General features: G+C 57.3%; 68 protein-coding genes and 1 tRNA gene (1 of these 69 running past the window's edge). 25 read left to right on the plus strand and 44 right to left on the minus strand.

The window, feature by feature from the left end:
- Positions 1-218: 218 nt before the first annotated feature.
- Positions 219-1,559 (minus strand): inositol-3-phosphate synthase, encoded by a 1,341-nt coding sequence (locus tag OHL21_RS06220; protein WP_263416387.1) that lies wholly within the window; start codon positions 1,557-1,559, stop codon positions 219-221.
- A 96-nt stretch (positions 1,560-1,655) separates the two neighbouring features.
- Between OHL21_RS06220 and OHL21_RS06225 the strand changes: the two genes are divergently transcribed.
- Complete coding sequence (locus OHL21_RS06225; protein ID WP_263416388.1) at positions 1,656-2,558, plus strand: ROK family protein; 903 nt, start codon at positions 1,656-1,658, stop codon at positions 2,556-2,558.
- Between the two features lie 181 nt (positions 2,559-2,739).
- On the opposite strand, the gene OHL21_RS06230 is transcribed toward OHL21_RS06225, so the two are convergent.
- Both OHL21_RS06230 and OHL21_RS06235 read right to left on the minus strand, forming a co-directional pair.
- Positions 2,740-3,381, minus strand: coding sequence for a DedA family protein (locus OHL21_RS06230; protein WP_263416389.1), 642 nt, complete (start codon positions 3,379-3,381; stop codon positions 2,740-2,742).
- 331 nt (positions 3,382-3,712) lie between these two features.
- The gene (locus tag OHL21_RS06235) at positions 3,713-5,290 is read right to left on the minus strand and encodes an FAD-dependent thymidylate synthase (protein ID WP_263416390.1); all 1,578 of its coding nucleotides are present in this window, start codon (positions 5,288-5,290) and stop codon (positions 3,713-3,715) included.
- 131 nt (positions 5,291-5,421) lie between these two features.
- On the opposite strand from OHL21_RS06235, the gene fabG reads away from it, so the two are divergent.
- Together fabG and OHL21_RS06245 are read left to right on the plus strand one after the other, a co-directional pair.
- A complete protein-coding gene (fabG, locus tag OHL21_RS06240) occupies positions 5,422-6,168 on the plus strand; it encodes a 3-oxoacyl-[acyl-carrier-protein] reductase (RefSeq protein ID WP_263416391.1) in 747 nt (248 codons plus the stop codon).
- A 376-nt stretch (positions 6,169-6,544) separates the two neighbouring features.
- Complete coding sequence (locus OHL21_RS06245; protein ID WP_263416392.1) at positions 6,545-8,074, plus strand: EAL domain-containing protein; 1,530 nt, start codon at positions 6,545-6,547, stop codon at positions 8,072-8,074.
- A 210-nt stretch (positions 8,075-8,284) separates the two neighbouring features.
- Here OHL21_RS06245 and OHL21_RS06250 read toward each other — a convergent pair whose 3' ends face one another.
- The 3 genes from OHL21_RS06250 to OHL21_RS06260 form a co-directional block, all read right to left on the minus strand.
- Positions 8,285-9,214: an NADP-dependent oxidoreductase gene (locus OHL21_RS06250; protein WP_263416393.1), complete on the minus strand. Its 930-nt coding sequence runs from the start codon at positions 9,212-9,214 to the stop codon at positions 8,285-8,287.
- Positions 9,215-9,446: 232 nt separating this feature from the next.
- A complete protein-coding gene (locus OHL21_RS06255) occupies positions 9,447-9,584 on the minus strand; it encodes a hypothetical protein (RefSeq protein ID WP_263416394.1) in 138 nt (45 codons plus the stop codon).
- 37 nt (positions 9,585-9,621) lie between these two features.
- Positions 9,622-10,716 (minus strand): Gfo/Idh/MocA family protein, encoded by a 1,095-nt coding sequence (locus OHL21_RS06260; RefSeq protein WP_263416395.1) that lies wholly within the window; start codon positions 10,714-10,716, stop codon positions 9,622-9,624.
- Between the two features lie 336 nt (positions 10,717-11,052).
- Here OHL21_RS06260 and OHL21_RS06265 point away from each other — a divergent pair, with 336 nt between their 5' ends.
- From OHL21_RS06265 to OHL21_RS06280, 4 genes are all read left to right on the plus strand, one after another.
- Positions 11,053-11,709 (plus strand): peroxiredoxin, encoded by a 657-nt coding sequence (locus OHL21_RS06265; RefSeq protein ID WP_263416396.1) that lies wholly within the window; start codon positions 11,053-11,055, stop codon positions 11,707-11,709.
- Positions 11,710-11,818: 109 nt separating this feature from the next.
- Positions 11,819-11,894, plus strand: a tRNA-Cys gene (locus tag OHL21_RS06270).
- A gap of 119 nt (positions 11,895-12,013) precedes the next feature.
- Positions 12,014-12,202: a hypothetical protein gene (locus OHL21_RS06275; RefSeq protein WP_263416397.1), complete on the plus strand. Its 189-nt coding sequence runs from the start codon at positions 12,014-12,016 to the stop codon at positions 12,200-12,202.
- 166 nt (positions 12,203-12,368) lie between these two features.
- The gene (locus OHL21_RS06280; protein WP_263416398.1) at positions 12,369-13,319 is read left to right on the plus strand and encodes an alpha/beta fold hydrolase; all 951 of its coding nucleotides are present in this window, start codon (positions 12,369-12,371) and stop codon (positions 13,317-13,319) included.
- A 163-nt stretch (positions 13,320-13,482) separates the two neighbouring features.
- Here the strand turns inward: OHL21_RS06280 and amaB are convergent, their stop codons facing one another.
- Genes amaB through OHL21_RS06295 form a run of 3 tightly spaced genes read right to left on the minus strand, consistent with a single transcriptional unit; the run spans position 13,483 to position 17,509 of the window.
- Complete coding sequence (gene amaB, locus OHL21_RS06285) at positions 13,483-15,015, minus strand: L-piperidine-6-carboxylate dehydrogenase (RefSeq protein ID WP_263416399.1); 1,533 nt, start codon at positions 15,013-15,015, stop codon at positions 13,483-13,485.
- 32 nt (positions 15,016-15,047) lie between these two features.
- On the minus strand, positions 15,048-16,076 hold the full coding sequence (locus OHL21_RS06290; RefSeq protein ID WP_263416400.1) for a DUF1338 domain-containing protein: 1,029 nt from the start codon (positions 16,074-16,076) through the stop codon (positions 15,048-15,050).
- Between the two features lie 32 nt (positions 16,077-16,108).
- Positions 16,109-17,509 (minus strand): acetyl ornithine aminotransferase family protein, encoded by a 1,401-nt coding sequence (locus OHL21_RS06295; protein ID WP_263416401.1) that lies wholly within the window; start codon positions 17,507-17,509, stop codon positions 16,109-16,111.
- A gap of 873 nt (positions 17,510-18,382) precedes the next feature.
- On the opposite strand from OHL21_RS06295, the gene rocD reads away from it, so the two are divergent.
- On the plus strand, positions 18,383-20,530 hold the full coding sequence (gene rocD / locus OHL21_RS24395) for an ornithine--oxo-acid transaminase (protein ID WP_317889964.1): 2,148 nt from the start codon (positions 18,383-18,385) through the stop codon (positions 20,528-20,530).
- A gap of 175 nt (positions 20,531-20,705) precedes the next feature.
- Here rocD and OHL21_RS06310 read toward each other — a convergent pair whose 3' ends face one another.
- Positions 20,706-21,476: a hypothetical protein gene (locus tag OHL21_RS06310; protein ID WP_263416402.1), complete on the minus strand. Its 771-nt coding sequence runs from the start codon at positions 21,474-21,476 to the stop codon at positions 20,706-20,708.
- 240 nt (positions 21,477-21,716) lie between these two features.
- On the minus strand, positions 21,717-24,383 hold the full coding sequence (locus OHL21_RS06315; protein ID WP_263416403.1) for a hypothetical protein: 2,667 nt from the start codon (positions 24,381-24,383) through the stop codon (positions 21,717-21,719).
- 172 nt (positions 24,384-24,555) lie between these two features.
- Between OHL21_RS06315 and OHL21_RS06320 the strand changes: the two genes are divergently transcribed.
- A complete protein-coding gene (locus OHL21_RS06320) occupies positions 24,556-26,736 on the plus strand; it encodes an alpha-amylase family protein (protein ID WP_263416404.1) in 2,181 nt (726 codons plus the stop codon).
- 447 nt (positions 26,737-27,183) lie between these two features.
- Here OHL21_RS06320 and hemQ read toward each other — a convergent pair whose 3' ends face one another.
- From hemQ to OHL21_RS06360, 8 genes are all read right to left on the minus strand, one after another.
- Positions 27,184-28,026, minus strand: a complete 843-nt coding sequence (gene hemQ / locus OHL21_RS06325) for a hydrogen peroxide-dependent heme synthase (protein WP_263416405.1) — start codon at positions 28,024-28,026, stop codon at positions 27,184-27,186.
- A gap of 206 nt (positions 28,027-28,232) precedes the next feature.
- Positions 28,233-34,055 carry an Ig-like domain repeat protein gene (locus tag OHL21_RS06330; RefSeq protein WP_263416406.1) on the minus strand — a complete coding sequence of 1,941 codons (5,823 nt, stop codon included), beginning with the start codon at positions 34,053-34,055 and terminating at the stop codon, positions 28,233-28,235.
- A gap of 453 nt (positions 34,056-34,508) precedes the next feature.
- Positions 34,509-37,649 carry a sensor histidine kinase gene (locus tag OHL21_RS06335; protein WP_263416407.1) on the minus strand — a complete coding sequence of 1,047 codons (3,141 nt, stop codon included), beginning with the start codon at positions 37,647-37,649 and terminating at the stop codon, positions 34,509-34,511.
- Between the two features lie 403 nt (positions 37,650-38,052).
- Positions 38,053-38,745 (minus strand): VOC family protein, encoded by a 693-nt coding sequence (locus OHL21_RS06340; protein WP_263416408.1) that lies wholly within the window; start codon positions 38,743-38,745, stop codon positions 38,053-38,055.
- Positions 38,746-38,809: 64 nt separating this feature from the next.
- On the minus strand, positions 38,810-39,856 hold the full coding sequence (locus OHL21_RS06345) for an alpha/beta fold hydrolase (RefSeq protein WP_263416409.1): 1,047 nt from the start codon (positions 39,854-39,856) through the stop codon (positions 38,810-38,812).
- A 196-nt stretch (positions 39,857-40,052) separates the two neighbouring features.
- Positions 40,053-41,351, minus strand: coding sequence for a trans-sulfuration enzyme family protein (locus tag OHL21_RS06350; RefSeq protein ID WP_263416410.1), 1,299 nt, complete (start codon positions 41,349-41,351; stop codon positions 40,053-40,055).
- Between the two features lie 168 nt (positions 41,352-41,519).
- Positions 41,520-43,940 (minus strand): CehA/McbA family metallohydrolase, encoded by a 2,421-nt coding sequence (locus OHL21_RS06355; RefSeq protein ID WP_263416411.1) that lies wholly within the window; start codon positions 43,938-43,940, stop codon positions 41,520-41,522.
- Positions 43,941-43,948: 8 nt separating this feature from the next.
- Positions 43,949-45,277: a sugar porter family MFS transporter gene (locus OHL21_RS06360; RefSeq protein WP_263416412.1), complete on the minus strand. Its 1,329-nt coding sequence runs from the start codon at positions 45,275-45,277 to the stop codon at positions 43,949-43,951.
- Between the two features lie 181 nt (positions 45,278-45,458).
- On the opposite strand from OHL21_RS06360, the gene OHL21_RS06365 reads away from it, so the two are divergent.
- A complete protein-coding gene (locus tag OHL21_RS06365; RefSeq protein ID WP_263416413.1) occupies positions 45,459-46,085 on the plus strand; it encodes a D-sedoheptulose 7-phosphate isomerase in 627 nt (208 codons plus the stop codon).
- Between the two features lie 175 nt (positions 46,086-46,260).
- Here OHL21_RS06365 and OHL21_RS06370 read toward each other — a convergent pair whose 3' ends face one another.
- On the minus strand, positions 46,261-49,941 hold the full coding sequence (locus OHL21_RS06370) for a TonB-dependent receptor (protein ID WP_263416414.1): 3,681 nt from the start codon (positions 49,939-49,941) through the stop codon (positions 46,261-46,263).
- A 305-nt stretch (positions 49,942-50,246) separates the two neighbouring features.
- On the opposite strand from OHL21_RS06370, the gene OHL21_RS06375 reads away from it, so the two are divergent.
- Both OHL21_RS06375 and OHL21_RS06380 read left to right on the plus strand, forming a co-directional pair.
- Positions 50,247-52,838, plus strand: coding sequence for an alpha-mannosidase (locus OHL21_RS06375; RefSeq protein ID WP_263416415.1), 2,592 nt, complete (start codon positions 50,247-50,249; stop codon positions 52,836-52,838).
- Entirely contained in the window at positions 52,828-53,841 is a 1,014-nt protein-coding gene (locus tag OHL21_RS06380; protein ID WP_263416416.1) for an ROK family protein, read from the plus strand. The genes OHL21_RS06375 and OHL21_RS06380 overlap by 11 nt, the downstream gene beginning before the upstream one ends.
- Before the next feature lie 15 nt (positions 53,842-53,856).
- Here OHL21_RS06380 and OHL21_RS06385 read toward each other — a convergent pair whose 3' ends face one another.
- A complete protein-coding gene (locus OHL21_RS06385; protein ID WP_263416417.1) occupies positions 53,857-55,935 on the minus strand; it encodes a TIM-barrel domain-containing protein in 2,079 nt (692 codons plus the stop codon).
- Between the two features lie 215 nt (positions 55,936-56,150).
- On the opposite strand from OHL21_RS06385, the gene OHL21_RS06390 reads away from it, so the two are divergent.
- A complete protein-coding gene (locus tag OHL21_RS06390) occupies positions 56,151-57,155 on the plus strand; it encodes a LacI family DNA-binding transcriptional regulator (RefSeq protein WP_263416418.1) in 1,005 nt (334 codons plus the stop codon).
- A 187-nt stretch (positions 57,156-57,342) separates the two neighbouring features.
- On the opposite strand, the gene OHL21_RS06395 is transcribed toward OHL21_RS06390, so the two are convergent.
- Positions 57,343-58,401, minus strand: a complete 1,059-nt coding sequence (locus OHL21_RS06395) for a hypothetical protein (RefSeq protein WP_263416419.1) — start codon at positions 58,399-58,401, stop codon at positions 57,343-57,345.
- Here OHL21_RS06395 and OHL21_RS06400 point away from each other — a divergent pair.
- The gene (locus OHL21_RS06400) at positions 58,361-58,963 is read left to right on the plus strand and encodes a TlpA family protein disulfide reductase (protein WP_263416420.1); all 603 of its coding nucleotides are present in this window, start codon (positions 58,361-58,363) and stop codon (positions 58,961-58,963) included. The two genes, OHL21_RS06395 and OHL21_RS06400, sit on opposite strands and share 41 nt — an antisense overlap.
- 262 nt (positions 58,964-59,225) lie before the next feature.
- Positions 59,226-61,421 carry an alpha-galactosidase gene (locus OHL21_RS06405; RefSeq protein WP_263416421.1) on the plus strand — a complete coding sequence of 732 codons (2,196 nt, stop codon included), beginning with the start codon at positions 59,226-59,228 and terminating at the stop codon, positions 61,419-61,421.
- A gap of 370 nt (positions 61,422-61,791) precedes the next feature.
- On the opposite strand, the gene OHL21_RS06410 is transcribed toward OHL21_RS06405, so the two are convergent.
- Both OHL21_RS06410 and OHL21_RS06415 read right to left on the minus strand, forming a co-directional pair.
- A complete protein-coding gene (locus OHL21_RS06410; RefSeq protein WP_263416422.1) occupies positions 61,792-63,369 on the minus strand; it encodes a sodium:solute symporter family transporter in 1,578 nt (525 codons plus the stop codon).
- Positions 63,370-63,371: 2 nt separating this feature from the next.
- Positions 63,372-64,388, minus strand: coding sequence for a LacI family DNA-binding transcriptional regulator (locus tag OHL21_RS06415; protein ID WP_263416423.1), 1,017 nt, complete (start codon positions 64,386-64,388; stop codon positions 63,372-63,374).
- Between the two features lie 245 nt (positions 64,389-64,633).
- Here OHL21_RS06415 and OHL21_RS06420 point away from each other — a divergent pair, with 245 nt between their 5' ends.
- Both OHL21_RS06420 and OHL21_RS06425 read left to right on the plus strand, forming a co-directional pair.
- On the plus strand, positions 64,634-65,722 hold the full coding sequence (locus OHL21_RS06420; RefSeq protein ID WP_263416424.1) for a hypothetical protein: 1,089 nt from the start codon (positions 64,634-64,636) through the stop codon (positions 65,720-65,722).
- Positions 65,719-66,930: a hypothetical protein gene (locus OHL21_RS06425; protein WP_263416425.1), complete on the plus strand. Its 1,212-nt coding sequence runs from the start codon at positions 65,719-65,721 to the stop codon at positions 66,928-66,930. Before OHL21_RS06420 ends, OHL21_RS06425 begins: the two co-directional genes overlap by 4 nt.
- Positions 66,931-67,438: 508 nt before the next feature.
- Here the strand turns inward: OHL21_RS06425 and OHL21_RS06430 are convergent.
- The 8 genes from OHL21_RS06430 to OHL21_RS06465 all read right to left on the minus strand — a co-directional run bounded on the left by OHL21_RS06430 (position 67,439) and on the right by OHL21_RS06465 (position 82,077).
- Entirely contained in the window at positions 67,439-68,830 is a 1,392-nt protein-coding gene (locus tag OHL21_RS06430; protein ID WP_263416426.1) for a family 43 glycosylhydrolase, read from the minus strand.
- On the minus strand, positions 68,827-69,219 hold the full coding sequence (locus tag OHL21_RS06435; protein ID WP_263416427.1) for a c-type cytochrome: 393 nt from the start codon (positions 69,217-69,219) through the stop codon (positions 68,827-68,829). Before OHL21_RS06435 ends, OHL21_RS06430 begins: the two co-directional genes overlap by 4 nt.
- 9 nt (positions 69,220-69,228) lie before the next feature.
- On the minus strand, positions 69,229-71,502 hold the full coding sequence (locus OHL21_RS06440; RefSeq protein ID WP_263416428.1) for a tetratricopeptide repeat protein: 2,274 nt from the start codon (positions 71,500-71,502) through the stop codon (positions 69,229-69,231).
- 119 nt (positions 71,503-71,621) lie between these two features.
- Positions 71,622-73,241, minus strand: coding sequence for a GH35 family beta-galactosidase (locus tag OHL21_RS06445; protein ID WP_263416429.1), 1,620 nt, complete (start codon positions 73,239-73,241; stop codon positions 71,622-71,624).
- Between the two features lie 29 nt (positions 73,242-73,270).
- Entirely contained in the window at positions 73,271-74,704 is a 1,434-nt protein-coding gene (locus OHL21_RS06450; RefSeq protein ID WP_263416430.1) for a tetratricopeptide repeat protein, read from the minus strand.
- A gap of 88 nt (positions 74,705-74,792) precedes the next feature.
- Positions 74,793-78,341 carry a TonB-dependent receptor gene (locus tag OHL21_RS06455; protein ID WP_263416431.1) on the minus strand — a complete coding sequence of 1,183 codons (3,549 nt, stop codon included), beginning with the start codon at positions 78,339-78,341 and terminating at the stop codon, positions 74,793-74,795.
- 339 nt (positions 78,342-78,680) lie between these two features.
- Positions 78,681-80,444 (minus strand): CRTAC1 family protein, encoded by a 1,764-nt coding sequence (locus OHL21_RS06460; protein ID WP_263416432.1) that lies wholly within the window; start codon positions 80,442-80,444, stop codon positions 78,681-78,683.
- A 310-nt stretch (positions 80,445-80,754) separates the two neighbouring features.
- A complete protein-coding gene (locus OHL21_RS06465; protein ID WP_263416433.1) occupies positions 80,755-82,077 on the minus strand; it encodes a hypothetical protein in 1,323 nt (440 codons plus the stop codon).
- Between the two features lie 263 nt (positions 82,078-82,340).
- On the opposite strand from OHL21_RS06465, the gene OHL21_RS06470 reads away from it, so the two are divergent.
- Together OHL21_RS06470 and OHL21_RS06475 are read left to right on the plus strand one after the other, a co-directional pair.
- Positions 82,341-85,805: a TonB-dependent receptor gene (locus OHL21_RS06470; protein ID WP_263416434.1), complete on the plus strand. Its 3,465-nt coding sequence runs from the start codon at positions 82,341-82,343 to the stop codon at positions 85,803-85,805.
- 191 nt (positions 85,806-85,996) lie between these two features.
- Positions 85,997-86,728: a hypothetical protein gene (locus tag OHL21_RS06475; protein ID WP_263416435.1), complete on the plus strand. Its 732-nt coding sequence runs from the start codon at positions 85,997-85,999 to the stop codon at positions 86,726-86,728.
- Between the two features lie 69 nt (positions 86,729-86,797).
- Here the strand turns inward: OHL21_RS06475 and OHL21_RS06480 are convergent, their stop codons facing one another.
- Positions 86,798-87,469 (minus strand): class I SAM-dependent methyltransferase, encoded by a 672-nt coding sequence (locus tag OHL21_RS06480; protein ID WP_263416436.1) that lies wholly within the window; start codon positions 87,467-87,469, stop codon positions 86,798-86,800.
- A gap of 288 nt (positions 87,470-87,757) precedes the next feature.
- A complete protein-coding gene (locus OHL21_RS06485; protein WP_263416437.1) occupies positions 87,758-88,618 on the minus strand; it encodes a universal stress protein in 861 nt (286 codons plus the stop codon).
- 126 nt (positions 88,619-88,744) lie between these two features.
- Here OHL21_RS06485 and OHL21_RS06490 point away from each other — a divergent pair, with 126 nt between their 5' ends.
- Together OHL21_RS06490 and OHL21_RS06495 are read left to right on the plus strand one after the other, a co-directional pair.
- On the plus strand, positions 88,745-90,325 hold the full coding sequence (locus tag OHL21_RS06490; protein ID WP_263416438.1) for a sensor histidine kinase: 1,581 nt from the start codon (positions 88,745-88,747) through the stop codon (positions 90,323-90,325).
- A gap of 73 nt (positions 90,326-90,398) precedes the next feature.
- Complete coding sequence (locus OHL21_RS06495; protein ID WP_263416439.1) at positions 90,399-90,764, plus strand: response regulator; 366 nt, start codon at positions 90,399-90,401, stop codon at positions 90,762-90,764.
- Positions 90,765-90,969: 205 nt separating this feature from the next.
- Here OHL21_RS06495 and OHL21_RS06500 read toward each other — a convergent pair whose 3' ends face one another.
- The gene (locus OHL21_RS06500) at positions 90,970-92,340 is read right to left on the minus strand and encodes a sigma-54-dependent transcriptional regulator (protein ID WP_263416440.1); all 1,371 of its coding nucleotides are present in this window, start codon (positions 92,338-92,340) and stop codon (positions 90,970-90,972) included.
- A gap of 183 nt (positions 92,341-92,523) precedes the next feature.
- Between OHL21_RS06500 and OHL21_RS06505 the strand changes: the two genes are divergently transcribed.
- On the plus strand, positions 92,524-93,210 hold the full coding sequence (locus OHL21_RS06505) for a Crp/Fnr family transcriptional regulator (protein ID WP_263416441.1): 687 nt from the start codon (positions 92,524-92,526) through the stop codon (positions 93,208-93,210).
- A gap of 806 nt (positions 93,211-94,016) precedes the next feature.
- Here OHL21_RS06505 and OHL21_RS06510 read toward each other — a convergent pair.
- The 6 genes from OHL21_RS06510 to OHL21_RS06535 form a co-directional block, all read right to left on the minus strand.
- A complete protein-coding gene (locus OHL21_RS06510) occupies positions 94,017-94,925 on the minus strand; it encodes a universal stress protein (protein ID WP_263416442.1) in 909 nt (302 codons plus the stop codon).
- Between the two features lie 670 nt (positions 94,926-95,595).
- The gene (locus tag OHL21_RS06515; protein WP_263416443.1) at positions 95,596-96,621 is read right to left on the minus strand and encodes an acetamidase/formamidase family protein; all 1,026 of its coding nucleotides are present in this window, start codon (positions 96,619-96,621) and stop codon (positions 95,596-95,598) included.
- Between the two features lie 54 nt (positions 96,622-96,675).
- Positions 96,676-100,230 (minus strand): carboxypeptidase-like regulatory domain-containing protein, encoded by a 3,555-nt coding sequence (locus tag OHL21_RS06520; protein WP_263416444.1) that lies wholly within the window; start codon positions 100,228-100,230, stop codon positions 96,676-96,678.
- A 308-nt stretch (positions 100,231-100,538) separates the two neighbouring features.
- A complete protein-coding gene (locus tag OHL21_RS06525; protein ID WP_263416445.1) occupies positions 100,539-101,198 on the minus strand; it encodes a response regulator in 660 nt (219 codons plus the stop codon).
- Positions 101,191-102,276: a PAS domain-containing sensor histidine kinase gene (locus tag OHL21_RS06530; RefSeq protein ID WP_263416446.1), complete on the minus strand. Its 1,086-nt coding sequence runs from the start codon at positions 102,274-102,276 to the stop codon at positions 101,191-101,193. The genes OHL21_RS06525 and OHL21_RS06530 overlap by 8 nt, the downstream gene beginning before the upstream one ends.
- Before the next feature lie 503 nt (positions 102,277-102,779).
- Positions 102,780-105,167, minus strand: a complete 2,388-nt coding sequence (locus OHL21_RS06535; protein ID WP_263416447.1) for a tetratricopeptide repeat protein — start codon at positions 105,165-105,167, stop codon at positions 102,780-102,782.
- A gap of 115 nt (positions 105,168-105,282) precedes the next feature.
- Here OHL21_RS06535 and OHL21_RS06540 point away from each other — a divergent pair, with 115 nt between their 5' ends.
- Positions 105,283-106,824 (plus strand): CoA-acylating methylmalonate-semialdehyde dehydrogenase, encoded by a 1,542-nt coding sequence (locus tag OHL21_RS06540; RefSeq protein WP_263416448.1) that lies wholly within the window; start codon positions 105,283-105,285, stop codon positions 106,822-106,824.
- A gap of 177 nt (positions 106,825-107,001) precedes the next feature.
- Here the strand turns inward: OHL21_RS06540 and OHL21_RS06545 are convergent, their stop codons facing one another.
- Together OHL21_RS06545 and OHL21_RS06550 are read right to left on the minus strand one after the other, a co-directional pair.
- Complete coding sequence (locus OHL21_RS06545) at positions 107,002-107,790, minus strand: DUF1868 domain-containing protein (RefSeq protein ID WP_263416449.1); 789 nt, start codon at positions 107,788-107,790, stop codon at positions 107,002-107,004.
- Between the two features lie 197 nt (positions 107,791-107,987).
- On the minus strand, positions 107,988-111,515 hold the full coding sequence (locus OHL21_RS06550) for a TonB-dependent receptor (RefSeq protein ID WP_263416450.1): 3,528 nt from the start codon (positions 111,513-111,515) through the stop codon (positions 107,988-107,990).
- 352 nt (positions 111,516-111,867) lie between these two features.
- On the opposite strand from OHL21_RS06550, the gene OHL21_RS06555 reads away from it, so the two are divergent.
- Together OHL21_RS06555 and OHL21_RS06560 are read left to right on the plus strand one after the other, a co-directional pair.
- Complete coding sequence (locus tag OHL21_RS06555; RefSeq protein ID WP_263416451.1) at positions 111,868-113,121, plus strand: hypothetical protein; 1,254 nt, start codon at positions 111,868-111,870, stop codon at positions 113,119-113,121.
- 388 nt (positions 113,122-113,509) lie between these two features.
- Complete coding sequence (locus OHL21_RS06560) at positions 113,510-114,532, plus strand: YncE family protein (protein WP_263416452.1); 1,023 nt, start codon at positions 113,510-113,512, stop codon at positions 114,530-114,532.
- 62 nt (positions 114,533-114,594) lie between these two features.
- Here OHL21_RS06560 and OHL21_RS06565 read toward each other — a convergent pair whose 3' ends face one another.
- Positions 114,595-115,343: the end of an NHL domain-containing protein gene (locus OHL21_RS06565; protein ID WP_263416453.1), read on the minus strand. The gene runs 4,087 nt beyond the window's last position; the window shows 749 of its 4,836 coding nt (coding positions 4,088-4,836); its start codon lies off the right edge, out of view; its stop codon occupies positions 114,595-114,597.

Consider the following 115,343-nt stretch of genomic DNA (forward strand, 5'->3'; position numbering starts at 1 on the left):
TGAGCGTCGGTCGCTGTGACCGCAGGATGAACGGGTGCCGTCCGCCCGCGGGGGAGACGATGCCTCGTCTCCCCCACCACAACAGTCTCTTACAAACTGCCGCTACCTCAGAGATACAAGGATGACAGAACAAGGCTGCGTCCACAGACAAGTAAGCCTCCGCGAGGAGGCTTACTTACTATTCAACCATTCAACTTATTCAACTATTCAACCAGTTTCTAATCTCCGTAATAATCCAGGCCTAAGTGAGTAATAAGACCCTCACCCATAATGTGGCGGAGAGTATTCTTCAGCTTCATGGACTGAATAAAAAGATCGTGCTCCGGATATAGCCCTTCGGGCACCGTCGGCGCCTTGAAGTAGAAGCTCAGCCACTCCTGCATGCCCAGCTTCTTCAGCGCCGGCGTGCGGTTGGCGAGATCCATGAAGAGCACCAAATCCAGCGCCAGCGGTGCGGCAAGAATGGAGTCGCGGCAGAGGAAGTCCACCTTGATCTGCATCGGGTAGCCGAGCCATCCGAAGATATCGATGTTATCCCAGCCTTCTTTGTTATCGCCGCGCGGCGGGTAATAGTTGATGCGGACCTTATGGTAGATATCTTTGTACAGATCGGGATGGAGATCCGGCTGCAGGATGTAATCGAGTACACCCAGCTTGGTCTCTTCCTTGGTCTTGAAGTTATCCGGATCGTCCAGAACTTCGCCGTCCCGATTGCCCAGAATGTTCGTCGAATACCAGCCCGAGAGGCCGAGCATACGCGTCTTGAAAGCCGGAGCAAGCACGGTCTTCATAAAGGTCTGGCCGGTCTTGAAGTCCTTACCCGCGGTGGGCACACCTGCCTGCTTCGAAAGGTCCTGCAGCGCAGGAATGTCCACGGTGAGGTTGGGTGCGCCATTGATGAAGGGAATGCCTTCTTTCAGGCAGGCCCAGGCGTAGATCATCGAGGGTGCGATATCGGGATCGTCGTTGACCAGACCCTTTTCAAATTTTTCCAGCGTGGAGTGGACCTCTTTCGGCTCCAGGAAGATCTCAGTCGAGCCGCACCAGATCATCACCTGACGATCGGTCTTTGTCTTGAACTCCGCGATATCGTTGCGGATCTGATTGGCAAGATCGCACTTGCTGCGGCCGGTCTTCACCTTCTTGCCGTCGAGACGCTTGACGTAATGCTTGTCGAAGACTGCCGGCATCGGCTCAATGCCTTCGAGGAACGGCTTAATTTGATCCAATTGATCGCGATCGAGAACCTGAGCCGTCTTTGCAGCGTCATACAGATTGCCACCGAAGATGTCCCAACCGGTGAAGACGAGGTCATTCAGGTCAGCCAGTGGAACGAAGTCCTTAATCAGCGGTGAATTTCCCTCGGTGCGTTTGCCGAGCCGGATGGTTCCCATCTCGGCCAGCGAACCGATGGGTTTTGCAAAACCTTTGCGAACTGCCTCAACACCTGCGATGAGCGTCGTCGCAACTGCGCCCATGCCTGGAATCATGACGCCAAGTTTTCCCTTGGCGGGCTGAATCTGCGCCGCAGCTTCGTTGGCTGCGTTGTGATTAGACATACTGCGTCACAACCTTCCCTCTATGTTTCTTACTTTCCGTTGTACGGAAGCTAAAGTATCTCACCAATTTCACGTGCGACAACTTATGCTTTAACCATGCAGAACGCGCGTATTGGCATTGATCTAGGTGGAACGAAGATAGAAGCCCTGGTGTTGGATGAGCACGGCCAGGAACGTAAACGGTTACGCATTGCAACCCCACGAGAGTACTCCGCAACCGTAGAAGCTATCCGTGACTTAGTCACCGGAATTGAGTCTGAACTTGGTATTTCAGCTACAGTCGGTGTCGGTATGCCGGGCACCATCGTGCGCAGCACAGGACTGGTCAAGAACGCGAATTCAACCTGGTTGATCGGCAAGCCATTTGAGCGCGATCTAAGTGCTGCACTCAGCCGCGAGGTCCGCTGTGCCAATGACGCGAACTGCCTTGCCGTCTCCGAGGCGACCGACGGCGCCGCCGCAGGTATCGCCACCGTCTTCGCTGTCATCATCGGAACCGGCTGCGGCGGGGGCATCGCCCTGCACGGCCGCGTCCACGAGGGACGCAATGCCATCGCCGGCGAGTGGGGTCACAATGGCCTGCCCTGGCCCACGGCTGATGAGGTTCCCGGTCCCCCCTGCTACTGCGGCAAGCACGGGTGCATGGAGACGTGGGTCTCCGGGACCGGTCTGGGCAACGACTTCACCCGCGTTACCGGTGTCGCAAAGACCGGCGCCGAGGTGGGGGTCATGGCCGAAGGTGGCGACCCTGATGCCCTGGCTGCTTTTTCTCGCTTGGAGGACCGTCTGGCCAGGGGTTTATCCAACGTTATCCACATCCTCGACCCGGACGTGATCGTCATGGGAGGAGGTCTTTCGAAGGCAAAGCGCCTCTACCAGAACCTCCCCGCCCTGATCGAAAAGTACAGTTTCGGCGGCGGCGTCGATACACCCGTGGTGGAGGCCAAGCACGGCGACTCCTCCGGTGTCCGCGGAGCTGCGTGGCTCTGGCCGCTTTGAAGAGTTAAAAGTTGAAGGTTAAAAGTTAAAGAGGGATTCTGTGGTGAGTTGAAGCTATGGCCTCACCAGAGTCCCTCTTTTTCTACGCGCCAAAATAAAAAAGGATCTTGCTGGAGAAGCAAAACCCCTGCCTCACTACAAGATCCCTCTTTAACTTTTAACTATTAACTTGCGACTGCTTTTAAGCGTTTGCTTCGCTGCGTGAATTCTTCAGGTGTGTCCAGACGAACCAAACGATGCCGGCGACGAGTATCAGCAGAATCGCTGCGTCCGCCTTGTGCAGCACCTTCTTCAGCGTGGAGTTCGGGTCATTCCAGCTTTCCCCGGCCTTCATGCCCACCCATGCCAGGGCAAAGCACCAGGGCCATGAGCCGATGAAGGTATAGATGTGGAAGCGGAGCTGCGGCATCTTTGCGATGCCGGCGGGTAGCGCGATAAAGGTGCGCACCACGGGCAGCAGACGCCCGATCAGCACCGTGATGTCTCCATACTTCTGAAAGTAATGGTCGACACGGTCGAGGTCGTGCTTGCTCATCAACACATAACGCCCGAACTTTTCGACCAGCGGACGCCCGCCGTAGGCTCCGAGCCAGTACGCCACCACCGAGCCGAGGTTGCAGCCGAGCGCACCCATAGTGGCCGCCCAAAAGAGGCTCATCTTGCCCTGGTACACCACATAGCCGGCAAATGGCATGATGATTTCGCTGGGAAGCGGAATGCAGGCCGACTCAATGCCCATGAGAAGAGCAATGCCCGGGTAGTGCAGCGCGGCGATCAGGCCGGTAACGTACGGCAAGAGGAAATTGATAATTTTTTCAGTCATTTGGTGAGGAGGCGTGCCCTTGCAGTATACCGGGAGGCCGATTGCGGCTGTGTCAAAAGCAGTTGCTGGATGGGCGCTTCTCCCACCGGGGTACCCCTCCCTCGCAACGCCAGGGTGGGCAAGGAATACCCCAAATTTCTAACAAGCCACAGAACAAAATTTGTCGGTATGCTTCGTTGCTAGTGAAACGGAGACACTTTACACTCCCTTTTTGTGTTTCTCCTGCAAGAATCTCTTTTCATTGAAGTTACGAGGTAATCCTTTCCCGCCCTAGCTTTGCGAACGTTCACCCCAACGAACAAAGTTCGTTGGGGGACCCAGAGGGTTATAGCTATCGTTTCAACAGATCGATGGGTTCGTCGATGTCGACCGTGCGGAAGTAGCTTGCCAGTGAGGGATGGCGTTCTGCTACGGCGCGATACATCTCCCAAGCCACATTGCGGTAGGAGAAGTGGCCGGCGACGCCGGAGCGAAGCTCACTGATATAGAGGGCCTCCGCGAAGTCCATCTTGAAGAGCGCACGGACGCGCGTACCCAGCGGTAGCAAATACTGGGCTGACTGTTCCGCCTCGGGCAAGCCGGAGTCGCGGAGTGCACGGTAGGCGGCAAAGCTTGCCTCCATCGCTTCGCGGTACTCCTCTTCCAGGCCTGCATCAGCCAAACTCGGCTGACCTGGGCACTCGGGGATCTCGTAGCCGTGCACGTCAGTAAACTCCTGGATAAGCTGCACGCACTTGCGATGACGGTGCATGTCGCGGAACCCACCGATATCCATCAGGATGTCGAAACCAAAGCCGTGGCCTGAAGAGAAGGCACGCGTGAGTTCGTCATGCCGTCCGCGATGCTTCGCGCCGAGCGCCACAATGGCATCGCGCTGCGCCGCCGAAAGACCGGTGACGGCATTGCGAATCTGGCGGTAGGAGTAGTGGCAGTGCGGATAGAGCAGCGAGGCAGCGAGTTCCACCTCCAGCCCCTCGGAGTCATCCACCAGATCGACCAACGGAGCCGGCTCAATCGCTGCTCCCTGCATCAGCTCAGCCGCTGCTGCACGCAGTTCCTGCTTTGTCGATGCTTCATAGGCGGAGGGCTGGGTATACTTCACCAGCGTGGGAGAGACCTTTACCTCGCGGCCCAACACGGCCAGGGCGCGGTCACCGCACATCCCGTCCACGGATTTGATCTCCTGGCACAGTACCCGGGCCTCATCAGCGTGAACGTTCCATGCCGGACCGGTGGCTGCTTCACGCAGCTTCTCGCCAAGCTGCCGAATTTCGGCAAACTCCGAACCAAGAAGCCGCGCAATCTGCCCTTCCAGCGTGCGTGCATTCACAATCTGCCCGAGGGAGGTATTCGTTGCCAACGGCAGCAGATAACGAGCGACATCGAAAGCGCGAGCCTTGAGCGTGCGAACATAGGCATCGTCTTTCATCTCCGCAGGCTGCGGGATAGCTCCCTTTAATGCCTCCAGCATCTGCTTGCCGATGCGGTCATAGGCGATGAACAGTTTTTCAATGGCAGCGGTATACTCGGCGGTCTTTTCTCGCAGCGCAGGCGTATACCAGCCGCTCTTTTTGAAGTCCTGATAGCGGGTCGAGCGCTCCTGCCCATCCCAGCGCTGCTCGTCCACCAGGGCAATGGCTGCCAGCAGGCTCAGCCGTTCGATCGCGAACGCAACGTGCGCCAGGTCAGCGATGGAGCGATGACCGTATGCAAAGTAGAAGGTGTTGAGGAACTGCTCGGCACGCTGGGTGCTGATCTCTTTCAATGACTCTTTCATCGAAAGAGCCGAGCGTGAGTACTTGGCCATGGCATAGGCCAGCACCTCAGGATCGGCGCCGTGAATGGCGTACACCTCGGTCGTGTTCATGTTCTCCGGAAATGCGGTGGGGTTCTGGCGGACGTCACTCATGGCACCTCCAAGCATAGCCAATCGGCATCTGGAATACGCCGGTCATTTTCCAGAGCAAGAGATGGCGGTCTGGATCGGCGTTCGCCCGCCTATAATCGGCTCTGACAGGAAAAGGAGTACCCGCAGCAAAGATGCCGACACTTCAAGGCCGTATCGCACTCGTCACCGGAGCATCGCAGGGCATTGGACGCGCCTGCGCACTGGAACTTGCCCGTCACGGGGCCACCGTCGCACTGGCCGCACGCCAGGTTGACAAGCTTGAAGCCGTCGCAGCCGAGATCCGCGACGCCGGCGGTACTGCCGAAGCCTTCGCTCTCGATATCTCCTCCGAGGAATCCATTAAGGCCGCAGCCAAGGAAATCATCGCCAGGTTCGGGAAGGTTGAGATTCTGGTCAACAACGCCGGCATTACAAGGGACACACTGGTCCTGCGCATGAAGCGCGATGACTGGGACTCGGTGCTCTCGACCAACCTGACCGGCAGCTTTCTTCTGACACAGGCGCTGATCTCGCCGATGATGAAGAACCGGTGGGGCCGGATCATCAACATCACCTCGGTTGTCGGCGAGATCGGACAGGCCGGACAGGTCAACTACGCCGCTTCCAAGGCCGGCATGATCGGTATGACCAAGGCGCTGGCGCGCGAGTTTGCCAGCCGCAGCATCACCGTCAACGCAGTTGCGCCCGGCTTTGTCGAGACAGCCATGACCCACCTCCTTTCGGACGAGCAGAAGGCATTCTTCGGCACACAGATTCCTCTGGGCCGCCCCGGCACCGACAAAGAAGTGGGTTATGCGGTTGCCTTCCTCGCCAGTGAAGAGGCAGGCTACATTACCGGACACACACTTGACGTCAATGGCGGCATGTACATGGGCTAAAGCATTTTCCCTGTAGGTGTGATGTAGGGCTTCCGCATCTATGGGCGTTTTCCGCAAAGAAAACGCCGCTGGACGCCTCTGCGGGTACCGAGCAACAGGGAAAATGCTCTTAGAGCAATTCTCCTAATACTGTAGTGTTGGATAAATCTGTGAATGCCGTTTTCTTCGAAGGAAAACGGCGCAAACTGCCAAAGCTCCGCTCTACACCTTTAGGTGAACTGCTCTTAGCCGCCCATGTAGATCTCCGTAGATTTGAGTTGCGGGCAAGTGATATACCCTTGAGCGTTACAACCGACGAGGAGTAGATGCCCTGAAGCGATCCCGTCTCATCGCCGCAGCTGTACTTCTCTCCTGCACTGCCGCCGTGCTTCCACTCATGGCGATGTATCTGCTTGGCCGCTCCCGCTCGGTCGAGACGGAACAGCGCCATCTCACCGACTATGGCAACTGGACTGTCATGCGGGCGAATATTACGCTCAGCGACGCCGTGGCCGCCTTAAAGGACGTGGAGGCCCAGCGCTGGCACGACTGCTCCCAGGCGCACATCGAAGCCATGCGGTTGTACACCATGAATCACCGCGCCATTAATGAGGTGGGCTTCTTCAAGGATGGATATCTTGTCTGCACCTCGTGGGGCGTAGTCGACCATCCTCTTCCAAGGCGCCCGCCAGATTACCGGATCGATGGCGGCATCGGCGTCCATCTACGTGTGACTCCTCTTGTCACCCGGGGGCAGCCCATGATCGGCTTCGAGTACGGCTCTCATAACGTGCTGGTCGATCCGGTCCGCATGGTCGACGTTCTGGTCGACAATGAGATGGCCCTTGCCCTGGCCAACAGCAACGGCGAAGTCCTGGCTACGCTCAACAATCCTGATCCTGCGGTCGTTCGTCAGGCTATCGATCATCCAGGTCCTGGCGAGGCCGGCAACTTGCTTTACTCCAGCTACCGAACATCACTTTGGACGGCAGTTGCCATCGAACGCCGCACGTATACCCGAGCAGATTTTCACCGGCAGGAGCTTGTATTGCTGCCCGTCGGCCTCCTGATAGCAGGCCTGATGGTCGGCACTATCACCTGGGCACTCCGCCGCCGGCTCTCACCTCTCTCCGAGCTGGAGATTGCCGTTAAGAACAAGGAGTTCATTCCCTGGTATCAGCCCATCGTCGAGCTGGCAACCGGCCGCTGCATCGGTGCGGAGGCGCTTGCACGCTGGCATCGCCCCGATGGCACCATCGTCGGAGCGAACATCTTTATCCCAGTGGCGGAACAGAGTGAGCTCATCCGCCTGATCACCGATCTGATCGTGGAGAGGACGATCGCCGATATGTATCCATTCCTCTCCCGTAAAGCCGGCCTGCACATTGCGATCAATCTGAGCGCGGACGATGTGGAGACCGGACGCCCCCTGCCCTTGCTGGCCGAACTGCTGCGCGAAAGAGGTATTCCTCCAAACCGCATCTGGCTGGAAGTAACCGAACGTGGATTCATCAACGCTACTGCCGCACGCGATACGCTGATGCGCGCTCAGGCACAGGGGCACATCATCGCGGTCGACGACTTCGGAACAGGCTATTCCAACCTGGGCCTGCTCCACTCGCTCCCATTGAATGTTCTCAAGATCGATAAGTCGTTCGTGGACGCCATCGGCACCGAGTCGGCGACCAGCACCGTGATCGCCCACATCATCGATATGGCCAATGAACTGCAGCTAGAGATCATTGCTGAAGGGATTGAGACAGCCGCACAGGCGGAGTATCTGCGCAGCCGCGGTGTCCGCTACGGCCAGGGATGGTTCTTCGCCAAAGCCATGCAGCGCGAAGAGTTTCTGGCCTACTACCGGCTGCACAAAGACAAGGAAGTGAAGTCCGAACCGGCGCTGTCATCAAATGAGACAACTTGGTAACAGGACGGTGCATGTCGATATTCAAAACAAAGACCCAGGGTAAAACCCGCTTCTTTTATTGACCCAATAGACCGTGGGCTAAAAGCTCACGGCACGCGATCCGCCCAAAGCGCGATCGCCAGTCAAACAGCGAAGAATGGGTAGAGAAGCAGATTTCTCCGCTTCGCTGCGAAATGACAATTAAGAATAAACTCTACGCACCGATACTCTCTAGCTCTGCTCACCCATAGTCAAAACAACCTTGCCCGGGCGATCGCCTCGAATCTCCCGGCCGGTAAATGCGGCAGGCACACGCTCGAGATCGATCTCCGCAGCCACGTAAGGCGTGAGATATCCGGCATCGAGCAGCATGGCGATATCGGAGAGCTGTGTCCGGTCTCCATGGACGATAAAGAATGCAGCCTTTTGCCGCGGATCCTGGCTGTTTTCTTCAACGATGGTCACCATGCGTCCGCCTTCCCGGAGCAATGGCCATGCCTGTTCCAACAGATTTCCGCCGACCGTATCGAAGATGACATCCATACCGGCGCCAATATCCGCCAGCCCATCCTTCGATGGGTGAATCACGCGTTCGGCGCCGAGATTCTTCACGAAGTCATGCTTGCCCATCGAAGCGGTAGCGAGGATCTCCGCTCCGTGCATCCGCGCAAGCTGGATAACATAGGCTCCAACCGCGCCTGAACCACCCAATACCAGGACCTTCTCGCCCGCTCTGAGGTTGCCGCGATCAAACAGCCCCTGCCATGCCGTAAGGGCTGAGATAGGAACCGAGGCCGCCGCCGCAAAGGAGAGATTCTTCGGCATGATGGCTACCATCTCCGGACGGGTGATACAGAATTCTGCCAGTGCGCCGTTGGCGAACCAGTCATTCATGCCAAAGATAGCCTGGCCGGGCACCATACCTGTAACTCCGCTGCCGACTGCGGCGACGGTACCGGAGAACTCATGCCCGGGAATTGGCCTGACGCGCGGATTACCCTCTTTCGTATGGGTTGTGGGATACCAGAGGAGTTCACTCGGCGTAATAGCGGCTGCGTGAACGCGAATAAGAATCTCACCCTCGCCGCAGGTTGGGGTATCAACCTCGGTCAGGGCAAACTCGAAGGTCTGAATGGCATCAGTGGCTGCGGTGATACACACGCATTTCATACTTAGCCCCCCAAGGCGCAGAGTAGCGTCTGCACCAAGGAAATCCCAGACCAAAGGAGTGTGCTCCGGACCACCCCTTTCGAGTGGCCCGGGCCAGGTTCAAGATGACCTGAAGCATTCTTCCTGTAGATGTAGAGCAGGGCTTCCGCATCTATTGGGCGTTTCCGCAATGAAAACGCCGCTTCACGCCCCTTCCGGAATACACAGCAACAGGGAAAATGCTCTAAGAGCCGCCGCGCTCCCGGTCGCCTTCAGGTCCGTCGTACTCGCTGTCGTAGTCACGATCGGACCCTCCGCGCCGCTTGCGTTCCCACTCGCGCCGGGCCTCTTCTTCCGTCCGCTCTTCTCTGCCGTCCGCCATACTTTGATTGCTCCCGCTGGTTGCGATCTGTCGAGTCCTACAGCTTGATGCCGGCTGACTCGTAGATCTTCTCAATATAGGTAAGATCGCGCAGCCCCTCTTCGCCTGGAGTCTTCGGGGTACGCCCTGTCTGGACACACTCCGCAAAGTGATCGGCCTCACGCTCGAACTGTTTCGGGTCCTTTTCGGGATTGCTCTCTTCCCAGTGCTCGCCTTTTCCCCGGCCGCGCATGGTGACACCGTCATAGCCGTAGGTTGGCCCCATCTCCAGGGTTCCGGACGCACCATGGACACGCATGAAGCCCTCCATCTGTCCTCCGTAGGTGGAGGCACAACTGGCCACCACTCCGCTGGGGAAGCGCATGCTCCATTCGACCGACTCTTCCATCTCTGCAAAGCGCGGATCGTTCTTGTGCACCGTGCCGGCGACGGCCTTAATCTCTACCGGCTCCTCGCCCGTGAACATGCGAGCCGCCTGCAGCGCATAGATACCAACGTCGAAGACACTGCCGCCGCCGGCCAGAGCCTTCTTCGTACGCCATACGCCGGGCTGAATGTTGAAGCCGAACTGCCCCTCGAATGCGACAACATCGCCGATCTTGCCACTGCGCACCATCTCGATGCATTTCAGCGTCAGCGGCTCATATTGCATGCGGTAAGCAATCATCAGTTTTACGTTCGCGGTTTTACAGGCACCGATCATCTGCTGACACTCGGCCGAGCTTAGCGCCATCGGCTTCTCGCAGAAGACGTGCTTGCCTGCCTTGGCCGCGCGGATGGTGTACTCGGCATGCATGGAGTTAGGCAGAGCGACATAGACGGCCTGCACTGTTTTGTTGTCCCGGATACGGTCGAAGTCCTCGTAGCTATAGATCGAGTCCTTTGGAACGTCATACTGCGCCGCGATGCGTTCGGCCTTGTCACGATGTCCGCTGACAAGGGCCGTGATCTTACAACGCTGCGACTGCTTCACACCGCGCATGAAGTGGTCGGCGATGACGCCCAGCCCGATGACGGCGAAGCCGACCCGTTCCTGCTGCTGTGCGAATATGTCTGGAACCGCACCAGGAACAGCGATGGCTGCCGTGCTCAGTGCACCTAGTCTGGTAAATTCACGCCTTGTCCACGCCATTTCTCTCATTCCTCCGTTTTCGCGTTCGCGTTTTTGGATGCATGCGACCCGGAAGAATTCTGCCACATTCCGCAGGTTTGACACCGGGCTCCGCATGAGACTAGGCTTTGTATCAAGCTAATGATCACTCGTTTCGCCAACTCCTGCATGTGCTGCTGCCGCTGCTGTTGCTGTGGCCCGATGCGGGTGTGCGAATGAGCGAATCGAACTGACAAGTTCAGAGATTAGGACTCAGAAACCCACCCGAAGCCTGCAGGCCGGGTGGGTTTCAAACTTTCAGCCGCTTTTTGACCCGACAGGAAAACGAACGAACTTTCAAGGAAGGAAACAAAGCAGATGTCACTCCGGATCAATGACACCGCACCTGATTTCAAGGCCGAAACCTCGCAGGGCCCAATCAACTTTCACGAGTGGATCGGCGACAACTGGGCTGTGCTCTTCTCGCACCCCAAGGACTTCACTCCGGTCTGCACCACCGAGCTCGGCGCCGTAGGCGCTCTCGAGAAGGACTTCGCTGCCCGCGGCGCTAAGGTCATCGGCCTGAGCGTTGACCCGGCAGAGAGCCACAGCCGCTGGGCACGGGACATCAAGGACGTGACCGGCGCCGATGTGAACTACCCCATCATCGCCGACACCGACCTGAAGGTGGCCAAGCTCTACGGCATGCTTCCCGCCGAAGCCGGCGATAGCTGCGAAGGCCGCACCCCGGCTGACAACGCCACCGTTCGCGTGGTCTACGTTATCGGACCCGACAAGAAGATCAAGCTGCAGCTTGCCTACCCGATGACCACGGGCCGCAACTTCGATGAGATCCTGCGCGTTCTGGACTCCATCCAGCTCACCGCCAAGCACAAGGTTGCGACTCCGGCGAACTGGAAGCCCGGCGAAGATATCATCATCACCGGCGCTGTCTCGAACGAAGAAGCAGACAAGATCTTCCCGGGCTACAAGACCGTGAAGCCTTATCTGCGTACGGCTCCGCAGCCGAAGTAATGCTTCGTGGCCGTAATGCTCCTCAGCCGGAGTAGCGCAGTTTCGTTGTAATCTGTAACAGGAAATTCACTCCGCCGGGCCCTTCACTGGCGCGCGGCGGAGTTCAAGAGCACCGGTGGCGAAGTGGCTAACGCGCTGGTCTGCAAAACCAGTATTCGCGGGTTCAATTCCCGCCCGGTGCTCCAAAGAATCAGTGGCTTAGGTTTTCACTTTGATATTGATCAATCCCCTAAAACCCATTGATAAAACAGGCTCAGCGAATGCTTGATTCGTACGGCAAGCTTCACCTCACGTGGCGCTGCAGGTGGAAACTCTCGCCGCCGGCATCCGGCCCCATCACTTCGAGGTGACGCTCCATGCGCACTCAGTAGCTGGTTCCCCTGCTTCGGTCGATTGCATCGCCGCCGTCCGCTGTCGACTGGGCGGAAGTGTCACACCCTATATCTTTCTATCGGACGAACCCGAGGTCATCGCATTGCTCACGCGAACGTAAGCAGCTTGCCAGGTAGTCCCAATTAGTCAGGAGATGCTGTTATCGAGAATAAAGAATAAGAGAATGTAATTGAGCTATGCAGATTTCGACGGCGAATTAGAAACATACTTCGACGACAGCGAGGGCAGCAAAGATGATTTCAGCTTCTTTTTGGACTGCAATTCTGATGGCAGCCCTTACCGTCGATGCTTACGCGCAGGCGGCTGATCCCGCGCCGTTGGGGAAGATGGTTAACCTTGGCGGATATCGTCTTCACCTCTACTGCACAGGCAAAGGGAGACAGACGGTTGTGCTCTCGCCGGGAGGCGGGGATTTTTCAATTGCGTGGTACCTCGTACAGCAGAGACTCGAAAGTTCTGCGCGCATCTGTTCCTATGACCGCGCAGGGTCGGCGTGGAGCGATGCCGGTCCGCAACCGATGACGATGCGGCAGGAAGCCAACGAAGTGGAGCGAGCCCTCAGGATCTCCGGGGAGAAAGGGCCTTATATCCTGGTCGGTCATTCGATCGGTGGGTTGGTGATGATGACATTCGCGGAAGGATATCCGGACGAGACTGCCGGGATCGTACTTGTGGATACGCCGAGCCCGGATTCGACGCTTGGTTACTGGGGGAAATTGGTGCGGGTGCGAGACCTGGCAAAACGGACAATTCCGCCGGTTCACACCATGGAGACGGGATCTCCGATTCCAATCGCCGATGCGGAACGGGAACAGGCGATGAAGTTCAAGAGCCGCAAGATTGGGGCGCCGTTTGATCGTTTGCCACCTGAGATTCAGAAGCTACAACTCTGGGCACAGACACTGCCACCGAAAGTGGGCCTCACGGAAGAAACGGATTACACACCAGAGGAATTCGAATTTCTGTATGAACTTGAGGACTTCGGACATCCATTCGGAAACAAACCGTTGGTGGTAATGATTGGTATGGTTGACCATGCCTCTCACGAGGAAAAGATCACGGCGAAGAGGGCGGAGCGAACGCTTTCTACGAACAGCAAAGTCATCGAGGTCGAGGATTCGGGACATGCAATTCCTCTCGAAGACCCGTCAGCGGTGGTGGGAGCGATTCGGGAGACGATGGAGGCAGTTCTGCATCATGCTCCCCTGAAGCAGTAACGCATGTTTGGTTTGAAATTAGCGTTCGGAGTCAGTGAATAAGCGGGCACGCACCAGTCCGAGGTTGGCATTTTCAATATGTCCATCTTCATTGTGGTGAAAAAGCAGGTCCTTCACTACGTTAAGGATGACAACATTTTGCTATGAACTCAGACTCACGACACTAGGTGATCTCAAAGCTCACCCCCTGTGCAAGAGGGAGATCCATTCCGTAGTTGATGGTGTTGGTAGCGCGGCGCATGTATTGCTTCCATGCGTCGGAGCCTGACTCGCGACCTCCGCCGGTGTCTTTTTCGCCGCCGAAGGCTCCGCCAATTTCAGCGCCGGAGGTGCCGATGTTGACATTCGCGATGCCGCAGTCGGATCCACTTGCGGAGAGAAAGCGCTCGGCTTCGCGCATATTGAGCGTAAAGATGGAGGAGGAGAGACCCTGCGGCACATCGTTATGCAGATGGAGAGCTTCTTCGAAATCGCGGTACTTTAGAACATACAAAATAGGCGCGAAGGTCTCGCGCCTTACGATCTCTGCCTGGCCGGCAATTTCGACGAGCGCGGGACGAACATAGAACGCCTCGTCCGAACTACCATCCGGCGTAACACGCTCTCCTCCGGTGATCGTTGCTCGTGCCCTGCGTGCTTCTTCGAGAGCACGCTGCATTGCTTCAAAGGCACGTGCATCGATCAGCGGACCGACCAGCGTGCCGGCTTTGCGCGGATCGCCGATAACGACCGATTGATAAACCTTCTTGAGCGACGTGACAAGGTTGTCGTAGATGGTGTCATGCACGATCAATCGGCGAAGCGTCGTGCAACGCTGCCCCGCTGTGCCCATCGCCGAGAAGGCGATGGCGCGCAGAGTCAGATCCAGGTCGGCGCTTGGGCAGACAATCGCGGCGTTGTTTCCGCCCAACTCCAGGATGGCTCGCGCGAAGCGCCCTGCGAGCCGCGGTGCAACGGCACGCCCCATCGCAGTCGAGCCGGTCGCTGAGACCAGCGACACACTCGGACTATCGACAAGCATCTGTCCCAGACTTCCATTCCCCACTAGCAGCGTCGAGAGTCCAGTGGGCACGCCGCCAAATTTAGCTGCCGCCCGTTCAAACAGCGCCTCCGTCGCAAGTGCTGTGAGCGGTGTCTTCTCCGAGGGCTTCCATACCACGGCGTTGCCACAGACCAGTGCGAGTGCTGCATTCCAGGACCACACCGCGACCGGAAAGTTGAACGCGGAGATCACGCCGACGACACCGAGCGGATGCCATGTCTCCATCATGCGGTGGTTCGCGCGCTCAGAGGTGATGGTGAGACCGGTAAGTTGTCGCGATAGTCCGGCGGCAAAGGCGCAGATATCGATCATCTCCTGCACCTCCCCGAGACCTTCTGACAGGATCTTGCCGGTTTCAATTGTCACAAGCCGACCAAGTGTGGAGATCTCCGACCGTAGCTCTTCGCCAAGCAGTCGAACCAGATCTCCGCGTTTGGGAGCGGGAACGCTGCGCCATGCAACGAATGCATTCCGTGCCTTCGTAAGAGCCTCATTGGCTGCTGCCGCGTCAGTCTTCGCGACGCGCGCAATCACCTGGCCGGTAATAGGTGTCCGCACGACCAGTTCACCGTGTGTATAAGCCGCGGCGGGCACCCCCAGGTTTGAGAGCAATTGATGCACCTCTTGTTCGAGAGAACTCTTATCGGTCGTCATCGTTCACTTCTCCGTTACCGAACGGTGGTGTCCTACTTCTGATTGGCGGTCACTTTGAAGATTGCCTGAGCATTGGAGCTGTCAAAGCTCAAGTCAAGCTTTGTCTTTCCATCTTCTGCCGGAAGCGGAAGCCGGGTGATGAACTCGTAGAACGACCCGGGTACTTCCTTTTCAATCAGACTGCCACCTTCTATGCGGAAGTTACGCCGCACCCGCGCTGCAAGAAATGCAGTCTGGCGAACCCTGCCTGATTGTGAGGTCTCAACCGTTGCCTTCATGGCGCGGCCAAGCGCCTTCTGCTCTTCAGCCAAACGATCGACATCCGCAACTCGGTCCGTAGCGTGGTTGAAAGCGTTTCCTTCCGTTGCGATCCATGCCATCTCAGCAGACTCAGCCAGCAAACTCTCGTAGTCTGCAAGAGCCGGATCATCATGCTGGCGACTGAAGACCTTTACAAGCACGGGCAACAACGCAATCGCTTTTTCTACAGGCAGAGAATGCTGCGCTTCCAATTCAACCAGTAGAGACTTCGCCCCCGCCGTAAGCGGATCGCGAGAGGTAGAAGTCACACGTCGGACGGCGGCCTGGAACTCCGCCGAGAAGCGGTCCGGGTGTAGCTCACTGATAAAGAACTGTGCAAGTTCCTCCGGGTACTCCACCTGGGCATACGAACGTCCAGTCATCTTCAGACGCTCCAGCGGATAAACGCCGTTCAGCGCATAACCGAGCGGGCGCAGGATGCGTGTGATTGCCTCTTCGCCTGCCGGCAACGCACCCATGCCATTGAGTGCGACCGTACGGACGGCCCCATGGTCATGCATGATCTTCTTGCCATCACGAAGACAATCTTCCGCGTAGTGTTTTGCATCCGGCACGCGATTTAATAGGTCTTCGAACAGCATCATGTTCAGGACTTGCGCAATGCCCGCGCGCGAAATATTCGTACCAGACTCTGCCATGAGACTTTCAGGAACTTTGAGCACTTCAAACAGGCGGCGCGAGCGCTCCGCACCGGCAATCCTTTCGAGCGTTTCCTGCACTACAGCTACCTTGGTCAGCATCTTCCTTCTCCTTTTCTGATTCCGGGATTCTGTTATCGAGTGGTGTGCATGACGCACTCTTCCTGAACGCATTCTTCAAGGATGTCGAGAGCAACATCCGTTTCTTCCTGCGTAACGATCAGCGGCGGGCACAGGCGGACCGTATTCTCGCCACAGCCAAGCAGCAGCAACCCTTTTTCGAAAGCGAGATTGACGATGCGGTCGCGCAGTGCTCCTGCCTGTTTGCGCGATTGCTTGTCCTCGACGATCTCGACTCCGATCATCAAACCGCGTCCACGAACGTCTCCAACGATCTCATACTTTTCCACCCAGGCGCCGAGCCTTGCAAGGGCTGCCACTCCGACCCTCGCAGCGTTGTCCATGCCTTCGCGCTCGACGATGTCCAGGGTCGCCATCGCGGCCGCAAGGCAGATGGGGTTTCCGCCATAGGTACTTGCATGCGAGCCTGGGACCCAATCCATCAGCTCAGCCTTCGCCATACAGACGCCCAGCGGCATGCCGGAGGCAATTCCCTTCGCGATACAGACGATGTCGGGCTCAACACCGGAGTGTTCGATGGCCCACCATTTTCCTGTTCTTCCGACACCTGACTGGACCTCATCCGCAACCAGAAGAATGCCGTGACGGTCACAGATGCGTCGAAGCTCCTGTAGAAAGCTATTCGGCGGCACGACGTATCCGCCTTCGCCTTGAATGGGTTCGACGAAGATGGCGGCGACTTCCTCGGGCGGCAACGTTGTCTTAAACAGCTTCTCTTCAAGAAAGCGTGCGCATGCCAAACCATACGCCTCCTCTTCCTGCGGCCCTTTGACCCGGCGGCGATACGGATAGGGATACGGCACGTGCGTAACACCAGGAACCAGCGGAGCAAAGCGGCGCTTCTGCTGGATCTTGGAAGCAGTGAGCGAGAGCGCGCCCATCGTGCGGCCATGGAAGCTGCCGAAGAAGCTGATAATGTTTTGCCGGCCGGTGTGGTAGCGCGCCAGCTTCAACGCGCACTCCACAGCTTCTGCGCCTGAATTTCCGAAGTAAAAACGATGCGGCCCAGGCATCGGCGCAATGGCAGACAGACGCGATGCGAGCTGCGGCATCAGATCGTAGTAAAAATCGGTACCGGACATGTGGATCAGCCGCGCAGCCTGATCCTGGATCGCCTTCACGACCTCTGGATGGCAATGGCCGGTAGAGTTGACGGCGATACCGGCAGTGAAGTCCAGAAACTCGTTGCCATCTACATCTTCAATCCGGCAGCCACACCCATTCTTTACGACGAGAGGATAGCCGCGCGTGTAGCTTGGCGAAATGAGACGTTGGTCCTCGATCACTATTGTTTGCGCTAGCGGTCCTGGCACGCTGGTGGCCAACTTTGGACCAAATTTTGCGTGCATTCTGGAGTCAGCGACGCGTACAGATGCTTGTATTTCGATGCTCATACGTTTCTCCCGCAGGCTGGCGAGCAATCTGGTTTCACCTCTGAGCCATGGCCGATATCGCGATCAAAACGCGACAAGATCGCCTTCAGACGAAGCTGAAGCTCAGTACCCTGGATTTAGGTGGAAACGCTAGTCGCCGGAGAAGAGGTTCGGCCGTACGGTGCTGGGAACAGCCCGGGCCGTTTCAGACAAGTTCTGGCGCGACGATCTGCACCGAACTGCGATAAGCACGAAGCCATTGCTCGGATTGTCAGGCGTGAACATATGCTTGACCCCGTTTCGCCCGGAAGTATAGCGCACCGTGGTAACAATGCACACTACAAACTGTCCGGACGACGAGGGTATATCGACAAATTCTGGAACGCATACTCTCGGTGCGCATCATCTATTGCGACTCGGAGTCCAAAACGAACCTGGTTCGTTGGGGTAATAAGGCAAGGGGTGGGATATTCGGGTATCCCGCTAACCGAGTTCGGTGTGGGAATTATTCGAGCAAAACTCGAATCGGGTGGGAGCCGTGGGCTTTTTAGCCCACGGTCTATCGCTCACTAAGAAATGGGCTTTCAGCCCTGGGCTTTCCTATCTGTCAGAGAAAGCCCAGGGCTTAAAGCCCTCTTACTTTTACGTCTTTATCAGCAGGCTGAAGCCCGCTGCTCCCACCAATTTCAGCCATACGCTGATCGCCTCAGACCGATCGAATTTGTCGATACGCCCTAGTTAGATCTAGCGGTTGCGAGTCAGCCTGCCGGGAGGTGGAGGGATCCTGATGCCGATTGCAGTGAATATTTATTCAACCTCCATTGAATAATCATTCTCGTTGACCCGTCAGCATACGTTCTGCCATTCTCCAGACCATGGGAGCGGGTACGGGCCATGATTACCGAGCCATATAAGGAGAAGGAAAAACAGCCTCTTCCTGGCGAAAATTATCCTGTCCCTGCGCTACTGATGTGCCCGCCCAGGTTTTATGACGTTTCTTACGTCATCAATCCCTGGATGCGGGGAAACCTGGGTAAAGCTTCGCTGCCGCTTGCCACGCAGCAGTGGCAGAAGTTGTACCGGGTCCTGTGCGGCATGGCACACGTTCTTCTGGTGGAACCTGTCGCCGGCTCGCCCGACATGGTCTTTACAGCGAACGCGGGCCTTGCGCACGCCGGTACTGTCGTCATCAGCAGCTTCTACTATCCAGAGCGGCAGAACGAGGAGACGCACTTCCGTCGCTGGTTCGCCGATGCTGGCTATAGAGTCGCTGATCTACCTCGCGAGATTTCCTTCGAGGGCGAAGGCGATGCACTGTTCTCCTCCGACCGGTTACGCCTCTGGGTGGGATATGGATACCGCACGAGCGAAAGCAGTCACGCAATTCTTCGTGAACTATGGGGCTGTGAACAATGGGACGTGGAGGTGGCAGGTCTTCATCTCGTGGACCCGCGTTTCTATCACCTTGACACCTGTTTCGCCCCGCTCAAAGACGGTTCCCTGCTCTACTATCCACCTGCGTTTGATCAGGCATCGATCGCAAGGATCGAATCCTACTACTCACCAGCCCAGCGCATCGTTGTCAGCGAACAAGATGCGATGAGCTTCGCATGCAACGCAGTCAACATTGGCAAGACCATCGTGCTCAACCGCATCAGCGCTGAACTCGAACGCAGGCTCATGACTCGTGGATTCGAGGTAATCCAAGTAGAATTGAGTGAGTTCCTTAAAGCCGGGGGCGCTGCTAAATGTCTGGTCATGCAGTTGACTCCAGAACTCCATCTACTTCCCAAGTTTGTTACGACCACTGAGTCGCCTCATGAAACCATGCATCTGACATCGCAGTCTTCTGCCGCTAACGATCTAATCGCGCTCGAAGAGAAGTATGGCGCCCACAACTATCATCCGCTCGATGTCGTCATCGAGAGCGCGCAAGGCGCCTGGGTCACCGACGTAGAGGGCCGGCGCTATCTGGATTTTCTCGCCGCCTATTCCGCGGTGAATCAGGGTCACTGTCATCCTGCGATACTTCGTGCTTTGACGGAACAGGCGGGCAAGGTTGCACTGACTTCACGTGCTTTTCGCAACACACAGCTCCCGCTGCTGCTCCGCGATCTGCACGATCTGACCGGGTTCGATATGGCGCTGCCCATGAACTCCGGAGCCGAGGCCGTCGAAACGGCTCTCAAGGCAGCCCGCAAGTGGGGCGAGAAGGTCAAAGGAGTAGCGAAAGACCGCGCCGAGATCATCGTCTGTGCCAACAACTTCCATGGCCGGACGATTTCTATCGTGGGCTTTTCTACTGAGCCGCAATATCGCGACGGCTTTGGCCCATTCGCTGCAGGCTTCCGGAACGTCCCCTATGGAGACGTCGAAGCGTTACGCAATGCGATCACACCCAACACCTGTGCCTTCCTGGTTGAACCGATCCAGGGGGAGGCAGGAATTATTCTTCCTCCTGCCGGCTACCTTGGTGAGGTAGCGAAGTTATGTCGTGAAAACAATGTGTTGCTGATTCTAGATGAGATCCAGTCCGGCCTTGGACGCACAGGAAAGCTCTTTGCCTACATGCATGATCAGATCAGGCCTGATGTCCTCATCATCGGTAAGGCGCTGTCTGGAGGGTTCTATCCTGTGTCGGCGGTACTCTCGTCGCGTGAAGTCCTCGGTGTGTTTCGGCCCGGAGATCATGGCAGCACCTTTGGCGGTAACCCTCTGGCCTGCGCGGTCGCCCGGGCCGCGCTCCGTGTCATTGTCGACGAAGATCTTTCCACGCGCTCGGCGGAGTTAGGCGCCCACGCTCTTGCAAAACTCAGGCAGATTCGCAGCCCGCACGTGGTTGAAGTGCGTGGCATTGGCCTGTGGCTCGCTATAGAACTCAACGTGCCTGCGAGGCCGTTCTGCGAACAAATTCGTGATCGCGGTGTTCTCTGCAAGGAGACGCACGAAAAGGTGATCCGGATTGCACCACCGCTTACGATCAGCCCCGGCGATCTCGATTGGGGTCTGGAGCAGATAGCTCGCGTCATTGAACAGATTTAGATCTGTTCAATGATGTAGGTGCGGTTCAATTGCCATCCTGTTCCGCGGCAGCGCATCTAGAGCAATTTTCTGATACTGTAACTCTGGATAAATCTGCGAATGTCGTCTTCTTCGCAGGAAAATGGCAATGTTCTTTCAGGAAGGTCGAAGACCTGAGCTCCCCATCCGACGGTGACTACCGGGTGTTCGCAATTGCCGCAAGCTTCCGCTCACGCCTTGCTTGCCTTTTCCGTTGAAAATAAGCGGTCAAATCCGGAGAGAACTCCAACAGCTGGGCTCCAATCATTCCTTCTACCGTAACAATCGAGGCATTCTCGATCGTAAGAGCGGCTCCGCGTTCGTCGCTTGGATAGTATGCATTCGAAATGCCTCCAGCGATGAAATTTCCCAGCACATTTGACACATTGAATTGACGGCGACCGTTGTCTCCGTGGCAGATGAACGTGGTCAACGCAGAATAGACAATACGAGAAGCAATCGAGCCGTCTCCTTTACGGTAATACCGGGGATCCTGATGAAGGAGGCTGGGCAAGATTGCGTTTCCGATGAGTGTGCCATTCGCGTTGTCAGCATACGCAGCGCCGAAGCGCTTGAAATAGCCTGCCGGTCCGTGACCATATCCGGTGTGATTGTCTGAATATTCTCCATATCCGCCGGCGACAACTGCCAGGCCTATGGTGGCGGGATCAGTGATGCTATGAAACGCAAGATTGAATTTCTGGGATGTGGAGATTGGCGCAGCGTGTCCATTGAGAACAACATTGAAGTTCGGGAGGACCCCGCCAATGCGTTGCTTCTCCTCTTCTTTCACCTCACGTGCGGCCTGCTCCTGCTGTTCCCTGGCTCGACGGTCGGCATCCATCTGCGACTCGGCCGGAGCCGACGAACTTTGTGACTGGATAAATCTTGCAGAAGGTGAATCCGGAAGATCCACGGCAGCAGTCATGGAGTCGCCAGTTCGAGTTGCAGATTGCGCATACACGAGCGACGCGCACATTGTGAAGATATAAAACACGACCTTTGAGCGGTGAATCACAGATTTAAAGTTGTCCCGGTTCTATTCCATGTAGCGGCTCATTCCATTAAGCGCGCTGATTGAGGTACCTGAAAATCTAGCGTACCCGTATTGTGGCCTGTTGTTTTCCAAATTCCGTCCCCGGCCTTTACTCTGTCGGCTAAACGACACTCATTGCGATTCGCGGCGGTGAATGGCAAAGTACGGCTGGTTCGACAACGTTCGATTCAAGGGTGGATAAAACGCCGCGCCCTGTGAACTGCGTATTTCAAAGTAGTACTGCAAAGGAAACGGAGATTGCGTATAGGCGCCTGGAATCGCAGCCTGAAACAGGCTGTCTTTGCGCTGCATAGGTATAGACGACCAGCGTTCACCGTGGGTGACATGGCGATACCAGAGACGCACTTCGTCGACCGGAGAGGCTACTTTGAGATCCAATTCCAGAGACGCCCCGGGATGGAAGAAAGTTGCAGGCGAATGAGTTGCGCTGAACTCCGGCCGCGGGCGCGGTGTAAGCAGCGATTCGGCGTCGGCTCTGGTTTCATGGACCTCTGCGGTAGCGAAATATTGTTCGAGCGCGAGGACATCCTTCTCGATCGCCGGAATGCGGTCGGCCCAATGGCCATGGCGCACCGGTATGGAGCCATAACTAATGTCGGCGGTATAGATCGAGCTGGCGCGCGTTGCCATCGTCTTCCATGACTCCAGCGCCTTGCGATATTGCTTAATACCTTCGGCGGCTATCTTCTTGTTGCCGGTCCCCTGGAAGAGCGCATAACAAACAGCGGCACGGAAGAGTCCGGCGTAGTAACCGCCGAGGCCGTTCAGGATGAGGATGTCTTCTTCCGCGCGGCGGAATGCCGGGGATGCCGTGCGACCGGCGATCGACTTCTGCGCCGCGGCAAGCGCACTCGACGATTGCGAGACCAGCTCGTCGATCCATTGCGCCACCTCGAGCGGGTGATAGTGAGCAACGACGGAATGGCTCAGCAGGGCACGCGCATAGTCATCGATCGACAGGAAAATCTGAGGGTCGAGCGGGCTGATGGCGGTGATATTGTGCGGAGCAGGCGAGTCACTGTAGAGAGGCTTCTCTTTTGTCGGCAGGATCGAGATGGGGGTATAGAGCTCCACCCATAACGAGTGGTTGGAAGCGGAAGGCAGCCATGCCGTCGTGACGAGCGGAAGGATGCGGCTGGAGTTAGCCAGCGCTATCTCGATGTGTTCCGCCGCACTGCCGTAGGTTCGACGGAGAGCACGCTTGTACGCTTCCGGTGCGGCATCCGGGTTGTACAGGCAGCGGCCCCAGATCAGATAGGTAAGCTCGAACTTTTCTGTATCGAGTGTGGGGGACGCCAGTTGCCGGTTGACATAGGCGTTGCGACCATCGCGGTGTCCCGAGCCTTCCCTTCCTTTGAAGGTGAGCGGCTCACAAAGCTCCATGCCCGCGGCGCCACAGAAATGGGCGGCATTGCCATAGCCTGAGGCAAGTGCAGGATCAGCCCACAGCAGGTGGCGCTGGGTCCCCGGCCACGCACGATAAAGGACCTCGATCTCGGATCCCTGCTGATAGAAGTCTCCATACCCATAGCGAGTGAAGTTTCTTGCGCCGTTGGAGACGGCGAAGGTACCGGTCACATTCTCGCGCGGATATTCGGTCGCGCGGATGTCGGCCTGGTGATAGCCGAGCCCCAGATGTTCGGCCCAGAACTTCGCGCCTGCCGTCAGGCGCATTCCGGTCTTGTGGCCAATGTCGATCATCGTCTGATTGAGGCCCTTGGCATGCATGTCGACCTCAATGGGGCGGCCTGCGTCTCGTATCGCTTCGAAGAGCGTCTCCCAGAAGGGATAACTCCCCTCGGGGATACCGCTTTCGCCGTGAATGCGCAGCGTCAACCCGGTGATCTCAGGGCACACCTTCAGGATCTCAGCCAGGGCGGCGCGGCAGTACGCGGCATGCGTCTGCGGCGTGAGGCCAAGGATCTGGTGGTCCGCATGAGGGCTTGCTGTCCACTGATAGGCATGCGTCCAGAGGCCCAGCTGGAAATCGAGCCCGCGACGCCTGGTCTCCTTGGCGATGAACTGCAGCGTCTCCAGATTCTTCTCCCGCTCTCCAGCGGCCAGCGGCGGATCGACGCGCACGCCTGGGTAGGCGGACAGTTCGACCAGGTAGGGATAGGGGAAATGCAGGTAATCTCCGGTCACTCCGGTGGGGAAGTCATAGCCGAAGCCCAGTGCGAAGTTGAACCGGTTGAAGCGCGCGGATGCGATGTTATCGAGATAATGTGTCCAGAATGCACGGTCATAAAACCAGGACTTGTCTTCAATCTCGGAACAGAATGCACGGGCAACACTGCGTACACGATTCGGAGTCCGCTCGATGATGGACGCATTCAGCTGGAAAGCGGTGTCCAGCCGGTCACTCTCGCGAATGCGATCGGCTAATTCCAACAGACCATAGGTAATCCCCCGCCCGTCGATACCGCTTACAAGAATGACATTGCGCTCGGCTTTTGCAGGAACAATCACGGTCATCTCAGGAGTGTGATCGCCGGGAACCTCAAAACCTTTGGCGAGCTCACTGACCACGGAAGCGACCACAATGGTTGCTAACGGTTTTCCACCGCTTTTGACGGATACCCCTTTGGCTTCCAACGAAGACTGCAACTGCTGCAACGCCCATGCAACGCCTGGCTGTTGTGCCAGCTTTTCGACCGGATCGGTCTTAATCTGCACTGTTCCTTGTGAAGGAGCCGCTGTCGCCGTGCGCCCAAGAGTCGTGGTAGCCGAAAGCGCCGCCAGTTGCACAAACCGTCGCCGTGTGGTGTTGAGACCCATCGTGTGACTCCTCATCGCGGTAAAAACCTGATCTTGAACGTCGTCGGACTTATACAGGCTCGCGGCCAGGCACGGCAAACGACGCCGGTGCCCGCTATCTGTTACTCTGCGGTCGCGCAACGCCGCCATCATGAAAAAGGCGTAAACACCAGCGAAACAGGAGCTGACTTCAATGAGTATGAACCGGCGGGAATTCAATGCCCTGAGTGCAGGAACACTCCTATCGGTGGCGGCGAAGAACGCAACGGGCAGCGATCTGGCGGCCATCCTCGCGGCTCCGGAACAACAGGCCGATGCTCTTCCCTGGTATCGCACGATCAAGCGGATCGGCCAGACGAACTTCAACGAACGCGATGGGGAGTCGCAGAATGTTGAGCAATGGGCTGATTACTGGGCATCGGCAAAGGTGCAGGCTGTTGCCCTTTCGGTCTCGGGTCCGGTGGCCTTCTACCCATCGAAGGTTCCCTTCTTTCATCACAGCATCTACCTGAAGGGCCGCGATCTCTTTGGAGAGTGTCTCCGCGCGGCCAAGAAACGCGGCATGCGCGTGTATGGCCGTATGAGTCCGGATATCCAATGGACCGATCCAGCACTGCTGCAAACACATCCGCTCTGGTTTCGCAGGAATCAGAACGGCGGCTTGCAGCAGTCCGCACCGGACATTGCCTTCACCTGCATCTTCAGCGAGCACTACTCGAAACAGCAGCCCGCCATCATTCGCGAGCTGAATGCGAACTACGATATCGACGGCGTCTATATGAACGGCTGGCCGACGATGCAGGTCTGCTACTGCGAGAACTGCCGCAAGATCGGAGATCCTCATTCGAAGGAATATCGTTCGGCATTGATGGATAAGGCCTTCGAACTGATTCAGCTTTACAAAGCGACGGTGATGGAGAAGAGCCCAAATAACTTCTACTCCTGCAACCTGGGAGGCGGATTGAAGGAATCAGGACTGGATCAGTGGCGTCTTACGCGTGAGGCAACCTGGTACACGGCTGACAATCAATCGAGGTCCGGTGTCGTTGCTCCCGTCTGGCAGGACGCCCAGCAGGTGAAGTTCGCACGCGCCCTGATGGGCGATCGTTCTGTTGCAGCAGTGAGCGCGAGCTACGGACGTGCGGGCAGCATTATGTGGCGCCAGGTGGCTGATAGCTCCATGGAGCCAGTGTGCCGTATGGCGCAAACAGCGGCGGCTGGTGGAATCATCTGGTATCACTGGCTGGGACTGGAACAAGGGTTCCATGACGATCGCCGCTGGCAGGCTCCCGGCCGGGAGTTTCTTTCATGGCATGCGAAGAATGATGCGCACTTTCATAACAAGCGCTCTCTCGCAAAGGTTGCCATTCTTACCTCACCGCGGTCGGTGACACTCTACCAGGCACCGTACACGGAAGATCGTACCGACCATATCGAAGGAATGTATGCGGCACTGGTAGAAGCCCGGATTCCGTTCGACTTTGTCCATGAAGAAGATCTGAGTCTGGAGCGTTTGCGGACATACTCCGTTCTTATCCTGCCGAACGTTGCTCTACTCTCTGATACACAGGCCAGCGCGATCAGGCAGTTTGCGTTGGCTGGCGGTTCCCTGCTGGCTACCTTTCAGACGGGTCTGTTCGACGAGAGCGGGGAGCCTCGCAACGATTTCGCGCTGGGCGAGCTATTCGGAATCAAAAAGGCAGGCGAAGCTGTACGCACTACGGCGCAGGCAACGGATCCTATCGGTGGTATCCACTTGCAATCCATCCGTAACCGTGGGCCTCTCACGGAAGGTTTTGAAGAGACACGATGGATCGCCGGGCCGGTATGGCGGCAGCCGGTCGAGCCCATCCAAAGCAGCACCATGACGTTCATCAAACCCTATCCTGTCTATCCACCGGAGGCTGTCTATCAACGGGAGGAGCCGAGCGATCTTCCATCGATGGTGACTCGGGAGCTAGGGCCATCGCGCCTGGTGTATCTGGCCGGGGATATGGATAGTTCCTTCTGGCGGCTCGATCATCCTGATCTCGGCCGGCAGATTACAAACGCCGTGCGCTGGCTGCTGAAGGACACCAATGTCGTCGACGTGCATGGCGATGGACTCATTGAAGTCACCGCTTGGGAGACGCAGCCGGGCTATGCCTTCCACCTTCTGAATTACACGGGAGCGAATGCGTTTCGCGGACACATGCGCAAACCAGCAACACTCACGGATCAAAAGCTGGAGATTCGGCTGCCGGATGCCAAGAAGATCAAAAAGGCATCCCTGCTACACGCAGGGATGCCGGTTGTGTTCCAACAGAGTGGGAACCGTGTTTCTCTAACCGTTCCTCGGGTGGAGCTTTACGAGGTGGTCGCACTGGAGGTGTAATAGCGCGGGTGCTAATGTCCTGTGACTGAAGTTCGCAACATAAATCATGAAGCAGATCCTTCACTTCATAACCCAGCCAGCAGAGCTGGCCGGGGAGCCGTTTCGTTCAGGACGACAAGATTTTTTGCTAGGGTGTATCGACAAATTCCAGATAGCCCACACTCTGGGTGCCCCATCCATCGCAGCGCGATGGGTGGGATGTTCGAGCAAGCTCGAATCGGTGGGAGCCGTGGGCTTTCAGCCCACGGTGTATGGACTCAATATGGAATGGGCTTTAGCCCTGGGCGTTTTCCTCGCGTACAAAGGAGGCCCAGGGCTAAAGCCCGTCTACTTTTACGCCTTTATCAGCGGGCTGAAGCCCGCTGCTCCCACCAGTTTCAGTCATCCTGTGTTAGATCAACCGAATTTGTCGATACGCCCTAAGAACTTCACCACATTAGCAGTCGATCAGGCGAGTGTGCCGTCAAACCACTGATTGACATTGGCGGCCTGGACGCGAACCGAGAGGAAGAACTGACCGAAGGAAGCGTAGACGGCGCTCACCTTGTCGAAGCGCATCTCGTAGATCAGCTTTTTGAAGACGATGGGATCGTCAGCGAAAAGGTCGACACCCCACTCCCAATCGTCAAGACCGATGGAGCCGGTGATGATCTGGCGGACGTGATCGGCGTAGCGACGACCGATCATGCCGTGCTCGTGCATCATGGCGCGGCGGTCAGCCATGGGCTCGGTGTACCAGTTGACCTGTTCGCCGCGCTTACGGTCCATGGGATAGAAGCAGAGATACTTCGCCGGCGGGATCGCCGGGAAGAGGCGCGAGCTGAGTGAAGCGAAGGTGCGTGCAGTGGCCTCACTGGCTCCGGCGTTCCACTCGGGCGTCCCAGGCTCAAGCCCCTTTTCGGCGAGTTGCGTGTAGATCTTCTCCGAAGACTCGTAGAGGCCGAGCTCGACGATGGAAAGGTACGAAGATGTCTGCTGGAGAAAGGGATAGAGACGGGTCTGAGCCAGCTCAAGCTCAACGCGGTTCAGGTCTTCCAGCGAATCGCGGAAGTGGATCAGAGTAAGGTCGCCCTTGTGGCCGATCTGCGAGAACAGTGCGGATTGATTCGGGTGCCCATTGGGCTCCGTGTTGCCGGCCTCCCAACGAGCGAGGAGCCCGCTGAACTCTTCTGAGATGGCCGTGCGCTCGTCAAGGGGGAGCTTTTTCCAAGCAGTCCAGTCAAAGCGGAAGATCTGATGAAGGACGTTGGAACCTTCAAGCGTCAAGGGTACCTGTGGGAGTTCGGGCAAAAGGACTTACCTCCGTTCACCTTTAATTATCGCAGCAGGATGGCATTTGCCTGTACTACGGTGGCGCTCCGAAAGAGATGAAAGGCGGTCGCGCAAAGCGCGATACCCCACCGTTGTTACCCCAACGAACAAGTTCGTCGGGAGCCCCACCTTCGCGGGTGAAACCGCAAAGGGTGGGGCAACGAGTGTATTGCCTGCTCGCGATGCTACTGTGCGACGGTGATGGTTGCGCTTCCGGAGCCTGAGGCGTAGTTGGCTCCGGTATAGGTGGCCGTGATGGTGTGGCCACCGGACGTTAGATTCGAGGTTGTGTAGGCGGCTTGTCCGTTGCTGTCGACTGCGACTGTCGCCAGTAGTGTACTGCCGTCATAGAAGGAGACCGATCCAACTCCGGCCGGTGGCCCTGCGCTCCAGGAGGTTACTGCCGTTGAAAACGTCAGGCTTGTTCCCGTGCTTGCGTACCAGCTCGATGGTGTGAGCGATACATTGACTGGCGCTGCTGTCACGGTGAAACTCTGCGCCTGAGTCGCCGCGCCATAGTTGGTTTGCTGTGGATAGGTGATGACGAGCGTGTGGTTGCCCACCACTGGCTTTGTCAACGTGAAGCCCGCACTTCCGTTGCTCAGCGGAACAGATACCGCCGAACCTCCATCGTAGCTATAGTTGATTACCCCTTGTGGAGAGCCCGCGTTCGAGCTCATGTTCACTGTGCATTGATAGTTCGAACCGTACGGCGACGACGCATTCCAGCACGAAGCGCCCATCGTGACCGGGACTGGAGTGACATTCACCGCAGTCTGCGCCGAAGTGCCGGCGGGATTGTTTCCGTCCCCGGAATAGACTGCGGTGAAGGTATGCGTACCGGCAGCCAGTCCGGGCGAGATGTACCAGTAGGCGCATCCATTCCCTTGCAAGGACAGCGTGGTAAGCGAAGAGACTCCATCCACGATCTGAACGGTTCCAATAGGCGTTGCCGCCGTAGCTCCAGTCACACAAGCGGTGACATTGGTAGCGCCGGGATAGACGAGTTGCGTGCCGGCGAACTGAAGCGTTACGGATGCATCATAGACACTCAGTGTCAGACTGGCCGAACCGGTAAGGTGATTGGTGTCTCCACCATATTGAGCGGTAATCACCTCGGTGCCGGAACTTGTCGGCACAAAGGAGCAGGTTGCGACACCAGAGGCACTGACCACTGCGGTACACAACACTGTTGAGCCCGCGCTGAAGATAACAGAGCCGCCGGGTTGACCTGCCCCGTTGACCGTCGCCGTCAGCGTCTCGGTCTTGCCTTGTGCTGCAGGATTGGAGCTTGCGGCAAGCGTCACGGTAGATGCTGCCTGCTGGATCGTGAGGGTTCCGTTCACAAAATGCAGGCTGTAGTTCGCCACACTGACCGTACCGACCGCAGCCGTGATGGTATATGAGCCGGCATCGGTTGGAGCGGCCGGATTGGTGGTCAACGACGGCGCACCACTCAGGATGGACGCCGTATCTCCGTTCACAAATCCGCTATAGCTGGCGGTATAGGCCGGCACAGTCTGGCCGTAGGTGATGGTCGAGGAGGCTGCGGTGACAGTCAAGGCCGGCTCCGACGCGGTAATGAAGCTCACGTTGTCGAACTTGCTGGTTTCTGTGGAGTACGTTGTGATGTCGCCCGAGCATGCCGCAAGACCGACATAGTAGGTGCTTGCCATATTGATGGTGCGAGTATCCACGACAAACCAGGTCACTCCATCAGACGACTGAGAAGCAGTGAAGACATTCCCTGCACGCTCCAGCCTGAACCAGACCGGTATCCAGGTATATTGGTTGCCGGATGTCCAGGTCATGCTGTCGCCTGTGGTTGCTCTTCCCCCCATCTGGGCAATGCGGCCGCCGGTCGATCCCAGAACCATCGCCGTTGTAACCGCATTGGCATCCAGTGATTCCCGCATCATCAGGCCGGTGTTGCTCAATGTTCCGCTCTCACCGAACAGACGTGCGGTCAGCGTGAAGTCACCCGTGACCTGTTGATAAGCATAGTGCAGCGAATCAGCAGCGCCGCCGATTCCACTTCCCTGACCGGTGACCAGGAACGTATTGTTTGCGGCCGTGGCATACTGCGCAGTGCCTGGCGCCTGCACAACACCAATGTCCGTATCCAGCCAGCCTGTCGGCAACGCTCCTGCACTCATGGGTGTGGCGCCGGCAGAGGTCGACGCCGCGCTGGTTCCTGACTGGTTCACCGCCTGCACCTCATAGAAGTAGGCCATGCCATTGGTCACGCTCGAGTCCGTGTACTGCGGCATTGTGGTTTGTGTAAGGCTTGCGATCGTGGTGTACGACACACCGTCCGTCGAACGTAGTACGTTGTAGCCGTTCGCAGTGACTGTCGTCGACCAGTTGAGGAAGACCTGGCCCACGCTGGCGGTGGCGGTCAGTCCGGTTGGCGCTGCAGGCGTAGGCGATGGAGGATATGCTGACGCCGAGGCATTCAAGGTAAAGGTCAGCGTGCCGTAACCGAAGTGGTCGGTGCTGCCATGCTCCGGCCGCTGCAACTGAGCCATTGCCTGCGTGTTGGGTGTGCTTAATCCCTGGAGAACGTTGTAGTGGTTGTAAAGCAGTTCCCACACCGGACGATCGTCCAGACGGTCACGTCCGTTGGTGGACGGATAGTACTGCAGGACATTGTCGCTGTTGTTGTAGAGCGTATAGGGAACCGTCTGGTTCATGTTGTACTGGGACACATATTCGGCTCCCGCAAGAAGGCGATTGTTGCTGTAGCTGAAGAGATCGACACCCTGGTTCCAGGCTGTCTGCGCCGCGTACCCGAGCAGGCCTACGCCAAGCTGAGCATGCTCCTGGTCACGGCCCGCCTCCTGCCACTGGCCCAGCGCCCCATCGTTGTAGAGAATCCAGACGGCGTGGTTGATCGCCCCATTGCCTGCTCCGTTTTGATAGTAGGCAACGCCCTGATTGAACCAGTCGGTGTTGTCATTGAGCACGCCCATTGCGATCAGTGCACCGATGTTGCATGCATCCCAGTTCGCCCAGTAATGATCGATTGACGCACCATTGTGTCTGGTGAGAAAGTCATTGACCACTGGATAGAGATAGTTCGTGAACATGTTCTGGAAGGCTGCGAAGTCGCTATCGGACCATCCGGAGTAGCCGCGCAAGGTCTCGCCGGCGAGAGCGAAGTCCTGAACCGCGATGCCCATCAGGCCCGGGATATCAGTGCCCGTCGGCACCTGGTTCACCTTCGATGCCCACGCGTTCAGAATCTTCTTTGACTCGTCCGCATAGGTCGTATCGCCCGAGATGCGCCAGCGCAGAGCATTCAGATACGCGGCATGAGCATCCAGGTCCGCGTTCTGGCGGCTGCTTCCCATATTTGCGGTTGCGTGGTTTGTGTAGGTGCTCTGCGCCTGTGAATCTGTGATGAGCAGATTCCAGTCGTCGATCCAGGGATGTGCACCGGCTGCCACCTGTGCCTTCATGCGATCGAAGTCGGCCTGGGTGTGCAACCCGCCGGGATGCACAAAGGCGCGGCCGGAGACCGTTACGGTAACGGCTGGAGACGTACCGCTGGTGTAGTTGCTGTCTCCGCTATAGGTTGCGGTCAAGACATCGGACCCATCAGGAAGCGCTGAGGTAGCAAGCGTCGCGACACCACCGGTCAATATTCCAGTGCCGAGAACTGTGCTTCCGAAATAGAAGGTCACCGTACCGGTTGGAGTAGCGCCGGCTCCGGATACCGTGGCCGTCAGGGTTTCTTTCACACCAAGATTCAGCGAAGCCGACGATGGCGTAAGCACAACGGTCGGGACTCCATATACCTGAACGGAGACAGTAGATGACGAGGCGGCATAGGTAGCGTCGCCGGCATAACTTGCCCGAACGCTGTTGGCCCCTACAGGTACAGCCGTTGTCGACAGGGTCGCGGTTCCGGAAGAGTTCAGCGCGGCGCTTCCAAGCAGGGTTGTGCCATCGTAGAAAGCAACTGTTCCCGTAGGCACAGTTCCACTGCCCGATACAGTTGCGGTAAAGGTCACGTTCTGCCCTTGATTGATGGTTGCAGGGGAAGCCGTGACCGAAGTCGTCGACGATGCGTTGCCGGTGACGTTCACCGAAACCGTATTCGAGGTGGAACCTGCGTTCGATGTATTTCCTGGGTAGCTGGCTGTAATCGACAATGCGCCGGTCGCGGACGGAGTGTAGGTCAATGCCGCGACGCCAGACGAGCTCAACGTTGCTGTGCCCAGCAGGGAGCTGCCGTTGTTATAGAAAGAAATAGTCCCGCTTGGGCTCGCGCCGCCGGTGACCGTTGCCGTCAAAGTCATGGCGGTTCCCGCAGCGACGCTGCTGGCGGAGGTCTGCAGGGTAGTGGTGGTCGTCGGCAGAGCCGCGGCCTGCAATAGAATCTGCTGCGGCGAGAGTATTCCGTCGGTGATAAATGAGAGAGCGGCAGAGCTTGCGTTGTTGTCCTGCGGCGAATAGGTGATGGCGATGCTGCAGTTTGCTCTCGGAGCCAGTGAGGTGAAATTGCAGGCATTCGGGGAAGAAGTCGAAGCAATGGCAAAGTTACTTGCGTTCGTGCCGCTAAAGACCGGTGCGCCGCCGGTAAAGTTCAACGTGGTATTACCCACATTGCTGAGCAATACCGACTGTGCCGCGCTGGTTGTGTTCGGCGCCTGTCCGGCAAAGACCAGCAGACCCTGCGGACCGACCTGTCGCACCTTGAGATCGCCGGAGTCCGTAATATAGACGCGGCCGGCTGCATCGGCCGCGACCCCTCGCGGCCCGCTCAACAGAGCACTGGTGGCAACACCACCATCACCGTTTGTCCCGGTCGCGGTACCGGCCGTCCCGGTACCCGCAACGATGGAGAGGATGCCGGTCGCCGCATTCACTTCAAGGATCTCGTTATATCCATTGACCGCGAGATAGATGTTGCCGGCTGGATCGGTTGCCAACCCGGTGGTGCCATTCAACTTCGCCGTGGTCGCTCGCACTCCATAGGGAGAGAGGGCGCCACCTCCTCCGGCGATGGTGTACAGATCTCCCTGGACGGGAGATGTGATCGTCGGATTTTCGAGAGTAATCAGCGCAGCCGCGGCGCTGCCGCCGACATAGATCATCCGGATCAGGTTGTTGTTCTTATCGGAGATATAGACGTTATTCGAAGCATCCACCGCGACCGCGTAGGGCTGGTTCAGCAGCGATGAAGAAGCTACGGTCCCATTCGGACTATTACCAGATGCGCCTGAGGCTGTTCCACCACCGCCCGCGATGGTGCTGATAAAGCCGGTGGAGGCGCTCACCTCACGGATGGCGTTATTGCCTTGATCCGCCAGGTACATATTGCCAATGGAGTCGAACTTGATGTCGTCAACACCGTGGAGTCCGACGGAACTGGAGGTTGCCAGCGTTCCGTCACCTCCATTGGCGCTGGTGCGGCTGCCCGCTACGCGATAGATGGCGCCCAGCGTTGGGCTGGTGACGCTCGCTTCCAGAGAGATAAAGTTCGTGCCGACTGTATTCGCTCCTCCGGCATAGACCACCCACACTGTCGAGGAAGTACCAGCGACATAGATATCACCGGCAGAGTCGATCCCCAGGCCGCCAGTATTCGGCGTAATCTTCGCGCTGGTGGCCAGCGTGCCGTTCGATGGCGTGCCACACTGATTTTCTATACCCGCGACCACATAGATATTGCCGACGACTGGAGAGGTAACTCCTGTCTCAGCCGCAATCAACTGCGCTGCCGTTGCCCCGCCTTCATAGATCACGCGTACGGTGCAGTAGGTGCCGTCGACGAAGAAGACGTCACCGGCGGAGTCCGCAACAATGCCCTTAATACCGCCCGACATCAGAGCGCTGGTCGCGGGTCCGCCGTCTCCGGTATATCCCGCCGCCCCCGTACCGGCGATCGTCGTGATGATCTCGGGCTGAAAGGTCAGGGCAGGTTGAGCCAGTCCAGGCATCAGCGAAAGGGTAAAGAAGAAACACAACCAGATCGCTAACCGTTGTCTTTTTCCACTCATTCTCACGTTTGTCACTCCTCCATACGGTCCTGCGTGTGCGCACAAACACACCTTTACTCCTGGGTTAACCCATAGAGCGCTTTGTAAAATCGCTTGTGATTGCCGGGAAGACATCCCCTTTATTGCGTGACGAGTCTTCCGATGGCTCTGCGGGATCGTCAACGTTCCAAACAGTTCAGCCGACGTAGGGGAAAACGGTTCCTCTTTGATTTCAAGCACTTAAAATCGCGTACGGCTCTTTAACCGGACACGTTATGGACAACGTTATGAGTTGTTAAATGCAGCCCTGGAAGGCGCGGCGGGGATCTGTAACCTTTTCGAACCAAACGCGCGACTAGTAAGACGCGATTGATGAGAGTAGAGCCCGCAAGAGGCTCTGACCAGATGCAGATTGTCCCCGCACCCGTCCAATGTCCGGAACGGTGCGGTTCTTGGGTCCGGTTTCCTAAAAGGTCAGATGTCGTCGCCCGCTGAAGGGTGGAGAAGCCGGCGGACCGTTTCTCTCAGCTTATGGAGCAGCGTGGGATGCTCGTAACGATAGACGACCGCGCCCGGAACGATGAGCGTCACTTCAGTTCCTGCGGCCGTGGAACTTACAGTCAGCTTGCTTCGGATTCGCGATGCCCGCTCGCGCATCCCCTGTAATCCGAAATGACCCTCGCGGCCTTCCGCCAGCAGAGCCGGATCAATCCCCTGCCCATTGTCCTTGATGCGCAGGGAGAGATCGTTTGCATACCGAAGCTCAATCTCCAGCCGGCTTGCCTTGGAATGAGCCGCCGCATTCCGAATCGCTTCATCGGCAATACGGTAGATCTCGTCTCGCACGATCGGATGCATGTCTCTGGCATCGCCCACCGCCGAAAAGATAATGTCCATCGAAGCGGGCTGCTGATGTTCTTCGGCGGCCCGTTGTAGTGCTTCGAAGAGATGATTCTTCTCCGTGGTGCTGCCCCGTAGAGAGTGCACCGCTGCCCGCGCTTCGTCGACTGCCCTGCCCAGCCATATCGACAGCTTCTCGAGCGTCTGCTGCCTGCGTTTTTCGTCCGTATCCTCACGGAGGGCGTCCTCCGCAATCATCTTGCTGCTCTGTACGGTTTGCAGGAAGGTATCGTGCAACTCTCGTGCGAGCCGAGTTCGTTCAGCCAGGCGCTCGTCGAAGCGTGCGCTCAAGGCTGCCGCGACCTGGCGCACCCGCAGCCGATAGAGCATCCAAACGATAAGTACGATCGCGAGGCCGCATAGAGCAGCGAACCAGGTTGACTGGTACCAGGCAGGCAGAATCTTGAACGAGAACGAGGCTCCGGTCTCGTTCCAGACACCGTGATCGTTGCATGCGATGACCCGGAAGGTATAGTTCCCGGGACGAAGCTTGGTGTAGTAAGCCTGACGTCTGGTTCCTGCGTCGGACCATTCCGTGTCGATCGGCTCCAGCCTGTAGCGAAACTGCACCCGCTCGGGGATCCTGAGGCTGAGCGCGGTGTAACCGATCTCGATGTTTCCGTTCCGCGGAGGAAGCGCGAGATTCTGCAGATGAGAGTAGGTTTGTCCGCCGGCCACCAGCGAGCTAATCAGAACGGTCGGCGGCACCAGGTTATAGGATCGCTCGAGTGACGCCGGATCGAGCCATGCGATCCCTTTGGTGGTCGCAAACCATAACCGGCCGTCCTCGGCTTCCACCATCGAGGGTTCGGGAAATCTTTCAGCGGCGAGGCCAGGCAGGCCATCCAAGGTATCGAAACTCTCTGCGGACACAGCGTAGTCAGGATTCGCGAACCACTTTGCTAGCTCGTCGGCCTTGACGTGGACAATGCCGGAGAATCCGCTGATCCAAAGGTCACCGGTCTGGAGATCACCCGTTTTGGTTTCGACGATGCCCGAGACGCGTCCTGGCAAGCTTGCATCTTTCCAGCGCATCATGCGGAATTCGCCATGCAGCAGCAGTTGTACTCCGGTCTCAGAGCCGAGCCAGACGTGTTCCCCTTTGACTGTAAGCGCGTTCGGAAACCGGTTCTTACCGAGATAGGTGTATTTCTTGTAGCTGCTGCCGTCCCACTCCACTACATGGTTGGAAAATGCGAACCAGATATTACCCATCGGATCGCTTTCCATCGTGCCCAGGATGCCCGGTTCACGGCCAAGAGCAACGTTCTGATTCACCCATGTCTGGCCGATACGCCGGTAGACATTTTGACCGAATGTCAGAAGCCAGAGCTCATTGTTTTTGTCCAGTGCGATCGAGGCTACGACCTCGCGATCATCATTCGGGTAAGAGACGGGTTCAAGATGATCGGCATAGGCCCTCCAGAGCAGATGCTTCCCCAGACCGGAGGACCAAATGCCGCCCTTGAAGTCTCGGCGAATCGCAATGACTTGACTCGTCTCGGAGAATGTCCTGTTCCTGCCGTCGAAGAAGACTTCGGTGAGTGGCAGGCTCCGGCTCCCAATCCATACGTTCTGGTTATTGCCGATCGCAATAGCGAACTGATGTTCGCTGATTATGGGTGTCGCTACCTGCGAGATCAGGTTTCGCCGAAGCTGATCCAAGCCCGAGTTGGTTGCGACCCAAAGACTGCCTTCACGATCGGACAGGAGCTTCCATACAACGTCGGAGCTTAATCCCTGGGTCATGGTGAAGTGCTGGCCGCCGGCAATGTCGACACCCACGTCCATTGGGCTCTTCTCTGCCTGTGGAATGCGCAGGAGCCCATGACTGCTCGCCGCCCAGAGTGTGCCGTTGCTATCGAAGGTGAAATTGCCGAATCTTGGACGCCTGGGTGTGTGCGAGGGACTCTGCGAAGGCATGCTCGAAGCAGAGCCTCCCTCTGATACCCGTCGCAAACCCAGCTCGTCCGAGAGCCACATGGAGCCATTCGGTCCTTCATGAAGGTATGCAAAGTCTCCGACAGGCCCCTCTCCATGTGGACTGACGATGAATTTGCCGGCACCCCGGGGAAGATAAAAGAGCTTCCCGGACGGCATCTTCAGCCAGATGGCGCCGGCGCGATCGATGGCGATCGCCGAAGGAAAGCCGCCGGGAAGAGCATACCTGCTGCTGACCAGCTCACATCTGTTGTCACGGACCTGAAACAGACCGGCCGATCCGGCTACCCATAATGTGCCATCACGATCCTCAACCGTGGAACCCGTCAGAAGCCCGGGCGTGCAGCCATTGCCGGGAAACGCCGACAACTTTCCATCTTTCCAGAGAAGAAGTCCAGGCGCCCTGGTCCTGAACCACACATCTCCTGAAGCGGCCACAAACACCGAGTTCAATTCGGCATTTTGTGCGGCGCCGCCAGTGATGGCGTCCGCCGACTCAAAACGAACTCCGTCGAAACGGAAGACGCCCCTGGAGGTCGTCAGCCACAGATATCCGTCACGGCTTTGCTGAATATCGAAGACCGCACCCAAACCGCTTTCAGACGACCATGCCGTGTGGTGAAAGTTCCTCAACTCCTGGCCACCATCTCCAGATTGCGGCGTCCGCGAAGGCTGCGCCTGCAACAGGAAGACCGGAGATATGGCCATGAGGAAGATCACCGCGAAGAGCTCTCGCAGCGGCAACGGGAAGGAATAGCCGTCTGTTTGTTTCATGGTTACCCGACAGCGATTTGTTTTGGCCACAATGGGACTCTCGTCATTTCAGACCCGGTTGATTTATTGGGATTCGGAACGGAACTCAGGCGATTGGGGAAGGCCAGCGGAATCACGGACTTACCCCTCCCAAAGGACTTCAGACATGCACGGACAACACCATCATCGATGGTGATATCACATTGCGTCACGTTTTCGAAATTTTGAGGTGGGAATTGGTGATCAGAGCATTTCCCTGTTGCCGGGTATCCCGGAAAGGGCGCGCAGCGGCGTTTTCAGATGCCGAAGCCCTGCTATACCTACAGCGAAAATGCTCCAGCCGGTCGGCGGTCTGCTGTCTCCGATGAGACGAAGCACACCTGCCTTCCGGCTGATCAGGTTTCATCGAATATCCGGAGACGCCTTATTCCGGCAGTGGTTCTCCGGATTGTTCACGAACCATGTATTGCGCGTACCAGTCGTACCAGTTCGCATCCGTCTGCCCTGTCCGTGCTTCATGCTGACCGTGCGCAGCAGCGGCGCGGCGTAATGCACTGACCAGATCGGCAACCGAGGCATAGCTCGTGTCGCCGGCGACACGGCCTGGAAGCCGCGTTGTTATCTCCTGGAAGAACCAGCCGTTCCCGTCCGGATCCTGGAAGGAGGCAAAGGACCGGTAGCTGCTTCGTGCGGGATCTGGGCCGGAGACACGATTGCTCCCAAAGAGATAGGGCTCATCGGATCCGATGTAGTTATCCGACGCACCATGGAAGATCTCACTGACCGCAATCCCACGGGCAAGCAACTCACTTCGGGCAGCAGCAACGTCGGAGACGATCAGGTACAGCCCCTTGGCGGACCCAGGCGCCGCAGCGGTCACGTTTTTGCCGAAGATGATGGAGCAGCCGGAGCCCGGCGGCGTGAACTGGATCACACGATAGTCACTTCCCTTCTCGAAGTCAGCATCGAGCCGCCATCCGAGTTTGGTGTAGAACTCCTTTGCCCGATCGACATCCGAGACTGGAATGACGACAATTTCTAACTTCATGTCGACTTGTTTAATGCCTACAACGCCAGCCTCTGCGCCGCTGGGGATTTCCTGAACTGGGCTTGCCATACGCTTCTCCTTCCAAATGAGTGAGGGATCATTACAGTGGCCCCGGGGTGTTCTTACTCGTGTCTTACATGCGGTCAACGTCGAGCACTGCCTGCGCAAAAGCCTGTGGGGCTTCCTGCGGCAGGTTATGACCGATGCCGCCCGTTATGTCCCGGTGTTGATATTTGCCAGAGAATTTGCGGGCATAGGCCGCAGGGTCCGGGTGCGGAGCTCCATTGGCGTCGCCTTCCAACGTAATGCTTGGGACGCGAATCGAAGGTGCCTGTGCCAGTTGCTTTTCGAACTCATCGTACTTCTTCTCTCCTTCGGCAAGTCCAAGCCTCCATCGATAGTTGTGGATAACAATGGCGACGTGATCGGGATTGTCGAAGGAGGCCGCACTGCGGTTAAAGGTTTGCTCGTCGAAGTTCCATTTTGGGGAGGCAAGCTTCCAGATTAGGTTGGCGAATTCTTTCCGATACCGCTCATATCCTGCTCGCCCACGCTCCGTCGCGAAATAGAACTGATACCACCATTCCAACTCAGCCTTCGGAGGCAGCGGCGCCTTGCCGGCTTCCTGGCTGCCGATGAGATAGCCGCTGACTGAGACGAGCGCTTTACAGCGTTCCGGCCAGAGCGCAGCTACGATGTCCGCGGTACGGGCGCCCCAATCGAATCCTGCGAGAACCGCCTTATCGAGATGCAGCGCGTCCATCAACGCCACCACATCAAGAGCGAGAGCGGAAGGCTGGCCGTTGCGCATGGTTTCGTCAGAGAGGAACCGCGTCGCACCATATCCGCGCAGATATGGAATAATGACCCGGTAATCTTCTGCCGCTAACCGCGGCGCAACCTCCACAAAGCTGTGAATGTCATACGGCCAACCATGCAGAAGAAGGACCGGTTTTCCGTTGGAAGGTCCGACTTCGGCATAGCTGACGCGAAGAACGCCTGCATCGATTTCTTTGAGCGAATCAAACGTTGCGCTCTGAGCGGCAGCCGCGGATGGACTTGACGCCTGCGGCATCTCACTTTCTTTTGCAAAGAGCGGTTCTCCCAGCAGCACTGCTCCGGCTGAGAGTCCCACTCCCAGCATGCGTCTGCGAGATAGTTTGTTCACTTCCTGTTCCACGGCGAATCTCCTTTGAATGGTACGAGCAATTGAATCGTTACAGCCGTCATAGCCGGTTAATCGTTGGTAAGCCTTCCAATATGGATTGATGCCGCCCATATCCCTTGGTTTCAAGAGATATGGACGGCATGCGTAAGGAGACGCTCTGCAAGTGGCGGCCATCGTCAGTTCGCAAAGCTGCGGTTCGAGGAAGCAATCAAATTTGATCGAGTGCATCAAATAGATCGCGTACAAGATCCTTTGAGCTTTCCAGTCCGACTGAGAGACGAATCATGGAGTTGGTTATTTTGCATCGATCCAGGTCATCTTCGCTCATATCCGAATGAGTCATGGTTCGCGGATGCTCTATCAGAGACTCTGTACCTCCAAGCGAGACGGCAAGATGACAGATTTTCACGGCGTCTAGAAAACGTGCCGCTTCCTCGAAGCCAGCATCTTTAAGATAGAAGGTGATCATGGAACCAGGTCCCGTGCACTGCTTCTTGTACGTTGCGTAAGAAGGACCATCGTTCTCGGTGAGCAATCCCGGAAACAGTACCCGCTCCACTTTAGGATGCTGTGTCAAGGCAGTCGCTACTTTGGTAGCCTTTTCCGCTTGTCGCTCCATTCGTAACCAGCATGTTTCCAAGGAACGAGTAAGCATCCATGCGGTGTCTGCGGCCAGAGTTCCGCCGAGAATTGTCCGGAAGTCGCGTATAGCTCCAATGAGATCTTTGCCACGTCCTTCGCCAGCCAGTACGATACCTGCGATCAGATCGCTGTGCCCGCCAAGAAACTTGGTAGCCGAGTAAAAGACCAGATCAGCCCCTTGCAGAAACGGATGTTGAAACACCGGACCAAGAAAGGTATTGTCAACCGCGATCAGCGTCTTGGCGCCATTGCGAGCCCTAACCAATTGGACGATGGCCTGAATGTCGGTAATCGTCATACTCGGGTTAGAGGGGGTTTCGAGGTAAACCATATCGTAAGGTTGGGGAGAGTTGTCTAATGCAGATTCGACGGCGGACAAGTCACTCGTATCGACTGCATGTGCCGAATAACCGAATCGCTCTCCAAAGTGTTCTAAGAAGAAATACGTCCCTCCATAGACCGGATCGGTATAGAGTATTCGCGCGCCGACAGGTAACAGCGCGAGCAGCGTTGTGCTGATGGCACTCATGCCGGAAGGGAAAGCGGCAGCAAACGCAGCTCCATTCTCGATGGCAACCATCTTGTCCTCCCAAATCTCGACGTTGGGATTGTTGAGGCGCGAATAAATCAATCCGGGATCTTTTCCGTCGTCGTCGGGCAAATGGTAAGCACGTTGAAAGAACTGACGGCCCTCTTCGGCACTACTGAATTCAAACGTTGAAGTTCTGAATAGCGGCGGCTTCACCGAGCGTTCGGAAAATTTAGAAGCGTATCCTGCCAGGATCGCGCGGGTTGACGGATGAAGTTCTCTCAGCCTGCTTTTGTAGGCTGGTGGTGACTGATCATTGCTGTCGGACGGGCTCATTTGGGTTCCTCTTTTTCGCAAGCCTTCTCATGGCAACGAACATGTTACGAGCGTAGCCCGGAAATGAAAATGTCTTCACTCCAATGGAGCCAGATACTAGACCATTTTTCCTGTTGCTGGGGTAGCCCGGAAGAGGAGTTGAGTGCGTGACGGTGGCAGAATCCCTACCTATTCCGCCGATTCCAGGATGATGGCGTCATAGGTCTTCCGGGCATGGTCATAGGCCGCTGCTGCCGCTTGCAACTCTTCCGGCCGGATTCTCTGGCTCTTCTGCTGCCAGCAAACATCCACAGATTTGCGGCACCATTCCGCGCTGCGGCGTGATGCACGGACCGGTTTACCGTCGACCGACAGGAAGATTGGATTTGTGTGCGAAGAGGGATAAATTCGCACCGCGGCCCAACTGCTGCGTTGCAGCTTTGAAGAGAAACGAACGGGATGAGGATTTCCATCCGCCTCCACATACTTCCGGTCTGCCACCTCTCCATTGATCAAAAGCTCCACCGGGACCTGACGCGTATCGCTCACACGAGCCCGTTCCAGGTGCCAATAAGGCCTGTCATAGAGAGAAGCATGCTGAATCCGCCTGGTCTCGCCGGTAGGCGTGGCTTCGAGCCGCGCGCATGCAGTCACGTTGAAGTTCACCTCCGTCGCTCCTCCAGGAAGATCGATGGAACGCTGGTCGTGAGAATGTCCTTCGACAGCAAACTGAAAGAGATGGCTCCTGCCGTCACCGAAGTAGCTGCTCCCATTCAGCAGTTGCTTGAGCCAGAGGGCGTAACCATCATCTCCTTCGGCGGGACGCGGAAGGGCGACATAGGAGCGTCCGCCACCGACGCATGCATCGGTGAGACAGGGGAAGTCTGTCTCACCCGCGAAGGCAGTACGGAAGCCACAGTTCAGGGTGTGATACCAGATGTTCATCTCAGCGAACGGCCAGAGGTCACAGCCTGAGATAAAGTCAATGACGCCCGGATGGGTTACATCGACGATGTACTCATTGGCTCCCATGCTGTTGAAGGGGGGAATGATGTAGTTCGGAAGCTGCGTGCTGTCGACGACCAGGCCATGGGCTGAGTGAGCATACCCGACGACGGCTCCCTGAGCTTTGGCCCATTGCAAAATCGGGATGTTCCAGCTCGGCCAGTCCTCCAGGCCTCGCGTGCCGGGATATTGCTGATCCCGAAGCTGCAGAAGCACCAGATGACCGCAATGACTGGAAGGAAAGCCCGAGACCTCAATATCGTAGCGAACCAGGGAGCGGACCTCTGGCGCGTCGGCCCCCGGAATGGCGGTGAGCACCTGCCTGGTCTGTTCCGCAGCGATGGCTTGTGCATCATGCGGCATCCCCTTCAATGCTTCTCCGGCAGCGGGATGAGAGGAAATATGGTGCATCTCCTCCGCATGACCGGTGAAGAACTGTTTCTGATATTCGAAGCCAGGTCCCCAGTTGAGTACAGATCCCAGGTCGAGCGCCTCTCCATCCACCTGACGCTCCATCACAATAGGAACCACACCTTCCGTGGGGCTCTCGTAGTGGGAGCATCCGGCGGCGTGGATATGCGTGTCGCCGGAGTAGTAGCCCTGCGAACGTGGTATTACCCAGCGCTTCAGTTGTAGCTGTAGCGCCGGGTTCACGGCTCTGGCAACTCTCAATGTCGTATGGCTCGTAAGGTACTCCGGTCCGCGCGTGTATTCCACCGTGTAGTCACCTTCGGGAAGGCGGAGCGTCTCGCCGGAATAGCGATAGACCTGCGGCTGAAAGTTAAGGTCAGGTAACTCTCGTTTTGTTTGAGGAGGGTAGACACGGCCGCGCGAATCGCGCACGGTGATGGCGGCAATGGAAGGCTTACCCGCCTCATCGAATATCTTGAGGCGGATGGCCATGGCCGGGGTGCAATGAAAAAGAATCGGGACGGAGCTACGATAGCCCAGATCCTGTTCGCCATAACCAGCGTCGGCCTGGAGCGTGGCTTCACGATCGCCTGCATCACGGCTATACAACTGCAGGATGCGGTACTCCAGAGAGAGACCGGATAACGCCGGCGTCATCGGTGGAGAGTCGAAGGTATCAACAGCAATCCAGCGGGCTCTGGCTTCCACTTCATCCACCGCTCCATTGGTGAAGTCATGCACACCTTCAATTGCCAACGAGGAGTGTCTGCCAACAGGAGCTCCCTGCGGTGACTTGATCTTCAGGGTTGCCGTTGTTGCCGCGTTATTGAAGACCTTAACAAGGAAGGTCCGCCAGCCACCCTGCACCAGCTCCGCCAAGGCGTTTCCGCGAGCAACAGCGAGACGCATCTCCGGATTGATGGTGACTTGAAGAAGTACATGGCGGTCCAACAGGGTGATTACTTTTTCAAGAGCACTCGCCTGGACATTAGCTTCCTGCAGCGTAGAGCGAATAACGCCGGACTCAGACAAAGGAACGCCGATACTCTCCAGCGCTGTGAGCAGCCTGAGAGTCTGCTCCCGAAAGGGCTGAAATGCCGGGAGTTCCTCCGCCGCGGAGACGGCAGCAGGCAGAAGAGCGCATGCCGAGGAACCGATCGCGAGGCGGTGGAACGTGCGGCGTGTGAGATACATGGTGAACCTCAGCGCTCCAGCCGGACCTGAAGCTGTTCCAGGGTGGCGCCCTTGGTCTCCGGATAGATAAACAGAACAACAAAGAACTGAACTACGGTCATTGCCGCGAAGAAAAAGAAGGGTGCGCTGCGGGAGAATTGAACCACGATCAGCGGAAACAGTGCAGCGATGATTGCGTCCATGATCCAGTGCGAGCTTCCGCCGAGACTCTGTCCTTTGGAACGCACCTTCGTCGGAAAGATCTCGGAGATATACACCCAGATCACGGCTCCCTGCGAAGCGCCGAAGAAGCCGATGAACGTAACCAGCAGCCAGACGACGCTGCCCAGGTGAGTTCCTTGCCGGAAGAGGATCGCAGTGTAGAGAAGGCAGGCGCAGGTGCCGACTGCGCCAAGCAGAAGCAGTGTCTTACGGCCAAGCTTGTCGATGAGGAGCATTCCGATGACGGTGCCCGCGAGGTTGGCGAGGCCGATGTAAATCGATTGCGAGAACGTGGACAGGCGGCTCAGTCCCGCGGCTGCAAAGATGTCGTTGGCATAGTAGAGCACTGCGTTGATGCCGGAGAGCTGATTGAAGAAGCCAATCGAGATCGCAAGAAAGATGGGCAGCCGGAGAGAACGCTGAAACAAAGGCTCTTTCTTCTGAAGAGTGTCCTGGTGGAGCGAACTCCGAATCTCATTGAGCTCGGCCTGAGGATCTTCTGTCCCCATCATTCGCAGCACGGCCAGAGCATCATCAATGCTGTTACGCGTGATCAGGAAACGTGAGCTCTGCGGGATGGTGTAGAGCAGGACGAGAAACAGGAGCGCGGGAAGGAACGCAATGCCAAGCTGCCACCGCCACTCTGCCGCGCCAAGATCGAGGCGGGCAATCCACCAGTTAGAGATATAAGCCAGCAGAATGCCGAGGACAATATTTGCCTGGAAGGTTCCAACCAGCCGGCCACGCCAGCGGGCAGGCGCCAGCTCCGCAATATAAACCGGACCGAGTACGGACGATCCTCCGATACCGAGACCGCCAATAAACCGGAAGACCAGGAGTGAGGGCCAGTTCCACGCCAGAGCGCAGCCAAGCGCCGAAACAATATACATCACCGCCATGAGGCGGAGGGCATTGCGTCCGCCGCTTCTCTGTCCCAGGGGGCCGGCAAGAATGCAGCCGATGACCGTGCCCCATAGAGCAATAGACACTGTGATCCCTAGAGACTGGGCCGAGAGATGAAAAGTCTCTGTCAGGCGTCCGGTCGTGCCTGCGATGACGACGGTGTCAAAGCCGAAGAGCAATCCACCCAAAGCGCCTACGAGCGTGCTTCGGAAGAGAGTGGAGGTCATACGCATGCAGAGAGTTCTCCTGATGACGGCGGTACATCTGATTCACGTCGTAAACAGACGTTTTTCCGATGCAAGCCAATCTAACATCAAATTTATGGAATCGGTTCCAATTTCTCATGCCACTCAGGTAAAGTACAGCAACGACGGCATTCGAGAACAAATATGCCGGCTTACGAGGATGGCTTATATGCATGTGGAATCAGTTCACTCTATGGTCACCGGTCAGCTACAACACACCCTGAATACCATCGCCAGGGTTCAGGCAGACAAGTCCATCATCGCCACCGTTGTGGAGGCCGGAAAGGCGATCGCAGAAGCGATGAAGCGCGATCACAAACTGATCGTTGCCGGAAACGGAGGCTCAGCCGCCGATTCGCAGCATCTCGTAGCGGAGTTTGTCTCACGGCTCACGCGTGACCGTCCTGCAATGCCCGCCGTCGCCCTGACGACCGACACATCGATTCTGACAGCCATAGGAAATGACTTCTCCTATGACAACGTCTTCGAACGGCAGATTGAGGCTATTGGACGGCCCGGGGATGTATTTCTTGCGATCTCCACCTCAGGTAATGCAAAGAACCTGATCAAGGCACTCCACATGTGCCGGCAGAAGAACATCATCAGCATCGGCTACCTTGGGAACGATGGCGGACAGATGGCGCCTTTGTGCGATTACAAAGTGATTGTCCCTTCGCGGATCACGATGCACATACAGGAGTCACACTTGGCGCTGGAGCATATCCTCTGCATGGTGGTAGAACGTTTCTATTTTGGCGAAGAATTCGATAATGTTCCTCAGTATCTGGCGGAATAGAGCATTTCCCCTGTAGGTGTAGTCCAGAGCAGCCGCATTTATAGGCGTTTTCCGCAATGAAAACGCCGCTGCCTCCCTTCCGGGATATCCAGCAACAGGGAAAATGCTCTAGACTGCTCAAATCAATGAAGCCCCGGAGACGGATCTCCGGGGCTTTCTCTTTGGGGTTACTGGATTAGAAGTTGAACTTGAAGCCCAGCTGCATCTGTCGCGGAATGTTCGACTGACTTACCGCGACAAACCCGAACTGATTGCTGGTAGGCGTCATATTCGGTCCGCCGCGAACAGCGGTGTTGGTGACGTTGAAGGTCTCGAACCGGAACTGTGCGTTATACCGGTCGGTAATGTTGAAGCGCTTTGAGAACGATAGATCGGCCAGCGGAGCGTTTGGATTACGAATGTACTTCGACTGGAAGGGCGCGGCGCGCAGTTCCAAGTTGGAGGTGTTGGTGATCTGCCAAGCAGGATTCGAGCAGCTTACGAAGCCATTACGAGCCGAATTCGGAGCGAGCGATGTTCCATTGACCTGGCGTACACAACTGTTGAAGTAGTTGCTATTGCTCTTCTGCCCACCGATATTTGGATCAGCGATAAGCGCGGCAGCGGCATTGATTGACGCGGGAGCTCCTGACTGAATGGTCTCAATATAGTTGAGCTGCCAGCCGCCGATCAGCAACTCCATCGGACGGTTAACATGTCCCCCGAAGTGATGCCCCCGGCCGAAGGGCAGTTCCCAGACGCCGGAGATCACAAGACGCTGAGGACGATCGGAGGCGCTGATGTTCTTGAACGGCGCGGCATCCTGGCTATTCAGGTAGGAGACTGCCTCCTGCGTCTTCGACCAGGTGTACGCTCCCATCAGGGTGAGCCCCTGTGCGAACCGCTTCTGGAGTGACATCTGCAGCGAGTCGTACCAGATCTTTCCTACGGACTCCTGTCCATAGGTAACGTTCTGGAATTGCGGGTATGGCAAAAGCAGTTGCTGACGCGAAACCGTGGCGCCATTCAAACTGCTGCCGGGGATAAGACCGGCGAAAGGATTGGTAACGGTCTGCGCCAGATAGGCCGAAGGAGTCGGGCTGCCGGGCGCAGCCGCGGCTGCGGCGCGTACCTGCGCGATCTGCGCATTGCTGAGGACATTCAGGTTTCTGGCGGAGCCGGCCTGATTGTCGTTGGTATTGATGTTGTTCGTACGGCTGCCCACGTAGCTTACATCCCAGACGACATTGCCTGGGAACTGCTGCTGCAGGCCGAACGAGAACTGATGTACGTACGGAATCTTGCGGTCGACATTGTTGAAGATAATGCTCTGTCCCTGGAAGGTTGAGAGACCGAGTGTGCTGCCCGAAGGCTGCAGTACGGTCGGAAACGGATTATTCAACGGAGGCGCATTGGGATTATTCCCGGCCGGGCGATACTGGTCCGCGGTCGTTCCGCCGGCCACGTTGCTGGCAATGTAAGCAGTGTCCTGTGCAAAGCCCTGCGCGGCGCCGAAGGCTGCCTCCGGCAGGAAGAACATACCGTATCCGCCACGGAGAATCAGATTATTGTTGGCGCGGAATACCGCTCCGGCGCGCGGCTGTACGTGCCCGTACTGCGTGTTGAAGGCCTCGCGCGGCTGTCCGGCTGCGCCCGAAAAGAGCAGGCCACCGGTCAGATTTGCGCATGCCGGGCAGGTTGCGGGATTGGCCGACTTCGCTGCTGCCGCGAGCGGAGAGGCCGTGTTGTAAGCAAAGCCGCGGTTCTGGCGGTTCTGCGCCTCAGTCGGTGAGCCCTCGATGTCATAGCGGATACCCAGGTTCAAAGTGAGGCGGCGAGAGAGCTTGAAATCATCCTGCAGATAGATCGCGTAGTAACGCCAGCGATAACTCAGGCGTGGGGTGTATTGGATAATGCCGCTGGCCGGAGCTCCGAGCAACAGAGATGCGACGGCGGATCCCTGCGAGCTGGATGTTGCCGCCGTCGGATCAGCCTGTGTGAAGTTCTGGTTGAAGGTGAACTGGCCGCCGCCGTAGACAAACGATCCGCCGCCCGTGTTATAGCGGATATCGCGGAGATCCGCGCCGACATGCAGAGAGTGCTTGCCGTAAAGCATCTGCAGTCCAGGTTGGAAACCGATGATGTTGCTGATGCCGAACCGTGGATTACGTGTGCCGGCATCGCCAACGCCTGTCCCGGAAAGAGTCAGACGGGGAGGCACGGGAACAAAGCGGCTGTTCGCGAAGCTCTGCGAGAAACCGAGAGACGTAATGTCGTACCCATAAACCCGCGAACGATCAACCGTCTCGTTATAGCGGGTGATGGAGGCACGAAGATCCATCACGATACGGGAACTCAACGTCGTAATCGAGTCGATGACGCCGTTGTCATTCACACGCGCGAGCGGATCCTGCGCATCAAGCAGCGGGCCGGTGAAATTGAATGCCCCGTTGTCTACCTGATTGCGACGTCCGTGTGCATAGCGAACATACAGTCGCTCGCGCTGTCCGAAGTTCTGATCGATGCGGCCGATCCAGTTACGGAAGTGGTCCTGACTGAGGTTCGTGCCGGTGTTGTAGTTGTTGGCGGAGGTGTAGTTGGTATCGACGCTGCCGGAAGCGGCATAGTTCGGCTTGGGATATGCCTGCGCCAGTTTGTATCCGGCGCTGTTTGCCAGCCTCGACGAAGGAATGCGATTGCCGGGGAACGGATCGCGCACACAGCAGACGCCGCCAGGGCCGAGCCGGGTGGTATAGGGGTCGTAGATGGTGGGTTCTCCGGCTCCGGAGAAGTCGCCATTGCGCTCAGGAGTACTGATCGTACCGGTAAGGGTAGGGGAGGGCGAAGCTTCCTTATAGTTTTCGAAGCCGAAGAGGAAGAAAGTCCGGTCCTTGGCGTCGTACAGACCTGGGATGCTCAGAGGACCGGTAACAGCGAAACCATACTGATCGAGAGTATGTCCGCCGAGATTTGCCTTGGTAACCGGATCGATTGCATAGCGAGGCGCTCCGGCAGCTTTATTGGAGATGCTGTTCGCATCGAACTGGTATCGCCGCATGAATTCATACGCAGAACCGTGATAGACGTTGGTACCGCTCTTAGTCGAAACATTGAAGATGCCTCCGCCGGTTCGGCCGTACTGGGCATCGTAGAAGTTGTTGACGATCTTGAACTCCTGGGTCGCATCGACCGTCGGGATATAGGCGACATTCTGATTGGCATGGGAGCGATCGCCGGCCGTATCGGAGATGGCGTCGTCGGGCGCTCCATCGATCAGAAAGGAGTTGGTCTGCCGCAGGCCTCCGTTGATGGAGAAGTTCGCATTGTCTCCGTTATCGAAGGGGCGAGTGAACGACGGATTTCCCTGGAAGGTAACGCCGGGAACCAGGTTCGCCAGTTGAAAGGGATTGCGGCCGTTCAATGGCAGCTCGGTGACCCGCTTGTTATCAATCAGGCCGCTGCGGGTGGCAGTTCCCTCTTCCAGCAATGGAGCTTCCGTGGTGACGGTAACCACCTCAGTCTGCGTTCCAATTGATAGCCCGAGATCGACCGTGAGCTTATCGCCGACATGCAGCTCGATATTGTTCTGGGTAGCGGTGCTGAAACCCGGCGCCTCAGCAGAGACGGAATACGTTCCCGGGGTAAGGAAAGGAACGGTGTAGTTCCCTTCTCCATCGGTGGTTGCTTCTGTCTGAACACCGGTGGCAGTGTTGGTGACTTTGACGTGAGCGTTGGGGATGGCAGCTTTGGCGGAGTCCTGCACACGCCCGTTCAACGTAGCACGCGTTTCCTGGGCGCGCGCGGAAGGAAATAAGGCGAAGAACATGACCGCGATGACCATGATCTGGAAACAGTGGCGGAGTCGAGTTGCAATCACGATGCGGACCTCACGGAAGAAGCTTCAGGAACAGCGTCAAACTCACAATTGGAATCGGTTCCAATTTTCGGCGTGCTTCACGATCTACCTTCCAACACTCAGATGTCAAGTATTTCTTCACGGAATTTTCGCAATCCATAAGGAAATCTGCGCCACACCTCCCTTTCCGGCCTGATTCTTGACAGTCCCGGGAAGGGCGACTAGAGTTCCGATTGTCTGCCGAACTGGAACCGATACCACTAAAACCGAGGTTCAGAGCTCGCGCAACCACCAGCACCCGCCGTGGGTAGAGGATTGAGATAACGATGAGGCAATCAGAGACACTGGGCCGGATGCCGGTCCTTTCCATAATGGCGGCCATACTGCTGGGGGGACACACAGCGGTTGGGCAGACTACACCGGCTCAGGCTGCGCCCACACCGGGAGCGTCCGCGGCAACCGCGGAGGCCGGGAAGCCACAGTGGAAGCCAGAGGCTGCCGGCCTGACGCTACACATGATCGGCAACTCGCATATCGATGCTGTCTGGTTGTGGCCGCTTGCCGAGGGCGACGCGGTCGTACACAGCACCTTCCGTTCGGCGCTCGACCGCATGAAGGAAGATCCCGAGCTGACCATGACGACCAGCTCTTCGCAGTTTTATGAGTGGGTGGAGGCCAGCGATCCAGCCATGATCGCTGAGATTCGCAAGCATGTCGCCTCTGGCCGATGGAATCTGGCCGGTGGATGGTGGGTGGAACCGGACGTCAATGTTCCCAGTGGAGAATCCCTTATCCGGCAAGGCCTCTACGGCCAACGCACCCTGCAGCGCATCTTTGGACGGCGGGCGATCGTCGGCTATAACCCCGATTCGTTTGGCCACACAGGTAACCTCCCCCAGATCCTAAAGCTGCAACGCCTTCCCTATTACGTATTCATGCGGCCGAATGCATTGGAGAAGCCGGCCATCACCCAGAACCTTTTCCAATGGCAAGGGATCGATGGCACGCGGACGTTGACCTACCGCATACCGCTCTTCTACGACGATCCTGCTGCGGTACGAAATCATATGGAACGCACGATCGATGCCCTGCACGGACAGCCGGAACGGATCGACATGGAGTTCTTCGGCATTGGCGACCACGGCGGTGGTCCGACAAAAGAAAACATGAGATCCATCCGGCAGATCCAGACGGAGCCGGGCGCACCGAAGATCTTCTATTCCACACCGGAGCGTTACTTCGCCGAAGTAAAGAACAAATTGCCTGCCGATATTCAGGTCTATCAGGGAGATCTGCAGCATCATTCAGTCGGAACTTACACCGCAGGATCGGCAATCAAGAAGCTCAATCGCAGTACAGAGGCCATGCTGCTGACCGCAGAGAAGTTCAGTGCGATCGGCTCGGCGGCGTGGGGAGCAACCTACCCAAAAGAGGAGTTCACGAAGGCCTGGCAACGTGTGCTGCTGTTGCAGTTTCACGATGGCATGTCGGCGACAACGCTTCCTGAACACTTCGACGCCGCCCGCGATGCCTTCGGTCGGGCACGCGATATTGCCCTGACAGCCACGACCGTCTCACTGCAACGGCTTGCCTGGCAGATCCCAACGACCGACCCCGCCTCGAAGTATCTCGTCGTCTTCAATCCGCACGCCTGGCCCGTAAAAAAAGAAGTGGAGTACGACCTGGGGTGGGACGCGAATATCCCTGCACAGGTGGAGGATGAGAACGGTCGGGCGCTGCCCTTTCAGTGGGTTAACGCCACCACGGTCGTCACCAATCGACGTGGGCTGGTTGCCGAAGTAGAGGTTCCCGCAATGGGATATCGCCAGATTCGTGTACGCCGCGCGGAGCAGACCACACCGCGTCCGGCAGAGGCGCCGCACGCGACAGAGGACTCGCTCGAGAACTCACATCTTCGCCTCAGCTTCAGCAATGACGGCGGCATCAATCTCTACGATAAAGACACTAAGCGTGAAGTCTTCGCAAACACATCCGGCGGCATGCGTGCGGTTGTGATGGACGATCCAAGCGATACCTGGAGCCACCATGTTCGCGCGTACGACAAGGAAGTCGGAGTCTTTCAGCGCACCGGACTAAAGATCCTGGAAGATGGTCCTCTACGCGCTCGAATCCGCGAAACCCGCAGCTACAACGCTTCCACGTTGACGATCGACTGGATCCTCTACGCCGGCAGCTCGATGCTAGACGCGCAGGTCACGCTGGACTGGCATGAACACCTGAAGATGTTGAAGTTCTCGTATCCAGTTAACATCACTAACCCAAAAGTCACGACAGAGATTGCCTACGGAGCCCTGGCAAGAACCAACGAAGGCGATGAAGATCCAGGACAACGCTGGATCGATCTCACCGGTACAGGAGACGACCAACCGTATGGCCTCGCGGTGATCAACGATGCCAAGTACGGCTACAGCGTATTGGGCAACGATATGCGGGTCTCCATCGCACGCGCCGCGGTATACGCCCATCATGAGCCACGGGTACTGGAGTCAGGCGTCGATTACCAATGGATGGACCAGGGTGTGCAGACCTTCCAAATGCAAATGCTGCCGCACACCGGCTCATGGCAGGACACTAATGTTGTGCGTGCGGCTGAGGAACTGGTGAGCAGCACCCCGGTTGTCTATCAGGGAATTCATCCGGGGACACGCAAGGGCTCCGACTCCTTCCTTTCAGTCGATGCCCAGGATGTCATTGTGGAAGCTGTCAAGGAGTCGGAGGACGGCAACGATCTCATTGTTCGCTCGTATGAAACAGCGGGCCGGCCCACCAAAGCCACGATCCATATGGCTACACCCGCTGTCACGTGGACGGGTGACTTCCATGCATTCGAGATCAAGACACTTCGCATCGACCGCCACACAGGCAAGGTGAAAGAGACGGACGCGCTTGAAGACTAAGAATTCCGCATCGTCGTCCAAAGGCCACCTGGTGGGAGTGGATATCGGGGGAACGAAGACAGCCGTTGTCTTCTCTCAAAGCCTGCCGAAGATTGCATGGCGGGCTGAGTTTGCAACACGGCCCGATCTTGGGCCCGATCACGCCATCGATCGGATCATTGCGCTTATCGATGAAGGAAAGCAGTTCCTTGGTGCCGACGTCGAAGCGATTGGGGTAAGCTGCGGCGGTCCGCTGGATCGCGAAACCGGAGTGATACGCCGGCCGCCGAATCTGTCGACGTGGGACGATGTTCCTGTCGCCGATCTGCTTACGAATGCATTTCGGGTTCCTTGTCATGTCGAGAACGACGCGAATGCAGGCGCTGTTGCGGAACACCAGTTTGGCGCAGGGCGTGGCTGCAGGAACATGATCTTTCTGACCATGGGAACCGGCCTTGGGGCGGGTCTGATCCTGAACGGAAGTATCTTCCACGGAACCAATGCCATGGCCGGCGAGATCGGTCATATCCGGCTTACCGCGAATGGCCCTGAAGGATACGGGAAAGCCGGATCAGTAGAGGGCTGGGCAAGCGGTGCAGGCATGGCACAGCATGGGGCGGATGTAATCCGGCAGGCGATCGCAAAGGGCGAGCCAACATCGCTGAGCGGGCAACTCGAAGTCGTTACAGCTCGCGATATTGGCATCGCGCTGCAGGAGAACGACGCCGTAGCTCGCCGCATTGTGCAGCAGACCGGCGAGCGCTTGGGAGAAGCGCTCGCGATCCTTGTCGACCTGCTGAACCCGGAGAAGATTGTCGTTGGTGGCCTGGCATTGCGCCTTGGCGAATCGCTGCTGACACCTGCACGCAGACGTATGCATGAGGAAGCTCTCCCCGCGGCAGCAACGATATGCACCGTTATTCCGGCCGCTTTGGGAGAGAGCATCGGTGATGTCGCGGCTCTGTGCGTCGCCATGGGGCTGTGCATGCCGACGGAGCGTGCCAGCGCAGTTCAATTACGGTAGTGCCGGCCGCAACCGTCAGCCGATGCGGTTCCACTGACCGAGCTGATAGGGCCGTCGAGCATTGCTTGCCTGGACGATGCTGACCTGCCGGCTCGCCCCCAGACGCACGCCATTGAGATCTTCGCCTTTACCATCCCAGACGCCGGATCCATTCCCATAGACGCGAACACTCAGTTGTCGTGAACCTGAATCTTCGGTGGATGCCGACGGTTCAGCCCAGGGAATGACAGCATTTTCTTTGATGTAGATAGGAATCTCTTTGCGGTCGCGATTGACGCGGATCGTCTGCTCTCCGGCAAGATGCTCGCCTGTCCAGAAGTCATGCCAGTTTCCAGGGGGCAGCACGACATCTCTTCCCTTCTCTCCGGCAAAGAGAGGAGCGACGAGGAGACGGTCACCCATCATGTACTGGTCGTCCGCAGTTTGTAGCGCCTTATGTTGCGGGAAATCGAGAAGCGGAGACCGGAAGACGGGAGTTCCGTCCGCGGCATATTTCGCGAACGCAGATCTCAGATAAGGCACCAGTGACATCCGCCATCCAAGAATCTCGCGGCAACGGGTCTCCAGTTCCTGCCAGTTCGCAGCGAATTCATCGCGATTGTTCCGTTCCTGCTCGATCTGCTTCCATGGTGGATTTTTGATGTACCAGGCATTCACCATCGCCAGCGGTGAGAAGACAACAGTCTGCAATCGCCGAATCAGGTCTTCTTCGTTATCGGCATCTCTTACCTCAGGGCACCACAACAGGCCGCTAAAGCCGGCATTGATGAGAGCTCGAACGAACTGACGATGATCGTAGAGATCGCTATAGAGCACAAACGGATAAGGTGATGCGAGGGCGCCACTGGAACGAACCAGACTGTATGTTGATTGCTGCCGTTGTTGAAAGGCAGCAAGTACGGCATGCTGATACTTCAGACCGAACGCGGCGTGCATCTGTTCTCCATCGAGGCCGGAGGGGAAGCTGCTGTTGTCGGGCCAGGACCATCCTTCGGTGAAGTCGGAGTTGTCACACTCATCAAGTTTGAAGCCGCTGATACCGATGTCGATCAGGGCCTTACCGTGATAGTCGCCAAAGATTCTTCGTGCCGGCTCCCCGGCAAAATCAGGAACCAGGCCTTCCCAAACCGCATAGTTCCCAGAGTGGGGTTGCAGGGCTGAAAAGATCGGCGACGAAGGATGCGTGAACGCATGTTCCCAGAGATTGACGCGATAACCGAGCGAGCGCGCCTGCTGTACAAACTGCTTCGGATCGGGAAAGCGTGCGGACTCCCAGGCAAAGCTGCAGGAGTACGCATGCGTTTGCCATCCAGGCTCCAGGCCGATGACATCGCACGGAATCTTCTGCTCACGGAACTCATGTGCGAGCTTAAGAACCGCCTCCTGGCTGAGATGTTGCTCGGGCCGATACCAGAACCCCAGTCCCCACTCGGGCGGATTTACGCCGCCACCGCTGAACAGGTTATAGCGCTGCACCGCCTCCATCATGGATGGTCCGGCAAAGTAGTAAACATCGACACCAGCCGCTCTGGGAACTTCCACCAGAACCTCGCTCTGGTTTTGCCGATCGCGTTCCCGCATCTGTCGGGGAGTATTCACTGCAGCCTGACCTGCGGTCTGTGGCTGTGACGGCTTGGGATGGACCTCTCCGCAATAAAACTGGGCATGACGGAAGGTGTCGACCAGGATGCCATATCCACGGGTTGTGATGTAAAAGGGCACAGGAGCATGCGAGTCGCCGGAGTCTCCCTTTGGATCGGCATTCACACGGATGGTGCGTTTCTTCGATCTCTGCTGGAATGACATCAGTTGCAGTCCGAAGCCATACATCAGCTCTCCTTCGAAGAGAGGCAGGCGAAGATGCGTTCCGCGATGATCGATGGTTGCGGCGATCTTCGGTGGCGCAAGCAACGACTCCTGAGGAAGCCGATGCATTTCATCCGTTGCAGGTGGAATGAGGCGATCGCGCACAGGAGAGTGGATCTCCGGGCTGCCCACCGTCAGACACCACACTCCGGGAGCCACGGGCTTCCAGCCGGAGGAGGCGGCAGCACTCGCAACCTGCGCGATCCCCGAAGACACAAGCGGACCCACTAGAGTGCTACCGGCGACGCCGCCCAATATACCTTTCGCCAACTGTCTTCGATTGAGACCGGACATTCCGTGAACTCCGCTAGAATGAATTGGAATCGATTCCATTCTTTGCTGTGACTCTATTGAAGGCCCTTTTGTTCTGTCAACGTTGTGCCTCATGAAATAGCACACAGAGCACGTCAGTAAATCTGATACAAACGTTCTGGCTGATAGAAATGACGAAAAAGACTGCAAGTGTACCGGCATTGATGGATGTTGCCCGCCGCGCGGGCGTAGGGGCGGCAACGGTTTCCCGGGTCATCAATGGTGGACAGAATGTAAGCACGAAAACACTGGCCAAGGTGCAGGCTGCGATTCAGGAGCTTGGCTACCATCCCAGCCAGGCGGCGCGCAGTCTGAAGGGCGCCAAGACAAAAACGATCGGGCTCATCATTCCAAGTGTCGCTGATCCCTTCTTCTCAGCGGCAGCCGCCGCGATTCAGGAAGTAGCTCTCGAGCATGAGACGCTGGTTCTGCTGGCGGCAAGCGATAACCAGCCGGCGCGAGAGCGTGAACAGATTACCGCGCTGATACAGCGTAGGATCGATGGCCTTATTCTTGCTCCAACCTACGCGGCCGAGCCCACGATGCTGCAGCACGCCAAGTTTCCTGTCATCTGCTTTGACCGCCCGTTCCCTGACAAAGCTGTGCCGACCGTGCTCGCTGATAACTATGGAGGCGCAAAGGCAGCTACCGAACACCTGATCCGCAATGGATATGAACGGATTCTTTGCATCGGTGGAGATGCGCCGCTTTTCACCAGCCAGAAGCGCGTCAAGGGACATCGTGATGTCATCCGCGCAGCCGGACTTCCCTATCTTGCGGAGTTGAACGTTCAGGATTACCTTTCGACACGCGCTGCTTTGGATCGACATCTTGCCGGACGGCAGAAGATCGATGCGATCTTCTGCATCAAGAACGAACTTACCGTTCATGCGTATCGTGTCCTTCGTGAACGCCGCATTGCGATTCCCCGCTCGGTTGCACTTCTCGGATTCGACGACTTCGAACTTGCTGATGCCCTGGAGCCTCCGATCAGCGTCATTCGCCAGCCCGTCGTCGAGATCGCACGGAAAGCTGCAGAGATGCTCTTCAAAACCATGGAGCATGAATCGGTTGGAAAAGGGATGATTACGATGAGGGTCGAATTGGTAACTCGCGGCTCTTGTGGCGAACAGTAGGCCAATGCAGCAGAGACGCTGCATGGAACTATCCCGCGTCCTGGCGCGGGATAGCTCTAGAAAGAAGCGAGAAGCGCTCGAGCATTTCCCTGTAGATATCGTCCCGAGCATCCACATCTACAGGCGTTTCCTCAACGAAAACGCCGCTGCACGCCCTTTCCGGAATACCAGCAACAGGGAAAAGACTCTAGAAGTGATGGGCAATGCCCATCACAAGAGCGTAATCCGCAAAAGCGGCATCCCCGTGGGCTCCGACTGCAAGGTCAGGAACAGAGGCCCGGCGATTCCGTTGAATGGCCCAGGGAGCGTTCACCATCAGCGTGCTTCGACCGTACTGGTAAGTGATACCGGGATCGATCGAGATAATGTAACCCGGACGACGGAAGCCATCGCTCTTACCGAAGGCATCGCGGACAGGAATGCCCTCCATACGGCCTCCAAAGGTCGCCGAGAGGCCACGAACCTTGGGAACATGGCGGCCCAATCCGGCCCGGAAGAGATACTGATCCGTGACGGACATGTACTTCTCCAACGGCCTGGTGCGGAAGGTCAGTACATTGTTCGTGTCCCGAGGATTGAAGAGCCAGGAGCCCTGGAAGTAAGCCGTGGTCTTGAAGTAGGTCTGTTTATAGGCTTGCGACGACAATGTAAAGCCCCAGCTACCGTCACCGGGCTGCATGGACTGGTCGGCCGTTGCCTTCCCATAGGTTCCGTTTGACAGCAGAGCCGTGCCGGTTGCATCGCTTACACCGGTCGGAAGCTTGAGGCCGAAGCCGATGGCGACGTTGCCACCCCACTCGGTGGGTCCACGGAAGAGCCAGGACTGAGCCCCGACGATGATGTCACCCACACCCGCGATCTCATAGACACCCTTAGGGGTATAGAGCTGATTGCGTGTCCCCTGCAATACAGGAACGGAGACATTGAAGCTCCAGCGGGGATTCAGATCGTAGTTGAGGGCGATGTTGTAGATGTTCTGGTGGTTCTTGATCTGAGTCCCGAGAACCGCGCGCTGCGTCTGCTCGACGGTACCGACGTAGTGCCGGAATGAGCTGAAGCTGCGCCAGTCCACTTCCACCGAGACTTTATGCATAAAGTCATGTGGACCACCATGCGTTTTACCGCTATTTGTTTCTTCCTGCGGGCCCATTGCGCAGATTGACTGATTGGTGTGCGCGGCGATACAACCTTGACCAAGCGCGAAGGTGGAAGACGCAATGAGGGCGAGCAGGGTAAACGTTTTCATGGAAGTTCTGAGAAAGAAGAATACGCCTTATTTGGCGGCTTTGAACATCGTTTTTGCAGCGATTTTTGTGCTCCTTCTACAGGAAGGATTTGCTCAGGGACAAGCTCTTCGCGAGCCTTCCGCCGTACTTACCGACCTCAAGGGTAATCGGCGTCGGATCGAGGAGCTTCATGGTACGCCAGCGGTCATAAATTTCTGGGCCACCTGGTGTATGCCCTGCAAAAGCGAGATGCCTCGGCTGGTCAAGCTCCAGGAGCGATATCCCAGGGTTCGCTTCGTCGCCATCTCCATTGACAGCGCGGATGCCCGGGAAAAGATTCCGGGGCTGATCGCGAAGCGTAAGTTTTCTCTTCCAGTCTGGCAGGGGGCATCCGCCGATACCTTGAAAGAACTCGAGCTCGGCGAACTGGTTCCGGCGACGGTGATCCTGGATACGGACGGCATGCTGGTAGGCCGTATCGAAGGCGAAGCAAGCGAAAAGGACATCTCCTCCCGCCTGGACTGGCTGCTCAATGGCCGCCAGGGCAAACAGCCAAAGCTTATACAGAAAAATGACTGGTGAGACGTTCCAGATTATCTGTCCCGGAGTGACCTGTTACGCCCGTGGCAGCACCCGTACGAAATCTGATTCCCAGACGCGAGAGAAGGATCTATACCCTTCCCAACCCTGAGCGACTTTCACTACAATCCGCAGGTAAGCGCTTTACTCGATAGATCTCTTCGATCCACTCCAGCAACATCTCAGCAAAGTCAGACTTACCTCCGCCGAAACCATGCGGGAGCATTCCAACGACTGTATTTAGCGAACCAAGAAGGAGCGCGGCATGAAGCATGTCACCTGGGCCATTCTCTTCCTCACACCGGTAGCATTTGCATTGCAAAGCTCCGGCGGAGGAGCAAAAGACGGACAGCGGGTCTTTCGGCTGAACGGCGGTGATGTGAGCTATGTCGTTGGAGTGAATGACGAAGGCGAATTGCAAACTGTCTACTGGGGAAAGCGGCTGCCGGAGTCACAGGAGTTCCAGGCGCCGAAGCAGCGGCAGGGACTAGCTTCGTTCGATATGCCCGTGAATACAACTCCGCAGGAGTTTACAGGCTGGGGCGGAGGGCTCTATCTTGAACCCGATCTCAAGATCACCTTTCCCGACGGTAATCGCGACCTTGTTCTGAAGTATGCCTCGCACACGGCGACGGCCGACCAGTTGGATGTTGTGATGAAAGACATCTCGCGTGAGGTTTACGTGAAGGTGCAATATCACATGGACTCCGCAACCGGCCTTATCCGCCGGTCAGCTGAGATCTCAAACCGCACCGGGGCGCCGTTCACCATCGAGCAGGTCGCGAGCGGAACCTACAATCTGCCTCGCGGCGCCGACTATCAACTGCACTACGTCACCGGGCGGTGGGCCGCGGAATGGAATCTGCAACAGCAGCCAATCCATGGCGGGAAGACAGTTCTGGAGAGCCGCCGGGGAACGACCGGAGCACAGAACAATCCGTGGGTGATGATCGATCGCACCGGAGATCACGACCAGGATCACGGAGATGTATGGTTCGCCGCACTAGGCTGGAGCGGATCGTGGCAGATTGCCGTGGAGCAGGATCCTACCAAAGGAACGCGCATCACCGGCGGACCGAACGCTTTCGACTCCTCCTACTTGCTGAAGAGCGGGGAGACATTCCAGACACCGTACTTTTACGGGGGCTTCTCCAGTAACGGCACCGGCGGCGCGTCTCGCCTGCTGCATCGTTTCGAGGTCGATTCCCTGCTGCCGCATGCGCCGCATCCCAAGCTGCGTCCTGTTCTTTACAACTCATGGGAAGCGACTGCGTTCAAGGTTGATGAGGCCGGCCAGATGGCGCTTGCCGAAAAAGCCGCGAGCATTGGGATTGAACGCTTTGTCATGGACGATGGCTGGTTCGGACAACGTAACGACGACCATGCCGGTCTGGGCGACTGGAACGTCAATCCGAAGAAGTTTCCTCACGGCCTGAAGCCACTGATCGACAAGGTGCACTCGCTGAAGATGGACTTCGGCCTGTGGGTTGAGCCCGAGATGGTGAATCTGGACAGCGATCTTTATCGGAAGCATCCGGACTGGGTTCTGAACTTTACCGGCCGTCCCCGGACCGAGGGCCGCAATCAGCTGGTGCTGAATCTGGCCCGCCCAGACGTTCACGACTACGTCCTTGGCTTTCTGGACAAACTGCTGAACGAGAATGACATCGCGTTTCTCAAGTGGGACTATAACCGCAACTGGTCGGAACCCGGCTGGTCCGCTGTTCCTGTTGAACAACAAAAAAATGTATACGTAGACTTTATTCGAAATTACTACGATATTTTGCAAAAGCTGCGGCAGAAACATCCTGCGGTTGAGATTGAAAGCTGCTCCGGCGGCGGCGGCCGTGTAGACCTTGGAGTGATGCAGTTCACCGACGAAGTCTGGACGTCCGACAACACCGACGCGTATGACCGGCTCTTCCTGCAGGAGGGCTTCAGCTATGCCTACACCCCGGCGGTCATGATGGCCTGGGTCACAGACTCACCTACATGGGTGAATCAGCGTTCTCTGTCGCTGGAGTATCGTTTTCTCTCTTCGATGCAAGGCTCTCTCGGGATCGGAGCCAATCTCAACAAGTGGACACCCGAAGACTTCGCGGCCGCGCAGAAGATGATTGCAGCCTATAAGACTGTTCGCCAGACGGTACAGCAGGGAGATTTGTATCGTCTGATGTCGCCTCGTGAAGGCGAGCAGGCCGCAACGGAGAGCGTCTCACGCGATGGGAAACAGGTGGCGGTCTTCGCGTATCTCCACTCCAGTACGCAGATGTATCCCTATCCTCGGCTGTATCTGCGAGGTCTCGACGAGAATGCGATGTACGAGCTGCATCCGGTTGCCGGCAAAGTGAATGAAGGTACTCCGGTTAAAGCGACGGGAGCGTACTGGATGCATCACGGAGTGGATCTTGCACTCCGGGGAGATTTTCAGGCGGCAATGTTTACGCTTGAGCGGCAGTGAGTGTCTGCGGAAGCTTCACAACACTTCCGTGTGGCTGGAATCTGGGTGCCCCATCCATCGCTACTCACCCCAACAAACGAAGTTCGTCGGGGACCCGATACCCGATGGGTGGGATATCCGAAGGTACCTCAGCGGCTAAAAGCCGCTTCACTTCAGAGGTCTGGTACGGCGCAGCTAAAGCTGCGCCCTTAAACAAGACACTCGCGCGTTGCGCGAACGGAGAAGCAAGCTCATAGCTTGCTTCTTGTTTTGCTTAAGGGCATGCTTCAGCCATGCCGTATTTGGCCTGGAAGAGATGCGGCTTTAAGCCGCTGAGGTACTATGCCACCTTTGACATTTGCTTTTGAAACAGAAATATTCGTAACAAGCTCTACCACCACAAAATATTCATCAGAATCGTAGAAGCAAACAGGATCACCGAGAGAATGCAGAGCATTCGGTTTCTCGGGATAAGATCCTCCCGCTGCCAGCGAAGAGTTGCGTGTTGCCGCGCAGCCTCCGGCGTAGGAGGTGGGCTCGAGAGCCAGCCTACGATCATCGCGATGGTAAATGCATAAATCGAGGCATAGAAATTTGCGGACATCGTGCTTCCGTAGTGCAGCCACCCGCGCATAACAGCGATGGAGTGCAACGAGGAGAGGATGGAGCCGGCGAAGAAACCGGTCATGGCGCCACGTTCCGAAGTTCTGCGGGAGAAGATCCCCAGGAGAAAAACTGCCCAGAACGGCGCGGCAAAGACCGAAAAGATCAGTTGCACGTGCTCCATCAGGTTGGCAAAAAGGAAGTTGAGATAGGACGCAAAAAGGCTGACGATAACCGCAAAGATCACGGCCACCCGCCCCATCGTCAGATAGTGCCGGTCAGATTTTCCGGGCCGAAGCACCTGACGGTAGATATCCTCCGTCCACAGTGCGGCAAACGCCGAGACGTTCGACGCCAGCCCGGACATGAGACTGGCCGCAAGCGCCGTAATTCCCAGGTCAGTCAGCCACCGGCCGTACAGCAAAGTCATCAGCGATGGCAGCGCCCGGTCATAGCGGCTGTTCAGGTTTGGCACCAGCCCGTAAGCCACCAGGCCCGGAACAATCACGATCATGGAAAAGAGGTGTTTGCCAAAACCCGCCCATAGCGGAACCTGCCTCGCCTCAAGTTCTGTGCGCGCAGTGAAGGCACGCTGCATAAGCACGAAGTCAGTGCACCAGTATCCGAAGCTGAGAACGAGGCCAAGGCCGACCGTAACACCAAGCGCATCCATCGGAGCGTGCGGGGCAGCCAGCGGCAGACCGCGCCAGAGATGGACACGATTGCCGAGAGCCCAGGCGGGAAGCGTTCTGAAACGGCGTGCACTGAGAATCGCCAGCGGAAGCAATCCGGCGACGATGACGGCAAGCTGAAAGATCTCGTTATAGATCGTGGCTCGAATGCCGCCCAGCAGCACATAGATGGTCAGCGCAATCGAGCAGAGCGCGATACCGTATTCAAATGGAAGCGACATGGTCGCCGCCAGAACCTGGGCGACGGCGTACTGGCTGATGCCGGCCAGCAGCAGCAGCATGATCGCGGTGATACATGCGTTGATCAGGCGCATGCGGGGGCCATAGCGGAGCAGAAGATATCCCGGCACACTGGTGATGTTGTTACGCCGGTAGATCGGCATCATCCAGAGGGCGAGAAAGATCATGGCGGGGATGGCGCCTACCCAGTAGAAATGAAGCGCCTGTGCTCCATATTGCGCGGCCATGGCGCTAAGTCCAACAATCTCAAGAGCGCCGCAGTTAGTCGCGATGTAGGCGGTAACCACCGCCCACAGAGGCATGACATGGGTTGCATTCAGATACTCGCCGACCGAGATATTCCGGCGCTTCGAGAACCATCCGATGACCATCGTGATGATGAGATAGGCAGCAAAAAAAGCGAGATCGGCTCCCAGTGGCCTTCCGGATTGCATGCTCAATTCATGCTCTTCTTCTTCGGCGCACTCTTCGGTCTTGCGGTACTTTCGCGGACGACCAGTTGTGTGGGAACGGAGAACTCGGCACCCATGCGCTCAAGATTCTGTTTCGTATAGTTCATTGCCTGCAGACAGGCGGTCGCAAGCCGTTTGCGCGGAATGCGGATCGTGGTAAGCGGCGGCTGCACGACCTCGCTCAGAAAAAGGTCGTCAACGCCCACAATCGAAAGGTCGCGCGGAACACCAAGGCCAAGACGATGAATGCCAAGCGCCGCACCCAGGGCCGTAAGATCGTTCGCGGTAATGATCGCGGTGGGAGGAGCAGGCGTCTTCATCAGTGACGTCACGGCAGCCTCACCGCCTGTCACCTCATAGTTCCCACGCCGCGTCAGCCCCGGATAGAAAACCAGGCCCGCGCCGCGTACAGCCTGTTCAAATGCATTCGCTCGCACTTCCGAGGTATGAGGGCCCTTTGTGCCACCAATGTACCCGATCCGTTTATGTCCAAGTGTCTTCAGATGCTGCACGGCCTCGATGAACCCGCGCTCGTAGTCAATCGAGACATCACTGCAACCGACCTGTACTGACCGGCGGTCCACGGTGACCAGCGGGATCTGACGTAACAGCAACGGTTCTACCGCGCCGGTATCAAACTCAGACGACACCAGGACAGCGCCATCGACCTGCCGCATCAACATGCGGCGGACAGATTTCACCAGTTTGTCGGAGGTCTGTACGCTGATAGGCAGCACTTCATGATCGATGTCGATCAGCAGATCTTCGAAGGCGCCGACGAACTCCCCAAAAAACGGGTTCCGAAGGTCCGGGATGACCAACCCATATGTTCGACTGCGGCCATACTTCAGCATTGCCGCACTCGGGTTGGGAATGAATCCGGCTTCGCTGACGACGTGTCTGACTTTCTTAGCGGTGTCCTCGCGGACCAGGGCAGAACCGCTCAGGACACGCGAAACCGTGGCACACGACACGCCTGCACGCCGAGCGATCTCGCGCATGTTTACAGATTCCACGACACCTACCATCGCCCGCTTTGACCGGGCTCCATTTCTCCGCATCCGAATGGTCGCACAATCATTTCTTGCGAGAAATCAGAACTTGAAAGGGCTGGTTTTTATACGTTATCATCGGGCACAAAGTTTCATTTCACAGTGGAAATATCTGTATCAGTTCAATGAAGTTTAACGCTTCATTCCAGGCGGTTTCGGCTTCACGACGTGCTTTCCTACGAGGCGCTGTCGGAATGGTTTCGGCAACTTCGTTCAGCAGCGGCCTGGCACTGACCGGTTCCGCGATACGTCCCGCTGACAAGACGATCGTCGTAACTTTCGGTGGCGGCGCCCGCGATGAAGAGACCTTTGCCGAAGAGGGCCAGGCGAATATTCCCAACCTGCTGCATACTCTGCTGCCTCAGGGCACCTTCTTCACGCAGGTTCGGAATGCCGGCATTCTCGGCCACTATGTGGCAACAGCAAGCATCGTCACCGGTGTTTACGAGCGGTTCAACAATTTCATTGCCCAGCCGCCACCGAACCCCACGCTCTTTGAGTACTTCCGCCGGGAACTGCGCCGGCCGGAGACAGATGCATGGGTCATTGCCCCCAGCAACGGCTTCCAGAAGATCGGCAGCAGCAGCGCCCGAGGCTTTGGTCCCCAGTTCGGTGCGGGCGTTATTCTTCCCAAACGTCTGCTAAGCGCCGCTTCACGGAACACCAATCTGTTCGATAACGACCAGTTACAGCATTTCCTGCAGGACAACTACGAGATGCCCTCGTATGACATCTCAGCGACGGCCCAGGACAACGAGATGCATCTGGACACGCTGGAATCAACGTTGCGGCTCTCAGTGCAGGATTTCGTGAAGCATGCCAAAACCCTGGACAGCGCCGACGAGCTCTCCATCTTTATTGCCAAACGGCTGATGGATCGACAGGCGCCTTCGCTCATGATGTTGACGCTGCACGATATGGACGTTGCCCACTCCGGAGCTTTCTCGCTGTATATTGACGCGATCCAGCGCGCTGACCGACTCTGCGCTGAGCTTTGGAAGGCTGTGCAGTCTCATCCGGAATATAAGGACCGTACGACGGTCTACATCATGCCCGACTTTGGCCGCGACGCCGATGATGACCCGGCCGGCAACGGATTCCAGCATCACCGCACCGGCAGCGCGATGGCCCGCACTACCTGGCTGCTTGCCCTGGGACCGCACGTTCGTCAGAACACCGTTGTCGATCGCGCAATCGAGTCCATTGACCTGGTGCCGACGATCGGCTGTCACTTGGGCTTCAGCACCAACTCGCCGGGCCGTTGCATTGAGGAGCTGCGATGACACCGGATCAACTGCAGCCGTCATCGTTCGACAGCTATCCACCGCTGGCGCGCAGCTTTGCGGTAGAACACCTGGGCCTGCTGCGGCAACTGCCGCTTACCGTCTGCCCGTCATTCCTGGCGCAGATCTCCGATCTCGATACCCGGTTTCCCATCGAGCGGAAGACGCTGGCATGGCAGTGTGATTCACTGGCTGCTCTTCCCCAGGAAAAGCGCGATGCGCTGCTTGCTCCCCTACGTGCCATTGCGATGACGCCGGAGTTGGAGAAGCTGGATTGGGTTAACTCGCCCGCGGTTTTCGTAGAGCGCCTGAGCGCACATCTGTGGTCCACCGGACAGATCAACAGCTTCCACGAGGGGTCGCGTGAACTCTTCGCCGCTATTCCGGATCAGCCGAATGAGGCTACACGGCTCGCACTCATCGTTGTGGGTCAGGGCGCGGACACCTCCCGAGCATCCATCCTCAGCAAGCTTGCACGGAAGGGTGTTCGTCTGAACGGAGTGAATCCGGCAATCGCGCAACAGCAACTGCTGGAAGCGTTCGCGAGACACGCCGCTAAGGAAAAAGAGGCCTACGCGCATTGGTATGTCGACGGCGGCCAGCCGTGGATCTTACCTGAGAGTGTGCGCGCTTCCGCCATCCAGGTCAGTTATCCCCAACTCTCTCCCTTGCGGAAGCGTGTCCTCCAACGAATGCAGGGGATCCTTAACACGAATCAGGCAAATGCCGAGAAGATGCGCAGTGATCTTGCAGTGATTGCGCCGAATGAACTGCGCAGCGAACAGGTCGTATCCGATCCAATTCTGCAGCGCTTCTATACCGAGCTGTTCACCTCGGGCTCCGGCACACAGATCTTCAGCACTTCGTTCGTCCAGTGGGCAGGTCGCGAGCTTGCCCGCCGTGCACAGCCGCATACCGTGCTGCTGCGGTATACCCCGCGCCAACGTCATCGCGGATTCAACGAGATGGTGAGTGATCCGGAATCGAAGGTGCTGGATCCGGAAGGCTCACTGGTCGATGCCGAGATGAACGCGTACTACAACTGGATCGAGATGGGCCGTATTGCCGCGCCAGGCAAGTTGACCGTGCTGGCCTGGATCGAAGGCAGTTCCAAGGCAGTGATGGTCAGCCCGAAGACGCGTCCGAATACGGTCTCCAATCAGGCCGTCACGATTGAACAGGCAATGGCGTCGTTCGCTGTGGCGTAGATTCACAGCGCCCGAAGAGAGTTGATCTCGAATAGTATTGGGTGGGAGCAGCTGGCTTCAACCCGCTGACACGGTGCGCCCGATCATCCTCGGGCCGGCCACAGATCGGCCCTACGGAGAATCAAGCGCTGAAGGCGCGTTCTATACCAGCCTGGGGCAACGCCCCAGGGACGGAGATAGGGAGACGGGAAGAGGGCTGAAGGCCCGATCTATAATCCCAATCGTCACAAACGAAACGATTCGTGAAAACGTTGTATACCTATCGAAACGATACGTTCGGATTGAAGGCTCCTATATAGGGCGGGCCTTCAGCCCTTTAACATCTTGTGGGTACCAAAACCCTGGGGCGTTGCCCCAGGCTGGTATAGGTCGCGCCTTCAGCGCTCAACACATCTTTCTTCCTCAATAAAGAATGGGCTTTAAAGCCCACGCCTTACCCCAGCCAGCAAGGCTGGCTGAAGCCCATGGCTCCCACCCATTCGAGCTACGCTCGAATATTCCGACCATCCTACTGCCCGCTATAAACGCCCCACTCAAAGATCGCCAGCTCTGCCGCAGGTGTACCTGCGGTGAAGTTCAACCGTAGATAACGCACGCGCGGCAGGCGCGAAAACTCTGTTGGTGAACCGCTGGTGCCTTCTCCCGTCTGGTCGACAATCGGGAACCATTTCGTTCCATCCAGCGAACCTTCCAGGTGATAGCGGTAGCGCTTCCATGCATACTCAAAGGTCACACGAGCCGTTGTTCCTGCAATCGGCTTACCGAGGTCAACGACAAGCCAGGGAGCTTTATCCTCCGCACTTGGCTGCCAACGCGTTGCGTAGTTGTCGTCCAGAACCGCGATTGCAGCAAAATCCTTGCTTGCGGTGCTGGAGGCTGTAACCGTTACTGGGAGGTGACCGGCGTCACGCACGCTGGTATGCAGTAATGCTGGTCCGGTATGCGTCGGCATCACCTTACGCAAGGTATGAGTGGCATCATCGACAACCAACTCATCCATGCTGAGCTGACGCAGAACCGAGGCGGTCTGGAATGGCAGGCTATGGCGGTGATAGACGATGTAGGTCTTGCCACCTCGTTCAAAGACAGCATGGTGTCCTGGTCCCAGGATGTCATGTTCCTTATCGCTGACCAGAACCGGGCTGGTGGCGCCTTCCTTGAATGGACCGAATGGGTTGTCGGCAATGCTGTAGCGCACGTTATAGGTATCGTCCGTCGTCTTACCTTCGGAGTACATCAGGTAGTACGCACTGCCGTGCTTGAACATAAATGGTCCTTCGAAGTAATGCCCAGGCGTGACATCTTTCGGTTCGCCATCGAAGGTGACCATATCGGGCTTCAGACGGACGACGAAGCAGTGTCCGTTGACCCAGTTCAATCCTGATCCCCAATACAAATAGGCCTGGCCGTCGGTATCGACAAAGGCCTCTGCATCGATCATGTGATATCTGCGATCGAAGTCCGCACGGATGAGAGGACGGTCGCCCAAGGCGTTGCTCCACGGCCCGAGCGGCCGGTCTGCGACACCGACCCACACTTCACTGCCGACCGAAACATACATGTAGTAGCGGCCATTGGGGGCATGAACCACTGACGGCGCCCACACCATACTGCTTTTAGAACTGGGACTTGTCGCTGCTTCTTTCGTCGGCCAGTTCAGAGAACACGAGGACCAATGCACGACATCGGCCGACATCCAGCAGCTCAGGGTGCGGCCTCCCCACGGATCTTCCGTCGCGAAGACATACGTAATGCCGTTATCCTGCAAGACCGTTGCGTCAGCATTGTATCCCGGAATAAATGGATTTCCATTATGTGGAGCGTTCCATTTCGGCTGCTGGGCAGCGGCGATTCCGGCAAGAGTAAGGCATAACAAGAGGAGATTCCGGCGTATGCTCAATGCTTCTTCCCTGGACGCTGTTTGGCGTCTGTATTTGTCTTCGCCGGTGCTTCCTTCATCTGAGAAAGATACTGCACCAGTGTCTGGATCTCGTCGTTCGTCAAAGCCTCGCCAAAGGGCGGCATCGATTGGCCGCCGTTACGGATCTGGCCTTCAATAAAGGTTTTATCGCGCCGCAGACCAACGCCTCGAAGAGAGGGTGCCTTCCCCTCTGTTCCTTCCAGGTGTTCACCATGGCAGTAGACACAGCCCTTCTGTTTCGTTAACGCCGCTCCATCAAGAGGCTGAGCGGGTTGCTGTTGCTCCTGTGCCCAAAGGCTGCTTGCAGCCGTAAGTCCGAAGAAGAGCACCACGCAACGAAGACCTGTGAGCGAAAGACGTCTGTACACGCGTGTCCTCTAGTTCTGCGTCGCCGAAAAGTTCGTTGGAAGTGGGCCCTGAATATGATCCTGATCCGAATCGAGCTCATGCGCATGCCAAAAGACGCTTTCATTTGCGATCTCAGGGTGCTGGTTAAGGAAGTTCAGAGCGAAGCTGTTGGCGGAGGGATCATCTTTCTGATCAGCAAAGATCGCGGCCTCCTTCGCCGCCATCTCTTTATCCCCAAGCCTGCGGTAAAGGATCGAAAGGATATAGTGTGCCGCCAGATCATCGGGATCGATGCCCTGCACCTTCAGATACTCTTCCTTCGCCTCAGCATAGCGATGCAGTTGATAGAGCGAGAAGCCCAGCTCGCGATGCGCATCCCGCGAGCGCGGGAAGGTGACGATCACCTGCCGAAGAAGAGCGATCGCCTCTTCTAAATCTCCAGTATTCCGCTGAACCAGCGCGAGGTAGTACTGCGCCCGCGCATTTCCAGGAGAGAGTTTCAGCGCCTCATGCAGGTGGTTGGCGGCATCACTGTAGCGCTGCCAGAAGAACTCCGCGATGGCCTGATTCGTATAGGCATCGGCGTAAGTAGGCCGCAGCGCCGCAACATGCTTGAAAGCGTCGAGAGAGGCCGCATACTGCTGCGCATCCAGCAGAGCGATACCGTAGTTATTCCAACGCATCCATTCGGGGTTCTCATTCGGAACCGGCTCCGTGCGTCCATTCTTTCCGACCTGGATGATGCGCGAGGTAGATACGACCTCGACCACCGGCTGCGGATAGTGATCATTGCCGGTCTTCTTCATACCGAAGTCCATGAAGTGTTGATTGAACCGGCGATACCGCACGGTCGCTGTGAGCGTTACCGGTCCAGTGCTTGCAGCCGGCATATGGAAGGCATAACGCACCAGTTGCGACCGGCCTGACTGGATGGTGTTGTTGTATGCAACGATCCTGGTGTTCCAGACTTGATGTTCACGGTTCTGGACTGTATCCGGATTGATGAGGCGATTGGTGAACGAGTGCGCCCGAGGATCGAGATCACCATTCGGTTGCAGGAAGCCGCTCTCGAACAGCACCTTACCGGCTTTGTCCTTGACCGTAAAGTCGACCCACGACTCATAGAAATCGCGCTGCTCCGGCACGAGAGCGTGCGCGATACCCTTGTTCTGCAGCACTAAATCCGCCGTAATCAGCTCTCCCGGCTTCACTTCGAAGCTCTGCACTCCCAACGGCGCAGAGACATCCTTTCCATCACTGCCGTGCTCCAGGGCAAAGAGGTCCACGTTGAGATAGTTGCTGCGCAGGAACTCGACAATCTTCTTCGCCTGCTCATCGTAGCCGTAGTACTGCGGAATTATGGTATTGGCTCCCAGCCAGCGGTGTGAGGCCAGTTCCCCATTCTTCGCTCCGGGATCGGGAAGCGTGATCTTCTCGCGCACCATGTGGCAGGTTACGCAGGTAGAGACAGAATCCTTTACATAAAACGGCAGCGGAGACTGCTTGGCAAACGAGGAGTTCTGCCATTCGTCGTAGAGCGAGATCGCACGCTGCCACTTATAGTCATTCAGATCTCGCGGAAGAGCCGCCTTATGGCATGCAGCGCAGAACTCCGGCGTTTTATAGAGAGGCTGCATGACCGCGGCCTTGTGACGATCAAGGTGCGTAAGGATCTCAAGATCGGAGACCTGGCGCGTAATGCGTGCTCCATTCTCATCCACGAGCACTGCCGGAACTGCAAGCACATACGATCCAGTGCCGCGCGTGTCAGTCTTCTGGATGGAATGGCAGACAGAACAAGTGATGCCATCGGCATCAAAGGGACGGCGTTTGTCAGCGCCCTGCGTGAGCGTGCCGGCAACCATGGCCACCGGATCGTGGCAGCCTTCGCAGTGACGTGTGTATTCCACGCCCTTTGTGTCTTTCAGAATGTCCACGTTACGCAGGTACCATGGCGCTCGATTGGAGTTGGAATGCGCGGACTCCCGCCACTGATGCTGGGCCTCTTTGTGGCAACGCCCACAGTACTGGGCGGTTGGGAAATCCTTCGGGTCGATGAACTGGCCCGTGTCTGTCGTCATCAGCGAAGGCAGGAAATGCTTTTCAGCGCTGAAGCGGTCGTTGTAGTTCGCGTTCACCTTCTCGTTGTACGCTGCCCGCTTTGCAGCAGCGGTCTCTGCCTCGGTCGCAGCTGAAACCTTGCCGCTACTGCCGCGTAACGCAACCGCAATTCCCAACGGGAGAACGGCTGCAGCGGTCAGCAGCAGGCCAATACCTTGCGAGGAGAAAAGGCGCTGCTTCATGCTAGCCACCACCTTTCAGAGACGGTCATACGCGTACTTGTGCAGTGTGTTATCAAAACCGATATACCTGTGTCGAGATCAATTACAAACGCTCCGAAGTGGCTGTTTCTATTGAGCCTTCAAAATGTCCCCAGCCGAATCCGGACGACTGCGTTCTGGCTGCGGTGGAAGTTCAGGCCGCGATCGGTCTGGTCGCCGTTCCACAAGCGCTTCGCCTTCCATACTCCATTGACGTACTCACCTTCTTCGGCGCTGAGGATCTGCATCCGGAGCCCAGGAAGGCGATCGGGAACGTGAAACGCAACGCTGGACTCGACGCCCGTTACCAGGAACTCATTGGGGCCAAGTTGCGCGACGAGCGCCCGACCGGAATGGTCCGGCGTGCCGGGTGCATGACGGCCGTCCTGCTGCGGGAACCCGAAGCGTACGGATGCCTTCCACGGACCGAAATCCAGTTCCTGCTCGGCCTGACCGGGGAGTTCCACCGAGGTCTTCAGTTTGCCTTCAAAGTTGAGCTTCGCCAGCTCGTCCGCCATCGGTCCCAGCAGAGCGTAGTTCCGGGTATGAGCCTTTGGCCCGTCATCCTTACCAAAGGTCCACCCGGTCTCGTCCACACCAAACGGCGAGAAACCGATAGCTCCATGGCCTAAAGCCAGGAACAGATAGGGCGCGTAGCTGTCGCCGTTACCGGTCTCAGGAATCCACAATGCGTTGTCCGGACGAGCATAGGCATCGAGCACCTGTTTGTAAAAGCCAGGGTCGTCGGAGTAGATATCCGGACCGATGACGTCGATCGACGGTGCAAGCACCTTCCAGAGCGGAAGCATCGCTACCGTTGGGCCGCCGGAGGGATAGCCAATACCAGGGTTGCGCACCTGGCGCTCCGGAAGCTCCCCAATGGGATAGGCGAGCCAGACATTGCAGTACATGGGAATGTTGAACTCGTGCTTGCCGGCCGCTGCGATTTCGTTGACGTAGCGAGCCTGATAGTAGGTCTGGAAGGCTTCGTCCGCATCGCCGCCAAATACCTCGAACCAGGTTCCCGGCTGTTTGTGCAGCGCGTTGACGAGATCCGTAGGAACGGCGCCGGCGAACTCGCGGTTCGACGCTTCGGAGAAGTCGCGAGGTGTGCCGATGTTGCCGGACTCGTTTTCGACCTGCACAAAGATCACGGTGTGATCCTTGCTGTCGATCTCAGCCAGATGATGCATCATCGCCGCAAAGGCGCGCTTGTCGGCCTCGAGGTTCGTACGCGACTGCGCGGAGAGTACGTCCAGAGGTTCGCCCGAGCGGTTAATCACCCGCGGATACGTCTTCGGATCTTCCTTCACCCATTGCGGCACATAGTGCATGTTGCCGTTCTTCCAGGTCCCGAACCAGAGGATGACGAGATGCATGTTGTGCTCACGGCTTTGACGGACCAGCATGTCCACGGAGGAGAAATCGAACTTGCCCGGGCTTGGCTCCAGCTGCTCCCAATAGATGGGGGCTTCAATGGTGTTGGTGTGCATGCGCTCCAGAGCAGGCCAGACCTGCGGCATGGTGTCAGGCCATGTGCTGGAGTTATTGATCTGCGCTCCCAGTACCAGGAACGGTTTGCCGTTCACCAGAAGGGCGTGGCGTCCGTCCTGCTCAACAACCTTCGGCGCTGGAACTGTCTGTGCCTGCGGTGCAGCCTGCGGCACAAAGGCCAGTGTGGCTGCAAGCGCGAGGGTCAGACGAGTGGCAGAGATGGGCATGCGATAACTCCTGTCAGAGAAAGATGGGTTTAGTTCTTTGCAGTCAGGAAGATAATCACTTCCTGCATGCGCCGGTTGTTTTCGTCTTTGGATTGCTGGGCGTACTTCTGCTGTAACGCGATCTCGGCTTGTGCTTTGTCCGCTTTTCCGAGACGTGCGTAGGCGCGTGAGAGGCGGTAGTGCGCTTCAGGAAATGCGGGACGCTCTTCGACAGCACGCTCCAGGGATGCCGCACTCTCACTCCACTGATTTCTGTTCTGTTGCAAGATACCCAGCTCATACCAGGCATCGGCAAGCCTTGGGTCCGCCTTCAGAGAGTGCTGCAGCAGCAACTCCGCGCGTGCAGTATCGCGCGTATCGGTGGCCTGGTGAAGAATGCTGCTCGCGGCATACAGCGACGCCATTGCATTTTCAGGATGCGCGTCGGCAAACGCCTGCAGGGTATCGCAGCCGGCGACAGAGGTACTGGTTGCAGCCTCGCAGCTTCGGCCAAGCAACTCCGCGGCGGTGGCGTTCTGCGGAGAGCGCTGAAGCACCGCCTGAAAGGGAGGAGCAGCCAGATCGTAACTGTGATTGCCAAAGTAGGCGATACCCAGCCCCATCTGCAGCAAATCACTGGCCGGATACTTTGAAACACCATACTTGAAGATTTCAATCGCCGAATCGAAGGCGAAGTGCTGCAACATCTCGTTGCCGAAGCCGAAGATCATGGACTCGGAGGGATCAAGCTGCGCGGCAAGCCGAAAGTGTTTGACCGCCTCGGCGTAGTTCCCTGCCTTCTCCTCTGACGCAGCAAGAATTTCCTGTGCGGGGGCGGATTTGAGAGCTTCATGGGCTGATGCGAGCAGATCCTTTGCTTTGGCCGGCTGGCCGCTCTTCAGCAGCGCCGTCGCCCAGTCGATCCGCATGTCTAAACTTGCCGGAACATTGCTCGTTCGCAATGCTGCATTTGCCTTTTCGAAGGATGCGGCAGCGGCGGCGAACTCTTCCCGCTGCATCTGCACGGCGGCAAGGGCGAGGTGATAGTCAGACTTTCCGGGAGCGCGCTTTATCAGGTCGCTAAAAATTTCTTCCGCACGTTTCGTGTTGCCGGACTTCATCTCAGCGACACCGAGATTGAACGCAATGGCAGCATCACTTCTATTCCGGGTATAGGCGCGATCCAGAAAAGGCAATGCGGCCGCGTTGTCGCCAGAGTCTGCCAGCGCCATACCAGCGGCAGCCTGCAGTTCTGTTTGGCACGGATAGGTCTGTGCAAGTTTTATAAGCTGGGGTTTTGCCTGTTCGAGGTCGCCCTGGTTATAGCTCTCAAGCGCGTTACGGGCGAGGGCTACGTCTGCCGGGGAGAGCGCGTTCCCGGAACAGGCCGCGGGATGCGCCGCGTGTTTTGCTGTCGCCTGTCCATGCAGCGTCACAGGGACACAGCACAGCAGAAGCACGGCGGCATTTGAAACAGATCTCACAGGGTCCGGGGAAAATTTGATGACTTAAGACTGCGATGTGCAGCCGGACTGACAAGTCCGGCTGCACATCATTGTATGAAACCGCAGGTTAGAAGTTGATCTTGCCCGCGAACTGCCAGAACCGCGAGTCCGGAGTGAACTGACCCAGACTGCGGGCGGAGGTGATTTGACCGCCGCCGGATCCGATATTCCGATCGGGGTTGCCGTAGGCGGGTGTGTTCAACAGGTTGAAGTAGTCAGCACGAAGCTGGAGGGTCGTCCCCTCGCGCCAGATGTTGAAGGTCTTGAAGAGTGAACCGTTGATGCGCTGGTATCCCGGGCCGTAGACCGAGTTACGTGGCGAACCAAGATAGGGCAGCGCCGCCGATCCGGTGATGACAGAACCAGAAGCAACTGCAGGAGGATTGATGAAGGAGCAGGGGTTATACCAGTGCGTGGGCGTCCGTACCTGAGCCGCACAACTTACGGTATCGGTACGGCGCGAATCCGCCGAGCCACCGGCAGAGAACGGATCGCGAACAGCGATCGGATGCGCTGTTGCACCGGACTGGGTGCTCACATTGGTGTTCATGCTCATTGGATTGCCCGTCTGCGCGATGAACGTCAAACTGTTCGTCCATCCCCCAAGGACAACGTCCATCACACCATGATGATTGCCAAACTTCTTGCCGACACCGTACGGAAAGGCATACGAGCCGTTGAGCGCAATGCGTTGGCGCACGTCGAAGGGTGAGTTGCTCCAATCCGCGCCCAGGCCGATCAGATTCGGGTTCCGGAAGCCGGAATCATCGCGACTACCCAGTGGGGTTGGGGCATTATCAAGAGCATGCGCCCAGGTATAGCTCGCCAGGAAGCTAAGCCCGTTATGCATGTGCTGATCGAGTTTTGCCTGCAGCGAGTTGTAGCTGGAAGCTCCAGCGTACGAACTGTAGGCCGTACCGTTGATTCCCGGGAAGGGCTTGTAGTTAGTTGTATTTCCGCCCGAGGCGAGAAGCGCTGTCGATCCGTTCTTATCCGGAAAAACAATCAGGTGACGTGAGTTGGAGCCCACATACGCCAGTCCGGCAGAGAGTGTGGAAGAAATCGCGTACTCGGTCGAAAGGTTGAACTGCTGGCTGTATGGCGTCTTCACCTTAGCATCGGATCCGCGAAGGCTTGGGTTGGTTACCGAATTCTGCAAGCCGGCGGCGATAGCGGCGGAGAAGCCATTCTCCAACGTAATACCGTTGTTACGGCAGCTCGTCGTGGTGCAGGATCCATACAGCGTAGTGGAGTTATATCCAGACTCGAACATGAACGGATAGTTCAGGCCGAGGTTGGGATAGTATCCCGAGCTTTCGAGACCGCCATAGAAGAGACCATAGCCTGCCCGCAATACCAGCTTCTCCGTCGCCTTGTAGGCGATGCCGAAGCGGGGTGCGAAGTTGGTCTTCTGCGGTTCGATCAGGAAACGGTTGTCTGAGTAAGCAATGTTGATACGGTTGGCCGCCATCGTGTTCGTAAAGCTGGTTGCCAACGGCGTATTCCGCTGAGAGCTCGGAATATAGTAGGTACCCGTTCCCGTGTTGGGTCCGATTGTGTTCACGACAAAGGCTGCCTGGTTGTCGTGGCGCTCCATGTATGGCTGTGCATACTCATAGCGCAGACCGAGGTTGAGAGTAAGCCGCTGCGAGACCTTCCAGTCATCCTGGAAGTACGCCGCACGAATCCACCGAACATCATCCGTGGTGGCGATGTTGGTGATTGCTGCCGTGTCCATGTTGTTGGTAAGGAAGTCCGCAACGCCGGCGCCCGTGTATGCGATTCCGCCGGTCGTAGGCGAACCCGCTGCCGCGGTGAACTTACCGCTGTAGTTATAGGTGCCACGTGGTTCGATGGGCTGAAGGGTGGCGAAGCGAATGCGTTGGAAGTTAATGCCAGTACGGAAGCTGTGGTTACCGACAATCTTAGTGACGTTGTCCAGGATCTGGTAGACGTTCTGGTGCTCGTCGGTTGGCGTCCAGGTCGGTGTGCCAAATCCGTTCAAATCAGTTATGGAAACGTTAGGCAAACCACCGTTCGTGGAGCCTCCCGGAATACCGCCAAGTCCAATGCTGGCCGCGAGATTCGCGTTCGACGCGTTCGGCTGGGTGAACCCGAAGTGACCGTAGTTGTAGCCGAAGCGCGCTTCGTTGACGAGACTCGAATTGAAGGAGTGCGTCCAGCTCGCTGCCAGAGCTTCTGAGAAGTTGACAATGTTGCCGGTGTCGCCAAAGCCGCCGCCATCCAGAACTGGCCCGAGAATCGGAGCACGGGTGCCCGGAGTATCGGAGTAGCTGACGCGAACGAACGCCTGATCACTCTTGGTGGCGTTGTAATCAGCGCGGATATCGAACTGGGTGGTGTTATCGATCGCGTTCCGGTTGCTGAAGTAGTTATTCGTGATCCTACCGCCGATGCTCTGGTTCGCGACCGGATACATGTTCAGGATCTTCAGCGCAGTCGCATTGATCTGGCTTGCGCAGAGGACATTGTTTTGACCATTGCAGCTCATCGGCGTAGCGATGTTGCCTGAGTTTGGCTGCACCAATTGTACGGGGTTACTTTTTCCGGTCTTGGTAGTGTCCAGAAGCTCTGAGAAGTTGCCCTGGCGCATCAACGTCGTCGGCACAGAGATGTTGCTGCTCTCGCCGAAGATGATGCGATTCGCTTCCACATCGCCAAAGAGGAAGAGCTTGTCCTTGATGATCGGGAAGCCGAGCGTGCCGCCGAACTGATTCTGACGGTACTTGGGAACAACACGATTGCCGAACGACGCCCATTCATGAATATCGAAGGCATCGTTGCGGATATACTCCCATGCCGAACCGTGAATCTTGTTGGTACCTGATTTCACGGACACGTTGACGACCGCGCCGGCCGAGTGGCCGTATTCCGCGCTGTAGGCGCCGGTCTGCACCTTGAACTCAGCCAGTGCCTCCGGTGGGGGCTTCACGCTGTATGAAGCTCCGTTGAAGAAGTCCACAACGTTGACGTTGTTGTCGACACCGTCCAGAAGGAAGTTGTTCTGCTCGGAACGCATACCGTTGGCCGAGAAGTCACCTTTACCCGAACCGCGCGAACCATTACCGGGAGCAATGCCAGCTGCGAGCTGCGCGATGAAGACGTAGTTGCGACCGTTCAACGGCGTGTCGACGATGGTCTGCGCTTCAATAACCTGTCCCGTCGAACCGTCACCGGTCTGCAGCAGAGGCGCTTCTGTCGTTACGACGACCGTCTCTTCCGCACCGACCTGAAGTGACATGTCCACAGTCGCGCGTTCAGCGACGTGGAGCTGGATGTTTTCCTGTTGTTTGGTAGAGAAACCGGCGGCCGTAACCTTCACGGTGTATTTGCCGATCTTGATTGGGGAGAAGGTGTAGGTTCCTCTGGAGTCCGTTCTGTCCGTCAGGACGAATCCCGTATCCACGTTCGTTACAGTCACCGTCGCATTCGGGACTGCAGCGCCTGAAGGATCCGAGACGGTGCCTGTGATAGCACCCTGGTCGACCTGAGCGTACAGCGGATGAGTTGCCAGAGAAACAATTGCGAGAAGCATGGATAGTACCCATGCCATACCTCGCCGCGTGCAGAGTTGGTTAACTGCGCGTGCGTTCATGCGTTTTGCCCCTCGAATGGAAAAGCTGCTGCTTTGTTTGAATCCGGATTCATAGAGTGTCTGAATCCGGATTCATCTAATAGCGAGAAAACGTTATCCGCGTCGCTAAACCTATGTCAAGAAATCTTTTATGAGACGTTTCAATCCCTCGAATTAGTTCACGAATCGAAGTTAAAAGAAGACGTCTCAGGGAAAGATAGTGCGGATAACGACATAAACGAAAGAGAGCCAGAGCATCTTCCCTGTAGGGGCAGGAAATCCCGCATCAATCAGCGTTTTCCGAAAAGGAAAACGCCGCGGCACGTGCCTTTTTGGGATACCCAGCAACAGGGAAATGCTCTATTTCGCGGGTTCTTCGATGCGAAGCATCTGATCCACGCCCACATGTTGCAGGTGTTGCCGGATGCCGCTGGGCCACTGGATCTCTATGTCCGCTTCCGTACTTTCGCCCAGTCCGAAATGCACCCGCTTGTCGCTGCTGGAGAGATACGAGCCCGCCGTAGAGACCGTCGCATATTGCGATTGGCCGTGAGATATCACGTGTACATTGGCTCCGATCGCATCACGATTGGAGGTATGTCCAACCAGCAGTAGCGTCAGCCAGTGATTGCTTGACTCCGTCCGATTCAAGATAAGATGCGCCGGTCCATCGTTGGTAGAGACCACTGCATCGAGACGGCCGTCATTGTCGAAGTCGCCGAGCGCCAGTCCTCGTCCCACCCACGGCTCGCGAAAGACGGCTCCAGCTTCAGACGAAACATCAACGAATTTCCCTTCGCCAACATTGCGGGCAAGCAGCATCGGCTCACGGTAGTGGAGCTGCGGGAAGTTCAGTTCCACATTGTCCAGGTCATGCCCCTGGGCCACAATCAGATCCTTACGGCCATCATTGTCGTAATCAAAGAAGCGAATACCCCAGCCGGAGCGCAGCAACGTCATCTTCGCGATGCCGGAGCTGTAGGTGTCATAGTTGAAAGAGCCATCGCCGTTGTTGCGATAGAGCGCATACTTCTGCATGGCGAGGTTGGTGATGACCAGGTCCGGAAGGCCGTCATTGTCATAGTCTTCGAAGTCGATCCCCATGCCGGCATACGTCTTTCCTTCACTGTCTACGGCGATCTCTGCGGTGAGACCGATCTCGCTGAACTTGTCTCCGTCATTTCTGTAGAGGAACTCGAACATGGAGTCGTTCGCGATTGCGAGATCAACCTTGCCGTCGCGGTTGAAGTCCGCAAGAGCAATCCCGAGGCCCTTCGCAGGCTTGTCGAGGCCGAAGGCGACAGCCTTCTCTGTAAACGTCCCATCCCCGTTATTGCGATACACCATGGGGCGAATCGCCGGGAAGATATCAGGATGGCAGTAGGCGCGGTATCCCTCGCGATGCTCCCCACACCATACGTCCTCAAAATCCCAATGCACGTAGCGCAGTACGACGAGGTCAAGCTTGCCGTCGTTGTCGAGGTCCACCCACGCCGCTGCGGTGTACCAGTTATCCCCTTGAGCAGCCGCGCCACCGGTACCGGATTTCGCCGTCACGTCCGTAAAGGTGCCGTCACCATCGTTGCGGTAAAGGCGATTGCCTCCATACGCCGTCACATAGAGATCTTCAAAGCCATCATTGTCGAAGTCTCCGACGGCAACGCCCATGCCATAGCCAACACCTTTCAAGCCGGCGCGCTCGGTTACGTCTTCAAAGCTGCCATCGATTTTCTGGTGATACAGACGATTCCAGTCTTCCGGGCCCTTCTTTTGCGGCATGGTCCCCTTCGGTGCCGGGTTCGGCACGGACGCACCGTTCGCGAAAAAGATATCGAGACGGCCATCGTTGTCGTAGTCAAAGGCTGCGACACCGGAGCCTATCGTCTCCAGAAGGTACTTGTGAGAAGTGTGGTAAGCGCGAGCCTGGAAGCCGGGCTTGAGACGGCCTGAGGCATCGATAAAGTTCGCATGTTCTGCCGGCGTCTTCGCTTTGGAGGCGGCTCCCGAAGTTTGTCCTGCAAGATTCTTCGTTCCAAAGCTCAGAGAGAGGAGCAGTCCCAAAACAGCGAAATTCGGCGCAAGCACCCGCATAGACGATCGGCCCTTATCGATAGAGATTTTCATTGAGGCGGGGAACTTTCCGCACCTCAAGCAGAGTCGTTGCTCTGAAGGTGAATCTGCGCAGCTATCGTAGCAGGGTGCGGTCGGAGGGAAATAGTGATGTGTATTTTCGAAAGTCACGGCGTATCAAAAACGGGTGGGAGCAGCGGCTTCAGCCCGCTGAATTTACGCTTATTGAATGATGGGCTTCAGCCCTGGGCTTTGTCGTTTATTGAACCAACGGCCCAGGGCTAAAAGCCCTCTCTTTCTAAACTCCGTATTTATAGCGTGGGCTGAAGCCCACGGCTCCCACCGTATTCGAGCTTCGCTCAAGCTAACGAACATCCAGGGCTACGATACGAGCCGGCCCCGCAATGCCGTTGTCAACGTCGGTCGTAAGCACTGCTTCAAAGTCATGATCGCTATTGTCTGCGCCGATGCGCCGCTCGAGCTCGGCAACCTGGTTCGGGTTCGAGAGAAACTCACCTGCCGCGGCTGTTCCACTCATGCCGATACCCGCGGCAATCACGATCACCTGCCCGAGTACCTGGCTATGAATGCGGGCGATGATGGCGTAGTCGCGATTGACCGTGGCCATCTTGTCCTGCAGATGCAGGCTCCATTGGCGATTTCCCGGATCTTTGCTATCGCGGATATAAAAGGAGTCCACATCGCTTCCGCCGAACTGGTATCGCAGCGGTTCGATCAGCTTGAGGGTCCACTGATTGTCGAGTCCACCGAGAAAGACCGTCGGCCCCTCACGGAGTTCGTTGAGGTTGGTTCCGAGATTCAGGCGAACGCGGACCGGCCGGTTCTGATGCCCCACGACGGATTCCAGCCTCATCATGGCAAGGACATCTGAGTAGACGACATTCTCTCCCAACGTTTCATGATCAAAGAAGGTTCCGGAAGAGAGCAGCTTTTTGTCTTCCAGATCCAACGCGTGCGCGATGGCCTCGGGTGTCGTAGCAGCATTCCCCGGCCAGTGTTTTTTTGCCGAGATCGGTAGACAGAAAGTAATAGGTCCAGGCGTGGCAAAGAATGGAGACCATAGCCGATCCATCGGTGTGGGTGTGAAGCTGCGCCAGAGAAATCCACCAGTGACACCAACCACAAGAAGAAGCGCTGCGGCGGCAGTCCAGGCCAGACGGCGGGAGAAGCGAGACATCTTCGCCGGAGGGGCTACGTGTGCGCTGTTATCTGCAATATCAGTCGTGGTAGCAGCAACAAGAAGCGGCCCATGGGCGGTAGCTCGATCGTGCACTAAGACCGGCTCGGCATCCCGTCCTGGAAAGAACTCGGGAACATAGGACCCGATGTTGAGCTCGATGCGGAGCTCTGAGGCATGAGACGATTCATGATAGTACTGCGCGATACGCTTACGAATCTCCGCGACGGTCACACGAACGACAGGATCGGAGGCAGTATCGTAGTCTGCCGGCCGGCCAAAGACCTCGATCCCAAGGGTTCGTTCCTTCAAGTGCGCCCCTCGTCCTTCGAGCGTTTCTTCCACCATGTAGCGCAACAGCGTAGGGTATCGCTTGCTGTTTCTGAAGTGAGTGGAGTGGAGCAGGCGCTCCATCTGTGCCCGGATCTTTTCTTTATCTTCCGATGAGAACGGTACGAGCGTTTGCGACTCAGGAGTGCTCGGTAACATTTGGCCTTCCCCAATGGTTACAGAAGAATAGGCCGTTATAACCAGCTTCCGCAACCTGCCTCTTTACCCGTCTTTACCTCCTCCTTACCTCTTCGCATCTGCAAGCAAAATCATGGCTTACCCCGTGTATACCCGTTAGACCTGAAATGTGATGACATGCGGCACCTAGACTCCGCTGGTCGTAGAAGTACACCTGTGCCGCGCGCGCGAAGTTTCGCTGGGCACGAATCCTCCAAAAAACACAAACAACAGAGGGAACGACCATGAAGCAGAGAGTGCATTTTCTTGAGGTAGGCCATCGATGGGTACTGCGAACCCTGAAGCTCGCAGCAGTTGTGATCCTGTTCCTGTGCGGCGCCGGGTCGATACACGCTCAATTAACCACGGCGGATATTCTGGGAACGGTCACGGAACCGACCGGCGCCGTGGTGGCAAACGCAAGGGTGGAGCTGAGAAATATTGCCACCAATGTCACGCGCGTTGTCACCACAGATGACAGCGGCAACTATACCTTCCCCCTGCTGCAGCCGGGACATTACAGCATCAAGGTTACCGTTCAGGGCTTCAAGGCTTTCAACACTCCAGACCTCGCCGTCGAGGCCGGAGATCGCGCCCGCAATGACGTCCATCTACAACTCGGCGACGTCAACGAGACGGTAAGTATCGAAGCCCAGACACCGCTCCTGCAGAGCGAGAGCGCCACCGTCAGTTCCACGGTGACAGCGCAGAGCGTCCAGGATCTGCCGTTGAATGGCCGCAACTATGTCCAGCTTATCCAGATTGTTCCTGGCGCAAATGAGGGACCAGGTAACGGTCTGACCAGCGGAGGGCGTCCGGACGATCGCCGGCAGTCGAGCTCCTTCTCGGTCAACGGACAGGACGATACCCTTAACAACTTCATCATTGACGGTTTCGATAACAACGAACGCATTATCGGCACCAGCGGCGTTCGTCCCAATGTCGAAGGCATTCAGGAGATCAGCGTCCAGACGAACAGCTACGCCCCTGAGGCTGGACGCACCGCCGGCGGTGTCGTGAATATCGTGACCCGCAGCGGATCGAACCAGTTCCATGGAACCGCATACGAGTACTTCCGCAACGATATCTTCGACGCGCGGCAGGTGCTGCAGACCTCCGGCAAGAAGCCCGAGCTGCGGCAGAATCAGTTCGGCGGATCCATCGGCGGGCCAATCTGGAGAGACCGCACCTTCTTCTTCGGCGACTACGAGGGCTTCCGGCAGGTAACCGGTGTCACCTATCAGAGCACCGTACCGACGATTGACGAATACAACAACATCAACAGCATCGGCGGAGGTTCGCCGCAGGCCATGGTGGCGGCCGGAAATGGCACCGCAGGCCTGCCTATTAATCCCATTGCGCTGAACTACCTTAAGCTCTTCCCCGCCCCGACCAACTCCAGCCTGACGAATAACTATGTCATCAGCCCGAGCAAAACGCAGTACAGCCATGTCTTCGACGTTCGTATCGACCACCGCTTTAACGCGAGCAACCTGTTCTATGGCCGCTACACCTACAACCATGTGGACTCGACCGTTCCACCGGCCCTCGGCGTCGTAAATGGTCTTGAGATCTCAGGAGGCCGCTACATCTTTGCAGGGCCGGCGAAGAACGGAGCGCAGCAGTACGCCTTCGACTACACGCACATCTTCACGCAGAATCTGCTGATCGATCTGAAGGCCGGCTTCACCCGCATCAATAACCTGTCACTGCCGCTGAACTACGGCAAGAATGCGGATACGACGGTTGGCTTCGGCTCAAATATGAACTTCACACAGAACGCCAATGTATTGACACCGATCAGCTTTGGCCCGTTCAGTGACATCGGCGACGGCGCCTATGTGCCGCTGCAGGACATCGACAACACCTTCCAGTATGCGGCAAACGTAAACTGGAACAAGGGAAACCACAACATCAAGTTCGGTGCGAGTTTTATCCGCCGACAGGCACGTAACCTGCAAAGCGCCTTTCCTGCCGGCCAGTATGGCTTTGGCCTGAACACAGACAACTGCGTCCCCGGCACTGGATATAACGCGGCAACCGGGTCATGCAACGCGACAGCCTCCGCAAAACAGCGCCAGGATAACAACCTGGCGAGCTCACTCGTAGGTGCATTTAGCTCATCAAGCCGCAATTACAACCTCAACACGCCGGACTATCGGACCTACGAACCGAACTTCTTCGTGCAGGACTCGTGGAAGCTGACACCGAGGTTCACCTTGCTCTATGGCGTGCGTTACGACGTGTTCACGCCCTTCACGGAGGCCCATGGCCACATCTCGAACTTTGATTTCAACCAGGCGCTCACGCTGAACACCAGCAACATTGGACAGGCATTGAAGGTGGCAAACCAGAATGGTGTGGACGGGCATGCCAGCATCAGCACCGACTATAGCAATGTGGCTCCGCGCGTTGGCTTTTCCTGGTCACTGCAGCCCCAGACAGTACTACGTGGCGGTTATGGTTTGAGCTTCTTCCCGGGCAACTACACCTCCAACGCCGATCTGAAGAATGCTCCCTTCGTCTCCGTATATTCTCCAAACTGCATCTCGAGTGTGGCCTTCCAGATTCAGACCACCAGGAACGGGGCTCCGGCAAGCGCCAGCAACCCGGACTGCGCCACGATCTCTGGCGCCTACACCAGCTTCAGCCAGGGCCTTCCTCTACCGCAGCCGCAGACGATCAACAGTACCGGTTTGAGCTTCGTCGCCGAATCTCCGAACTTCCGGTCGGCGATGATTCAGCAGTTCAACCTGCAGGTGCAGCAGCAGTTCGGCGCCAATGTATTGACCGTCGGCTATGTGGGAAACGTCGCTCAGCATCTGCCACAGACCATCAACGACATCAATGTGCCGCGACCGGGAAACAGCGTCAGCGGCGGAGTCTCCAGCGCGCGCCCTCTCAGCGGCGTCCTGCCAAACCTCGCAGGAGTCAACTGGCTGGTAAGCGAAGGTATCTCCAACTACAACGCATTGCAGACCAGCTTCCAGCGGCGCTTTGTGAAAGGGCTGGCCTTCGATGCAAACTACACCTGGGCAAAGGGCCTGAGCGACGTAACCGGATTCAGCCAGGAAGGCGCACAGGGAGCTTACAACGCAGATCCGACACGCATCCGGCAGATCGACTACGGCATTGCGGAGAATAACATTCAGAACCGCTTTGCCCTCTCGTTGAACTACCAGTTCGCGGCGGGCCACACCTTCAGCAACTCGCTTGAGCGGTTTACATTTGGCGGCTGGCAGATGAATACCATTACGATCTGGCAGACGGGCAAACCGTTCTCCATTCTGAACGACAGTGCCGCCGGCGGCTACGGCAACCGTGCGACGCCCATCAACAATGGTGGAGGAGATCGTCCTAACCAGGTTGGTGATCCGCATGCCGTTGACCGGACCTTCCAGCACTGGTTCAACACGGCAGCATTTGCTCCCCAGCCGCTTGGCACTATCGGTACGGCACAGCGGAACTCGCTCTCCGGGCCGAACTTCCGGCACGTCGATCTGTCACTGTTCAAGGACTTCTTCCTGACAGAACGGGCGAAGGTGCAGTTCCGCGCTGAGGCTTTCAACATCTCCAACACACCGAGCTGGATCGTCGGCCAGGGCAGCGGCAATGTGAAGATGGGCAACTCCGCCTTCGGCACCGTAACTGCAACCGATCCGAACTACACGCCGAGGCTGTACCAGTTCGCTCTCAAACTCAACTTCTAACCTTGAAGCGCCTCATGCTGCCTCCAGCCGGGCTGCTCTTATGCAGCCCGGTTTTTCTTTGCGGGCAATCGGGAGCAACTGAAAGGCGGTCGAAACCTCGAGCGACTCGCGGCGCTTTTTCCTTGCTTTAGCTATCCTGCACCACCACAATGGATGGGACTTCCGACACCTGTACGATGTAGGAGCCAACCGTGACAACCGCAGTACTCTCTTCTCCCAAAACACGGCCCGGCGTTGTATACCCACATGCGCAGTGGTATTTTCTGCTGGCCATCATCCTTACATGGATCGGATTCTCCCGAAGCTATTTCGCAGTCATCCGGACGCAGCCGCTGCTGCACCACATTCACGGCGCGCTGATGGGCGGATGGATCGCCCTGCTCATTGTGCAGCCTGTTTTGTATCAGCGTGGCCGACTGAAACTCCATCGCACGCTGGGCCGCTGGGGTGCATTCCTACTGGTCCCGGCAATTGTCGTCGCCGGCTTGCTGATGATTCGTGGCATGTTCCGCAGTACGGAGCTACCGCCATTCATCGTGGATCACCTCGCGTTTCTCGACGTGAACTCGTTGATCGATATCCCGCTCTTTGTCGGCATGGCGATCTATAGCAGTCGCGATGTTCATCGGCATGCGCGGTGGATCAGCAGTACCGTGTTAACGATGATGCCGCCGGCACTGGTCCGGGCCATGCCTATCCTGCCTATCTTCCGGCACAGCTTTCGTGCGAACGTAAACATCGGCATGGGTCTGATGTGCTTCATCTTCGTGCTGCTGATTTTGGACGACTGGCGCAAAGCCAAAAGAGTATACCCGCCTTATCCCATCGCTCTGGTGTGCACAGCTTTCGCGGCTGTGGGTGCTAACTATGCGTCGCAATGGGGCTGGTGGCAGGCACTCACACTCTTGCTGGGCCGGCGGTAATGTTTGCTCACTCGGTAAACCGCAATTAGCTAGTCCATGATGGGCAAGCGCACCGGGAGACTCACCACACTAGCACCTTCGCCCTGGCATGCCCGAGCTGACAAACATCCGACCCGTCCTTCCCGACCGCGCCTTCTTCTTCACCACCCACGTCGTCATGCATCGCTGCCCCTGCACCACGGTCGTCTTCAGTGGGTCCACCAGCTCCCCATCGAGACCACGCGTTAGTTCCATCAACAGCGGTTCATCCACCAGCAGCCATTCCACCCCATGCGACATCTTGAACCGCCGCCCTCCCAACGCCTCAAACGCTATCCCTTGCACCGCTCCAATCGTCGACGCCAACCTGCAGAACAACATCCCACCCGGCCGCAGCACACGCCACAGCCCTCGCACCATCGCCTCCAGTTGCGCCTCATCCTGCGCAAAGTGCAGCACCGAGTTGCACACCACCACGTCCGCAAACTCATCCGCGAACGGCATCTCCTCGACGCCCGCCACCTGGAAGTTCTCAACCGGCAGTCCCGGCGCCAGCTCACTTACCATCTGCCGCACCTCCGCTACTGCTTCGGCGCTTATATCCACGCCAAACACTTCATACCCCTCGCGCAGCAGATAGCGAATATTCCGCCCGCCGCCGCACCCCGCGTCCACCACCCGCATCCCGGGAGAAATATTCCCTCGTAGGATCTGATCGAACAGGTAGATATCGATCTGCCCAAACTGCTCCTGTAGCGTCATCCGGCTCCTCTCTTCACTCAGCTACTTTCATCGTAGTCGGGCTCCGTCCTGAGATGGACGGTCCGCCATCGCTTCGCGCGCGCGGCATCAATTGCGGCAATATCGATCTCCGCATTGTCATCATTGCGCTCATTGCGCGCTTCGCTGCGGCGCGATCCGGTCCGTTGTCTTCGCAGGAAAACGGCGCAAACAGCCAAAGCATCCCAGTGTATGGGCCAGACTGATTCTCGGTCTCATCGAAAGTACCGTCGCATTCTTTCCTAGCTGTGACGACGCCAATATCGGCCCTCACTCGCAAATAGAAAGCACTGCGCATCGAGCAGCCATAATCATGCGGAATCCTGTTCGCGGAGACATGTGAGTCGTCATTCCCCGGCCCTTATGAACGCCGATCAGCAGGAGATCTGCGTGAACCAGCTTAAGATGCTGCTCTACCGCCCGAGCAGGATCATCGCCTTCCAGAGTCTTGAAGTCCACTCGGCTCTCCAGGACGTCGACAGGAAGAACACCCGCCAGGCTATTACGAACGGAGACCTCCCAGCCCGCTGAGGCCGGCGCGTGCGCCTGATCTTCCCTGACATGAACGACTGAGAGCCTGGTATCCCCGGCCATCAGCAGCGGCAGGATCCGGAGAACGCCTAATGAGCGTGCGCTCAGATCGGTGGCGTAGACCAGGGTTTGGATCTTACGGCGGCTATAGTCCTTGACGTGTGGGCCGACTACGATCACCGGCAGGACGGCGTGGCGCAGCGCTTCCTCCGCTGTAGACCCTACGAGGAACCGCTCCACTCCGTCTCGTGAATGGGTGCCCATCACTATGAGTGACGCACCTTCGGAAACGGCGGTGTTGATGATCTGCCCAGGGATATCTCCAACACTATCGAGCATCGAACAGCGGATGCGGGTGCCGGTTGTAAGCACCTTTGCCTTTGCTGTCATGAGCCTGCGTCGGCTTCGAGAACGCAGGTCCGAAATCATCCAGTCGACCGGAGCTGCGTAACGATGGTGGACCATATAAGGAAAGATGTGGATCAGGCTTAGATCAAAGCCGTATTGCTGGGCCAGGCTATGCGCAAATCCGAGGGCCAACTTCGAAGCCTTCGAAAAATCCGTGGGGATGGCGATCGTTCCGAGCTGCACCGTACGCATCGCGGAATCCTCCCTGCATACAGGAGCGTAGCGACTTTTGCTGCCATGGTTCAGTGATAGCTGTCACAGCAGCGAGTCACGCTGTTGTCGCCGCGTCACCCCAAAAACCCGGAGTTACACTAGGGCGTGGAAAAGACTCCCAAAGGTGGCGATTCCCCCGCGCCCGCGAACTGGACGAACCCTGAGCGGTGGCTTGCCGCAATTGTCGACTCGTCCGATGCAGCGATTATGGGTGAATCTCTGGACGGCACCCTTACAAGCTGGAATCGTGCCGCAACAGAGATGTTTGGATATTCGGCGGACGAGGCGATCGGTAAGCCGATCCTCTTTCTTGCATGGCCCGACAAAGAAGACAGGATGCATGAACTGCTCGGCATCGTCCGGAACGGTGAGCGTATCGATGGATTCGAGACAGCGCGGAAACATAAGGACGGTTCACAGGTCTTTGTCTCTCTGAGTATGTTTCCCGTTGAAGATGCTGACGGGAAGATTGTAGGCATTGCCGAGATTGCCAGGAACATTACCGAGCGCAGATTGGCCGAGGAGCAGATTGCGCGCTCCCAGGCTGAGGTGCTCGCCGAACGCAAGTTCAGGGAAATGATCGAGGAGGCGCCTGACGCGATCCTCGAAGTGAATCAAGCTGGCCACATCGTTATTGCCAATAAGACATCAGAGACTCTTTTTGGGTACACACGCGAGGAATTGCTCGGACAGCCGGTCGACATTCTTGTGCCGATGTCGTATCGGAGCAATCACCCCGACAATATCGCAAGGTTTGTACGGAGCGGCAGAACCCGCCCAATGGGACAAGGACTGGACCTGAACGCACGGCGCAAGGATGGGTCCGAGTTTCCCGTCGAGATCAGCCTGAGCCCAATCCGCAGCACGCAGGAGGTCCTGATTGTTGTTGTCATCCGCGATGTGTCGGAACGGCGCAAGTCAGAACAACAACTGCGGGCCCTGCAAGAGGGCTACTTTAATGAGTTAGTGGCACGGCAGCATGAGGCAGAGCGCCTGAATCGCCTGAAGAGCGAGTTCATGGCAAGCGTAAGCCACGAGCTGCGGACTCCGCTGCATACAATCATCGGGTTTACCGACCTTCTGAAAGAAGAGAGCAACGGAGCCCTGAATACGAAACAGCTCCGGTTCGTAGAGCATATCCAGAGGGATTCGGAGCATCTGCTGGCGCTGATCAACGATGTGCTGGATCTGAGCCGGATCGAATCCGGTGGACTCTCCCTTCATACTGCAGAGATCGACATTCCCAACCTGCTGCAGCAGACGGTGGAATCTGTACGCGGACAGGCAACGGAGAAAGGCATCGTTCTTCGTATCGAGAGCGAGGACGACTTATACGCCTCTGCCGACCTGACGCGGGTACGCCAGGTTCTCCTCAACCTTTTGAGCAACGCCATTAAGTTCACTCCATCCGGCGGCTCGGTGACGGTCAAAGCGACCATCGAAGAGGATTGGATCAGTGTCGCAGTCCAGGATACCGGAATCGGCATCGCGCCTGAGGAGCAGGAGCTGATCTTCGACAAGTTCTATCAGGCGGGCGTTACCACGGGCGGCATGAAAGAGGGCACTGGGCTGGGACTGACCATCAGCCGTCAGATCGTCATGATGCACGGTGGGCGCCTGGAGGTGACAAGCGCCAAAGGTGCGGGAAGCGAGTTTACCTTCACCTTACCGCGTTCGGCTCTGTGATTCGGGTCACGGCTGCCGTTTCCCAGGCATCCTATTCTTATCGTTGATCCGGGCCTGCCAGGGTTCGATTGGGGTGAACCGGTTGAAATGTCTGATCGCTGACGATGCTGACGGAGCAAGAGAGCTTCTTCGATGTATCCTCGAAGGCCGAGGAGTAGAAGTCATCGAAGCCCGTGACGGGCAGGAGGCGATTGATCTGGCTCTTGAGCATATTCCAAGCTTCGTGATTCTCGACATCGGCATGCCGAAGATCGATGGCTACGGTGTGGTTTCGGCGTTGCGACGAATACAGCACTTTGACAGAACGCCCATTCTTGCACTCACCGCCGGGATTGGAGACTTGGCTCCCGACGATCTCGCAAAAGCCGGCTTTACCGGATGGCTTTCCAAACCGATCCGCCCGGCTGTTTTGCGGGAAGCACTGGAGCAATTCTCCTAGAGCATTTATCTGTTGCCAGGGCGCATCGACAAATTCGGTTGATTTGACACAGCATGACCGAAACTGGTGGGAGCAGCGGGGTCCCCATCCATTCGAGCTTCGCTCGAAGATCCACCCAGAGTTTGGGCTATCTGGGAATTTGTCGATACACCCTGGATATCCCGGAAGAGGAGTGCAGCGGCGTTTTCATTGCGGAAAACGCGATCTATGTCTTCAGGAGACTGGCTCTGAGCCCATGTTTTTTCATCTTGTATCGGAGAGCGTCTCGCCCGATACCCAATTTGCGGGCCGCCTCTGACTGGTTCCAATTGCTCTCGCGCAACACGCGCTCCATGACAATGCGTTCCTGATTCTCAAGCACGGATGCACTCGATTCGGAGGCGCCGGCCAAGACCTCACTGCAGGCGTCGATGATGTTTGCAGGCAGATCGTTCACGTCGATCGTTGTATTGTCGGCAAGCATGCATGCGCGCCCGATCACATGTTCCAACTCACGGACATTTCCCGGCCAGGCGTACCGCTCCAGGACGCGAAGCGCCCGCTGCGAGATACCTTCCATGGGCTTCCCGAAGTCCTTGGCAAACTTCCGAAGAAAGACGATAGCCAACAGAGCAATATCTTCTTTGCGCGCGGCAAGAGGCGGGAGCGTAAGCTCAACCATCGACAAGCGGTAATAAAGGTCCTCTCTGAATCTTCCTTCCTGTACCGCCTGCCGCAGATTGCGATGGGTTGCGGCGACGATACGGACATTGACACGCTTCGGCGTCAGCGATCCGACCGGCATGACCTCCTGGTTCTGGATCGCGCGTAGCAGTTTGGCCTGTGTGTTGAGCGGCATGTCGCCGACCTCATCCAGAAAGAGCGTGCCGCCGTCAGCCAATTGAAAGAGACCTACCTTATCGCGATCGGCGCCGGTAAAGGCTCCGCGGACGTGGCCGAACAGCTCGCTTTCGAACAGAGTCTCGACGACCGCCGAGCAGTTGAGCACAACAAACTTGCCCTTCACACCACTCCGCTGATGCAGCGCCTGTGCAACCAGATCTTTTCCTGAGCCGGTCGGGCCCTGGAGAAGCAGCGACCGGAAATGAGGGGCAATCTTCTCCACCGTGGCGAAGAGGTTCCACATGGCTTCACTCTTCGCGAGCAGTCCCTCAAAGCGAAGATCGCTCTCATTGTCGCCGGCGGTTCCGGCGAGACGACGCTTTTCCGCAGCCTCCAGAAGGCGGCGGACCCGCTCTCGCAGATCGGCGATCTTGACCGGCTTTTGCAGATAGTCAGCCGCGCCGTTGCGGATGGCCTCCACCGCCGTCTCTGTCGTATAGTGCGCTGTCATCAGCAACACGTCGATGGTGGGATCGATGTGCATCGCCTGACGCAGGACGTCCAACCCGGTCATCCCTGGCATGACCAAATCCGTAATGACCATACGAGGGCGAAGCGAGCGTATGAGCTCCAACCCCTCTCTGGGATCATTCGCCGTGTGGATCGACAGACCTTCCCGTTCCAGAGCGGTACTGAGCAGCTCGAGGCTGCTCATGTTGTCGTCGATGATGACTATCCGGATAACACCACTCATGGCCCTGTGATCGTACTCCATTCAATGGCGGCCGGGGCGCCTGCGTCAAATGACGCAGGCTAGGTGGGAAGACTCAGTCCAAAACAGCTGCGGGAGCAGCTAAGTGTTTGAGATCACCAGGGGCTGTGTTTGGCATCACAGTTGCTAGAAGGAAGGTGGAATCAAGACACGAAGGAGCACGATATGTCGAAGTGCCAGAACTGCCCTCATGCCGGAAAACATCCATTTTGTGAGCTAGGCTCCCAGGCGCGCTCCTTCCTGGAGGCGAATTCGACGACCGTTGAGTATCCCCGGGGGGCTGTGCTTTTTCGCGAAGGAACATCCAGCGATTCTGTGTACATCCTTTGCTCCGGCCGCGTGAAGATCGCGGCTAGCTCCGCCGAAGGTAAGACGGCTATCCTCCGGATTGCCGCCGCCGGTGACGTTGTTGGGCTCAGCGCAGCGCTCAATGGCACCGTTTATGAAGCGAGTGCAGAGGCAGTTGAGCCCTGCAAGATCAGAATCCTGCAGACTCGGCTGCTGATGCAACTGCTTACACAGTTCAGCGATGCATCGATGGCCGCCAGCAGCATGCTTGCCCAGCACTATCTCGCCGCTTTCCAGGAGATCAGGCGGATCGCCCTGCCTGACAGCCCCGCAGGTCGCGTTGCGCGGCTCATCCTTGACTGGGCTGAAAACGGGCAGGCACTGCCTGCTTCCACCATCACCATGCCTCTGACGCATGAGGAGGTGGCTTCCATGACCGCTACTACGCGGGAGACGGTCACCCGGACTCTCAGCCGTTTCCGCAAGGAGAAGCTCATTGCGATCAAAGGAATTTCGCTCACGATTCTGCAGCCTGCCCAGCTTCGCCAACTCTGTGCATGCTGATGGAAGGGACAAGCAAACCATCCCGCTTGCCGCTATGCGACGAGCGGGACGGTTTAGAGCATTTCCCTGTTGCTGGGTATCCCGGAAGAAGCGTGCAGCGGCGTTTTCATTGCGGAAAACGCCCATTGATGCGGATCCTCTGGGTACACCTGCAGGGAAAATGATCTAAATCTCAATGGCCTTTGTGGTGGGCATTAGCGGCGGTTTTTTCAAGATGTAACCGATCACCGCTTGGCCGGCAGTTCCAGACTCTCCGCGCTATTTCCAAAGCATTCGTTGTACTGTCCCGTGAGTGACGGTTTTCAACCGCCGGGTGGCTATGCCTGTCGCGTGCTGGAACCGGCTGCCTGTACCAGGGAACCCGCTGTGATGGCATCTCTTCGGGTAACATGAATTCCGATATCTCTCTACGAGGCTGTACCTGTTCTCCAGTAGGACGCCAGGACTGAACAACGTACTTCGGCGTGCATGCACTGCAGAACCAGATCATCTTTTTTGTCATCCGCTCTTCTTGGGCCGTATCGACAATTTGTAACGTGCCAGACTGCAGGACCTTCTCCTCAGCCTCACACCCGGGAATCGCGCATTTCAGCATTGTCTCCTCCTCTCTCTCCCTGAGAATGAGAGCCTTACACCACATGCGGGCAGCGGCAGTGATGGAGATCACAGATCTCGATGGAGATCACAGACCTCGATGGAGGTCACAGACCTCGATGGAGGTCACAGACCTCGATGGAGATCACAGATCTCAATGGAGATCACAGATCTCGATGGAGGTCACAGATCTCGATGGAGGTCACCGTCCTTTACGCCGGGGTCCTTTCTCCCAGACGTCCATTGACGACAAGGACCGGACACTCCGCGTCGTGAATCAGCTTGCTCAGTGTGCGCCAGGCTGCGTGATCTCCGAAGGCGCCATTATGCCGACATCCAGTTACGATGAGCTCCATGCCGCCAAGGTTTGCCGCCCGAAGAAGGCGGGGCGCGACCTGGCCATGATCCACTTGAATGTGTGCTTTGAAGTACATAGCGGCATCGCGCGGCATAAGATGCATCAACCTCTCCTCTAAATCCTTGCGAAGCTCACGCTGCGGCGGCCCGACACGATTAACAACATGCATCACGGTAAGTGGTGCCTGCATTGTCTTTGCCAGGGCGGCGGCATACTGTGCGGCTCGCAGCGACCCAAGCTCGAGATCCGCAGCGAACATGATCGATTGCAGTGAATCGATTCGCCTGGCGTTGGGACCAACAATCAACACAGGGCATGGCGCCCGGCGGATGAGAGATTCCGCTGAGGAGCCGAACAGCAGCTTATCCAGCCCCTGCGCTCCCCGCGAGCCTGCAACAACCAGATCGATATGATGCGACCGCACCACCTGTTCGACCTGCAGATCGAGCGGCCCTTCTTCGACGCGCGTCATACATGGAACACGAGCGAGATCGGGAATCGACTCAGCTTCGCGCGCCATAGCCGTCTGGGCCGCTGCCATAGACGCCTGCCGTGCTTCCATTCCGAGAACATCGCCATACCGCACATCCATCGGGGGTAACGCATGAAGCACAAAAATCTCCCCGGCGAACAGCATGGCCAAACGTACAGCATCCACCAGTGCAAGATGTGCCTGTGCCGAAAAGTCGGTTACAACCAGTATTCGGCGGAATGAGACGGGTGTTGTCTCCAGGTGGGCCGGATCGACGATCGTGGTTGCCATGGCGGAGAACCCCTCCTTCCCTTATGGTCTGGAATGAGGATAGATTTTGCGGTGACGCTGGTCACTCATGACCACAGATCAGAGCGAATCGACAATTGACCTCAAACCGTATGACCATTCACCCAGAGCGTGAGTTAGACATTCGAGAGAAGCTCGAACCGGTGGGAGCCGTGGGCTTTTAGCCTGGCACGATAAGCGCTGAAGGCGCGTTCTATGCCAGCCTGGGGCAACGCCCCAGGTTCGGATAGTTAAGAGGTATGAGGGCTGAAGGCGCGCTCCATAACTCTCATGGCAAGTAGTTGAAGAATTCCATCTGGAAAGAGAAGGCCCAAGCTCTTTGATACCGTAAACCGTGGACCAAAATCCAGGCTCCCCCGTTCTCGCTTTAGTGCGAATCCACCCTGGCTGCAGAATTATAGAGTGGACCTTCAGTCCTTTTATCCTTCAATGGCCAGGAGGGGCGTTGCCCCAGGCTGGTATAGAGCGCGCCTTCAGCGCTTTTATCAGCGGGTTCAAGCCCGCTGACAACCCCAACCAGCAAGCTGGCTGGGGATCACGCTCCTCCCACCCGGTTTAGTTATTTTCGGGTTACCTCACATGTACGTCGTGATCAGACAAAGCGAACGGGACCGGCATTGGCGGATCCCGTTTGCCTTTCGACCTCAAGAAGCTACTTCGTTCCGGAGTCGGTAAAGATATTTTTCGGGCACATCGCATGGACTCCCACGTTTCCGTCGACCAGTTCGGTGATGTCGAGATCGACGGCGACACTGGAGAGCATGTAGGCATCGTCACGCTTCATGTGTTTCTCCTCGACCAGAAAGTCGATCATGTCGCGCAGGGCGTGCTCCGTGGCTTCTTTCAGATCGGGGCTGAAGCCCATTGTGATGTAGTGGGTTGGCGTCTCCGCGCGCGGCCAGTTCATCGGCTTCTTCTTGTGAACGACGAACTTGAAGGTGCCGGTCAGGAAGGTCTCCATCGCGGTGATGTCAACTTCACCGTTTCCCTGGCCTGCGTGGCCGTCCCCTGCTTCGAACATGGCGCCCTTGGCCGCAACCGGAATGTAAAGGGTGGTTCCGGCTACGAGCTCCTTGTTATCCATATTGCCCGCGTGGGCAAACGGCTCTGTGCTGCCGATCTTTCCGGCTGTTCCGGCGACGCCCATGCTTCCAAAGAACGGATGCAGCGGGATGTCGATGCCGGGGGCGAAGTGACCGATCATCTTCTCACGATCCAGCGGAATAATCCGGTTGCGGCTGTAGGGAAACTCCATCGGTAGAAAGCCGCGATGCAAACCGAAGCCATTGCAGGCGAAGTTCGCGTCGATATCCACCTTGAGGATCTGCACTTCCAGAACATCGCCCGGCTCCGCTTCAACAATCTCTACCGGTCCGGTAAGAATATGGCCACCCGGCCCCTTCTCGGCCGCCGGGTAGTTCTGATAGACCTCATCGTTGTATGCAGGAATATCTTCGCGCTTGACGCCGCGGGCAATCAGCCTGTCGGCCGGACCGCAGGTAGAAAGAGTCTGCATCACAACTGTGTCTCCGCTATGGACGGTTGCGGCCGGATGCATGCTGCCGTAGTAACCCCAGGAAACGGTCTTTGAGGTTGCCTTGACTGTCACGGTCTGCTGACCGAACGCCGGAAGAAAAGCCAAAGGAACGATTGCCGCCAACAACGTACACCTGCGCATTGCATCTCCTGATCTGCGTTAGAAACACCCCTTCCCTTCCAGGAAGGGTGTTGATTAGAACTGATACTTCAATGCGAACTGGATCAGACGCGGCGCCACTGCCGAGGCCGTGATCTGAGAGTAGCTCGCCGCGCCGACCGTAGTGGATGGATTCGCGTACTGCGGATGGTTCCAGACATTGAAGAACTCTGTCCGGAAGACCAGCGTGCCATCCTCGTGCAGACCGCCGACCCTCGTCTCTTTCGAGAGCGTCATATCCCAGTTGTCATTTCCCGGACCCCGAACGATGCCGATTCCACTGTTACCGTACTCGGTGGCATCCACGCCGCCAACCTTCACGCTATACGGAACTGCAGGAGCAACGGTCCACGGTTGCGCCGCGCTGCCATTCAGGCCCGTGTTCAGGTAGGTGTTGTTCTTCACCCGGTTCAGCATGGTGCCACCATTGCTATTGAGGACATCATTATTTCCTTTTCCTGCGATGAACTGAGCGCGGCTTGCTGTGCGATACGCAGTTCCATTGCGAGTATCGGTAAAGGTGAGCGGCTTGCCGGACTGGAAGGTGGAGACGCCGGAGAACTTCCAGCCGCTGGTCGCCACACGTGCGAAGCTACCGCCATTCTTCCATCCCGGGATCAGCCAGGAGTAAGTCACCACCAGACGATGCGTGCGATCATAACCCGCTAAACCATAACGTACGTGACGATTGTTGGGATCGTTGCTGTTGCCGCTGCCGCCCGAAAAGACTCCGTTATCGCCGTCACCGCCGGTCACGGTGGTCATGACTTTGCTCCAGGTGTAGGCTGCCTGAACATATATACCCTTGCTAACCTGGCGCCGGAGCGTGGTCTGCAGGCTGTGATACATCGAGGTGCCGTAGGTCTCAATCCGGTTCAGGCCGCCGGGCGCAACACCCTGATACGGAACGCGGGCAGCGATGTTCGCCGAATCGAGTGAGTTGGTCGTGACTCCGTTAATGGGGTTGCTGGGGCTGGCCAGATAGGCACGATTGATTGCGCGTGATTCAGCCAGGCGGGTGCCGCGCGTACCGACATATCCGACCTCGGCCACCAGTTTTTTGGGGAGCTCCTTCTGCACGTCAAGGTTGTACTGCTGCACGAATGGTGAGTCGATGTTCTGGGCAACGGCCGTTACCGGCATGCCACTGGTGTTCGTGGACGAGTACGGCATGAGGGGACGCCAGACTCCAGGAGTCAGCGTTGTCGTAAACGGTGTCTGGAAGGTGGCGGTCGCATTCGCGGTACCGCTGATGGTTCCCGAAGAACTGACGAAGGGCTGATTGCCCAGTGTCTGCAGGACCGAATTCGCGTTCGGCAAGGTGTAGAAGACTCCGTAGCCACCGCGAACTACAGTCGAAGAGCTGGCACCGAGGGGCTGCCAGGCGAAGCCGACACGCGGGCCGAAGTTGTGCAGCGGCAGATCATTCTCTCCCAGGCTCATACTTCCAAGACGCTTTACTCCTGCGGGTGGATTGGCGGAAGAATTTGCCGGAACGACAAACCCCTGGTAGGTTCCACCCGCGGGAACCAGCTGGAAGGGTGTCACCAGTGACGGCCAGAAGCTGGTCAGCACACCTTTATTGGTGCTGACACCGCTGTTGATCTCCCAGCGAAGACCGGCATTGACGGTCAGGTTCGATGCCAGCTTGATGTCGTCCTGCAGAAACATCGCCATACTGGTGCCGCGGTAGCCCTTGTAGTAGCTTCCACGCTGGCTGCTGCTGGAGTTCACGTTGCTGTAAGAGCTGTGATTCTGTGCCGCGCTGAGGCCGAGCACGAAGTCCTGGAAGGTCTGAAAGCTTAGTGAGCCGCGCTTGTTGTTCGGATCGTCGAAGTTGAACTGGTTCTTCTCTCCCAGAAAGCCGGCGCGGATACTCTGTTTCCCATGCGTCCAGTTGATCTGGTCGCTGATCTCAAAGGTGTTGACCGCAGACATGGAGACGTCGTTGTTCACGCCACCCAGGCTGAAGTAGCCGGTGACCGACATGATCGGCGTGAGCGGATATGCCGGATCGCTGGGAGCCGTCATGCCGATTTGGTCATAGTGGAGATTTGCCTGCGTCTGCAGATTGCCGGTATTGCGGACATAACCGATCAACCCCTCGTTGAGCAGATGCGAGTTCAATGCTGACGTCAGTTTCAGAACCGCCACCTGGCTGTTGAACTTTGGCGTTACACCGTTGCCGGGTGTGTTCGAGGTGCTGCTGAAGGGCTTGTCCTGGGGCTGGTTCGAATAGAAGTAGCGCTCCGCAAGGGTGTGCTTCTCTGATAGGACATAGTCGGTATTGACCATGAACTGATCTTCACTGTAGTGCGAGGGAAGGCTGAAGGTGGAAAAACCTACAGGGTTTCCGTTGGCGTCCGTCGACATGCGCTGCGGCGTCGGAATCAGGTAGGTGCCGTTCGCGATCCTCTGGTTCAGAAGATTCAACGCCACAGGATTGATGTTGCTGCCGTCGCAGGCAACTTCCACTTGAGAGCCCGTGTTGCTGTAGTTGCCACCGTTGAAGGGGTGCCAGCGTGCATTTCCATTGGGACATGCAGCACGGCCGATGGCGCCGGCACTGCGATCGTTGGTCAGAGGAAAGAGTGTGTTCGTGACCAGCGAGCCGGCGCTGAGGCCGTTCACCTGCCGTGTTCCCTGATAAGAACCGAAGATAAAGAGCTTGTCCTTCAGAAGGGGACCGCCCAGCGTACCACCGAACTGGTTCTGCTTCATGACCGCGCGCTTCTGGCCGTTCATCTTCAGGAAGGTGTCATTCGCGTTCAGCACATCGTTGCGAAGAAACTCCCATGCTGATCCATGGAGAGTGTTGCTGCCCGACTTGGTGATGACATCGACGTTCGCGCCGGCATCGCGGCCAAAGCCCGCATCGTAGTTCGTCGTCTGTATCTTGAACTCCTGCAGCGAGTCAGGATTCGGAATAGCGATGCCTGCCTGCTGAACAAAGTCACCGGCGCGGCCGGAGCCGAAGTTGTTGATATCGGCGCCATCCATGTGGAAGTTGTTGCTGATGCTGCTGGCGCCGTTTACGTAGACATCCTGCGTGCCCTTGCCCAGCGTCGCGGCGTTGTTGACATCTCCGGCTACTCCGGCGGACATCGTCAGTACCTGCGTGTAATTCCGGTTAGTAAGAGGGACCTCGCGGACCGTGGTGCCGTCAACGACGGTTCCCAGGGTGGCATTTTCCACCTGCAGCGGAGCGGGAGTTGTGCTGACCTCTACCGTCTCTCCCTGGCTGCCGGCGACCATCTGAGCATCGGCACGGGCAGTCTCAGTCACGACCACCGTGATGGGCGGAACGACCTGTGTCTTGAAGCCGGGCGCGGTGATGCTGACCTTATAAGTCTCAGGCGGCAGCAGCCCGACGGCAAACTGGCCATCGCCATCGGTCTTTACAGCACGAATCTGTGAGGTCGCATTCGACGTTACGGTCACAACAGCATTCGGAATCACTGCTCCGGTCGGATCAGTGACCGTCCCGCGGATCGCTCCCGTGGTTGCCGTTTGCGACACACAAGCCTGGGTAAGCAATAGTCCTGCAGCGACACGAAGGAGAGCACCCCTGAGGGAGTTTTTCCAGTTCATCGAAGAACCTCTTTTTTGTTGGGTCCTTTGATTGTGCGGAAAGACGTGCCATTTTGAAATTCGGTTAATTACTGAAAAATGAGCCGTGAAAACTCCGTAGTTCTACCTAACACCAGAATTTAACGCATCCCCGCCCGCCCTAGCGTTGCGAACGTTCACCCCAACGAACAAAGTTCGTTGGGACCCCGAGGGTGGAGCACCCAGACAGGGGAAGAGGCTTCGTTGCGACGGTAGAGCACCCTGGCAGAAAAACCGCGGATAGAAGCGGTTCTCTACGAAATGACAAACAAAGAGGACAAGATGCTGCTTCAATGCGAAGAGGCGTAGCCATTGCGGATCGCATAACGCACCAGGTCAGCGATGGAGTCTAGACCCAGCTTCCGGTTGATGCGGATGCGGTGCGATTCCACCGTACGCACGCTGATGCCGAGCCTCGCGGCGGCCTCTTTGCTTGTCGTACCTTCGGCCAGCAGACATAGCACCTGTTCTTCGCGCGCAGAGAGAGAGGGTTCCGTTTTCGCGGATGCTTTTTCCGTTCCGTTCTTGTTCAGAATGCCCCGCATCAGCAGATTGGTAGCCGTCTTGGTGAAGAAGTGCTCGCTTCTTGATACGGCGTTCACGGCTTCGATCAGGTTGTGGTCTGCATCGGATTTCAGAACAAAGCCCTTCGCGCCCGACTGCAGCACCTGATACGCGATGCGTTCGGAGTCGTGCATCGTCAGCACGATGACGGATGTCTTCGGAGAAGACTGCACCGATCGTGAAGCCACTGCAGAACCGTCGAGCAGCGGCATGGAAAAATCCACAATCGCAATGTCGGGTTGCAGTTGCTCGATCTTCTCTGCAGCCTCAAGCCCATTGGAGGCTTCAGCGATCACGCTCCATCCTTCCCGTGCCGCCAGAAGATTCCGGACGCCGCGACGAATGAGTTCATGATCATCCGCAATCAGGATCCGCAGGTTATCCATTGGTGCGTGCCTCCGCAGGTAATGATGCAATCAGGGTCGTGCCGTTCGTGCTGCGCTCCAGACGTAGCGAGCCGCCCAGCTGCTCCAGCCGCTCACTCATGCTGGTCAAACCGACGCCGGCGGGAAGTGTTTCATTGACTTCACAGTGGTACCGTTTGCCTTCGTCGAAGATAGTGAGGATGAGAGATTCGCCGATTCTTGCCAGAGTGATATGCACGATAGGGCTGCCGGAGTGGCGAAGGACGTTCGCCAGTGCCTCCTGCACCACTCGGAAGACAGTGATCTCTACCGCATCGGAGAAGCGGCCAAGATCAAGCTGAAGGTTGAGGTCGACCGCGATTCCACTTCGCACCTCAAACTCCTTCGAGAGACGTTCGATCACCGGATAGAGTCCCTCTTCGCCAAGGAGCGGAGGATGCAACAGATAGGATGCCGTGCGGATGCGCGACGAACATTGCAACGCAATCTCCTTCGTCTGCGCGACTATGTCGCGGAGAACAGGATCGGCGTTTTCTGTCATCCCCTTGAGCAGCGTCAGATTCCAGTTCAGAACCGCCAGCTCCTGAGACATGGAGTCATGGAGGTCGCGCGCGATTCTACGGCGCTCTTCCAACTGAAGTGTATCGATAGTGTTTGCCATCCGCCGCACCGCATTCTCAGCGCGGTTACGTTCGGTGATGTCCTGATACAGGCCATAGACACCTTCGAGCGCCCCGTCAACGATGAGGGGAATGCCATAGATCTCGACGTCGACCATCATGCCGTCTTTGCGGCGCCGTTGCGCAACCGTGTGGACCTTTTCCCCGCGCAGCACGGCCATGCTCAGGGCCTGCGCATCCTCGGTCGTGTCAGGCCCAGTGATGAGCTCATCCAGGCTGGTTGCGTGCAGTTCCTCGGTCGAGAACTGAAAGAGCGTGTGGAACGCACGGTTGCACATGACAAAGTCATGCCGTGCATCGAGAGCAACGATCGCTACGGGGCTGTCTTCAAACAAGACTCTCAGGTGTGTGTTCGTCGTCGTTGCCCCAAAAATTGGAGATACATGTTCCGCGAAGTACAGCCAATCACACTCACTCATGTTGCCCTCCCAGAAGTCAGGATCAGGGTGATGCGTGTTTTCAATCTGCTGGAGGGCTCCAGTGAGTCCTCTTACGGTAGATTTACGAGGGCGATTTGCTCCTCTGGCTCAGTGATTATCTCTGAGTCTCGCTGCCGGCAGAGCGGCCCGAGAGGATACAGGGATCCAAGTTCTTTAGCATCTCGAAATAAAGTGCGGCATGGATGTAGCTATCCCCTGGACATCGAGGATGTCTACCCGGATCGTCCCAGCCGCAGTGAGCGCCTAAAAATTGTTCGAAATAGAAAGCGAAGACTGCCGATACAACTGCTTAGGTAGCGTGACGCTCAACGGGCCTATTCCTGGAAAATTGACCGGCTAACAACTGATATATCACATTCCTGTAATTCGTACACAACTCTTCTTTCCTGCTCAGAAGGTATCGGTAGAGAAGCAGATTTCTCCGCTTCGCTACGAAATGACAAAAAGTCAGACAATGGAGCCTGAATAGATTGCCTCGCCTCTCAATGTTGGCCCGAGAGCAGGCGGTAGGCCATCTGCCGGGCTGACGGATCGTCGCCCTTCAGTGCCAGTTCGAGCTGCTGCTTGGCTTCCCCCGGCGAACCTCTGCGAAGGGCAAGATCTGCGAGCGCGAGATGAACTTCTCCGTTCTGCGGGCTGGCTGCAGCCGCAGCTCGATACTCGTCCTCCGCCGCGGCAAGTTTGTTCTGTGCCATGAGGATGGACGCAAGACCGAGATGCGCCTTCAATTGGCTGGAGTCAAGCACAACTGCCTGACGATACTGTGGGATCGCGGAGTCTATATGCCCGGCAGCGACAGAGATGTCTCCAAGGTCTGTATAGAGGATCGCGGACCGCGGCTCGATGTGGATGGCCTGCTGCATCTGCTCCGCCGCCTTCGCCCACTGCTTGCTCGATGCCAGCACCAGGGCATAACGATGATGCAGGTCCGCCGACCCGGGGTTCGTGCGCAGGAGCGATTGCATGGCGGCTTCCGCTTTTTCCATATCGCCCTGATCTGCAAGGAGCACCGCGAGATTGATCCTTGCCTCGGTCAGGCCGGGATCGATCTGCAACGCCTTACGGAAACTGCGTGCGGCATCCTCCGGTTTGGAAAGCCGTGTGAAGCATAGGCCCATCAGGTTCTGTGCATCGGCCATCTCGGAGTCTAACGACAAGGCATGCTCGAGCGCCTGTTGCGCCTGCTGCACATTCCCCAACTGAAGCTGAACATTCCCCAACGCGGTGTAGGCGAGAGCATCGTTCGGAGCTGCATCGACGGCCTCTCCGGCAACCTGTAATGCCTGCGGTAGCTGGTGCAGGCGGGCAAGTGCCGCCGCCTTCTCGCGTAGCATTGCCGGCGTGTGATCGGGCCGTTTGAGCGCCTCGTCATACCAGTGGATGGCTTCAGCGTCGTTCCCCGCCTTTGCCTGAGCAGCCGCCAGGGCAAAGTAGAAGCCGGCGTGTTGCGGCTTTTGCTCTTCCAGGGCGCGCTGCAGCATGGGGAGTCCCTGTTTGAGGTTGGAACCTGCCGCGACCTGGGCGACGGCGTAGTACAGGTTGCCTTCAGGCATCTCAGAGAGCAGACGCGGATCATACGCGGCGACTTCGCCCTGGTAGGCAGGAATGATCTCCTGGATCGGCGCCAGCAGATCGCTTTTGGGCGCAAACCTCTGGATAAAGTGGTCGGTCATCACAACATGAACAGCATCCTCGGTCCTGCGCTTCCCCATATGGCACCCTAGGCAATCGGAGTCGCGAGTCACTGTTGTTGCGGCGAGCCGGGGATGTTCGGACTGGTGGCATCCCTGACAGACGGCGCGATATTGCGCGGCGCCAACCTCTCCGCGCTGGGGCCGATGAGGATTGTGACAGGTGATGCAGGTCATGTCGCTCTTCAGATAGCACTTCGACTTCTGCAGCCGGTATGCCTGATGAGCGACTTCGAACCGGTCTTTTAACTCAGAGCCCGGCGCGTGATCGAAGGTGATCTCAAAGTTCTGAAGCGGCTCCCCGGGCTTGTAGGAGTACGCGGTGCGGTCATAGCGGCGGACCGAATTCGGGAGCGGAAGACTCGTTGTCTCCAGATGGCACTGACGGCAGACGTCCATCTGGCGCTCACGCGGCAGATGTGCCGGATTCACAACAGTGGCGCGGACTCTTTCTTTGTCAGGGAACCAGGCGTTGGCTGCCTTGACGTGTGCTGCTCCGGGGCCATGACAGCGCTGGCAGTCGATCCCCTCGGGAAGGTTCTCGGCAAAGATGGCTCCATCGGAAAGGCTTGCAGCGCCGGGGTCTGACGATGGATAACCATTGTGGCAGAACATGCAGTCTTTACCGATGGCTCGATGGACATCCATCTGCGAGGCCTGATCATAACCGGGACTCATCGCCCAGTATCCGCCCATTTCCGTATACCAACTCACTGGCAACTCAATGAGCTTGCCATCGTTCGTCCGATGGAGATAGGTGCGGGCATGGTTTCCGGAGCCGATCGCGTAATCCATGCTTTGCGCATAGCTCTCGATCTCCTGACCTGGATCCTGATTCAGCACGCTTCTTCGCAGATAGAAAGCGCCATCCTGCTGCACCATCTCGTAGCGCTTTCCGGAAGGCTGGTGTGTGACGGTATTGCGGTCCTTGAAGTCGGCGGTTTCAGTCTGCGGAGAGACCCGATGGAATGACCGTCCCATGCCGGTCTGCTTGTATGTCTCGGCAATCTTTGCGTGGCAGCGGTTGCAGCTTTGTGGAGGTGCATAGCCGTTGGCATACTGCTGCGTGTCACGGCCGCGGTAGAGCAGGATTCCGGCAGCTCCCGCCAGGCAGGCGAGCATGGCAGCGGCCATTCGCCAACGTAACCGCTCAAACCGGAACAAGGACCGCGGATTCACCAGATTCACCGTATTGCGTATTATGCATTGTCGTTTGACTATTCTGCATGGAAATTTGTATGGTGGCTGCACACGTCAAAGGGGTATGCTTTCCCCGACGAATCGAGGTTCAGCAATGGCATCCACAGCGATCGCACCCGATCATACAGCCGTCCCCGCGGGGCTGCGCGAGATAACACATTGGATTGGCGGAGCAGAGCGGGCAGGCACATCCGGCCGTTTCGGCGACGTGTATAACCCGGCCACAGGCCACGTGCAGGCCAAGGTTCCGCTGGCCAATCGGCAGGAGCTGGAGGCAGCCGTTGCTGCGGCGCGGGAGGCCTTCCCCGGCTGGTCGGCACAGCCCCCGCTGCGACGCGCACGTGTCCTCTTCCGCTTCCGCGAGCTCTTCGAGAAGAACATGGACCGGTTTGCCGAGATCATCACCTCGGAGCATGGAAAGGTGCTTTCGGATGCCAAGGGAGAAGCGACCCGCGGCATGGAAGTGATCGAATTCGCCACCGGCATCCCACACCTGATCAAAGGCGAGTTCTCCGAAATGGTGGGCTCCGATGTGGATAGCTGGTCGATGCGGCAGCCGCTTGGCGTTGTCGCCGGCATTACACCCTTCAACTTTCCCGCGATGGTTCCGATGTGGATGTTTCCCATCGCGTTGGCGTGCGGCAACACCTTTGTGCTGAAGCCCAGCGAGCGCGATCCCAGCGCTTCTATCCTGATTGCCGAACTCCTGAAGGAAGCCGGCCTTCCGGACGGTGTCTTCAACGTACTGCACGGGGATAAGGAATCCGTCGATGGATTGTTGGAGCATCCTGACATTAAGGCGATCAGCTTTGTAGGATCCACGCCAATCGCGCAGTACGTCTACGCCAAAGGCACGTCACACGGAAAGCGGGTGCAGGCTCTTGGCGGAGCGAAGAATCACATGATCGTGATGCCCGACGCCGATATGGATCAGGCGGCCGATGCCCTGGTAGGTGCAGCCTATGGATCCGCCGGTGAGCGCTGCATGGCCATCTCGATTGCCGTAACCGTAGGTCATGAGACTGCCGACGTTTTGCGGGACAAAATCATCGAGCGCATCGAAAAGCTCAAGATCCTTCCCGGTACAGACCGTGATGCCGACATGGGACCGCTCGTCACTAAAGCTCATCTTGAGCGCGTCAGCGGATATCTGGATACGGGGACAAAGGAAGGCGCCGAGCTGGTCGTGGATGGGCGGAAGAGCGCGCTCCCCAAGGGAGACGGCTTCTTCATGGGCGCTACCATCTTCGACCACGTGAAGCCGGAGATGAACATTTATAAGGATGAGATCTTTGGACCGGTGCTTGGACTGGTCCGCGCCAGCAACTTCAAGACAGCGCTGGAGCTGATCAACGAACACGAGTTCGGCAACGGAACCTCCATCTTCACACGGGATGGCGACACGGCTCGCGAGTTTGCGCGTTCGGTGCAGGCCGGCATGGTGGGAATCAATATTCCGATCCCGGTGCCGATGGCGTTCCACAGCTTCGGTGGATGGAAGCGGTCTCTGTTCGGCGACCACTCAATTTATGGCATGGAAGGCGTCCGCTTCTATACCCGATTGAAGACCGTTACGGCACGGTGGCCAACCGGCATTCGTGCGGGTGTGGATACGAAGATGCCGACGTTGGGTTAGAGAATGGTGGGAGGCTGCAGGCTTTTATTAATAGCCGCTGAGGTCGATCTTATCCCTGCCGATGCATGTGATAGATCCCCCTCAGCGGCAAAAAAGGCGGTCGTGCGTAGCGCGATATCCCACCACTTTCGCCCTCGGCGAAAGAATGTGGTAACGGGTGTTTTTGCCTTGTCCCAGCTACGAACACACCAGTAACCGCTGCGGTTCGAAGCGGAACATATCGGGGAAGCTACAAAACTCTGGGATACCCAGCTCCAGTACCGGCACAGCTTCGGCAATACGCTTGACATAGACCTTCATCAGGTCGCGGTAAGCATTCCGCTCCTCCGCAGTAAATGGAGCGATCTGGTACGACATGGTCATATGGAACTGATATTGCGCGTGATCGTTCAATCGAAAGCCAAAAGTCTCGGCGAGTTGATCGCGCAACGACCGCAGCTTCCTGTCCTCCTCTGCATCCGCTCCCACCAGGCGAAGGCTGCATGCCATGGGGTAATTGACGGTGTACTCCTGATCAACTCGAACACGCAGCGGTAGCTGGCATGCGAAGTGTTTCTTCGCGATGCGCTCGCCGACCATACGGGTGCAGACTTCAATCGGAGCATCGGAAGGGACATACGACGGCCACCCGTAGGCAGAACGGTCCAGATCGTTCGCTCCGGGAAAGACGGTCATGTGGTAGCTGTCGGTCGAAGTAAGTCCCAGCTTGGTGTGATAACTCGAGCGCTTCAGCTCCTGATGGAGCATCACCATGGCATCGCGCATTGCAGACTGCACCGGGAGATGGCAGATCACCGTATTGCCTGCAAACGGACGCGGCGTACCGTCTGGATTGAACTTGAGCGTGGTGTCGCGGTTGGGAATCCTGGGTGCCTCTGCTGCGGCGAACAATGAAGACGGAAGCAGCGATGCGGCTAGGGCAACAGAGGACTCGATAAGAAACTGACGACGGGTGTGAGTGGTCAATGAAAGATCCTTTCCTGAGAGCGTTTTGAAAAAAGAAAGGCCGGCAGAACCGAGCTCTGCCGGCCTGGGATGCTGAGGTTCAGTTAGAGCATTTTCCCTGTAGGTATAGCGCAGGGCGTCTGCATCTATCGGCGTTTTCCGCAATGAAAACGCCGCTGTACTCCTCTTCCGGGATACCCAGTAACAGGGAAAATGCTCTAGAAAGAAATACGCAGTACAAGCTGCACCTGGCGAGACGGATAGACGCTGGTGCTGCCGGTGAAGCTGCCGAAGCTGCTGCTATAGGTCGGTGCTCCTGAGGTAGCATTCACCGAGCCAACGCTGGCAGAGGGGCTGATGTAGTTGGTTGCATTGAAGACGTTGAAGGCCTCAATCCGGAACTCGGCGTTGTACCGTTCGTTAGGCAGCGTAAACCGCTTATGCGCCGAAAGATCGAACTGTCCGAATGCCGGGCCGCGCAGGATATTGCGGCCTGCATTGCCGAAGAGCTGGGTGCCGGCAGGAATCGATACACCCGGAGGCGGTGTCGTTCCTGAGCCTGCGATCAGGTAGCCGCTCAGCGAACTCGCCGTCTTGACCAGCGTCTTGCCATAGACGGCCGACGGAGATCCGGTCAGGTTGGGCCGGATGGCATATGACTGACTTGTGGTTGAGACCACCTGGTTGCTGCTCGGCGAGTAGGTCAGGTTGATAGGCACGCCGCTGGTCACCACGTTGATGCCGGTCAACTGCCAGCCGCCCAGGATCTGCTGCTGCCATGCGGGAGCCGACGAGCCGAAGCGGCGTCCCTTGCCGAAGGGAAGATCGACAATCGCCGAGGTGGTGTTGTTCAGCGGCTGGTTGTAGCCCGAAGGTCCACGATCACCCGCGGGGTTCGCCTTGTTGATGAGAGCACTGTCGCCGTTCTGCGTCTCCAGATCAGCCGAGTTCAGATCGATGCCGCGCGACCAGGTGAACGAGTTGATGAGGAAGACACCGCCGCGGAATCGCCGCTGCAGCTTGGTTTGCAGCGAGTGATAGATCAGAGATCCCGCGTTGCTCTCCGTCAGAATGTCGGAGAAGTTGGCGATCGGTCTGCGGTTAAGTACAGAGGTCGTGCACTGGCCCTGCGCTGCCGCCGGAACTTCACTCGGCAGACACAGGCGCGCCTGGTTGAAGTCCAGAAGCGATGGAATATGCACCGTGTGATTGCCGACGTATGCCACCTCAAGTGTGGTGTCATACGGCAGCTCCTGCTGGACTGACAGATGGAAGGCCTGCACATATGCCGGCTTGAAGTCCTTCGGCGTATATCGCGTCTGCGCCTTGGTGGTGGAGAAGTTCACCGGTCCGGCAAAGTTGGTCTGATAGCCGTCCTGCGTTCTGCGGAAACAGGTCGTCGGATCCTGGGTCAGCGAGGTGCACAGTCCCTGGCTCGGTGTCTGATTCGAAGGCAGCGTCGCCGCGTAGTTGTTCGGACCGTTGTAGGCAAGCAGGCCCTCTCCGCCGAAGCGGAAGAGATAGGCATAGCTGATGCCATAGCCGCCGCGGATGACCGTCTTCGGCATCGTCTGGTAGGCAAAGCCAACACGTGGACCGAAGTTCTTATAGTTGGGATCGACCAGGCCACGATCGGCCAGCGAGTTTCCGCCGACATAGTGAAGGTTATAGACGTGTCCCGGCACAGTACTGTTCACATCGGTTCCACTGCCGGCAGCCAGCAGACGGTTATTCACCGGGTCGAAGTTGTAGAGCTTATTGTTCTCTTCATAGTTCGGCGTCATGAACTCGTAGCGGAGACCGAGATTCACCGTAAGCGATGGCAGCGGCTTCCAATCATCCTGTAGATAGCCCATATGCCAGTAGCGCAGATAGTTCACCTCATTGGGAGCGTTCAACTGGTAGTTGCTGCGCGCGCCGAAAAGAAAGTCCGTAAGGTTCGCTGCCTGCGCCGTGGTTGTGCTGCCGGCAGAGCTGAACGAGCCGGCATAGGTATCCGAACCGAACTTCGGATGAAAGTCGGAGATCGCCTGCGACATCCAGCCGAACTCATAGCCGACCTTCAGACTGTGACGTCCACGAATCCAGGTGTAGTTGACCTTGGGATTCGCTTGCGTCGGATTATTGAACTGCGGATTGGTTCCCTGCTCACCGAACTGCGTGAAGCCGGAGACGGACTGAGGGCTCAGGCCGCCCGTATAAGCGGGATCCTGCGGGACGTTAGGGACGCCTGCTAGAAGGTTAGGAGCACCGAGGAAGATGGGGAACTTGCCGCTCTCGGTCCAGGTCTCGCCAAAGCGCATCTCCAGGATCGAGGTCGGCGTCAGTGTCCAGTTATACCCGGCAGCGAGCTGCCGCGTTCTGGCATAGAGGGTTCCGTTGCTGTTACCGCCCGCCGCGCCAGGGAACGGTGGCGGCTGGAAGTAGGTGACGGCGCGCTGGCTGTAGCGGAAGAAGCCATTCTGGCGATCGTTGCGGACGAAATCGATACGGCCGTCGCCCTTGTCGTCGACCGTGGGCGCGGCGGGGAGATATTGATAGTTCGCCGCAGTCAGCGCGGCGCCGGGGATATTGGGCCGCGGCAGCAGACTGAAGACCTTCAGCGCGACAGGATTGATATTCGGATCGCCCAGCGGAACCCGGCCATTGCTGTAAACCACGCCGGTATAAGGATTCTTGATCGGGATCGGCGTGCCCGTGGCTGTACCGTCTGTTGTAAAGATGCCGTTCAGCTCGGCATCGGTGGGCAGAGTTGCGGTGGTGAGAGAGTGCGAGACGGCGCGCAGACCTTCATAGTCCACGAAGAAGAAGAGCTTGTCACGCAGGACGGGACCACCGAAGGTGCCGCCAAACTGGTTCTGCACCAGCGTGGGCTTGATGCCGGTTCCGTAGAAGGGTCCGAAGGCATTCAGTAATGTGTTGCGGAAGTACTCATACGCTCCGCCATGGAAGGCATTGGTTCCGCTGCGGGTGGTGGCGTTGACGATCGCGCCGCCGGCGCGGCCATACTCTGCCGAATAGTTATCGGTCTGTACCTTGAACTCCTGCAGCGAGTCCGGCGATGGAATCACGGCCTGGTTCGAATATCCCTGGTTGGCTTCCTGGTAGGCGTTGTTGTCGATGCCGTCGAGGACGAAGTTGTTGTCCATCGAGGTAAGACCGTTGACGTTGTAGGAAGCATCGCGAGGCGGGTTGGAAGCCACGGTGGCAATCAACGAGCGGCGAACGCCCGGCACCAGTTGCGCCAGGTCAGCATACGAGCGGCCATTCAATGGCAGGGTCACCGCTTCGGTTCCTTGGATCGTCTGTCCGCGATCGCTGGTCTCTGTCTCCAACTGCTCTGCGACGCCCGTCACCGTCACGCTGTCGCCGGTCTGGCCGACGCTGAGGGTGAGGTCGACACGCTGACGTGCTCCGACGTTTACGCGAAAGGTATCCGTCTTCAGATTCTGGAAGCCGGATGAGGTCACCGTCACCACATAGTCGCCGGGCTGCACGCTGTCGAACTCATAGCTCCCGCTCGCGTCTGTCTGCCGGGTGCTCTTGACGCCCTTGGCGACATTGGTCAGCTCGACCGATGCGCCGTTGATCGTCGCTCCCGAAGGATCCTTGATCGTGCCCAGCACCGCGCCCGAATCGAACTGGGCATAGACCTTGTCTCCGGCCGCCAGCATTACGAGCAGGGCCAGGCGAAGGGCAACCCAAGACCATCGGGCAGATTGTTTCTTCTTGATGTTCGGCGTCATTGCATTCGCTCCATAAGTAAGTGGTTCCAACGGAAAGCCCGCGCATGTTTGTCTCTGGTCAGCGTCAGGAAAGGGGGCCGTTGGGGAGAGGAATAGCAGCGAGGCCTTCAGCGAAGAAGCGAATTCACGGCGACAACTTCGATACACGCGTGAACTGCTGTGGAATAAATGATTTACCGAACCGTCATGTATCCGATACAGTGAATGCCGTGTGAATGGTTCATGGCGCATTCACACGATCTGCGTAGACTGGCGGCACCTGATGCTAACGGCGAAGCAAGATCGCTCCCTAGACTCCCCTGGATCTGCACGCATAGCGGCGACAGACTGGTCTGAGAGCCCCGATCGCGAGTTGATACGCCGTATCCTCGCCTCTCCGACCTTTGCCCGAAGCGAGCGGCTCTGTTCTCTGCTGACCTATGTCTGCGACGTAACCTTTCAGGGGCGTGAAGCGGAGCTGAACGAACAGAAGATCGGACAGGCTGTCTTCGGCAGATCGCCGGATTATGACTCGTCTGTCGACGGCATCGTCCGCACCCAGGCAAGCCGCCTGCGCCAGCGGCTGGAGATGTACTTCGAGCAGGAAGGCGCTGAAGAAGTTTTGCGCGTCATCATTCCGAAGGGCAGCTATATACCTGTCTTCACTCCGCGTCACACTGCAGAGCCGGCCGCACCCGTATCCCCAGTCCGTGACATACCAGTTCTTGCTGCGGAAGTAGCATCACCACCGAGCAGGCGCGCTTTGGTCCCGTGGCTGCTGTGTGCCGTGCTGGCAGTCGCCCTGGCGGCGGTGTTGATCCGGAATCATGTGGCAGCAACAGCAGCTCCTTCTGCTCCTCCGCCACATCCGCTGTGGAGCCAGATCTTCCTGCCACAACAGTCAACGCTGGAGGTTCCGGGAGATTCAGGCCTGGTGCTCTCGCACACCTTCGATCAGCGCAACATCTCGCTGAACGAATATCTGCTCGGTGACTACCGGACTTCGACCTTCAATGCGGCGACGAATCCCCTGCCCTCGGATATGCGTTCACTGCGTGTTGAGATGGCGAACCGGCGCTATACCTCGATCGTCGATCTCGATGCCGCGGTCCGGCTGGCGCAGATCGCGCAGTCGCTGCATAGCAATCTGCAGGTGCGCTACTCCCGCGACCTGCGGCCTAACGATCTGAAGACGGGTAACGTCATCCTGGTCGGAGCCTTCGAGGCCAACCCCTGGGTTGAGCTTCTGGAACGCAACATGAACTTCCTGTTGCAGAACAACTACAAGGCGAAGGTCTTCTCCGTCATCAATAAGACTCCGCGTGAGGGAGAACCGGCACACTGGGACTCCCGGCTCGATGATCCGCAACGTCGTGTTTATGGCGTAGTCGCCTTTGCTCCGAATCTTTCGGGGAATGGCAATGCGCTTCTGATCGAAGGAACTTCGATGGCGGGCACAGAATCCGCATGGGACTTTGTCTCGGATGATTCGGAGCTGCTGCCTTTCCTCAAACGCATACAGCGGCCCGATGGAAGGATTCCCTATTTCGAGCTGCTGCTCGAAACGCAGAATATGAGCTCCAGCGCGGTGCACAGCAACATCCTCGCGTGGCGGGTTACGAATTAAGAGAGCTTATACATTGGGTGTCCCATGTCCCCTCTTTGGGACGTGGGTATTCGAGCGAAGCTCGAACCGGGTGGGAGCCGTGGGCTTCAGCCCACGGTCTATCGGTTCAATATAGAAATGGGCTTTTAAGCCCTGGGCCTTTTCTGTGCGTCAGGGAAAAAGCCCAGGGCTAAAGCCCATTTTCCTTTATGCCTTTTACCAGCGGGCTGAAGCCCGCTGCTCCCACCCATTACACCCAAAACTCTCTTGCATGGGGCATTTCGAATTCGTCGATGCGTCCGAAAAGAACCCACAACTTCAGCCTGCCTTAATGGACACGACGCAGACTGGTGAAGCTGTGCGGAGCTTCCGCGCGTAGCAATATCCAATTCAAAACGAGGAGGGTCCCATGCCACGAGTGACGCGCATTGGAGCCATCGCACTTACTCTTCTGCTTGCATGCTCTCTGCCGTCGCTGGCGCAGAACAAATGGGCGGAGAAGCAAACCTTTCCGATCGGAGGACAAGGTGGGTGGGATTACCTGACAGTCGATCCTGCGACTCACCGGCTGTTTGTTCCACGCGGCACGCATACGCTGGTGATCGATGCCGATTCCGGTAAAACACTGGGTGACATTCCCGGCCAGAAGATCGCGCATGGTGTGGCGATCGCTCCGGAAGCCGGACGAGGGTTCATCAGCGATGGAGGCGGAGAGGGCGCCATTGTGATCTTCGACCTCAAGACTTTCGCCGTTTTGGGAAAAATCACCGCGCAGCCTGATGCGGACGGAATCATCTACGATCCTTCTCTCAAGCGGGTGCTGGTCGTCTCAGGAGACAAAGGGGTTCTGATGACGTTCAACCCGAACATCGATCCCGCGACAGGCAAGATCGACGCGCCTATCGATCTGGGAGGGTCGCCTGAGTTTCTCGCATCGGATGGCGCCGGAAAGATCTATGTCAACTTGATGGACAAGAACGAAGTTGCCGTCGTGGAGATGAAGACCCGTAAGGTGGTTGCTCGCTGGCCTGTCGCTCCGGGAGGTGCTCCGGTCGGCATGTCGATCGATACGAAGAAGAAGCAGCTCTACATCGGCTGCCGCAAACCTCAGAAGCTGATCGTCATGAGCCTGACCGATGGCAAGGTGCTGTCGGCGTTGCCCATCGGCGACGGAGTCGATGCAACCAAAGCAGATGGTGGAGAGATCTTCGCAAGCTGCCGTGACGGTTCCCTCGCAGTCGCGCAGGAGACCTCGCCGGGTAAGTTCGAAATCGTCCAGATGGTAAAGACGCGAACAGGCGCAAGGACGATGGGGATTGATACGGCGACACATCGCATCTATCTGCCGACAGCGGAGTATGAGACCGGCTCAACCGGTAAACCAGTGACAAAGCCAAACAGCTTCATGATTATTGTTGTCGCGCGGGAGTAGCGTTGTGAGTCGGGCGGGAGCCGCGGGCTGAAGCCCGCTGCTCCCACCCAATTGCAGACCACCTACTGCACATCCACCGTCAGGTCCAGCTTATGGCTGGAATCAACACTGATCGTGATCGTCGATGCTCCAATTGGCGTTGCAGTCTGGGGCGGTGCACTGCTTCCGCAGCCGGACAGTCCCAGGGCAAGGAACATCAGCGTAAAGACGGTGATTCTCAACCTCTTCTTATCCCCCGGAACCACAAGCACCAAAGGAACGCAGAGGGCCATCGCGGTTAGAAGCTTCAGGAATGGCGTGCGCTTTTCCGCCAACGGTACGGTCGACGCAGCGGTGGTTGTCATCGTTCTTGGAGCCGTGGTCGTGATCGAGAGTTGCATCGTCAGCGGTGTATTGCTGCCATCCGCCGTAACGCTCGCGGGCGAGAAGGAACAGGCCACGCCCACCGGCAGATTCGTGCACGACAGCGTGATCGTTCCCTTATAGCCGTTCGTTGGCGTAACGGTAACGGTGGCCGTCCCGCTCTGCCCCTGCTTGATATTCACCGTCGATGGATTCGCGGTCAGTGTGTAGTCGCCTGCAACGACCCGTATCAGGCTCGAGGTCGACCCGTTGAAGTTCGTGTCTCCGGCATAGACGGCCGTAAGCGGATGCACACCACCGTTCAGGGTATTCAGCGTCAGCGTCGCCACGCCCGAAGACAGCGTGGACGAACCCAGTTGTGTCTGGCCATCCAGGAAGGTGACGGTTCCTGTCGGCATTCCCGTGGTGACCGGTGATACGGTCGCCGTGAGCGTCACACCGGAGCCTG

The sequence above is a fragment of the Terriglobus albidus genome (genome assembly GCF_025685425.1).
Taxonomy (GTDB): Bacteria; Acidobacteriota; Terriglobia; order Terriglobales; family Acidobacteriaceae; genus Terriglobus; species Terriglobus albidus.

Coding starts and splice junctions, on each gene's coding strand:
- OHL21_RS06220 (WP_263416387.1), bottom strand. CDS start 1,559: ATGTCTAATCACAACGCAGCCAACGAAGCTGCGGCGCAGATTCAGCCC.
- OHL21_RS06225 (WP_263416388.1), top strand. CDS start 1,656: ATGCAGAACGCGCGTATTGGCATTGATCTAGGTGGAACGAAGATAGAA.
- OHL21_RS06230 (WP_263416389.1), bottom strand. CDS start 3,381: ATGACTGAAAAAATTATCAATTTCCTCTTGCCGTACGTTACCGGCCTG.
- OHL21_RS06235 (WP_263416390.1), bottom strand. CDS start 5,290: ATGAGTGACGTCCGCCAGAACCCCACCGCATTTCCGGAGAACATGAAC.
- fabG (WP_263416391.1), top strand. CDS start 5,422: ATGCCGACACTTCAAGGCCGTATCGCACTCGTCACCGGAGCATCGCAG.
- OHL21_RS06245 (WP_263416392.1), top strand. CDS start 6,545: ATGGCGATGTATCTGCTTGGCCGCTCCCGCTCGGTCGAGACGGAACAG.
- OHL21_RS06255 (WP_263416394.1), bottom strand. CDS start 9,584: ATGGCGGACGGCAGAGAAGAGCGGACGGAAGAAGAGGCCCGGCGCGAG.
- OHL21_RS06260 (WP_263416395.1), bottom strand. CDS start 10,716: ATGGCGTGGACAAGGCGTGAATTTACCAGACTAGGTGCACTGAGCACG.
- OHL21_RS06265 (WP_263416396.1), top strand. CDS start 11,053: ATGTCACTCCGGATCAATGACACCGCACCTGATTTCAAGGCCGAAACC.
- OHL21_RS06280 (WP_263416398.1), top strand. CDS start 12,369: ATGGCAGCCCTTACCGTCGATGCTTACGCGCAGGCGGCTGATCCCGCG.
- amaB (WP_263416399.1), bottom strand. CDS start 15,015: ATGACGACCGATAAGAGTTCTCTCGAACAAGAGGTGCATCAATTGCTC.
- OHL21_RS06290 (WP_263416400.1), bottom strand. CDS start 16,076: ATGCTGACCAAGGTAGCTGTAGTGCAGGAAACGCTCGAAAGGATTGCC.
- OHL21_RS06295 (WP_263416401.1), bottom strand. CDS start 17,509: ATGAGCATCGAAATACAAGCATCTGTACGCGTCGCTGACTCCAGAATG.
- rocD (WP_317889964.1), top strand. CDS start 18,383: ATGATTACCGAGCCATATAAGGAGAAGGAAAAACAGCCTCTTCCTGGC.
- OHL21_RS06310 (WP_263416402.1), bottom strand. CDS start 21,476: ATGACTGCTGCCGTGGATCTTCCGGATTCACCTTCTGCAAGATTTATC.
- OHL21_RS06315 (WP_263416403.1), bottom strand. CDS start 24,383: ATGGGTCTCAACACCACACGGCGACGGTTTGTGCAACTGGCGGCGCTT.
- OHL21_RS06320 (WP_263416404.1), top strand. CDS start 24,556: ATGAGTATGAACCGGCGGGAATTCAATGCCCTGAGTGCAGGAACACTC.
- OHL21_RS06330 (WP_263416406.1), bottom strand. CDS start 34,055: ATGAGTGGAAAAAGACAACGGTTAGCGATCTGGTTGTGTTTCTTCTTT.
- OHL21_RS06335 (WP_263416407.1), bottom strand. CDS start 37,649: ATGAAACAAACAGACGGCTATTCCTTCCCGTTGCCGCTGCGAGAGCTC.
- OHL21_RS06340 (WP_263416408.1), bottom strand. CDS start 38,745: ATGGCAAGCCCAGTTCAGGAAATCCCCAGCGGCGCAGAGGCTGGCGTT.
- OHL21_RS06350 (WP_263416410.1), bottom strand. CDS start 41,351: ATGAGCCCGTCCGACAGCAATGATCAGTCACCACCAGCCTACAAAAGC.
- OHL21_RS06355 (WP_263416411.1), bottom strand. CDS start 43,940: ATGTATCTCACACGCCGCACGTTCCACCGCCTCGCGATCGGTTCCTCG.
- OHL21_RS06360 (WP_263416412.1), bottom strand. CDS start 45,277: ATGCGTATGACCTCCACTCTCTTCCGAAGCACGCTCGTAGGCGCTTTG.
- OHL21_RS06365 (WP_263416413.1), top strand. CDS start 45,459: ATGCATGTGGAATCAGTTCACTCTATGGTCACCGGTCAGCTACAACAC.
- OHL21_RS06375 (WP_263416415.1), top strand. CDS start 50,247: ATGAGGCAATCAGAGACACTGGGCCGGATGCCGGTCCTTTCCATAATG.
- OHL21_RS06390 (WP_263416418.1), top strand. CDS start 56,151: ATGACGAAAAAGACTGCAAGTGTACCGGCATTGATGGATGTTGCCCGC.
- OHL21_RS06395 (WP_263416419.1), bottom strand. CDS start 58,401: ATGAAAACGTTTACCCTGCTCGCCCTCATTGCGTCTTCCACCTTCGCG.
- OHL21_RS06405 (WP_263416421.1), top strand. CDS start 59,226: ATGAAGCATGTCACCTGGGCCATTCTCTTCCTCACACCGGTAGCATTT.
- OHL21_RS06410 (WP_263416422.1), bottom strand. CDS start 63,369: ATGCAATCCGGAAGGCCACTGGGAGCCGATCTCGCTTTTTTTGCTGCC.
- OHL21_RS06415 (WP_263416423.1), bottom strand. CDS start 64,388: ATGCGCGAGATCGCTCGGCGTGCAGGCGTGTCGTGTGCCACGGTTTCG.
- OHL21_RS06420 (WP_263416424.1), top strand. CDS start 64,634: ATGGTTTCGGCAACTTCGTTCAGCAGCGGCCTGGCACTGACCGGTTCC.
- OHL21_RS06425 (WP_263416425.1), top strand. CDS start 65,719: ATGACACCGGATCAACTGCAGCCGTCATCGTTCGACAGCTATCCACCG.
- OHL21_RS06440 (WP_263416428.1), bottom strand. CDS start 71,502: ATGAAGCAGCGCCTTTTCTCCTCGCAAGGTATTGGCCTGCTGCTGACC.
- OHL21_RS06445 (WP_263416429.1), bottom strand. CDS start 73,241: ATGCCCATCTCTGCCACTCGTCTGACCCTCGCGCTTGCAGCCACACTG.
- OHL21_RS06455 (WP_263416431.1), bottom strand. CDS start 78,341: ATGAACGCACGCGCAGTTAACCAACTCTGCACGCGGCGAGGTATGGCA.
- OHL21_RS06460 (WP_263416432.1), bottom strand. CDS start 80,444: ATGAAAATCTCTATCGATAAGGGCCGATCGTCTATGCGGGTGCTTGCG.
- OHL21_RS06465 (WP_263416433.1), bottom strand. CDS start 82,077: ATGTTACCGAGCACTCCTGAGTCGCAAACGCTCGTACCGTTCTCATCG.
- OHL21_RS06470 (WP_263416434.1), top strand. CDS start 82,341: ATGAAGCAGAGAGTGCATTTTCTTGAGGTAGGCCATCGATGGGTACTG.
- OHL21_RS06480 (WP_263416436.1), bottom strand. CDS start 87,469: ATGACGCTACAGGAGCAGTTTGGGCAGATCGATATCTACCTGTTCGAT.
- OHL21_RS06485 (WP_263416437.1), bottom strand. CDS start 88,618: ATGCGTACGGTGCAGCTCGGAACGATCGCCATCCCCACGGATTTTTCG.
- OHL21_RS06500 (WP_263416440.1), bottom strand. CDS start 92,340: ATGAGTGGTGTTATCCGGATAGTCATCATCGACGACAACATGAGCAGC.
- OHL21_RS06505 (WP_263416441.1), top strand. CDS start 92,524: ATGTCGAAGTGCCAGAACTGCCCTCATGCCGGAAAACATCCATTTTGT.
- OHL21_RS06510 (WP_263416442.1), bottom strand. CDS start 94,925: ATGGCAACCACGATCGTCGATCCGGCCCACCTGGAGACAACACCCGTC.
- OHL21_RS06515 (WP_263416443.1), bottom strand. CDS start 96,621: ATGCGCAGGTGTACGTTGTTGGCGGCAATCGTTCCTTTGGCTTTTCTT.
- OHL21_RS06520 (WP_263416444.1), bottom strand. CDS start 100,230: ATGAACTGGAAAAACTCCCTCAGGGGTGCTCTCCTTCGTGTCGCTGCA.
- OHL21_RS06525 (WP_263416445.1), bottom strand. CDS start 101,198: ATGGATAACCTGCGGATCCTGATTGCGGATGATCATGAACTCATTCGT.
- OHL21_RS06530 (WP_263416446.1), bottom strand. CDS start 102,276: ATGAGTGAGTGTGATTGGCTGTACTTCGCGGAACATGTATCTCCAATT.
- OHL21_RS06540 (WP_263416448.1), top strand. CDS start 105,283: ATGGCATCCACAGCGATCGCACCCGATCATACAGCCGTCCCCGCGGGG.
- OHL21_RS06550 (WP_263416450.1), bottom strand. CDS start 111,515: ATGACGCCGAACATCAAGAAGAAACAATCTGCCCGATGGTCTTGGGTT.
- OHL21_RS06560 (WP_263416452.1), top strand. CDS start 113,510: ATGCCACGAGTGACGCGCATTGGAGCCATCGCACTTACTCTTCTGCTT.